Raw genomic sequence first — 114,931 nt, forward strand, 5'->3', positions numbered from 1 at the left:
GGTCAGGCCGAGAATCCCGCCGACCAGCCATTCGCGATGCGAGGGCATCCGCCCCCGCATGACAAGCCACACCGCGAGGAGAGCCACCAACGCCACCGCGAATCGGAGTCCAAGCACGACGACAACACTCGCCTGTTCGGTGAGCACTTTGGCGGCCAAGTAGCTTCCGCCCCACACCGCTGCGACCGCAATCAGAACCAGGTCGATGCGGCGAGTCGAGAGAAGGGAAATGACGTTCACGTGTTCCATCGTGGCAGCCAAGTTCGTGAAGAGAAACTACGCTTTGCTGAACTGAGGGTTTAGCATTTACTTATGGATCTGCATCAGCTGATGATTCTTCGCGAGCTGGGCGAACGCGGCAGTGTTGCCGCGGTCGCTCGTGCACTGTTCGTCACACCCAGCGCTGTCTCGCAGCATCTGAGCGCCTTACAGCGGGATGTCGCGGTGACATTGACCGAAAAGCGTGGTCGCACTCTCGCACTCACCCCGGCGGGCGTGGCCCTGGCCAGGGCGGCGGTGGGCGTGTCGGTCGCGATGGCCGAGGCCGAGAGGGCCGTTGACGAATTTCGCGCAGATTCCGTCACACCGGTCACCGTCTCCGCGTTTCACAGCGCCGGCTTCGCGTGGTTCGGCGCTCTGCTCACAGCTCTGGGCGCCGGCGACGGTCCCCCAGTGAGCGTCAGTGATGAAGACATCGCCCAGACCGAGTTTTCGGCTCTCGTTGCCGACTACGACCTCGTCGTCGCTCACCGCATCGACCATGAGCAACCTTGGCCAGAGCACCTCGCCGTGACGCCCCTCATCTACGAGAGGTTCGATGTCGCCATTCCCCGCGGACATCCGCTTGCCGCCCGTTGCTCCCTCACCGTCTCCGATGTTGCAGATGAGCGATGGATCAGCCCCCACAGCGGATTTCCGGTGGCTGGGGCGCTTAACGTCGTGGCGGTGGCGGCCGGTCGGCCCCTCAACATCAGCCATCGCATCAACGAGTTTTTTGTGGCCGGCCGCATCGTCGCAGCCGGAGGCGCACTCGCGCTGATGCCGCGCGACACGATGAAGCCGGGGCCCGATGCCGGCTACGTCCTTCGCCCATTCGAGTCGCTTCGAATCGGGCGACAAATCGATGTGCTCAGCCGGCCGGAAACCCTGCTGCGAGCGTCAGTGCGCACGGTCCTTGACACACTCATCGCGGTCGCTGTTCCAGTGGGATCTCCGGCCGGGTAGGCCAGCCGAATCTGCCGGGTCGCCCCCTCGGCCGTGCCTCAGAGCCGAGTCAGTCCATTGCTGAAGATGACGACGCCGATCACCAACATAATCACGATCGACACCGTGCGATTGTTTCGTTCCAGCCACCCTCTGACCTGGAGCAGGCGCGGTTCCATGCGCGTTGGCGACGCCAGGGTCATAATCACGGGTATCGAGACAGTCAGCGATGCGACAAGGGTGTACACGCCGATGACAATGGCAGCGGATGCGGCGCTCAAGTCGTCAGCGTTGAGCGATACTCCGATCGCTGCACTCAGCAGCAAAGCCTTCGGACGCAGATTCAGACCAACCGCCAACCCAAATGCGGAGAAGGGGCCGATAGAGCTCACCGCTCTCAGCCACCGAGGCAGCGATTCAGAGGTGGGTCGTCCTATTGCTTTCCGCCAGGCGACGATGGAGAACACGACGAGCGCGAGCCCCACGATCATCAACACAAGCGCGACGCCGAGATCCGGTCGCCTCGCCGAGCTTTCGGGAAGCAGATTGGCGAAGAGAGTAAACGCTGCGGCGACACCGGCGAGGCCGACGAGCCAGCCGAGCAAGAAAGGGATCGATGAACGATTGCGGGTTGGGGACAGCAGGATCAGGATGATCACGGTGATCGGCACCGAGCTGAGCGCCACAGCAACGGCAATCGGAAGCACGTGCCCCACAGCCTGCAGCATCGGCCGGCCTCTCGTTGTCTTCTGAATTGACGTCAGTGCGCTGAATCAATGCGCTGTTGCAACCCGAATGCTGTTGCAAGCCACTGACGCGATTCTGACAGATAGCCGCACGCAGGAATAGTCGCACAGAGTTCGACGCGGCGGCGTCATCGCTCCCGCCCGGCGTCGATCTCCAGCGCGACCGAGTGCGCCCGATCAAAGAATTTCCCACGGAATGTCGCGCGCCCGGCAATACTGGTGCTGCGACATTCGGAAAACCGTCTGTCGACCTTCGCGGGAGAGCGGCGTGGGCTATGAGACGTAAGAGAGTTTCCGACAGACCTGACGAGATTGTCAGCAGACCCGCCGAGCCTGAGTCTGTGGCCTCGCGGGGCTTTCCTCGTGGAACAATTCTGCTGATCGGCCTCGCGTCCGCGACGGTGACGGCAATCGGGATCAGCAGCATCAAAGGCATCCTTGCCCCGGTGCTGTTGACGCTCATCTTGAGCATTTGCGCTCACCCCGTGCGCACCGGGCTCGAAAAGCGCGGCGTTCCACATGGGCTGGCGACCGGTTCCGTCATTCTCGTCGTCTTCCTCCTACTCGCCGGGTTTGCATACACCCTCGTCATCGCGTTCGCCCAGTTCGTGAACATGCTCCCCCAGTATTCAGACCAGTTTGCCGAGATCGGCAAGAACATCGCCGCGTGGCTGCAAAGCATTGGGATCAGTCAGACCCAAGTGGCCTCGGTAGAGGCGGGCTTCGACCCCAGCACGATCATCAGCTTCTTCAGCGGCATTCTCGGCAGTGTTTTCAGCATCACCGGCGTGCTGGTCATCATCTTGACCATGCTCATTCTGATGAGCGCCGACGCGGTCTATGTGCCGACGATTCTGCGCCAGCTGCGCCCCCGCAAGCCCGACCTCGTCACGGCGCTCACCGGTTTCGCGTCAAACGTGCGCCGATACATGGTGGTCACCACCGTTCTCGGAGTCGCACAGGGCGCACTCAACGCCATTGCGCTGTGGATTATGGGCGTCCCAGCTGCGCTGCTCTGGGGGCTGCTTGCATTTCTCTGCAGCTTCATTCCGAACATCGGCTACTTCTTCGCGATCATCCCGCCGATCATCTTCGGGTTTCTCGTGGGCGGCTGGCCCACCGTCATCGCGGTGATCATTGTCTACGGGGTCATCAACGCGGTCATCCAGTCGATCATCCAGCCGCGTGTTGTCGGCAATGCCGTGGCACTGAGTCAGACCATCACATTCTTCTCTGTCTTGTTCTGGGCCGTCGTCATCGGCCCGATTGGCGCCATCCTGGCCATTCCTCTCACGCTGATGGGCCGCATGGTGCTCATCGATGCGAACCCGAGCGCCCAGTGGATCCGGCCAGCGATCGGCGACACCACCGAAACGCGTCAGATCATGAAGACCCAGGATGCCGCGAACAAGCAGGAGCGACAGTCAAAACGGGGCGCCCGCACAACGACGACCCCCGGCGATCCGGAGCCCGACGGCGAGTGAGCGGGGCGGCAGCCCTGCGTGATCGCCGATATCAGTAAATAATGAGTCACAGCCAGACGATCGGGGACAACATGCCAGAGCAAAGTCAGGACGAGATTCTGCGCCGCCTCACCGAACTCGAGGCCGAGAATCGCGAACTCAAGTTTCGTACCGCTGTACTTGACGCGTCTGAATCGACGGTCGCGCCCGCCACCCGCGCTCCCCAGAGACGCCCCTGGGGCTGGACGGTTCTGGCGACAGTGCTCATCGTGCTCGGTGCGATACTCGCCCCCGTCGCGATTGTCGCAACCTGGGCGCAGGTCACGCTGACCGACACCGACAGGTTCGTCGCCACGTATGCCCCCCTCGCCGACGACGCAGCGGTGCAGAAATATGTGACCGACGAGGTCGTCACAATCATCAACGATCAGGTGGACATTCCAGCCTTGACGTCAAATGTGATCGACGGAATCACCTCGCTCGGTACTCCGCCTGCTGCCACCAAAGCACTCGAGGCGTTGAAGGGCCCGGCCGCCGCAGGATTGCAGTCGCTGATTCAAAATCGGGTCGCACAGTTCGTCGGCTCTGAAACGTTTGCGACGGTGTGGGAGCAGGCGCTGCGCATTACCCACTCGCAGTTCGTCGCGACCATGCAAGGCAACCCGAAGTCGGCGATCGCCATCGGATCCGACGGGTCGATCGGCATCCAGCTCGGCCCCATCATCGAAGCGGTGAAGTCGGCACTCGTTGAGCAAGGCATCTCCATCGCCGAGCAAATTCCCACGATCAATCGCACCATCACTGTTGCTCAGTCCGATGCGATCCCGACCGTGCAGCTCGCCTACGGATTGGCCGTCGCCGCCGGCGCCTGGCTCTCCTGGGTCGCTCTCGGGCTGCTCGCCGCCGGAGTTCTCGTCGCGCGGCGCAAGAGCCGAGCGCTGATCTGGGCCGCCGTCGCTCTCGCCATCATGTCTGCGCTCACCGTCGCTGCGTTCGCCATCGGAAACGGGGTGTTCATCACCTCGGTCAGCCCGACGCTCTTGCCCAGTGATGTCGCGGGAGTTCTCTACGCCACGGTGATCGGCGCGATGCAACAGACCGCCGTCGCCGTTCTGACGCTGGCCCTTGTCGTCGCCATCGTCGGCTGGTTGGCCGGGCCATTTGACACCCCGCGAAAGCTACGCGGCTTCGTCTCCGCGGGTGCAGCATCGCTGCGCGCCGTGGCCGAACGACGCGGGCTGACGACCGGCCGGTTCGGTGAGGTGCTCTATGCACAGCGGGTGCTGATCCATGCCGCGATCGCGGTCATCGCTGCCGCCGTGATCGTGTTCGTTCGACCAATTTCAACATCGTTGATTTTCTGGACGCTCCTCATCTCGGTTATCGTTCTGGCGCTCATTGAGCTGCTCCAGCGGCCGCCCGCCGATGAGTCGGCGAGCCTGAGTCCGGCGACACCGGACTCAGTGACAGCTGATGCGTCGGCGACGTCAACGGATGCGTATGGTGCGTCAGGTGCGACAGAAGCCGACGCCACCCAGACCGAAGTCATCCTCCCCGAGAAATAGACGCCAGCCCAGGCACGAAAGGTCCACCATGAAACTCGGAGCGTTCTCCGTCAGTCTCACCGCATCCCGCTGACGAGTTCACCGATGTGCGCGAGTTGAGCGCTCAGCTCACCGCGAGCGGAATTACGACCGTCGCAGACACGACAGGAGATTCACCGAGCGGGCCGGCAAGTTTCACAATCTCAGACCCCGACGGCAACGTGATTCTCTTCGATCAGCACGTCTGAGCGTCGGTGCACCAGACAGACCAGCCCGTGACAGCATGACGCGGGGTCGACCGCGACGGTGCGATCAGACCAGGTCTAGGTCAGGGTCAACAACGATCTCGGCCGTCTCATCGATGGCGTGATTCTTGCGGCGGGTCAGACTCGCATGCCCGGCCCTCCCGAGTTCGAGAAGGATCGGAATCCCTGACAAGAGAACGATGCCGATAATGAAGTACTCGGCATACTCGGCGACGAAGTCGATCTGGCCCAGAAAGAATCCGACAAGGGTCAACCCAACGCCCCACAAGAAGGCACCGAGGAGATTGAACGTCACGAAGGTTCGGTAGCGCATCCTGCCCACACCGGCGGCCACGGGAACGAAGGCACGAAACACCGGGAGGAAGCGGGCCATGATGATCGCCTTCCCTCCGTGCTTCTCGAAGAAGGCGTTGGTTCGTTCGACGTTCTCTGGGTTGAAGAACCGGCTCTGCTCACGTTTGAACACTGCGGGCCCGGCCTTGCGTCCGATGTAATACGCAAGCTGGTCGCCGGCAAATGCCGCGACAAAAATCACGGATGCCGTGACCCAGATCGGGAAGTCAACGAATCCGGTCGCCGTGAGCAGCCCCACGGTGAAGAGCAGCGAGTCGCCGGGGAGGAACGACAGCACGATGAAGCCGGTTTCGACGAAGACGACGCTCGCGACGCCGAGAAGGAGAAACGGACCGAACCAGCGAATCAGCCAGTCGGCGTCGAGGAATTCAAGTCCCAGGATGCTCGTAAACATGAAGAAGACAATTCCCTTGCGATTGTTGGGCGGAGTGGTGAGCAGCGCCCGAATGAGGCAGCGGCCCGTGGAACAGCGGCGCCGAACCCTCAATCTGCCGCGTGATCTCGCGGAAGCTGGTGGATTCAGTTTACCCAACCGATGCTGAGTGATTCAGGCATGGCTCCTCCACCCGGGAGCATCCGGAAGACCTGCCAGAAATTCGTGACTGGGTCTGGACCCCGCGCAATGCCGAGCGGCCGGCGGAACCACCGAGCGTACAGCGTGCCCGTGATTCTGACGCCAGAACTCCCCTGATCGCAGACTGGGGATCGTGTTCTGCGGAGCGAAGTGGGACGATGAGACATGGACATCGACGATCAACTCCCGATCGAACACCTCGACGAAGACGCATGCTGGGAGCTCCTCCTCTCCTCCAGCCTGGGTCGCCTGGCGATGAGCGTGGGCGGCGAGCCCGACATCTATCCGGTGAACTTCGTCGCCGCCGACCGACGGCTCTTTTTCCGCACCGCAGAGGGTTCCAAATTGCTGGAACTCACGGTGAACAATCGGATTGCTTTCGAAACCGACGGGGTCGGTCGTGAGGAGGCCTGGAGCATTGTCGTGAAGGGAACCGCGCGAATTCTGGAGAAACGATCTGAGATCGATGCAGCGGAAGAACTTCCGCTGACTCCGCTCATCCCCACACTCAAGTACATCTACGTTGAGATCACTCCGATGCACGTCTCGGGTCGCCGTTTCACACTGGGTCCCGAACCAGAACGGTTCTGAGTAGAAGACGCAGCCTAGTCAGCTCGAAGCGAAGAACGGCGGGATGCGCGGCGGGCTGCACTTCCGGTTGCGAGCCAGACGAGGAAGAGCGGACCGAAGACCCCCTCGGTCATGCCGAAGATGAGGCCGTTAGCACCGCATATAGCGCGCTGAGGAGCAGGCACGAACAGTTGAACGAGTGAGCAATGACAGCACGCGTGGTCTCCCATTCCTCGGATGTTCACAGTGTGCGGCCAGATAACGTCAAAATCTAGGCACACAGTGCCCGAGGGTTTCGTGCCGCGCTTCCACCACCTAGTCTTGCGTCACATCTGACGAACGGAGAGCGTCATGCGAGCACTCGTTGTCTATGAAACGATCTGGGGAAACACCGAGCAGATAGCGCGCGCAATCGCCACAGGCCTGAGAGTAAGCATGACCGTAGAAATCGTGGACTCTGAGTCGGCACCGACAGTCGTGAACCATTACGACCTTGTGGTCGTCGGCGGGCCGACCCATGCCTTCTCCATGACGCGGTCCTCGACCAGAGAAGGAGCCGTCGCTCAGCGGGGCGCACCTCGGGCACCGGCAAAGGGCATCAGGGAGTGGCTCGTTGAGGTGACACCGCCGGGTCGGGCCGTTTCAGCGGCGACATTCGACACGCGAGTGAATGCGCCACGGCTGCCGGGGTCAGCAGCCAAGGCCGCCAAGCGGGAGCTCAAGGAGCTCGGCTTCAACATCGTGGCCAAGCAGAAGTCATTCCGCGTGCACGGTTACGAAGGCCCTCTCCTCGACGGAGAGCTCGAGCGTGCTGAGCAGTGGGGACGCGAACTCGCAACGGTAACCGCGCACTCTGGAACTGAGCATCCGTAGCCTGTCGCATCGCTGATAGCGGCACCCGTATTCCGCCGCGGTCATCGAGCGTGGCACTGCCGCATTTTCGATGGTTAGACGTCGGACTCTCGGAAGGCGCGTGGGGCGCCGTCGGCGACCATTCCTGCGGTGATCGGGGACGGCTTGAAACCCTTGACGACCAGGTAGACGCCGAGCGAGAACTCCCACAGCGCGATCGGGAGTGCCGCGAGCGCCGACAAAGCCGAGGTGCGGTCGTTGACGCCGAACATTGTGGCGATGAGGGAGGCAAGCAGAATAGGCGCTCCGATGAACCCGACTATGGGAAGAATCCGGGGCACCAAGCGTGATTTGTAGAGCAGGGAGCCGAGCAACAGTGCGTTCACGACGGGCATGAGGCCTTGTCCGAGGAAGAATGCGTCGTATTGGGCGAGCAGCGCCTGGCCGGTCACCACCGCACTTTCGCCGGCCCCGACCCGTCGCAAGGTCACGACCGACAGCAGGCTGACGACGCCGGCGAAAATGGTGCTGGCTTCAAGAATTCGTGCGCCGACGAAGCCGAGAGCAACCGCTTCATTTTGCCGTTTGACCACTGGGAACAGCACCACGGCTGTGCCGATGCCGGCGAGGGCGACGATGATCTCCAGGAGTCCACCGATGACAACGGGAGTGTCGGGGCCGGAACCGACGATGTAGTTCGGGTCGTGCACCGGAATGTAGAGGGCGAGAGAAGGGATCGAGACAAAAGTGATCAGGTAGAGCACCCCCGCGACGAGTGCGGTCTTTCTCAGCGCGGTCATCGGAGCTCGTTGTTCGGTTGTGGTTCGGGCGGCGGTCATGGTGACTGTCTCCTTCGTGGGCTCGTGGAATCCATCTCTCTCGGATCCTTGACCCGCGACTCCGGTCCCGCAAGTGGAGCCATTTCGGCCGCGACCATCACCCGAGCACGAAGTTGCGTCCGACAACCTGGAACGAGTTCCACTCAGCGACACTCATATCGCATACACTAATGTCTGATTTAGCTAATCGAAGTGGAGTCTCCAGTGACGATGGTGAGGCGTGAACGCGCGGTGCGATCAGATGCGATCCGCAATAGAGACGCGATTATTGATGCCGCGGCTCGGTGTCTCGCCTCGAACCCGTCTGCCACTCTCGCGGAGATTGCGGCCGCGGCAGGCATTGGGCGCGTCACCCTCTACGGGCACTTCTCCTCTCGGCAGGAGTTGACCACGGCCGTTCTCGAACGCCAGATGCACCTCATCGAAACCGAGATGGGGACCGTCGATCTGAGCGGTGACGTGTGGGTGGCGCTGGACGCGCTCGTGAGGTCCTCCTGGCGACTGCTCAGCGACAACAACATCCTGCTCGGTGTCGTTGAACATGCCGTGTCGGCAGAAGATATCCGCGACTCGCACGATCGCCCCATGGAGAGGGTGAACGCGCTGCTCCTGCGGGGTCGCGAGGCCGGCACCTTCAGACGCGACCAGAGTGTTGAGTGGCAAGTGGCAAGCTTCTACGCCATCCTTCATGCCGCCGCCGCCGAGGTCAGGGCCGGTCGGCTGACCGAGGCTGAGGCTGCGATGGTCGTTCCGCAGACCGTGCGGGCGGTCCTGGTCCCCGCCGGAGTAGAGGGCTAATACTGCACGGATGCTCACGACGGCCATCTCTGTCACCTCGTGGGTTGGGTAGCGCCGGCGCGAGGAAACAAACGGCCTGAGCGTCGTGTGATCGTCGCCGGCCAGCGCAGAGGGCGCGGCCTCGCTGACCACTGACCGCTAACCACTGACCGCTGACCGCTGACCGCTGACCGCTGACCGCTGACGAGCATCCGCTCGTGACGCACTCGCGCGTCCAGTAACCCTGCGACCCCTTGACTAACTCAAACATACGTGTTTGTCTTAGTGCAAGCAAGTTGAACATGCCTGTATGAGTAAGGTTCGAAATCGTTCTCTCCGATGTCACCAAGCTGCAAGCTAAGGAAACCCCAATGTCCCACAACGCTGAAACCCCGGTGTCCGCGATCGTTTCCCTGCTGCCAAAACGTCGACTGCCGTGGTGGCGACGTGCGCTTCGCGCCACGGGAATAGTGGCCGGTGTTGTCGTGGGGCTGCTTGCCGTCTCCGCGGTGGCGAACGCCGTGATCACGACTGCTGAAAAGGCCAGCATCACCCCCTACGGCCAGAAAGTCAGTATCCCCGCCGGTGACGTAAACGTGTATCGCAACGGCGGAACCGGGCCGACCATGGTGATGCTGAGCGGCTACGGCACCGCCGCACCGGCCATCGACTTCGCACCACTCATCCGCGAGTTGCCGAACTTCAACGTGATCGTCATCGAAGGATTCGGATACGGCTACAGCGATCAGGATGTCCGCAACCGAACGGTCGAGAACATCACGGCGGAAATCCATGAGGTGCTCGCCCGCCTCGGTGTTCACTCCCCGATCATCCTCGTCGGGCACTCCATCGGCGGCATCTACACCCACTACTACGCCAACGCTTACCCAGGCGAGGTGTCGGCACTGATCGGGATTGACCCCACGCCAGCGATGACATCGTCAACGAAGGCAGGCGAACCATCCGCTGTGGCCGGATCGTTGACCCAGCTGGGACTCACCCGCGTCGCGAACGCGGTCGCTCCGGTGCTCGTGCAGCCCGACGGAACTGCCTTCACGAAAGACGACCGCGCTCGCCTCGTTGCAATGGCTGACTGGAACTTTGGCAACGCCTCAGTCTCCGATGAGTGGGCACAACTCGCCGCCAACTCCACCAAGACCGCTGCAACTCCCCTGCCCGCATCCGTGCCGGTACTCGACTTTCTCGCCACCGAATCCCTGGCCGGAATCCCGGGATGGATGCACAACCACGAGAACGAGCTCGCCGGCGTAACGACCCATCAGATCCAGGTCGTCAGGGGCGCGCATTACCTCCACTGGACCCAGGCGCCCCTGATGGCACGCGCGATCTCCTCCTTCATCGGCGAGCATGCCTCTCAGTAGTTCTCGATAGTGTCGAAGCGCACGAGTGACGTGGACGCAGTGAAGGAAGGTCGGGGATGGATCATTTCGAGACGATTGTGATCGGCGCGGGGGTGGCCGGCCTGACCGCCGCCCGACTGCTGGCGAAGGCCGGTCGTCGCGTCGTCGTGCTCGAGGCTCGTGACCGCGTCGGCGGCCGGGTGTGGACGGATCGCGATGACGGACTCGTCACCGACCTCGGCGCATCCTGGATCCACGGGGTCACCGACGACCCTGTCGGCGCGGCGGCGGAGGCATTCGGGATGCGGACCGTGGAATTCTCTGTCGGCGGATACCAGCCGGACAGTCGCCCGATCGCCTACTACGGTCCTGACGGGCAACGACTGCCCGATGCTGCAGCCCGATGCTTCGCCGACGACATCCGCTCGCTCGACGTCGCGCTCAAGGAGGCAATCGCGGCATCGGATGCGGATGCGTCATATCGCGACGTGACCGAGACGGCACTCGCCGGCCAGAGCTGGGACGATGATCGCACAGAGCGCGTCCGCGAATTCCTGGCGCACCGTACGGAGGAGCAGTACGGGGCGTGGATTGAGGATCTCGCCGCGCACGGCCTCGATGACGACGTCGTTGACGGCGATGAAGTGGTGTTCCCCGACGGCTACGACCGCCTGCCCACACGCCTCGCAGCCGGGCTCGACGTGCGCCTCGAGCACATCGTCTCCCACGTGCGATGGTCAGCGGAGCGTGTCACCGTCACGACGGGACAGGGCACTCTGACGGCCGATAACGTCGTGGTGACGGTGCCGATTGGCGTGCTTCACTCGGATGACTTCGTCATCGAACCGTCGCTCCCCGAACCTCTTGCGGGAGCCTTGAGCCGGCTCGAAATGAACGCATTCGAGAAGGTCTTTCTGCGGTTCCCGACGAAGTTCTGGGACGACGGGGTCTATGCGATCCGGCAGCAGGGACCCGAAAGCCGCTGGTGGCACTCCTGGTACGACCTCACGTCACTGCACGGAACACCCACATTGCTGACCTTTGCCGCTGGCCCGGCGGCACGAGACACACGGCACTGGGATGACGAGCAGGTCGTCGAGTCGATCCTCGCGCAGTTGCGGCGCCTCTATGGCAGTCGCGTCGAGCGCCCGACCCACGTGCATAAAACTGCCTGGCAGGACGATCCGTTCGCTCGCGGTTCGTATGCATTCATGACGGTCGGGTCGACGACCGCGGACCACGACGACCTCGCAACCCCGGTCGGCGGAGTCCTCCACATCGCCGGTGAGGCGACCTGGACCGACGACCCGGCGACGGTCCCTGCGGCTATGCATTCCGGCCACCGCGCGGCATCGAACATCCTGCAACGGGACATCCCGATGGATGACGTATGGGCGGAGGGCTGACGAGGCGCACACATGCCCCCACCGAAGGAGGCAATCCGCTGGCTCTGCGGCCGTGATCAGCGCTCTCCTGTCCCCCGGATTCTTGCCTAGTAACGGTAGAAGGCATCTTGAATATGACCGCGCTGTAGGCCACGCGCCAGACAGAGCTGGAGGAGCACTCGACTCTTCTGTGGATTGAGCTGGTCCGACGCCACTAACCCCAACCCGTCATCGTCCAGCTCGATGTTGCGACCGACATCGCCGCTGCTGACGCGCGAGCTTCGCACGACGATCACGCCGCTGCTGGCGACGTCCGCCAGGGCCTGCGCCACTTCCGTGGGGACGTTTCCGTTTCCCACCCCCGCGATCACGATTCCCTGGGCACCGAGAGAAGCGCTTGCACGCACCAGATCCGCCGGCATGTTCGCGTGAGCGTACAGAATATCCACGCGAGGCAGGGCGACTTCGCTTTCAACGGAGAACTCAGAGTCACCGGTATGTGGATGCGTGGGGTGACGGAAATAGCGAATGCGACCATAGCTTGCAGTCCCCAGCAATCCCGCGCCCGGAGAAACGAACGTCTGCACATCGGTGGTGCTGGACTTCGTGACGTCCCGCGCGCTATGGAGATCGTCATTGATGGCGACGATAGCGCCGCGGCCCCGAGCTTGTGGATCCGCCGCCACGCTCACCGCGTTGAACAAGTTAAGTGGACCATCCGGGCTCAACGACGTGGCAGGACGCATCGACCCTGTGAGCACAACCGGGCGCTGAGACTTCACGACCAGATGGAGAAAGAATCCCGTCTCCTCGGCGGTATCTGTGCCATGGGTGATGACGATACCGTCGGCCTCATTCGCGGTGAACAGCGCGTTAACTCTTGCGGCGAGCGTGAGCCACAGGCTGTCATTCATGTCCTGACTGCCCACTTGGGAAAACTGTTCGCCCGTCAGCGTGGCCACACTCCGAAGGCCGTGCACACCATCAATCAACGCGCTGACTCCCAGTCCGCCCGAGCGGTATCCCGGATCGACAGGGGACGGAGCCGTGCCCGCTATCGTTCCGCCCGTCGCAAGAATGTGCACTCTGGACATCGAAACTCCTGTCAACCCGTGGGCTGCGTTGGGGCCGCCGTGCAGAGGGTGTCGCTCGTGTGCGGGTCACGGATTGATTGCTGATCGGATCTGGCACCACACGGTAGGCCGCGTTGCATCGAAGGGCAACGGCAGGAGGCTGGAGTGGTCATCGGCGATCGACGTAGATGACTTCGATTGCGTTGTTTCCGTAGCCCAGCCGGTTCCACGCCGGAACGTCGGGTTGTACGTTTCCGGCGGCGTCGGTCGCCCTCGCCCTCAGAGTGTGCCTCCCGACGTTGTTGGTGTGCCAGGTAAAGGTCCAGTCCTGCCAGTGGTAATCACTTCGGGCCGGTTCCAGTTGTGCCGGCTGCCAGTCACCTTCTCCGGTGAGGCTGACGTCAACGCGGGTGATCGGGCCGGTGCCTGACCATGCCTTACCGCGGACAGTGTAGGACCCGAGGCCGATGGTGGAGCCGGGAGCTGGGTCGGTGATCCGGGCGCGTGCCCGCATCAGGGTCACCGCTTCGTGGGGTCGGTCTGGCCACTGGTACATATAGTGGCCGGTCTGGAATTCGCCGGCGTAGGGCTCGGAGAGCACCTCGATACGCTTCAGCCATTTCACCGACGCCACGGCATACCAGTGGGGCACGATCAGCCGGAACGGTGCGCCATGGTCGCGCTCAAGAGGTTTGCCGTTCATCTCGTAGGCGATGAGGATCCCCGCCGCGGGATCGACGGCGTGTTTCAGTGGCAAAGACCGGATGAAGGTGAGGTCGTTTTGATCCGTCTCGGGAAGGATCGCCTGAAGGTGGTAGGGCCCGTGGTCGGCCCCTTGGGCGAGGACTTCGACGCCTTGCGCCGAGGGGCCGACCTTTGCCAGGACCTCATGCAGGAGCACGCCCGTCCATCGGGCCGTGGAAACGGCGAAGTCACCCCAGGGTTCCCCTGTCGGCAGTGGCCTCATGCCGAGGCGCCCGTTGCCGGCGCATTCGAGAGTGACCGTGTATTCGTGTGCCGGCATCGCGCGCAGGTCGTCGAGGGTCAGGACGGTCGGATGCGCGACCGCCCCACCGACCTCCACGGTGCCGTCGTGTGTGGGCACCGCGAAGTTGCTCCGCACATAGTGGAGCTCGGTGGGAGTGATGTCGTCGATGAGCGCGGCCGGCGGGGCCTCGGCGTTGTAGGGCGCGGGGTTGATCATCACCAGCGCGGCGCGTGCCGCGTCGAGATCGTGGGGGACGGTCATGGCTCAGCCTCCTTGGGGCGGGTCAAAACGGCGGGTCAAAACACAGAGTGGGTTCTCAGAAGTCGGAGTCGCTGAAGGCGGGTTCGCGGCCGTCATTGAAGGCACCGATGCCTTCGACGCGGTCGGGATGAATAGCCGAGCGCCAGTGTGCGTCCATCATGATTGCGATCGCCTGCTCAATCGGCTGGCCCTCGCCCAGGTGAACCGCTCGTTTCACGGCCTGGACGGCGGTCGGGGAATTGCTGGCAATCTTGTCGGCGATCTGTTGGGCTGCGGACATCAGCTGAGTGGGATCGTGGAGCTCGTTGACCATGCCGAGTCGGTATGCCTCCTGTGCCGAGACGGGGTCTCCGGTCATCAGCATCTGCAGGGCCTTGCCGCGTGGCAGCAGACGGGGCAGCAAGGCCGGGGATCCGCCGCCGGCTGCGAGGCCGAGCATGGCTTCGGGTTGGCCAAAGGTCGCGTTGGTCGAGGCAATGATGAAGTCCGTGCTCTGGGCGAGCTCGCATCCTCCGCCGTACGCGATTCCGTTGACGGCGGCGAAGATCGGCTTGCGGAGCTGGCGAACCGTGTAGAGGGTGCGGTCGAAAGCTTGGCGTTGACGCAGCCAGTCCTCCTTGGTCATGGCTTTGCGTTGCCGCAAGTCACTGCCCACCGAGAAGGCGCGATCCCCGGCTCCGGTCAGGATAACGACGCGTACCGCGGTGCGAACGGCGATCTCTTCGACGACGTCGGTGAGCAAGGCGCCCATCTCGGTGGTGATCGCGTTGTCGGCATGGGGTCGGTTGAGGGTGATCAGGGCAACTCGACCGTTAGAGAGGTATTCCAGCAGCACGGGCGCCTCGGTCTCCTGGACGTCGGGCGCCGGTGGGCCGAAGTCGAGCGCTGCCCAACGGTCTGTGCTTGATGAGCTCATCATGCTCCTCTCGGGTGTGAACTCGTCAGGTGTCGAGTTCGGCGAGCCAGCGCAGCGCCCGCAAGCTGGGGGCGAAGCAGTACTCACCTCCGCGGGTGACCACGAAGGGTGGGAGGTTCTGCAGCCTGCGCCGGATCGGTCGTTGGGGGATGGTGAAACCGCTCGACTCGTCGTGAGGTCCGACCAGGGGGTCGGACTCGAGCGGAGCACCGATGAAGATGCCGTCGTTGAGCCACTGGGTCTTGACGAACTCGAACTGACGTTTGATGTGGGCGCCGGCGAAGACGAAGACGATCCCGCGGTCGATCCCGTCGTCCTCCAGCACGCCGTCGGGGAGCATCGGTCCGTAGCTCGTGCCGCGTCGGATCATCCGGTGGAGCCGGACATCCACACTGCCGTCCTGGTCGAATGCGTCGCGTGGGTTGGCTCTGCGTGCGTGGGCTCCCACCGGGCACTTGAAGCCGCGCGGGTCATCGGCGAAGAGGAAGTCGTTGTTGCGCAGTGGGTCGCTCCCGAGCTCGGGGTCGTCTTGGTCGGGAGAGAGCGCGAGCGGGGCACCGCTCTGCCAGCGCCCGACCATCTTTGCGCCGAGGAGGTTCTCCTCCTCGCGGCTCGCCGCCCTGGTACGAAGATAAGCCCGGTAGGCCGCCACCTTCGTGTGCAGCTTTCGGAACACGACATAGGTGCCGTTGCGGCCCAACACCTCCGGAGTGGGCATCGGCGGCAACTCCCCCGTCTCATCGGGATAGCCCAAAACAATCTCGCCGGCTTTGAGCGGTCGCTCATGGGGGTTGGTGGGGCGTCGGCCGCTCCCCTCGACGGCGGGTTGACTGATCCCGTCCTTGAAGCCAAAGGAGGTGCGGCCTGTGGCGAGCTGGTAGCAGTCCTGATGCCAGATCAGCTCGACCCCCGGAAGCTCGGTCAAGGCGCGGTGTGCCTTCTCGATGGCTGCCTGCAGCTGTTCCTCGTCGGAGGAGAGGACAGCGATCGCGACATGCACTTCGTCGGTGCCGAGAGGTTTCTCCCAGTGGTCGGGAGCGCTCTCACCGACATCCCCCAGAACATCTGCGCGGGCTGCCATGCCCTGTCGGAACTCCGGTGCGAAGCTATCCAGTGATGCTTGCGGCACCCCGAGGGCCTTCAACCCGTGGTAGGTAAAGGCGACAGTGAGCGAGGTGTTGTCCGGGGTGTCGGCGGCTCCGGCGGGGTTGACGATCCGGTGCAGCCTCCGCACGAGCTCACGGCCGTCAGCACGGTCCGCGATGCGAAGCATGAGATAGGTTCCGACGTATGGGGAGGGGCGTTCGTACAACGCGCCGGCCTGGATATCGTCGAGCTCCAGGGTTACGCCTGTCGTGGCCGCCATTGATCATGCGCCTTTCGTTCTCAGTGGTGCTCAGGGGGTACGGGCGGGTTCGGGTTCGGCGTCGCCAGGTACGGGAAGTTGCCAGTGGCTTGCTGGGTGGCGGAGTCGACGCCATCGCGGATGGTCGGGCCCCGACCAGCGTTGACGAGCTGGGTAAAGATCGTGTCCATCACGTCGTCGTTCAACGTGCGGCCCCCGCACGTCTGGTGAACTTCGCCGCGCCGTGCAGCGAGCTCGATCTCGAGGAACGAGCCATGCTCGAGATAGGGCTTCGTGACGTCGACGATCAGATAGTCAGCGAGCATCAGGTCCGTGAGCGGGTGACGGCCGTTCGTGTCAATGGGCCAGTCCATCTTTCCGTCCAGGGAATCCCAAAAAGCGAGGTTGGCGTCCAGTCGCGCTCGGTAGGCGCCCAGGTAGGAGTCTCCGAGGTGGAATGCGTCATCCATGTTGTACAGGTCGCGGATCTCGAGATCCCGGTTCACGGGATCGAACTCTTTCGGCGCGAGCATCATGTTCTTGACCTCGGGGCGCCCCACTCGCTCGATCCTGACGTTGAACGTTCCCCGGGTGAGGGTTTCGGCAACGACGCCCACGAGATCTCCGCCCGCCACGAAGCTGGCGTCGATCTCTACGACGATGCTGAGCACGTTCTTGCCGTCCAGGAAGATCGAGCCGGGATCGGTGAAAGCGAGCTTCCGGGTCGCGATCGTCGCCAAGGCGGCGCGGGCATCCATGATGAACGGGTCCCAGCGCGTGCCAGCGAAGACCCGCATCCCAGGCCCAGAGCCCCCGTGCGGATCGTTGACGCGGAAGGAGATTGATTGTCCTGACGGACCACGGCAGGTGCCCTGCTGCTGACGGCTCGGCTGCTCGTCGGCGTTGCCCGGAGCGACGTCAGGGGCGTCGAAGACGCACTCCACGACAATCTCCTCCTCCCGGGGAACGAACCCCCACCCGGCATCGTTCGGGCTCGGCCGGTGGAGAGGTCGTAGCCGGAAGCGGTAGAGCAAACCCTCGGAGAACAAATCGGACGGCTTGGCCATCGGCAACGTGTTCAGAACCAGCACAAGCGAGCCCGGCCGCTCGGGGCTCGGGAATGCGTACACGTCCGTGATGTCCGCGATCGGGTTGGCGAGGGCACGTGGCCCGGAGATATGGTCCGACATGACAGTGCTCGTCTCTGTTGCGTTTAGTCGCCGGCCTCGTCCAACAGAGGCTTCAGCGCTGGATGCTGGAGGATCTCTGCGGCCTGAGGGTGGTCGAGCACCTGTTGGAAGGCGTTGTTCACACGCTGAGCCTTTCGGATCTCCTTGACCGTGCCGCCGTAATTCCGAGCGTATGCGGCTGCCGATTGCTCGGCGTCGAGGATGAAGGCTCGCAGGGCGGCCAGGTCCGGCAGCCCGCCGTAACCTTCTACGTGGCGGAAGATGACGTCGAACAGCGCCAGAGTCGGACCAGAGGTGAAGAAGTCCTCCATATAGGCGTCCCACGGGCCATCGAAGCTGGTCACGAATGCGAGCCGCGTGTCGTCGTCGAACATGACGAACCGCGCCTCGTGAATTGTCTGGACCGCCATCCCGTAGTCACCGGGTCGGTACCCCGGCGTGTCCTGCAGATCGACGAGCGCGGCTCGCAACGGCGGCCCCTCGCCCGGCTTGACGCGAAAGAACAAACTGAACTCGCTTGTCGGCCCGACACTGAGTCCCGGCTGCGTTATTCCACCATCTGATGTGGCCATGCGAGGGACTATAGCAGGCCTCATCCGGAACTGTTGAAGAATGCTCGAGGGCGTTGCAGCGTCTGCGGAGGACCGAAATCATGCCAGAAGACCTGCGATGGGTCGACCGGAGCCCGTCCTCTTCGTGGCGTCTTCGGCTGCGCTTCTCCGACCACCCTGTCGCGAAGAACCGGACCCCTTGTTGTGGTCCGAGTACCTTCTTAGACTCGGGACACGACCGCACGGCCGATTCCGACGACGATGAGGAGACTGCGATGGCACTCAAATTTGGGCTACTGGCACTGGTAGAAGCCCAGCCCGGAAAGGAACAGGAGGTGTGGGAGTTCCTCAACGGTGGCCGAGATATCGTGGTCAACGAGCCGGACACCAAGACGTGGTACGCCTTCCGTGTCGATGAAAAAACCTTCGGCATCTTTGACACGTTCGAGACGGAGGAGGGCCGGCAGGCTCACCTGAATGGCGCGATTCCCGCCGCCCTGGGCGAGCAAGGGCCGAATCTCCTCGCGAAAGATCCGGACATCCGGATGATCGAGCTCATTGCCGTGAAATAGGCGCCGTGACGGAGGCCCACTTACTGCCCTGCGCTGTACGGCTCGTGCTGCTCGTCGTGATGAATTCGGGCGGCCAGCGATCCGAGCGGTTCCCGACTGCCACCCCACTGCAGCGCCAGGATCTCCGCCGCGATCGAAACCGCCGTCTCTTCTGGGGTTCTCGAGCCGAGATCCAGTCCGATCGGGCTGTGTAGCTGTGCGAGTTCAGCGTCACTGATCCCGACCTCGCGTAGTCGCCTCAACCGGTCGTCGTGCGTGCGCCGGGAGCCCATCGCGCCGATGTAGGCGATCTGCGGCCCACGCAGTGCCACCTCGAGCAGCGGTACGTCGAATTTCGGGTCGTGGGTGAGCACGCAGATCACCGTGCGGGCATCCAGCAATCCGGCGGCGAACTGGTCGGTGAGATAGTGGTGCGGCCACGAGACGATCACCTCGTCGGCGTCTGGAAACCGCGCCCTCGTCGCAAACACCTCCCGAGCGTCACAGACGGTGACGCGGTATCCGAGGAAGCTCGCCAGTCTGGTCAGCGCGGCGGCGAAATCGATGGCTCCGAAGACGAGCATTCGCGGCCGGGGCGCGAAGCTGGAGAAGAAGACCCGCATTCCTTCACCCTGGCGCTCACCGTCGGGCCCGTAGGTCAGGGTCGTGTTGCGGCCGACCGCGAGCAGCCCCTGAGCGTCATCGCCGATGGCGCGATTAGCCTGCTCTGATCCCAGATTGCCTTCGAATCCGTGCGGCCTCACCACGAGGTGGCGGCCGAGCCAGTCGGCATCCGGATGCTCGATCACCGTCGCAACCGCCACGGGGCGGGAGTCTTCGATGTCCTGCCGCACCGCGTCAAGCTCTCCGAAGGTGCGCCGGGAGACCGGTTCGACGAAGACGTCCAGGATGCCGCCGCAGGTCAGCCCCACTGAAAATGCGTCGTCGTCGCTGATGCCGTAGCGCACGAGCACCGGTGAACCGGAGGCAATCACCTCTGTGGCGAGGTCGTAAACCGCCCCCTCGACACAACCGCCGGACACCGAGCCGACGACGCTCCCATCATCGGTCACCAGCATCGACGCACCAGCGGACCGCGGCGCCGATTCAAAGGTGCGCACGACCGTGGCCAGCCCTGCAATGTTGCCCTCCTGCCAGCTTCGCGTCAGCACTTCCAGCACATCACGCATCTCGATCGGGCCTCCAGTTCCTCATCTCGAGACAGTACGGCTCGACGGCGTGCGGCTCTCTGCACGCCGGCCGAGACGATAAGCGACGTACGCCACCGCGGCGACGAGACCCAGCAGTTTGGCGGGGGTGAGCCGGTCCATGATCATCCCCTTGACCAGCGCGACCGCGTTCAGACTCGTGGCAGTGTTCGGCGACCCGGTGCTCGGCGAGGCTGGCGGTGACGGCCGCACCGACGATGGCCGCACCGTGGGTGATATCTCGGGCCCGGTGTGCGGTTTCTCCGGCTCCACGGGCTGCTCCCCAGGTGTGTCCGCGGGCGACACCCCGGCCGTATCTTCCCGCGCCTCCCCCACCATTTTCTGCAGGTTCTCGGCGAAGAGGGCCATCATCTGGTCGGTGACACCGCCGATGATGCTCTTTCCCATGGCCGCGACCTTGCCGGAGAGGTCAACATCAGCGCTGACGGTGCCGGTCGTCGTGCCGGCCGACTCGACCAGCACCAGGGTCGCCGTTCCTTGCGCCGTTCCCTGCCCGCGGGCTTCCTGCGCCTTCCCCTCGAACGCCGCCCGGTGGGCCGTGGCGTCGCGTTCAACTACGGTCAGTTGCCCCCTATATTGCATGCTCACCGGTCCCAGCTTCACTTTCAAACTGACCTGGTAGGCGTCTTCAGACAGCTTGTTCAGCACCTGCGCCCCCGGAACGCAGCCTGCGACCCGCTCGAAGTCCATCAGGGTTTCCCATACCTCGTCGATCGGAGCGACGACGGAAAACGTGCTTTCGAGTTGCATTATGTTGTCCTCTTCTTGAGCATCATCATGTCCTGTAATTGAGAAGCCTCTGGTTGAACTGTGTGCTCGTGTGGTCGGCGTGAATCGCCGCAGCTACTTCGGCCAGGGCCGCGTAACTGTGACCGCTGACGAAGGCGTCGCAGTAGGGCAGTGCCGCAGCCATCCCACCCACGAGCGGCTGATAGCCCGGGGCCACTTTGCGCGGATTGACCCAGATGATTCGGTAGGCCAACCGCCTCAGGCGTGCCATCTGAGTGGCCACGAGCACCGGATCGTCTTGTGCCCAGCCGTCGGAGAACACCACAACAACGGCGCCCCTGGCAAGGCCACGGCGCCCGAAGTCGTCCACGAAACGACGGATGCTCTCGGCGAGCCGGGTTCCGCCCGCCCAGTCGGAGGTGCTTGCTGCTGCTCGTGCGAGCGCCTGGTCCGGGTCGCGGATCGCCAACTGGCGGGTGAGCCTGGTGAGTCGGGTGGAAAACACGAACGCCTCCGCCTCGGCCCCATTCACCGCCCCTTGCAGGAGCGAAAGGAACACGCGGGTAAACGGCTCCATCGACCCGGACACATCACACAGCAAAACCAGCCGTCGCGGGCGCGGACTTCGACGCGCATGGACCAGTCGCGTGGCGTCGCCTCCGGTGCGCTGCGCCGCTCGAACAGTGCGCCGGATGTCCAACTGGTCGCGGTTGTTTGTCGACTGACGAGTACGACGGCTGCGACGTTCCGGTGTCGACAACGCGATCTGCCGCACGAGGGAGCGCATCTGGGCGATCTCTTCGGGTGCGAGTTCAGCGAACGACACGTCGTGCAGCTGCTCGTCGGTCGAGGCCATCATCAGGATCGCGTCCCGCTCGGGTGCTGGACGATCGTCGGAGCCGTCCCTGGCAGGTAACGGGGCGGGAGGCCACGATTTCCGAGTATCCTCCGCCTCGCCGAACGGGCGCGTATCTGGCGCCGCTGGGCGGGTCCGCAGCTCCGGGTTGATCGGTGCGGAGTGGGGGTCCGATCCGACCGCGGGTGCATTGCGGTCCCCTCGATACTCCGCTGGGTCGAGCAGTCCGTCGAAGACGGCGGAGAAGACCGCGTCGAAAAGCGGCAATTGCTCCTTGCGGGACACAAACACCACCCGGCACGCCCAGTACAGCGGCTCACGAGAGTCGGGCGGAACGAGTCGGAGCGCCTCGGCCAGCCGCGCCGCCCGATCAGGGGAGGAGGACAGACCCGCCCGGCGTAGCGCCGTGGCGAACCCAGCGGCGAGCGCGGCCACCTCCACGCCCGGCCGAATATCGAAGCGCGTCTCGGCTGTCTCCTCCCCAGCTGTCTCTACCATCTGTGGACTCACCTCTGTCCTGCTCCCACCAGCCAGTCGGCCCCGTGTGCCACAGCCAGGTCGAGGTCATCGCGGTTCTTTACAATGGACCCCCAGGTCTGCTCGACGGTGTGCGCGTCGAGGCGGTCGACGCCCAGTACCGTGAGTGCCGACACCCAGTCGATGGCTTCGGCGATCCCCGGGGGTTTGACCAGGTCAAGTGAGCGCAGCTTCGTGATGGCCGACGCGGCCTCGAGCGCGATCGGTTCGGCGCTGCTCGGAACCCTTCGCCGCACGATCTCGGCGATCCGTGCGGGCCCGGGGTAGTCGATCCAGTGGTACAGGCAACGACGGGTCAGCGCGTCGTGCAGGTCCCGTGTGCGATTGCTGGTGAGGATTACGATCGGCGGGTGCGCAGCTCGAATGGTCCCCAGTTCGGGAATCGTCACGGCCGCCTCGGCCAACAGCTCGAATGTGAACGCCTCGAATTCGGCGTCGGCCCGATCAATCTCGTCCAGCAGCAACACGGCCGGGCGCGGGCCTTGATGCTCGATTGCCTGAAGCAGCGGCCGTCGTAGCAGATACTCCGGCCCGAACAGTTCGGTCTCCTCCAGATGGATATCCCGCACCTCAGCCAGCCGGATGCCCAGCATCTGGCGGGGATAGTTCCATTCGTAGAGAGCCTCGCCCGCATCGATTCCCTCGTAGCACTGCAGCCGGTACAGCGGCGTGTCCAGTGCCAGGGCCAGCGCCTTCGCCGCCTCGGTCTTGCCGACCCCGGGTTCGCCCTCGAGCAGGATCGGCTGGGGCAGGTGCACGGCCAGGAACAACGCCGTTGCCAGCCCGATGTCGGCCAGATAGTCGCCGGCAGCCAGGCTCTCCTGGAGGGAGCCGACGTCGGGTATGAGCCGGCGCACGTCGCCCTCCGCGCCCACGCGCGCCGGGCCGCTCATCGGGGGTTCCGCTGCGGTCCGGCCCGCAGCACTGTTTCGCCCCGCAGTGCGAGAACGTGCTCATAGTCCGCCGCGGTGTTGACGTCCAGCGGGATCACTCCGTCGATGGGCACCTCGGTGACCTCCGCTGCTCGCTGCTCGAGGAGTTTCCACACCGCCTTGTCCCCGTGCAGCGCGGCCAGCGTGGGGAGCAGAGAGCGGGCGAACGCGAACGGATGCCCGACACCGTTCTCGTAGTGGCACACTGCGATGCTCGACTCCCCTCGCCCATCAAGCAGCCGGCGCACGCTCTCCGGGCGCACCCCGGGCTGGTCGCCGAGCAGGAGCACGACCACATCGGTCTGCGGATGCAGGGCCGGGATGGCCGTGGCGATTGATGACGAGCATCCGGTGTCGTAGTCGAGATTCTCGACCACATCGACGTCGTGGGTGTCGACCGTCTGCCGCACCTCGTCGGCGGCCCCGCCGAGCGCGAGGACGATCTGGTCGAAACCGCTGTTCCTGGCGGTTTCCAGCGCGGCGTCGAGGAGGACCCCTCCTCCATAGGGAAGAAGTTGCTTCGGGCTGCCGAATCGGCGCGACGCCCCGGCGGCCAGGACGAGTCCGGCGACTCTCAGTTCAGGACGCGACGGCATACTGCTCCGGATGGGCGAGGAAGCTTGTGCGGCATCCGTCTGAACAGAAATACGTCGTGACGCCGTCCCGTTCGACGTGGATGCTCGACTCCACGGCCGCGACAGCCATCCCACAGACCGGGTCGATCGCGGTGCGAACTGTTGGTGCGGTCTTCGCCGGTCTGCTCTTGACCCGTTCGGAGACCAGCTGGGCCAAGATCGACAGTGCGATCTCGCCCGGGGTGCGGGCGCCGAGTTCCAATCCGGCCGGGCTGAACACGCGCGCGCGCTGCTCCTCGTCGACGTCGAGGGAGGCCAGCACGGCGGCACCTCTGACCTCGCTCGCCACGAGCGCGACGTAGGCAACCCCCGCGGCGAGCGCCGCCATCAATGCCGGCTCCTCGTCTTTGCCGTGTGAGGCGACGATGACGGCGGCGTCGTCCGCCCGAGGGTGCGCTGAAGTGCCCGTGGTGAGTTCCACGTCCAATCCCAGGCCAGCCCCCAATGTCGCCAGCGCCTGCGCGATGGGGGTCTCCCCCACGACGAGCACCCGGGGCGCCGGTATGCGGGGTTCCAGGAAGATCTCGATCGCGCCACCGCTGAGGCAGGGGTTCGAGACCTCCACGGCACCCTCCTCCTCAACGTGGGACGGTTCGCCCGGCACGACGCGAAGCAGCAGCGGCTCTTCGGTGGAGAGTGCCTGCAGTGCGTACACCCGCACCGAGGCTTCGACGCAATTGCCGCCGACAAACCCGTCGATCTCCCCTGTCGCATCCACCAGGGCAGTATCGCCGGCCTGCGCGCTCGTCGGATGCTGCGCCCGAACCACGGTGGCTCGCACGAAGGGCTCGCGACGTGCGACGAATTCCTCTGCTCTCTCGGTGAGCGTTTCTCTCGTTGCCTCTACTCCCATCAGTGTTCCTCTCACAGCAATGTCAGACGAGCCAGGTCAGAACGGCCATGTCAGACCGGCGGCCGTGCTCGGCCCTGCATGGCCTCCCAGACTCTGGCCGGTGTGCAGGGCATGTCGATGTGGGTGACGCCGAGGGGCGACAGCGCATCGACGATCGCGTTGACGATGGCAGGCGGTGAGCCGACCGTTGCCGACTCCCCGATGCCCTTGGCCCCGATCGGGTGGTGCGGTGAGGGGGTGACGGTGAAACCGGTCTCCCAGTTCGGCACCTCCATGGCTGTGGGGATGAGGTAGTCCATGAATGAGCCGCCGAGGTTGTTGCCCGCCTCGTCGAACTCGATGATCTGCATCAACGCCATGCCAACGCCGTCGGTCAGGCCGCCGTGCACCTGACCTTCGATGATCATCGGGTTGATCCGGGTTCCGCAGTCGTCGACCGCGATGAACCGCCGCACTTTCACGTGGCCGGTGCCCGGGTCGACATCGACCACGCAAATGTAGGCACCGAAGGGGAAGGTCAGGTTCGGCGGGTCGTAGGTCACCTCGGCGTCTAGATTGCCGTCGATGCCCTCGGGCAGCGTCACCGTTCCGTGTGCTCCCATCGCGATCTCGGCGATGGTCTTTCCGACACTCGGGTCACCCTTGACGAACCAGCGTCCCTTCTCCCATTCCAGGTCTTCCGGGCGTGTCTCAAGCATGGCCGCGGCGATGAACTTCGCCTTCTCCCGCACCTTGCGGGCGACGAGGGCGACGGCGCCGCCGCTGACCGGGGTCGACCGACTCCCGTACGTGCCCAACCCGAATGGCGTCTGGTCGGTGTCGCCGTGAACGACTTCGATGTCCTCTGGGGGGATGCCGATCTCCTCGGCGACGATCTGGGCGAATGTCGTCTCATGCCCCTGCCCCTGGCTCTGCACGGAGATGCGCACCACGGCCTTGCCCGTGGGGTGGATGCGGAGTTCGGCGCCGTCCGCCATGCCGAGGCCGACGATATCCATGTGTTTGCGCGGGCCGGCTCCGACGGTTTCGGTGAAGAACGAGATGCCGATGCCCATCAGTTCACCGCGCTCGCGCTTCTCCTTCTGCTCCCGCCGCAGCTCGTCGTATCCTGCGATCTCCATCGACAGACGCATCGCCCGCTCATAGTTGCCGGAGTCGTACTCCCACCCGGTCTTGTTCAGGTACGGAAACTGTTCCGGCTTGATGAAGTTTTTCAATCGCAACTCTGCGGGGTCCATCTCGAGCTTGTGGGCGAGTATGTCGACCAGCCGTTCGACGAGGTAGACAGCTTCAGTGACGCGAAAAGAGCAGGCGTAGGCGACGCCGCCCGGCGCCTTGTTGGTGTACACGCCCGTCACCGTGCAGTGAGCCGCTTGCAGGTCGTAGCTGCCGGTGAAGATGTGAAAGAAGCCGGCCGGATACTTCGTCGGCTGGGCGGTGGCGTTGAAAGCCCCATGGTCTGCGAGCACGTTCGTTCTCACAGCGAGGATCTTTCCCTCTTTCGTGGCCGCGATCTCGCCCTGCATGATGTAGTCGCGGGCAAACGACGTGGACATCAGGTTCTCTGACCGGTCCTCGACCCACTTCACCGGCTTGCCGGTGACGATCGAACCGACGACGGCGAGAATGTACCCCGGATAGATGCCGACCTTATTGCCGAAGCCGCCCCCGATATCTGGTGAAACGATGCGAATCTTGTGCTCGGGGATGCCGGCGACGATCGCGAACAGGGTGCGGTGCGCGTGCGGTGCCTGGCTCGTCTCGTAGAGGGTCAACGTGCCGTCGATCGGTTCGAAGTCTGCCACGGCGCCGCAGGTCTCCATCGGAGCCGGGTGCGAACGCGGGTAGACGATCTCCTGGGACACGATGACATCTGCCGAGGCGAAGACCGCGTCGGTCTCGGCCGCGTCTCCGGCCTCCCAATCGAAGATGTGGTTGTCGGTGCGACCCTCGATCTCATCGCGGACGACGGGAGCATCCGGAGCCAGGGCCTGCCTCGCGTCGATAACAGCGGGCAACACGTCGTACTCCACCTCGATGAGTTCCAGCGCGTCGCGAGCGGCGTAGCGGTCCTCTGCCACTACGAATGCCACCTCCTGGCCCTGGAACCGTACCTTGTCCGTGACGAGCACAGCCTGCACATCGGCGGAGAGCGTCGGTGCCCAGGCGAGATTGAGCCCGAGGAGGTCTTTCCCGGTGATCACGGCGACTACCCCGGGGTGGGCAAGGGCGGCGGCGGTGTCGATGGAGACGAGTCGGGCATGGGCCACCGGAGATCGAAGAATGGCGCCATGCAACATTCCCGGCAGCACGATGTCATCGACGTAGTGGCCTTTGCCCCTGACGAACCGCGGATCCTCTTTGCGCTGGAGGCGACCGTATCCGATCGGGCGGTCTTCGTCACCGGCGGCCGGGTTGGCTGGATGGTCCACTGCGACAGTCATGCGCCTACTTCTTCTCCGGTAGCGTCGGCGATACGTTCGTGTATCTCGACCATTTCGTCTGTCACAGCCATCTCGACGGTCTCGGCCGTCGCATCCGCTTCGGGAATTCTCTGCGGATGTTCGGCCGCCCACTGCACGGAGCGGACGATGGTGGCATAACCGGTGCACCGACACATCTGGCCGGAGATGGCCTCACGGATCTCGGTGTCGGTCGGATGCGGGTTGGCATCGAGCAGGGCCCGGGAGGTGAGCATCATGCCCGGCGTGCAGAACCCACATTGCAGGCCGTGTTCCTCCATAAACCCCTGCTGGACAGGATCGAGCGTGCCGCCGACGGCCAGTCCCTCCACCGTGGTGATGGAATGACCGTCGGCCATGGCCGCGAGCACGGTACACGACTTCACGGGTTGACCGTCCATCAGCACAACGCAGGTTCCGCAGTTGGAGGTGTCACATCCCCAATGTGTGCCGGTCATTCCAAGTACGTCGCGAATGTAGTGAACGAGCAAGACGCGCGGCTCGATCTCGCTCGTGACGTCAGAGCCGTTCACGGTCATGCTGATCTGCATCGGCTTAGCCTTCCTGGGGTGTCGGCGACAGGGATGTCGGGGATACGGATGTCGGGGATGCGGCCGCTCGCGCACACGCACTGCGGAGCACCCGGCGGGTCAGCTCGTCAGACAGGTGACGCTTGTACTCGATCGGCCCCCGCTGGTCGGCGACCGGATTGCTGGCGAGGGCGGCGAGGCGGCCGGCCTCAACGAACAGTTCTTCGCGGGGCTTTTCGCCTCGCATCACTGCTTCGGCCGGGGAAATGGTTCCCTCGACTCCGACCGCGGTGAGGCCGATGGCAACGTCGTCGATGGTGCCGTCCTCCGCGAGTGAGACTGCCGCCCCGGCCGCCACAATCGCCCAGTCGCCGACTCGACGGTCGACCTTCTCATAGGCGCTTCCGGAGCGCGGACGGATCGGGAAGCGGATCTCACACAGCAGTTCGTTCTGCCCGACCGCAGTTTCATAGGGCCCCTTGTGGAACTCGTTCATCGCGAGGATCCGTTCGCCGCCGGGCCCACGGATAACCGCCTCCCCGCGCAGCACGTCACAGACGGTCGAGAGGTCCTCGGCCGGGTCTCCCTGGCAGAGCGACCCTCCGATGGTTCCGCGGTTGCGCACCACGGGATCCGCGATCACGCGCTCGGCATCGGTGAAGATCGGAAAGAGCCCGGCAATCTCCGCGGACTCCAGGAGCGTCGTGTGGCGGGTCATCGCGCCCACGCGCAACTGATTGCCGTCGCGCAGGATGAAATCGAGTTCGAACAGGTCGTTGATGTCGATCAGCCACTCTGGTCTAGCCAGTCTGAGCTTCATCATCGGCAGCAGGCTGTGCCCACCGGCAACGACCCGCGACTCTGGGCCGTGACGTTCGAGGAGGGCGAGAGCATCAGCGACGGTGGTCGCTCTGGCGTAGTCGAATGGAGCCGGAATTTGCACGGTGACCTCCTCGGTTGCTCCTTGAGGTCGAGGAGCAACGCCGGTAACTGAGGGACCCTCAATTATCGCACATCTTGCCGCGCGGCATCCGGGATGTCAACATCACCGTGAGCGAAGGATTACGTGCATGACAGCGGCCAGCACACTCACGACGATTGCTGCGGTGACGCTCGTCATCGCGGGTATGACTGCGGCCGTCGGGCGCCACGGGGGTTCCCCACTGCGCAATTCCGGGAGGCTGGGCCCGATCGGGACGCTCGGCACGGTCGGCATGCTCGGCACGGGTGCGATCATGCTCGGCGCGCTGGTCTTACCCGACTTCTCCCACTTCGTTGCAGCGTCGCTGACGATTGCCGTTCTGCTTCTGGTGCTGGCCGGCGTTGTCGCGGTGCGGATCAAAACCCAACGGCCGCTGGGATACGCGCAGAGAACGGCCGTGGCCGTGACCGTCGTCGACATCGCGTTCATGTCAGCGGCGGTAGTGCTGATGCCGGTGCACTTTGCGGCTGCGCAGCTCACCACGGCCCAGCTCACCACGGCGCACCTCACCACAGCAGCGCAGCTCGGAGGGACTCACTCTGGCGGATCCCCCCTGACCCTGTCCGGAGGCATGATGATCTGGCTGGTCCTGGTGGCGTGGGCGTTCTGTGCTGCCGTGCTGAGTGTGCCGGCGATACAGCGGCACTCGCCAGATGGAGCGTTCCAGCTTGCCTGCTCCGGTTGCATGATCACAGCCATGGCCGCGATGGCGCTCTGATTGGTTGACGCAGCGTTGGTCTACTCTGACAGCATGATCCGCATACGCAGACCGGGCAGGTCACAATGACCACTGTCGACGAGCATGCCCGCACGATCGAACGGATGCTGGCCGGCCCACTTGGTCTCGCTGGCACCGCCACCGGAACCGGCACCGAGACTGTGCCGCTCACTGACGCGCTCGGCCGGATCACGGCGATCGACGTGTCGGCGGCTGTTGACCTGCCCCTGTTCCGAAACTCGCAGATGGACGGTTTCGCCGCCCGGGCGGCCGATCTGGTCGGCGCGCCGGTGAGCCTGCCGGTCGTCGGAGATGTTCCGGCCGGACATGCGCAGCCTCCGGCGCTGGCGCGCGGCACCGTGACCCGGATCATGACCGGCGCGATCGTGCCAGACGGCGCCGATTGCGTGGTTCCCGTCGAGGACACCCGGCTCAGTGCTGATCCGGGCTTCGCCGGCTTGGGCTCCCCTGACTCGAGCTCCTCAGACCCGGACTCCACCACAACGCACGCCGGCGCATCCGTCACCATCACGATTCCTCGAGTCGCCGGAGACTTCGTGCGGGAACGCGGCAGCGACCTGCGGCGCGGGGAGTTGCTGCTGCCGGCCGGGCAGCGGCTGGCACCCCGGCATCTGGCCGCGCTCGCCGCTGGCGGCCACAACTCGGTCCTCGTGCGCCGCCGGGTGCGGGTCGCCGTCATCACGACGGGAGCCGAACTCGCGCCGGCCGGTGCGGCCCTGGAGTCTGGCCAGATTTTCGACGCCAACCTGGTCGCGCTGTCCGCCGCCGTCACGGAGGCCGGAGCCGAGCTGGTGCTCGCGGAATCGAGCAGTGACGACACCGGCGCGTTCCTCAGTATCCTCAAGCGTGCTACCCGGACGGCGAACCTCATTGTGACATCTGGCGGAGTCTCCCAAGGCGCATACGAGGTGGTGCGCGAGGCGCTCGAACCGCTCGGCGCGGTCGTCGGCCACGTTGACATGCAGCCGGGCGGACCCCAGGCCACCGCGGTCGTTGACGGCGTGCCGATCGTCTGCTTCCCGGGGAACCCGGTGAGCACTCAGGTCTCCTTCGTCGTGTTTCTCCGGCCGATCCTCCGCCGGGCGGCCGGACTGACCGGCCTGCCGCCGACGGCGAGGCGGCTCGCCGGACCGGTGGAATCCGTGGCCGGAAAGCGCCAATTTCTGCGCGGGCGAATTCGCGACGACGGCACGGTCGAGACTGTGGCAGGGGCAGGCTCGCACCTGGTGGCCGGGATGGCCCGCGCCGATGTACTCCTGGACATCCCCCGGGAGATCACCGACCTTGCCGCGGGGCAGGATGTAGGAGCGTGGGTACTATGACCGAATTGACGCATCTGGACGGTGACGGGCGGGCGCGCATGATCGATGTCGGCCAGAAAGCCGAGACAACACGGGTGGCGGTGGCCAGGGGCCAGTTCGTGACGACAGCAGAGGTTATTGCGCTGATACGCGCCGAGGGGCTGCCCAAGGCCGATGTGCTCGCAACGGCACGCATCGCCGGCATTTCGGGTGCCAAGAAGACCTCAGAGCTGATCCCGTTGTGCCACCAGGTGGCGCTGTCCTCCGTGACGGTCGATTTCGAGCTTGGCGAGGACTCGATCGAGATCGAGGCGGTAGCACACGCGCGCGGTCAGACCGGTGTCGAGATGGAGGCGCTAACCGCAGTGACGCTCGCCGGGCTCACCCTGCACGATATGGTCAAGGCGGTCGACCCGGCGGCGATGCTCACCGAGGTGCGCCTGGAGCAGAAGAGTGGCGGCAAGCGCGGCAACTGGCAGCGCAGTATCTGGCAGCGCAGCACCGGGCATGCTGACGCCGCGGGGGCCGCGGTCTCGACACACACCCGTGCCCTCGCCGGGCGCACCGCGCGCGTCATCGTCGCTTCGACCCGCGGCGCGGCCGGCGAGCGCGAAGACACGGCCGGCCCGGTCATCGCCGGCTGGCTGCGCCAGCATAGATACGACACCGCGGCTGTTTCGGTGGTGGCGGATGCCGACATCGCCGGTGCCCTCACCGAAGCAGTAGACGCTCAGCCGTCAGTGATCATCACGACAGGGGGCACGGGCGTCTCCCCCACGGATGCGACGCCGGAGGCGACCGCAGACCTGCTCGACCGCGAGCTGCCGGGCCTCGCTGAGGCACTGCGGCGTCGGGGAGCCGATTCCACGCCAATGGCGGCGCTCAGTCGCGGGCTGGCCGGCACAGCCGGACGCACTGTCGTGATCAATCTGCCCGGTTCACCCGGCGGGGTACGCGACGGACTTGACGTACTCAACGAGGTGCTCGACCATCTGGTCGACCAGGTATCCGGATCGGCGCGGCACGAGGAGCCAGCGCACAATGATTCGGCTGATGATGACCCCGCATACGAGGAGCCGGCGCGTGATTGAGGTCTTCGCCGCGATCTCGGCCACGCCCATTGATCCGGCCGTGGTGGACGACTTCGTGCTCTCACCAGAAAACGGTGCTGTGGTTTCGTTCCAGGGAATTGTGCGAAACCACGACCAGGAGCGCGAGGTCACCGCGCTCGACTACCAGTCGCACCCAGAAGCCGAACGCGTGCTCCGCGAATGCTGCGAGCGCATTGCCGGCGAGACCGGTCTGCGAGTTGCCGCCATCCACCGCACGGGAGCCCTCATGATCGGCGACATCGCGCTTGTCGCCGCGGTCGCGGCACCACACCGGGCCGAGGCCTTTGCCGCCTGCGCCGATCTCGTCGAACTGATCAAGCAGTCCGTTCCGATTTGGAAACGTCAGCACTTCCCGTCTGGCGCTCCGGAGTGGGTCGGGCTCGACGGGCCTGCCTGACACAGGCGATGCGCCTAGGATGGCGACAGTGGTGACTCTCTGGAGGACTCTGTGGATTCAATAACCTCTCGTTCACGGGAAGGCAGCAGAGCGGTAGCGGCGGCACCAGCGATGCGACCGCCCGCCGTCGTCGAACCCGGCCCACCGTTAGCCCCTGACCGTCTCGCGCGGTTCAGCCGCCAGCTGCTGCTGCCCGGATTCGGAGAGATCGCACAACGTCGGCTTGCACACGCTCGGGTACTCGTCGTCGGCGCCGGCGGTCTCGGAAGTGCGAGCATCCCGTACCTCGCCTCCGCCGGCGTCGGCACGATCGGTGTCATCGACACGGATGTCGTCGAGCTCTCGAATTTGCACCGCCAGGTCGTGCACGGGGTCACGGACATCGGCCGCAGCAAAATCGACTCGATCGCCGACGCCATTTCCGCGATCGACCCGACCGTCACGGTGAACCGGCATCGGATGCGCCTGGATGCCGGCAACGCGCTGGAGCTCGCCGCCGGCTATGACCTGATCATGGACGGCAGCGACAATTTCGCCACACGCTATCTCACCAATGACACCGCGGCGATCGCCCGGAAACCATTGGTCTGGGGCGCGATATTGCGGTACAGCGGCCAGGCCGGGGTTGCGTTCGCCGGTTTCGGGCCGAGCTATCGCGACTTGTTTCCCACACCGCCCGATGCCGGCGACGTTCTGTCCTGCTCAGAAGGCGGTGTTTTGCCCAGCGTCTGCGCCGCGATCGGCTCGATCATGGCGACCGAGACGATCAAGCTCCTCACCGGGCTCGGAGAACCGTTGCTCGGCAGAATCACCACCTACGACGCGCTCACCGGTCGCTTCCGGGAGCTGAGCTACAGCTCGGCCCCAGACGCCGAACCGATCAACGAGTTGACCGACTACGAATTATTCTGCCGCACCACGCGGGCGAGTGACGTGCTTCCAGCCGAGGTGCGGGAGAGCGCTCAGACGATCACCCCGATCGAGCTGTCACGACGACTGGCCGGTCATGAGCCCCTGCAACTTATCGACGTTCGTGAACCTTTCGAGTCCGAGATCGTGAGCATCGCCGGTTCAGACCTCATTTCCCTGGCCATGATCGAGGAGTCACTCGCACGTATTCGCCTGGATGTCCCGGTCATCGTGTACTGCCATCACGGCAGCAGGGCCACGCGCGCTTCCTCACTCTTGCGCGCCCACGGAATACAGAACGTGCAGGAACTGGAAGGCGGCATCGACGCATTCGCGGCGACGGTGGACCCCTCGATGACGCGGTACTGAGCGAACACGACTGAGCTCGTTACCCTCCGGCGAATGGCGGCAGCACGTCGATCCGCTCTGAGAGCGGAAAGTGAGGGTCCCGGCGAACCACCTGGTCGATCAGGAATGATCCGGACGTCACGACTTTCCGCATCTCGGAGCCGTAACGCTCACCGAGAAGCGTCATCAGTGTGCCCAGCGTAGCCTCGTCCGCCACGACGAGCCCCTCCTCCTCACACCCTGCAGCATCGGCAGCCGCCGCGAAATATCTGATCTGCACAATCACGCTTCTTCACCCGCCGATGTAGGACATCTCAATTTTCTTCCGCCCTTTCGCCTCACCGTAGCGCGTGGACGCGCTCCGCAATTCTGAGTAGCGATCTGACCGGTCCCGCCAGATCTGTGCCAGCACGACCGACAGCTGTTCATCAGTGCAGCCACCGCGCATCAAGGCCCGCAGATCATGGCCATCCGTCGCGAACAGGCAGGTGAACAGCTTTCCCTCAGCCGAGACGCGCGCCCGCGTGCAGGACCCGCAGAACGACGCGGTGACACTCGAAATCACGCCGATCTCACCGGACCCGTCTCGATAGCGCCATCTCACAGAGGTCTCCCCGCCATAGTTCGGGGCGACCTCTTCCAGCGGAAACTCGGCGTCGATGCGGCTGATCACTTCGCTCGAGGGAACCACCTCAGCCATCTTCCAGCCGTTGCTGTTGCCCACATCCATGAATTCGATGAAACGCAGAATGTACGGTGAGCCTTTGAAATGGCGTGCCATTTCCACCACATCCTGATCGTTCAAACCACGCTTCACCACCATGTTGATCTTGATCGGACCGAGGCCGACCTCGTGTGCGGCCTCGATGCCGCGTAGAACCCGTGCTACGGGAAAATTCACATCGTTCATCGTTCGAAAGGTCGCGTCGTCGAGTGAGTCCAGCGAAACGGTGATCCGAGTCAGGCCCGCATCTTTCAACGCCTGTGCCTTGACCGCGAGCGCCGATCCGTTGGTCGTCAATGCGATGTCGAGCGCACCGCCATCCGGCGTCTTCACCGCGGCGAGCATGCCGATCAGCTCCTCGATTCCCTTGCGCAAGAGGGGTTCGCCGCCCGTGAGACGGATCTTCTGAACCCCATGCGCGACGGCGATGCGGGTGAGTCGGGTGATCTCATCGAACGAGAGGAGTTCATCCCGTTCCAGAAAAGCGAAATCCCGGCCGAAGATCTCCTTCGGCATGCAATAGACGCAACGAAAGTTGCAGCGATCGGTAACCGAGATGCGCAGGTCCCGCAAGGGGCGGCTGCGGGAATCACTGACCGTCCCGGTCGGCTGGTCCATCTCAACCGGGATATCCGACACGTCGCGGAAGAAGAACGGTGTCGATGCACGCGCTCGGGTGTCCGTCATGGCCTCACCCTAACCCCGCTGCCCGAAAATACGAGGCCTTCAGTTCGTCCCACGAGCTCAGCGTGGGAGAAGCACGACGTCGGCGGCGGCGACGGACAGCCAGACGTGCACACCCGCGCGCAGACCGAGTTCGACGACCTTGGCTGGTGCCAACTCCACGACGAGGTGCGGGTCTTCAGCCACGCGGATGCGGACTCCCCCGATGCCGGACTCCAGCGAGACGATGGTCGCCTCCCAATAATTGGTGTGCTGACCGTCTGACTCGAACGGATGCGGCTCGGTGCGGTAGACGCTAACCGCTGCCGGGCGGAACACCAGCGCAACCTCCGCACCGGCGGCAGGAAACACGCGTGCGTCAGCAGATCCGACGAAGTAGCGGCCGTCCGGCAGCCGGACGCCGGGAGGCTCTGCGACGCCGTTCAGCAAATTGATTCCGGCCAACGCCGCGGTGAACTGGTTGCGCGGCTCGGCGAGCACTCGGGCCGTCGGCCCGGCGTCGACGATCTTTCCGTCGTGGAGGATGGCAATGCGGTCGGCGAGCACGATGGCGTCGAGCACATCGTGGGTGACCAGCAGAGTCGCGATCGTGCGTTCGGCCAGCCGCTCACGCAACAGCTGACGCATCCGGGCGGCCGTCTGCACGTCGAGGGCGGCCATCGGTTCGTCCAGCAGCAGCAGGTCGGGACGCGCAGCCAGAGCGCGTGCGAGCGCGACGCGTTGCTGTTGCCCGCCGGAGAGTTCGGCCGGTTTCCTCTCCTCGAGCCCTTCCAGGCCCACCGCAGCCAGCCACTCGACCGCCTCCAGTCGAGCTGCACTCCGGGTTTGGCCCTGCGCCCGCTGCCCGAATGCGACGTTGTCTCGCGCATCCAAATGTGGGAACAAGAGCGCCTCCTGGCCGAGCAGGCCGACTGCGCGGCGTTCAGGGACGACCGCCACTCGCCGGGCACCCTCGCTGACCCGGGTCAGGAGACGCCCCGCCACGCTCACGCTGCCGGCGTCGGGAAGGATCAGCCCGGCGACCGCGGCGAGCAATGTCGACTTTCCTGCCCCGTTCGGCCCGAGGAGCGCAAGCACTTCCCCTGATTCGATGCGGATTGCCGCGTCGAGGATGAATTCACCGCGCCGCACGACCAGCTGCGCGTCCAGCACCGTGCTCACCGCGGCGCATCCGCTCGCCAGCTGCGCATGAAAAGCAGGATGACGATGGCCACGACCACGAGGAGAACCGACAGGGCGATGGCCGACTCCTGTGTGACCCCTGCGCCGTTGAATGCGGTGTAGATCGCCAGCGGCATGGTGCGCGTGACCCCGGCCGCGTTGCCCGCGAACAGTGCCGTCGCGCCGAACTCCCCCAACGCTCTGGCGAAGCAGAGCACGGTTCCGGCAACGAGCCCTGGCATCGCCAGCGGAAGGGTGATCCGCCAAAACACCGTCCAGCGGGAGGCGCCAAGCGTCGCAGCCACGGTTTCAAACCGGGCTCCGGTCGCCCGCAGCGTCGCTTCCAGGGTGATCACGAGAAAGGGCAGCGCGACGAAGGACTGTGCGATCACGACGGCACTGGTGGTAAAGGGTATGCGGATGCCCAGGCCGACAGCCAAGGAGCCTCCGATCAGGCCGTTGCGCCCCAGCAGGTAGAGCAGGGCGATGCCGCCGACCAGCGGCGGCAAGACGAGCGGCAGGGTCGTCAGGGCCCGGAGCACCCCGGCGAGCCGGGGCCCGCTGCGCGCAATCAGCAACGCAAGCGGAACCCCCAGAACCAGACAGACCACAGTCGCGGCGGTCGCCGTGCGCAGCGACAGCCAGAGGGCTTCGAGGGCATCAGGCGACGTGATGGCGGCCGGGAACTCTGCCCAGTCGACTCGGCTGAACAATCCAGCGATCGGGAGGATAAGCAGAAGCAGGCCGAATATCGCGAGTACGCTCAACGATCGCGGGATTCTCCCACTCGGGGCACGCGCCTGCTGCGTGCGGGATCTCTGCGTTCGGGGCCTCGGCGCGGGGGGCACAGCGTCGGTCGCTGTGCGGGTCACGGTGCGAGTCACGGATGCCCGAAACCGAAGCGCGCCAGGATCGCTTGTGCCGGCGCGGATAACACCCAGCTCACGAAGGTCTCCGCCACGGCCGGATTCTGTGCGCTCGACGGCACCCCGATTGCATAGCGATTGATCGCGCGGTCGGCTCCGTCGATAGCGACACCGTCGACTGAACCGGCCGCAGCCTTGACATCGGTGGTGTAGACGAGCCCCGCATCGGCTTCTCCCGTGCTGACCTTGGTCAGCACGGCCTTCACATTCTGCTCTTCGCTCACCGCCGTCACGGCGACGCCCTGCAGACCCAGAAGCTTCTGCGAGGCCGCACCACAGGGAACCTCCGGAGCACAGAGCACGACAAGGAGATCTGTACGTGCCAGATCGGCGAGGCTGGTGATACCCCGTGGGTTGCCCGGTTGCACCGCAATGTGCAGGGTGTTCGTGGCGAAGATCGATGACGTACCCGTGATCAAGCCGGCCGCGGCGACATCCGCCATCGTCTGCTCGTCGGCGGAAGCGAAGACGTCGGCGCTCGCGCCCTCTTTCAGCTGGGTCGCCAGGGTAGACGAACCGTCATAGACGATCGGGGTGATGGTCACGGCCGGGTTCTCGGCGGTGAATTCGGCAGCAAGCTCGTTGAAGGCGGCAGTCAGGGAGGCGGCGGCGAAGATCGTCAGATTCCCGCTGAGCGCATCGGTGGTTGGCGTCGGCGCAGCAGCCCCCGACCCTGCCGCGGTCGTGCTGCAGCCGCTGACCAGAAGGAGTGCAGAGAGTGCGATGAGTCCGGCGAGGCTTCGATGTTTCAGGCTTCGATGTTTCAGGCTGTGCTGGATCACTGCTGCTCCCGAGGCACCTCGACGATGACCATCGTGGCCTTCACGACGGCGACGGCCAGCGAACCGACCTCCAATCCGAGGTCCCGCACCGCTTCGCTGGACATCAAGGAGACGATCCGGTGGGGACCGCATTGAAGTTCGACCTGCGCCATGACGGTGTCGAGAAGAATCTCAGTCACCAGCCCGACGAAACGATTGCGAGCGCTGCTCTCTGTGCTTCCCGGATCATGGGGCAGCACGGCAATGGATCGCGCGCGAGCCGCGAGGTCTGCACCGGCGATGACCTGGCGGCCGGCCTCGTCTCTGACGGACTCGAGCGTGCCAGCGGTCACCCAGCGACGAACGGTGTCATCGCTGACTCCGAGCAACCGAGCGGCTTCACTGACCCTGAACTGCGCCATGGAACGCACGGTAGCACCGCATTCGCGGTTGCAATAGCGGCGAGGAGACCGTATCTGCCGAACGCGAACGCTCCCCTGCCGCCGGGGGCGAACAGGTGAGCAATGCGGCGGGCAGAAATTCAAATCCCCGCCCGGAACCCTCGTTCGGCATGCAGTGGACGCACCGAGAATCGCACCAGAACCATCCCGGCGTCAGATCGACTGTCGATAGCCGAAGAACTCATGGTCATTGTTATAGCCGCCCAGGCCGCCGCCTACCTCCGAGAAGTGCTCGACGAATTCAATTCCCTTGATCCATTTCACCATTTTGAACCCGAGTTGCACTTCGTTGCGCAGCCGGAGTGGGGCACCGTGGCCGAAGGAAAGCGTGTCGTCATTCATGTCGTAGGCGAGCATTGTCAGCTCGTAACCCATCTGCTCGATCGGCTGCGCGTCATAGTAGATACCACCATCCGGTCCGACCGCGAACGAATAGAAGATCACCCATTTTGCTTCAGGCTTGGGTTTGACGACATCGAGGATGGCCTGCATCGAGACGCCGCCCCACTTTGCAACCCCTGACCAGCCTTGGATGCAGAAATGCTGCGTGATCTGCTCGTGGTGAGGAAGTGCGCGTAGTTGCTCGAGGCTCAGTTCGACCGGGTTCTCGACCAAGCCGTTGACCCGCAGCGTGTAGTTCGCGAAGGCGCCGGCCTCAAGTTGTTTGTACTCAGGAGTTTCGGGGTATTTGCCGTTATGCCAGAAGTACGGAGAGATGTCCTTCTCGGCGTACCGGCCCGGTTTGGAGTCGATGTGCTCAAAGAGCCGTTGGGCCGGTCCGATCAGAGCAAATCCGACATTCTGCACCACGCGGGGGTGCCGATAGGTGAACGGTGTCGCGGCCACCCAGCTGACGATGACAACCACCATCGACGCCGCGAAGATCCAGAACCCGACCCAGGACTCGTCGTTCCGCGACGCGTACATGTGGTTCAAGTTGCGCAGGGCACCAGTGGTCAACACCAGGGTGACGTGCACGACGATGAACATGACGAACCAGCACAGCACGAGGAAGTGCAGCGACCGGGCCAACTGGATGCTGAACACTGAGCTGATGCCGCGGAACCGAGTGGACAGGGCCGGCGACATTCCGAGCCCGGTGATCAGCGCCGCCGGAGCGGCGATGAAGACCGTCACGAAGTAGGCGATCAGTTGCAGGCTGTTGTAGTTGACCCAGCCCGATTCGACCGGCCAGTCCAGCGACAGGTACTGGATGGCGACCGAGATCGAATTCGGGATGACGTCCCAGCTGAGCGGAACCAACCGCATCCATTGCCCTGTCGTGAAAATGAGGATGTAGAACACGAGACCGTTGAGCAGCCAGAGGGTGTCCACCCCGAGGTGCCACCAGCGGGCCAGGCCGATGGAGTGCCGACGGCCAGGGAGTCCGACGCCGTCGGGGAGGGTGATCGAGTCTTGCTTCGCTGTGTACAGCGGGTCGGCTGGCACCGGCTTTTGGATGCGGAACCAATCTTTGCCGGGCGTGGAGTGCCTGGTCCAGTAGAACCGGGGATGGTCGGCGATGATCGTAACCCCCGAACGAATGATGAAGATCATCAGGAACAGGTTGAGGAAGTGCTGCCAGCCGAGCCAAGTCGGGAAGCCAGCCGGCGCGTTGTCGGGAAGTTCGGACGCGCCGGGATACTGCCGAATGAAGTGCTGCACGGCCGGGACATCACGGGTTCCCTTGGCCACCGCGATGCCGATGATCAGGAGGAGCAAGCCGATAGGGATCAGCCAGAGCAGGTTGAACCATTTGCCCTGGCCGATTCTCACCCGGGGAGCGACCCCGTATTGTGCGGGGAGATGTCCGGCCCAGTCCTCATCCACGGAGGTGTAGTGCGTGCTGTCCAATTCGCTTCGGAAGCTCGCGCTCGCCCCTGGCCCGATGTCGGCTGCGGGAACATGTTGATCACTTGGGTCATCCATCGGAGTCTCCATGATGCGGAGCCTAGCAACGGGTCTGCGCGGGGACCAGAGTCGGTGCTCCGCGTGCATCTACGAGCTCTCCGCTTGGCCCGAACGCGGCTGGAGTCGTCGCTGCTCGATGGCGGCCTGACCCGTAGAAGAAACACGAGGCTCATCGTCCCCGTGCTGGTTGCAGAAAGTCGACTCGCGAGCGAAGCTGCGCCGCGAGAATAGGTGGGTGAGTACCCTTCAACTCGACACCGACAGCTGGATGCGCTGGGCTGAGCCTGCTGCCCTGGTCGGTGGTGAGACGCGAGCGATCAGGCTTCTCTCGGCCGACGAGCGGTCGCGATATGCAACCACGCTTTCGGCATCGGCCAGGGAGCGCTTTCTCTGGGGCCGTCTACTCCTGCGCGAACTGGTCGCCGAGCAGATCGGGTCGCGTCCCGCCGAGGTCACGATCGATGCGCGCTGCACCGACTGCGGCGGCCCTCACGGCCGACCCGTCGCGACCGGGCCGAGCGACGATGCTCGCGCGCTGTGGCTCAGCGTCTCCGCGTGTGCCGGAATGGTGCTCGTGGCGACGAGCCGGGGCAGACCGATTGGCATCGACGTCGAGCCCTGCGCCGTCAGCACCGGTCAACTCCAGGCGATCCGTCAGGTTGCCGGTGACACCGAGCATCCGCTTCGCCACTGGACCCGCATCGAGGCGGTGCTGAAAGCGGATGGCCGCGGCTTGCGGGTCGACCCCCGGCAGGTACGGGTGCACACACATGGAGCTGAGCTGGAGGGCACGCTGTATCGTTTCGCCGAACCAGACTTCGATCCACGATTCGTTCTCAGCTCGGCCTTCGGCCCGGCATCCGGTCCGGCAGCGGGGGCAGGGCCTGGCTAAACAGCCAGGCGTCGAACAGTCCGTCGAGCGGTCGATCGCTGTACCGGCCCGCATGCGCACGGAAGTCATCCGAATTGACCGAGGCTGCAGAGCCGTTCGTCGTGGCCCAGTCTCGCAGCATCGTGAAGAACGGTTGCTCGCCGAGCACGGTCCGCAGAGCATGGAGGGTGAGCGCGCCTCGTTTGTAGACGCGGTCGTCGAACATGTCGACCGGTCCGGGATCACCGAGCAGGATGTCCTGCGGCATGGTCAGGAGTTGTGCGTGGAATCCCCAGGCAAGCACCTCAGCAGTTTCTTTGCCGGCGTGCTCAGACCAGAGCCACTCGGCGTAGCACGCGAATCCCTCATTGAGCCAGATGTGCTGCCAGCCAGCGAGGCCCACGCTGTTGCCGAACCATTGGTGGGCGAGCTCGTGCGCGATGAGCCGCTCCTCGCCACCGAAACCGTCGACGTGGTTGGCGCCGAAGATCGCCATCGACTGGGCTTCGAGCGGGATTTCGAGATCGTCGGAGGTGACGACGGCGGTGTAGGTGCCAAAGGGATACGCCCCGAAGACGCTTTCGAAATAACCCATCATCGCGGGCAGAAGGGCGAAGTCGGTGCGCACACGGGCCTGCAGTTGTTTCGGGTAGGCGAGCCGACCCGGCACGGCGCCGAGTTGCACCTCTTCGACCGTGTAGCGGCCGATCTGCACGGTCGCCAGGTACGTCGACGTCGGTTCGATCTGTTCGTACCGCCAGGTGCCCCGACCCGACGCCACGGTGTGGGCGGTGAGCACACCGTTGCAGATCACGGTGTATGCCTGCTCGGTGGTCACCCGGATGCTGTATCGCGCCCTGTCGGCCGGGTGATCGTTGCAGGGGAACCAGCTCGGCGACCCGGTGGGTTGGGAGGCCACGATCACACCGTCGGTGAGTTCCTCCCAGCCGACGAGCCCCCATTTGCTTCGCCGCGGCGCCGGTGAGCCGGAGTACTCGACGACAACCGTGAAAGCCGCACCGGCGGGGATGGGCAGCAGCGGCACGACGGTCAGTTTGCCATTGGACTGAGCCCGAACCGCCCGTTGGCCGTCGACCGACACCCGGGATACTTGCAGCCGGCTCAGGTCCAGGGTGAACCGCCTCAGCTCCTGATCGCTGACGGCACTGATCGTCGCCACGGCCTCAAGCCGGTTCGTCGCCGTTTTGTACTGCAGATCGAGCCCATAGTGTTCTACCTGGTAGCCGCGGTTGCCGCTGGCCGGAACATAGGGGTCCCGCGCCGTGCGCGCACCGATGCCGACCACCGTCATCGGATGGCCGCGGCGTGGTAGTCGCGCGTGGTCACATGCCGCCACGGGCCGATCGGATTGCCGCTCCAGCGGCTCCCGTGCGGAACGACTTCTCCGCGCATGACAAGGGATGCCGGGCCGATCGTGGCATGCGCCCCGATGCGCGCGGCGGGAAGGATGACGCTGTGTGGGCCGAGAGTGGCGCCCTCATCGAGGGTGACGGTGTCCATGCTCATGATTCGATCATGAAAAAGGTGAGTCTGCACAACACAGCCCCGATTCACCGTGGCGCCGTCGTGCAATGTCGCCAGATCTGGTTCGGGCAACCAGTAGGTTTCGCACCAGACGCCACGCCCGATCGTCGTTCCCATGCTCCTCAGCCACCAGATCAGGGCGGGCGTGCCCACGGTCGCGTTCGCAAACCATGGCGCGGCGACCATTTCGACGAACACGTCGGAGACTTCAGTGCGCCACACGAATGAAGACCAGAGCGGATGCTCCACGGCTTTCACACGACCCACCAGTGCCCACTTCGCGATCGTGGTGATTGCCGCGGCGGCGGCGCCCGCCGCGAGCATGACGAAACCGCCCAGCAACACGGTCGGCCAGATGCCGGCCAGGTCGATCAGCGCCGCGATGCCGACGAGCACGCCCAGGCCGATCCCCGCCGTGACGAGCACCGGGATGATCCGGGTGAGCTCCCAGAGGCTGCGCGCGACACGCAGGCGGGCAGGCGGGTGGAACGTGAGACTGCCATCTGCTGCCGCCACCGTTCGACGCAGTCGCACCGCCGGCGATCCCAGCCACGACGAACCGGGCTTGGATTTCGGCGGCGCCGACGAGAGCACCGCGATGAGGCCGTCCTTCGGCACTTTGTGGCCGGCAGGCACGATGCCGGAGTTTCCGATGAACGCGCGTTCGCCGATGTCGATCGCGGCGATCCGCAACCATCCGCCGCCCAGCTCGTACGGCGCGATCATCGTGTCGTCGGCGAGGAAAGTGCCGTCGCGCACCGTCGTCATCGACGGGACAAGGAGCACCGTGGATGCCTCGACATCGCGGCCGACTTTCGCTCCGAGCATCCGCAACCAGACCGGAGTGAAGAGGCTGGAGTAGATCGGGAACAGCAGCGTCCGGCTCAGATCAAGCAGACGTTCGATCGCCCAGACCTGCCATCCCGTGCGGCTGCGCACCGGATAGGTGCCCTCGCGCACGGCGAGTCCGAGGAGCCGCACGAAAATGACGACGAGCCCGGCCATGACGACGCCGGACAGCAGCGTGGCCGGCACGAGCATCCCGAAGCCGCGGACGGCAGCCTCGGCCAGCGACGCCGAATCGCGGATCGCTACAGCGATGAGCACGAACCCCGCCAGAAATGACAGCACGGGAATTGCTGCGATGGCGATCGCTGAGAGGCCGAAGGCCGCGACCCATCGGGTCTTGCGAGGGGGGCGCTCCCCCGGCCACCATGCCCGGGCTTTGCCGATGCGTTGCGCCGGCGATCCCGCCCACAATTGTGCGGATGGCACGCGGCCGAAGACGGCGGAGCCGGGCGCGATCTCCGCACCGCGACCGATCTTGGTGCCGGGAAGCAGGGTGCTGCGTGCTCCGACTGTGCTGTTCGCTCCGATCCGGATCTCGCCGATCCGCACGGCGTCGCCGTCGATCCAGTATCCGGCGAGATCCACTTCCGGTTCGATCGCCGCCCCCGCTCCGATCCGGAGCATGCCTGTGACCGGCGGGAGGGTGTGAAGGTCGACGTCCGGTCCGATCGTGGCGCCGAGCGCCTTGGCGTAGTAGCTGATCCACGGCGCACCGGACAGATTCACCGCCCCGATCTGTTCGGCGACCTGTTCCGCCAGCCACAGGCGAAGGTGCACCCCGCCCCCGCGTGGATAGTCGCCGGGGCGCAGCCCTGCCAGCAGCATCCGTGCAGCCACGACGGAGATCGCCATGCGTCCGAACGGCGTGGCACAGACGATGAGCGCGGGAATCAGTGCCCACAGCGGCGCCGTCGGCAGCACCTCGAATCCGCCAGCCTCGTGCAAGACGGTTCCCACGACCAAGACGTAGAGCAGCCAGCGCACCCCGGCGAGCATCTGAAGTGGGATCGACAGAACCGTCTGCAGAACCTGCATGCGCCGCGGCGTCGGCGTCACCCGGTGGTACTCCCGAGGCGCGACCGGAATCTCAGGGAGACGCGCGTCGAGTTCATCGGCCATAGCTCCGAGCCGCGGGTGAGAGTAGATGTCGGCGACGGTGAATCCGGGATCGTGCTGTCGGATGCTGCTCACCAGCTGGGCCGCGGCGAGGGAACCGCCGCCGAGGTCGAAGAAATTCGCGTCGACGTCGGTCACCGGGACGCCGAGGACGGTCTCCCACTGCGCAGAAAGCCGTGCCTGCATCAGGGTGAGTTCCGACTTCTCGCCGTCAGTGTCCACACCGGGCAGCGGCCAGGGTAGCGCGCTCTTGTCGACCTTGCCCGACGTGCGGGTCGGCAATCTGTCGACCTCGGCCAGCAAGGGAACGAGGGCAGCGGGAAGCTCCTCGCGGAGTCGGGCCAAAGCGAGTCCACGGTTCAGAACGGCACCGTCTGCCATCGCGAGGTAGCCGACAAGAACCTGGTTCCCGGCCTGCGTGTCGCGCACCGCGACAGCCGCAGCTGCCACGCCGTCGAGCAGCTGCAGGGCCGACTCAATCTCACCGAGTTCGATCCGCCGTCCGCCGACTTTCACCTGGTCGTCGACGCGTCCCTGAAAGACGAGGCCCTCGGATTCGTTGCGCACGAGGTCGCCGCTGCGGTAGGCCCTGGGCCAGCCCAATTCCGGGTGCGGGGCGTACTTCTCTGCATCCTTCACCGGGTCGAGGTATCGCCCCAACCCGACCCCGCCGATGATGAGCTCCCCCACCATGCCTTCCGCCACCGGCTCGCCGTCGGGGCCGACGACGGCGAGGTCCCAGCCGTCGAGAGGTAGTCCGATTCGAATCGGCGCGCTTCCATCGAGCCGAGCAGCGCAGGCAACGACCGTTGCCTCGGTCGGACCGTAGGTGTTCCACACCTCGCGTCCGTCCACGGCGAGCCGCTCGGCGAGTTCGGGCGGGCAGGCTTCCCCGCCGAAGATCAACAGGCGCACGTTCTCGAGGGACTCCTGCGGCCACAGCGCCGCCAGCGTCGGCACCGTCGAGACAACGGTGATGCCTCGGCCCGTGAGCCAAGGCCCGAGGTCCATTCCCGTGCGCACCAAGGCCCGCGGCGCGGGCACGAGACAGGCGCCGCTCCCCCATGCCAGCCACATCTCTTCACACGAGGCATCGAATGCAACCGACAGACCGGCCATCACTCGGTCGCCCGGACCGAGCAGTTCGTCGCGGAGGAACAGCCGGCTTTCAGCATCGACGAACGCCGCCGCGGATCGGTGGCTGACGGCGACGCCCTTGGGGCGCCCCGTTGACCCGGACGTGAAGATGATCCAGGCGTCGTCCTCCGGCCGGGGCGGGGCGACAATTGGATGACTGTGGGTGCTCGCATGCGGCGGCTGCGAGTCGAAGAGTGGGTCGTTCGCGCCTCGTTCCTCGCCACTTCTCACCGAAACGAAGGTGCCGCCCGTGGTGATCACACCGCTGACGCCTGCGTCTGTGAAGACCAGGTCGGCCCGTTCCTGAGGGTCGTCTGCGTCGACGGGCACGTAGGCTGCCCCGGCAACGAGAACCGCAAGGATGGCGATGTACAGCTCGGACGAGCCCGACGGCATTCGAATACCCACCCGGTCACCGCGGCACACGCCTTCGGCGAGGAGACGAGCAGCGACCTGCACGACCCGCGCCATGAGTTCGCGGTAGCTGAGAGAGCCGTTCGCGTCCTCGATGGCAGAGGCTTCCGGATGTCGCGCGGTCGTGTCACGCAGGATGTCGAGCAAGGTACGCGGCGGCGCAGCCTGATCGCCGCGCAGCAGCACGAGTTGCCGCGTATCCACATGCGTCACATTGCTCCTGTCTCTGGGCGCTTTCTGTCTCTGGGCCCGCTTCCGGGCGACAGCTCGCCGGACGCATCCGCCACGGTAGCCCGACCGGGTAACGGGCGGGTGAACAGAAGGAGTGAGGCCTAGTGCTTGGCGAGGAAAGCGCTCAGGTCTGCCTTGTTCAGCCTCGAGAAGCCAGACAGGCCGGACGCCTTGGCCTGGTCGCGCAACTGCGCCAATGTCGGTTCGGGTGCAACCGGCGTGGAGGGCGCGCTCACGGGCGACGGGGAGTTGGCCGCTGCGGGTTTCGCGACTGTGGGCGATGCAGCGGAGCTGACCGTGTCACCGGCAGTCTCGGACCGTGTGGTTTTGTTCGCGGCGCTGTCATTCTTCGCCGGCTTCGTGGCCTTGTCTTTCTTCGACGGCTTCGTGGCCGTGCCTTTCTTCGACGGCGTGGTGGCCTTGTCTTTCTTCGACGGCTTGGTCACCTTCGACGGCTTGGTCACCTTAGACGGCTTGGTCACCCTCGCCGGCTTGCTTTCCTTGACGGTTTTCGCGCTCTCTCCCGGCTTCTGCACAGTACGGGATTTCTCCAGGCCCTTCTGCAACGTACGCTCGAGAGCCGCAGCTTCCTTGCGGGTGAATTTGTCCGCCTTCTTCGCCGCCTTGACGGCTGCGTCGATTGCCGTGCGGGCCTGGGCAATTGCAGCCTGTGCGTGCTTCTCGTGCTTCGTCAGGTTTGCCATGTCGTCTCTCCTCTTCGTCGCAATGACGGGTCTGTAACCCGATCATGGCATCCGCGTGGTGACAAAGTGCGACTTCACCGGCATTTTTCGCCACAAGATCAACGCGGCGATGTGAAGATGATCGTGCGAGACGACCGCGACGCCGATGTCGAGGCCGCCGAGTTCATTGTGGGCGACCCGCACCGTGTTCAATATCCGCGAGTGTGCGTGGAAACAGGAGAGCCCCTGCCCTTCAAACTCCGGAAACACACCATTCCTGCCCATCGAGGCTCCCCTGGCCTGCGGTGGTTGCGGAATATTCAGTCACCCTCAGGGTGCGCGCTGCTTGACGGTGGGTTCAGCTTCTCAAGGTGGGCTTGGACGGCTGTCGCGACGTTGCCGTGGATGTTGCCCGCTCCTATGCGCTGGAGGACGCCATCTCGTTCGAGCGTGGCGCTGATGTCGGGTTTCAGACGGGCGAGGCGGAGGGTGAGGCCAGAGTCCTCGGCGAGCCTGACGACGTCGCTCAGCTTGGCGGAGCCTTGCGAGTCGATGAAGTTGATGCCCGCACAGTCGAGCACGATTCCGGTCAGGCCTGGGCTCGAATGGATGATCTCGCGGAGGCGGTCTTCCAGCGCGTCGGAGGTGGCGAAGAAGAGGCCGCCGTCCATGCGAATCACGACGACGCCGGGAATCACTTCGTCGTCAGGATGCTCGCTCAGGTCACGGAACACCTCGGTCTTGGCCTTGCGCGCGAGGATCGGCATGTGGGGGTGGGTGGCGACGGCGATGAGCCAGAGGAGCGACAGGCCGATGCCGATCATCACACCGGCCAGCACACCGAACGCCAGGGTACCGACGATCGCGGCAATCGCGACCCAGAAGTCGAACGGCTGAACGCGAGCGAGACGCCGCATCTCGGGGATGTTGATCATGCCCATCACCACGGCTTCGATGATCAGGGCCGCCAGAACGGGCTTGGGCAGTGAGGAAAACAGGGGGGCCAGAACAAGGAGTGTGAGAATAACCATGAGGCCTGAGGTGAGCGAGGCCAGTCCGGTGCGGGCGCCGGAGTGGTCGTTCAGCGAACTCGCGGAGAGGCTGGTCGAGACCGGCATTCCCTGAAACAGCCCGGCGCCGGTGTTCGCCAACCCTTGGGCGACCGACTCCTGGTCGATGTCGACCTGGTAGCTGTGCTTGGCCGCGAATGACCGGGCGTCGCCGGCGGTCTGTGAGAACCCGATCAGCACGAGCGCGATTGCCGCGATTGCCACGGTTCCCGCGTGATCCCACATCAGGCCGACATTCGGAAGTTTCAGTGACGGCAAGCCGCGCGGCACGTCTCCGACGAGGGCAACGCCACGGTCGCCAAGCTGAAAGAGCCAGGAGGCGAGCAGCCCACCGACGACCAGCACCAACGCTCCGGGCACCCGAGGTGCGATTCGCCTGAGGCCGAAGACGACGACCAATGAAATGGCGCCTACGATCACAGTCGTCTGGTTCCATTCGCCCACGGTTCCCAGCCACGACCACAATTCCTGAAACGAGTTGGTGCCGTCGGCCGTACTGCCGGTGAGCTTGGGTAGCTCACCAATGACGACATCGATAGCCGCTCCGAACAGGAACCCTGTGACCACGGCACGGGAGAGAAACTGAGCGATCCAACCCATTTTGAGCACGGCAAGGACCAGGAACAGGACCCCAGAGGCAAGGGTGATACCTGCAACAAATGAAGCGGTGTCCTGCGGATCGGTGAGGCCAGCAGCTATCACAGCGCTGGCGGCCACTGCGGCTAACCCTGAGCTCGGGCCCATCGAGATCTGACGGCTGGTGCCGAAGATCCCGTACAGGATTGCTCCGGCGGCGGCGGCGTACAGACCGTTCTGAAGAGGGATACCGGCGATGCCGGCATAGCCCAGGTTTTTTGGAACAATCAACGCCGCGACGGTCACTCCGGCGATCAGGTCGCCGCGCAGCCAACGCCGGTCATAAGAACGTATCCAGCCCAGGATCGGGACCAAGCGAGCGGCTCGCAACCGAGTCATGATTCGCAACGGATCTTTGACATGTGATCCAGCCCCTCTGATGAAATCCCTCTCCCAGCGACTCCCCCATGCTGGGCGGCGTACAGGCTCGCGCGGATGACGCGGTGGCATCATCGTGACATCAAAGCCCTTCTCCTGCTACGCCTTCCCCTCCGTAGTGAAGACGCAGCCGAGGACAAGGAACACGCTCGTTATGCCGAGGACCCACGATCGGAGGCAGATGGTCCGGGCCGGTTGCGCCCGCCGTGTTGACCGGGCGGTGACCCAGGGCAACACGGCCCGCCGTGTTGACCGGGCGGTGACCCAGGGCAACACGGCCCGCCGTGTTGACCGGGCGGTGACCCAGGGCAACACGGCCCGCCGTGTTGACCGGGCGGTGACCCCGGGCAACACTGGGCAGCACACGCCCCAACGGGGCGCTCGACCAGGAGGTTTCCGTGGGCGACAAGAAGAAGGACCCAGACCGGAAAGCCGATCAGCAGGGCGGCGGCAAGCTGCGCCGCAAGGAGTACGAGGCCGAGCTGGCCGCGCTGCAGGGTGAGCTGGTCTCCCTGCAGGAGTGGGTGAAACGCACCGGGGCCAAGATCTGCATAGTGTTTGAGGGCCGCGATACCGCGGGCAAGGGCGGCACGATCAAGCGCATCGTCGAGCGGGTCAGCCCGCGGGTGTTCCGGGTGGTCGCGTTACCTTCTCCCACCGAGCGCGAAAAAACCCAGATGTACATCCAACGTTACCTGGCGCATTTTCCCGCAGCTGGCGAGGTGGTGATCTTCGACCGCAGCTGGTACAACCGGGCCGGAGTCGAACGGGTGATGGGCTTCTGCACACCCCAACAGACCGACGATTTCCTGCGGATGGCGCCGCTGGTGGAACGGGCCATGGTCGACTCCGGCATCATCCTGCTCAAGTACTGGCTCGAGGTGAGCGAAGACGAACAGACCCGGCGGTTGGAGAGCCGCATCAACGATCCCCGCAAAACCTGGAAGCTCTCTCCGATGGACGTGGAGTCCTACGGTCGCTGGTATGACTATTCCCGGGCCCGGGACGTCATGTTCCAGGCCACGGATATCGGCGGGGCACCCTGGTACATCGCCAACACCGACGATAAGAAGCGCGGCCGGCTCAACATCATCAGCCACCTGCTCGGCCAGGTGCCCTACGAACCACAGCCCACCCCAGACGTGAAGCTGCCCAAACGCCAAGAGCCCGGCGACTACCAGGAGCCGACGCTGACGCTGCGGCACATCCCCACCCCGTTCGACGCCAACCCGCACAAAGCCGCCCCGTCGAAAAAGAGGACGTCATGACCGACAGCTCCCCCACATCCGCCGTCACCGCCGACGCCTGGTACGCGCTGCCCGTCGCGGAGGTGGCGACCCGGCTGGGCGTGCGCCCGGCCGACGGCCTCAGCGACACCGAGGCCCGGCAACGACTGCAGCAGCACGGTCCGAACGCCCTGGCCGAACCCGAGGCCGAGCCCACCTGGCGACGGTTTCTCAAGCACTACCGGGACTACATGCAGATCGTGCTCCTGGTCGCCGCCGCGGTGAGCCTGCTCATCGGCGAATACAGCACCGCCATCGTGCTCTTCCTGCTCACCCTATTCAACGCCTGGCTGGGCTATCACCAGGAAAGCAAGGCCGAGGAGGCCGCTGCTTCACTGGGCAGCATGATGCGCTCGGTGGCCAAGGTGCGCCGCGGCGGCGACATCGCCGAGATCTCCGCCGATGAAATCGTGCCGGGCGACATTGTGGTGGTGGATGCCGGCGACCGGGTACCCGCTGACGGCCGGGTGATCTTGGCCGCGACGCTGCAGATCGAAGAGGGCGCGCTCACCGGCGAGAGTGTGGCGGTTGAGAAAGACACCGCGACCATCGACCGGCCCGACGTTGCCCTGGGCGACCGGGCGAACATGGTGTTCATGAACACCAACGTCACCAGGGGCCACGGCGAGATCCTGGTGACCACCACCGGCATGGGCTCAGAGGTGGGCCACATCGCGAACCTGTTGTCGGAGCAGACAGTGCAGAAGACTCCGCTCACAAAGCAGGTCGACCGGCTCACCCTCTTCATCATCTTCGCCGCCCTGTTCGCATTTCTCGTGATCGTGGTCCTGGGCCTCATCCAGGGCGAATCGTTCACGGTGCTGTTCGGCATCGGCGTGGCGCTCGCCGTGGGCTCGATCCCCGACGCCCTGCCCGCCGTGGTCACCACGATCCTGTCGGTGGGGTCGGTGAACATGGCCAAGAAGAACGCGATCATGAAGGTGCTCCCCGCCGTGGAGACGCTGGGCTCCACTTCCGCGATCAACTCCGACAAGACCGGCACCCTCACCCTCAACCAGATGACGGTGCGGGAGATCACCACGGTGGCGCACCACTACACCGTCACCGGCGAGGGTTACAGCTTCGACGGCCAGGTGCACCTCACCACCGGCGACGCCGAACGCGACCTGGACTACGTCATGTTTTCCTGCGCCCTGTGCAACGACTCCGATATCCAGAACGGCAAGGTGATCGGCGACCCCACCGAGGCGGCGCTGTATGTGCTCGCGCAGAAGGGCGGCGTTGACGTGCGGGAGTTCCGCCAGAACAACCCGAGGGTGGCGTCGGTGCCGTTCGACTCCGATTACAAGTTCATGGCCACCTTTCACCGGATGCCCGGCGCAGATGGCGCCCCCGTCATCCGGGCCTACGTGAAGGGGGCGCCCGACGTGCTCCTGGGCCGCTCGGCCACCGCCCGGATGCCCGGCGGCCGCGCCGAACCGCTCACCGACGAGGACCGCGCCAGGGTTCTCACCGAGAACGACCGCATCGCCGGGCAGGGCCGGCGGGTGCTAGCCCTGGCGCAGCGGGAGTTCGATCCGGCCACGTTCGACCCCACGGGCGATGTGATGGCCCTCATACAGAACCTGGAACTGTGCGCGCTGATCGGAGAGGTCGACCCGCCCCGTGCGGAGGCCGTCGCCGCGATCGCGACGGCGCAGCGTGCGGGCATCCGGGTGCGGATGATCACCGGTGACCACGCCGTCACCGCCGCGGCGATCGCCGACGAGCTGGGCATCCCGGGCCGGGCGGTGACAGGGGCCGAGTTCTCGGCGATGAGCGACGCGGAGGCCGACAGCCAGGTGGACGGGATCGGCGTGATCGCCCGGGTGGCGCCGGAGCACAAGGTGCGGCTGGTGCAGGTGCTCAAACGCACCGGCAACATCGTGGCGATGACCGGCGACGGCGTCAATGACGCGCCCGCCATCGCGGCGGCGGATATTGGCATCGCCATGGGCATCACCGGCACCGACGTGGCCAAGGGCGCGGCCAAGATGATCCTCGCCGACGATAACTTCGCCACCATTATCGCGGCGGTGGAGCAGGGCCGGCTGGTCTACGACAATCTGCAAAAGTTCATCCGTATCCAGGTCGCCAACCTCTACATGTTCATCCTCGCGTTCATCGGCTCGTCGGTGTTCGCCATCGCCGGCACAGCGCTGCTGAGCCCGGCCCAAGTGCTCTGGATCCACATGGCGATCGTCGCGCCGATCGGCGCGGTGATGGGCCTGGACCTCTCCACGCCCGGGATCATGGACCAGAAGCCCCGCCCGTTCAACCAGCCGATCATCGTGAGGTCGATGATGGTGCGGCTGCTCATCACCGGTCTCTACATGGCCGCCGCCACGTTGTTGCTGGTGCAGATCGGCAAGACGAGCTATGACTCACTCGTGCTCGGACAGAGCATGGCCGTGGTGGGCCTGGGCCTGATGAACATCAGCGTGGCCCTCAACCTGCGCTACCCCACCGAGAGCGCCTTCGGACCGTCCACGTTCTCCAACCCCAAGCTGCTCTGGGCCTTTGCCTGGGCCGTGGTGGGTTCGATGCTGGTCACCCAGCTGGGCGTGCTGCAGGATCTGTTCGCTACCGTCCCGCTCACCGGCCTCCAGTGGGCGATCTGCCTGGTGCCGGCCGTGCTGTTGCTGATCCTTGGTGAGCTGGGCAAGCTCGTGCTACGGGCCAGGCGGCCGAAGCCGGCGCACAGGCTCCCCGCCTAGATGATTAATTCCTCATGGTCGTAGGCGATCAAGGAGCGTTTCCGAGGCGCACCAATGAGCCAGTTGTGCCAGATTGCGGCTGACATCGCGAGGAGTTTCGCGCCGACTCGGGCGCAAACGCTGGCGAGGGCTACGCCACCGAGCCAGAAGTGCGATCTCGACCATGAACTGGTGAGCGAAGCGAGGTCCCCAAATTCTGTTTGGCTACGTGGCGGCGCGCAAGGGGCGGCACCTTTTCACATCCTGACGTCACCTGAATCGAACGATGCCGCAGAGATCAGGGCAGTTCTACGCTTCGCCTGAACAGCGATTCAGAACGGCAACTCGACAGTAATGCCGTTCCCGACGAGAAGGAGCTAATCATGGCCGACGAGACCTATGTCGCGGTCGCGGCACAGTACGCAAGCGAGGGCGGTGCCGTGGCCGACTTCGATGAAATACACGCACACTACAAGGAAGACGCCAGGCACGAACACGGGCCGCTTGATGCCGCGGTGATCACTCGCGGCCTCGACGGGAAACTCTCCATCGTGAAGCGCGATGACGGCGGGAAGAGCCACGGAGCGAGGAAAGGGCTGTCCATCGGACTTGCGAGCGGACTCGCCGTTGCCCTGTTCCCGGCGGTCGCCCTCGGCGGCGCGCTCCTGGTGGCCGGTGGATCAGGCGCCGGAATCGGCGCCATCGCCGGGCACATCGGTCGGAAGACACCCTCAAAGGACCTCGAAGCGATCAGTGAGACCCTGGACGCCGGAAGTGCAGGAATCGTCTTCGTCGTCGATCCCGCCGACGCCGCCGAGGTGGAGAAGCTGTTGGCGAATGCCACAAAGGTAACCAAGCGAGATCTCGCCGTAGACAGCAAGGAATTGGACGACGAAGTGGATGGCGCGTACGAGTAGTCCCGCGACGTCCAAGCCCAGCCAACAAGGTTGTGTCTTGGTCGCCATCAGCGTCTGGATGCGAACGTCAGCTCTCCCCAAAAAGGCGTTAAGAGACACCCCCTAGGCCGAAGGATCGAACCCCTCGAACCAGGCGCAGCCGATGTGCGGCCACGGCGGCCCTTTGCGCGTCCGCCGCCATCCTTCGAGGGTGCGAGGCGAGACCTCCTCAGAGACTTCCTCCTCAGAGGTTGATCATGTGCCCCGTAAGTCCATGGAAGCCTTCCTGAAGGGCTTCGCCGAGGGTGGGATGCGTGTGGACGTTGCGGGCGAGTTCGGCGGCGGTGAGGTCCCACTTCTGCGCGAGCGTGAGTTCGGGAAGAAGCTCGGCGACGTCGGCGCCGATCAGGTGCGCTCCAAGCAGCTCTCCGTGCTTACTGTCGGCGATGAGTTTGATGAAGCCTCCCGGCTCTCCGAGGCCCTGCGCTTTCCCGTTGGCGGTGAACGGGAACTTCGCGACCTTCAGATCGTGTCCTTCGTCGCGGGCTTGTTGCTCGGTGAGGCCGAAGGAAGCGACCTGGGGTTGACTGAAGGTGGCGCGGGGCATCATCCGGTAGTCGCCCAGCGTCATGGTCTCGGCTCCCGCGATGGTCTCGGCAGCAACGACCCCCTGGGCTTCGGCGACGTGCGCAAGTTGGAGCTTCGCAGTGACGTCGCCGATGGCGTAGAGGTGCGGCACGTTTGTGCGCATGTATTCGTCGATGCCGATCGCGCCACGTTCGGTGAGGGCAACGCCAGTGATTTCGAGCCCGAAGCCGGTGGTGCGGGGTGCGAATCCGACTGACATGAGGACCTTGTCGGTTCGGATGCTCGAGCGCACGCCAGCCGCGTCAGCGTACGCGACGGTGACGGATGTGCCGTCGTCCTCGATGGATTCGACCGTGGTGGAGGTGAGAATGTCGATGCCGAGCTTCTTGTACTGGCGCGCAATCTCTTTCGACACCTCGATGTCTTCATTCGGCAGCGCCCGGTCGAGGTATTCGATGATGGTGACCTTGACGCCGTAGTTCACGAGGACGTATGCGAACTCCATGCCGATCGCCCCGGCCCCCACGATCATGATCGATTCCGGTAGTTCCTTGGAGAGGATCTGTTCCTCATAGGTGACGATGTTCTCGCCGAGTTCGACGCCGGGCAGGAGCCGGACGGTGGATCCGGTGGCGATGATGGCGTCGTCGAAGGTGACTGCCTGCGTGCCGCCATTGGTGAGGGTCACCTCGATGGTGTGAGGATCGGTGAAAGTGCCGTGGCCGTCAATCTCGGTGATGGCGTTCTTCTTCATCAGGTAGTGCACGCCTTTGACTCGTCCGTCGGCGACAGTGCGGCTGCGTTCGAAGGCGGCTCCATAGTCGAAAGTGACGTCGCCGCGGATGCCGAACAGGTCGGCCTGATGCTGGAAGATGTGGGCGAGTTCTGCGTTGCGCAGCAGTGCCTTGGAGGGGATGCAGCCGACGTTCAGGCACACTCCGCCCCAGTACTGCTTTTCGATCACGGCGACGGTCTTGCCGAGTTGAGCTGCGCGGATAGCGGCAACGTAGCCGCCGGGGCCGGCACCGAGGACGACGATGTCAAAGTGGGTGGTGCTCATGTGGTGCTCCTTTTCTGAGTGTTCGCTCCTCTGCGGGGCGGATGGTTCAGGCGACGGGGGAATGGGTCGTCAGGATGGCGCGGATTTGCGTGCGGATGTCTTCGAGCACGGCCTCGTTGGTGTACTGCAGGAAGATGCTGGCCGTGACGCTGATGTGCATGATCGCGGTGACCACTCGCGCCAGCGTGATCGCATCGGCGTCCTCGCGAGTGCCCTTGCTGTCCGTGCGAGTGAGCAGGCTGGCGATGCCGTCTTCGAGGCGCGCGGCGAGTGCGAGGCCTTCTCGCCGGTTCGGTTCGGCGGGGTCGCCGAAGACAAGTTCATGGAGGTAGGTGCGGCCGTTCTCGATCTGCTCGCGCACACACACCACGACCGGCCGAATGAGCGCAATGATTTCCTCGAGAACGCCTTGTGAACAGGATTCGGCAGCGGAAAGGCCGTCGTCGATGGCGGCAGCGAATTTTTCGTTCTGCACCATGATCAACAACTCTGCCTTTGTCGACGCGTACAGGTATAGCGTGCCGATGGCCACGTCAGCAAGGTCGGCAATCTGCTGGGTGGTCACTCCCCCGACACCTCGAACCGGGAACAGCTCACGAGCGGCCATCATGATGCGGTCCCGTTTGTCTTTCTTGGCGCGCTCGCGCCGTCCAGATGAGATTCGAACGTCATCCATAGTTACCTCCCTTGACAAACATTATGAGTAGGCTCAGAATTGAGCATACTCGGATTGGCCGAGAAGAGCCAGATTTAGGGAGAAGAGCATGGCCGAGCAGCCGGCGCAGAGGTATCAGGAAGCACCGACGCGCACGATCGCCGCAGCCGACGCCGTATTCGCTTATCGCAGGTACGGCCAGAACACAGGCATTCCCTTGGTCGTGCTGACGCACTTGGGTGCGAATCTCGACAGCTGGGACCCTCTCGTTGTAAACCCTTTGGCTGAGGACCGGGAGGCAATCGCCGTGAACTATCGCGGGGTTGGTGGTTCCTTTGGCCAGATCCGCGCCTCGATCGAGGAGATGGCCGGGGACATGATCGCCGTCATCCGAGCCCTCGGCTTCGACCGAGTGCACGTGTTCGGCCTCTCGATGGGAGGCATGGTCGGGCAAGCGCTGGCAGCACGCGACTACCTCGCCAGGCTGCGGGAACGCACCAGCGCACGTGACAAGCACGTGACTTCGGCCGTTTACCGCGCACAGTTGGCCCCAATACTTTTGCCACAACAGCTAGATAAGGAAAACAACACCATGCGAGCATTCGTTTTCGACAAGTACACCGGTCCGCTCCACGAAGCACACATTCCTGAACCGACCGTCGGAGACCGGGACGTCCTTGTGCGGGTGGTCGCTGCGGGTCTGAATCAGTTGGATGAGAAGCTGCGTGCCGGCGAATTCAAACAAATCCTCCCGTACAAGCTCCCGCTCACTCTCGGCCACGACCTCGCTGGTACGGTCGTCCAGGTTGGTGCACACGTGCGCGATTTCAAGCCCGGCGACGAGGTCTATGGCCGGGTCCGCGACGGCCGCATCGGCACCTTCGCTGAACGCATCGCCGTCGACGAGTCAGATCTTGCACCGCAGCCCAAAACCACCAGCACCGCAGAAGCAGCGTCGCTCCCGCTGGTCGCCTTGACGGCGTGGCAGGCGCTCGTCGAACGCGGCAACGTGCAGTCCGGACAGAAACTTCTCATCCACGCGGGTGCCGGCGGACTCGGCTCGATCGCCATCCAGCTCGCCAAGCATCTCGGCGCACACGTCGCGACCACCGCCAGCGGTTCCAACGCGGACTTCGTGCGCGAGCTCGGTGCCGACATTGTGATCGACTACCGCACCCAGGACTTCGAACAGGAGCTCTCCGGCTACGATCTCGTGCTCGACAGCCTCGGCGGGGAGAACCTTGAGAGATCCCTCCGCATTCTGAAGCCCGGCGGGAAAGCCATCGGAGTTTCCGGCCCACCAGACCCCGCATTCGCCCGCAACGCCGGCTTGAACCCGATCGTGCGCGTGGCCGTCACGGCTCTGAGCAGCAAAATCCGCAAGCAGGCGAAGAAACTGGGCGTCAGCTACGAGTTCCTTCTCATGCGCGCCAGCGGCGAGGAGTTGCGGGAGATTACCGCGCTCGTCGACGCCGGAATCATCCGCCCCATCGTCGGAAAGACTTTTCCCTTCGACCAGACTCCACTAGCGCTCACCGCCCTGGCTCGGGGTGGGTTCCACGGCAAAGTCGTCGTCACCAACCCCTGAGCAACACCCGCCGCATCACGAACGTCTTCAACAACACCCACAAAGGACAACCATAATGAGCACCACCGATAGCGAACCCGTCATCACGTCCTACGCACAAGCACCCACCACAACCGTCACCGCCGGCGGCGTCACCTACGCCTACCGCGAGCTGGGACCCAAGGGCGGCATCCCCGTCGTGTTCTTCGTGCACCTCGCCGCCACCCTGGACAACTGGGACCCTCGCGTCATCGACCCCATCGCGGCGAACCGGCACGTGATCGCCTTCGACCAACCTGGCGTCGGCGCATCCACCGGCACCTTCCCCGGCGAGCTCGACCAAGCCGCCGACCACGCCTACACATTCATCAGAGCCCTCGGCTACACCCTGATCGACATCTTCTCCTTCTCGATGGGCGGCATGATCGCGCAGGACCTCGTCGTGAAGCACCCCGACCTGGTCCGCAAGCTCGTCCTGACAGGCACCGGCCCGCGCGGCGGGAAGGATATGGACAAAGTCGTCGGCGTGACCTATTGGGACATCCTCCGTGCGACTCTGACGCGGTCGGACCCGAAGGAGTTCCTGTTCTTCAACCGTGATACCGCGGGCAAGAAGGCCGGGAAGGCGTTCGTGGAGCGCCTCAAGGAGCGCACGATCGACCGGGACGAGCCGATCAAGAACAAGGCATTCAGCACGCAACTGAAGGCCATCCAGCGCTTCGGACGCTCCACACCGTCGGACCTGTCGATCATCACCCAGCCGACCCTGATCGCCAACGGCGACCACGACCGCATGGTCCCATCCGTGCTGTCCGAGGACCTGCACAAGCGAATCAAGGACTCCGAGCTGATCATCTACCCGAACTCCGGCCACGGCGGCATCTTCCAGTTCCACGAGAAGTTCGCCCCCATCGCCGTGAAGTTCCTCGCGCCGTAACTCGCCACGCGGTCAGGCACGCCAACCGCTCGGCCGCAGTCCCAAGCGCGCTTCGCCTGCCCCGCCTCCGCTTCGGCCCCCGCTCGCGGCGGTCGTGCTGCCGACCGTCACCGCGGTCGGCAGCACGCGAGTAGGGCGCCTCATTGACAACCGTGCCCCTCGTCCCGCTGCTTAAACGTGGACCTGCAGCTGCGGGTACATTCCGGCGAGAGGCCCGCTAAGTGCACCTCTGACGGTGCGTGCGGTGTCATCCACGAGAACCTCGTACTCACCGTCCGCCAGTGCGTCGAAGGTTGAGGTGGCGACAGACTCCGCGCTGATTTTGGCGACGTCGAGGTTCGCTGTCATCGGCGTATCGACGTAGCCCATGTGCACGGCGACAACCTGAATGTTCTGCGGCGCCAGCTCAACACGGAAGGCGTTTGTTGCCTGCCAGAGCGCAGCTTTCGCTGCGCTGTAGCCCGGGGCGACAGCAACCCAACACAGGACCGAGAGGATGTTCACCACCGCACCACCGCCGTTGCCGGCGATGACAGGCGCAAACTGCTGTGTGATGTTGAGGGGTCCGAAGAAGTTGATTTCGAATGCCCTGCGCAGCGTGCCCTCATCGAGCGTCGCGATCGGTTCTCTCAGTGGGATGCCGGCGTTATTGATCACAATCGTCGTGTCAGGCGCTTGAGCGACAGCTCGGGCGACCGACTCGGGATTGGTGACGTCGACGATCAGAGGCACGACAAGGTCGGACTCCCACTCAGCGACGCACATGCCGGGATGTGGCACTGGCACTGTGGCGGTACAGGTGCCGCCACAGTGCCAGTGAGATGGGAATTACTCCCTTGCCGCCAGCTGCGGGTAGACCGCCTCCAACGGTGCGCTGAGGCCGGCCTTCAGCTGCACAGACGCGTCGTCGGCGAGAACCTCGTACTCCCCCGCCTCTGTCGCATCGAACACCTGGCCGACGAGCACTGCCGGGTCAATCTTCGGGCCGGAGGCGTGCGCGGCCATCGCCGTGTCGACATAGCCGACGTGAACACCCACCACATGCACACCCGCGGGGGCCAGCTCCAGGCGCAAGGAATTCGTCGCGGACCAGAGCGCGGCCTTGGTGGCGCTGTAGATGCCGGCCACGGCATACCAGCTCAGAGCCGAGTGGATATCGATGATCGCCGTGTTCCCACCCTTCGAAGAGAGAATGGGTGCGAACGCGCGGGCAAGAAAGAGCGGACCGAGAAGGTTGGTCTCCACATTCGCACGGATCTCCTCATCACTGTGGCTGAGGATGCCGGGGGTGGAGGTCGAGGTGCCGGCATTGTTGATCAGCACGGTCACGTCCTGTGCAGCGTCAGCCGCGGCCTGGATGGAGGCGGGATCAGTGACGTCGAGGGCGAGCGGGACGATGCGATCATCATCCCAACTACGGGGGTTGCGGGCGGTGGCGTAGACCTTGGCCGCGCCGCGGGCGAGAGCCTGCTGTACGAACTGGGTGCCGATTCCGCCGTTGGCTCCGGTGACGAGAACGACGGCTCCATTGAGTGAGGGCATGAGCTACTTCTTTCTTTTAAGTGGAGGGGCAAGAAAACTTCAGTGAGATGTGAGCCGCCCGCCGGGCGGGGGCAGAACCCGGCGGGCGGCTCATGGGCGGGCGCTAGACGAGTGTCAGGACCGGGTAATCGGTGAATCCGGCCGCGCCTCCGCCATACAGGGTGGTCGGATCCATCTCATTCAACGGGGCATCCGTGCGCAACCGCTCGACGATGTCGGGGTTGGCCAGCGCGAACCGGCCCAGCGGCACGATGTCCGCCAGCCCTGCGTCAATGTCGCTTACGATCTGATCACGCCCGCGCCCGTACCGGACCACGAGAACCGCGCTCGGCCATACCGCGCGGAAGGAACCCAGCAGCTCGTCGTCGCCGAGGTGGTGCACGTGCAGGTAGGCCAGGTTCAGCTTCGCGAGTTCACCGACCAGGTAGCGGTACTGGGCGCGCACCGATTCGGTGTCGCCCTCGTCGAGGCCGCCGAGAGGGAAGGCCGGGGAAATGCGGATGCCGGTGCGGTCAGCGCCGATCTCCTCGGCAATGGCCTGCGCGACCTCGATGACGAATCGGGCCCGGTTCTCCACCGAACCGCCGTAGACGTCGGTGCGGTGGTTGGCGTTCGGGGAGAGGAACTGGTGGAGCAGGTACCCATTCGCAGCGTGGATCTCCACCCCGTCTGCCCCGGCCGCGATCGCCGAGGCTGCGGCGTGGCGGAACTCACCGATCACATCCTGGATCTCCGCTGCACTCAGCTCGCGCGGTACCGGAATCTGCTGAGGGCCGGTGGGCGTGTGCATGTCCTGCCCGGGAGCGATTGCTGATGGTGCGACCGGCTGCCGGTGGTGCGGGGTGTTGTCCGGATGCGAGGTGCGGCCCACGTGCATCAACTGCACGAACAGGTGTCCGCCGCCCTCGTGCACCGCGTCGGCGACCTTTCGCCATCCTTCGATGTGCTCTGGCGTGTAGATTCCCGGGGTGTTGACGTACCCCTGCCCGTCTGCAGACGGCTGGGTTCCCTCGGTGATCAGCAGACCGAGAGCGGCGCGCTGCCCGTAATACTCCGCCACCAGCTCCCCCGGAGTGCCGTCGGCGTTCGCACGGTTGCGCGTCATCGGCGCCAGGGCCAGACGGTGCGCGAGCTCAAGGCGCCCGAGCGCGAACGGCTGCCACAGTGAAGATGAATTCATCAGAATAGTTCCTTTACATTGAACGGTCAGAAGCGGCAACTGCGGCGACCCGGCTAGTGGGCTATCTCGCGTCGCCGTGAGAGAATGAGTCCAGGCACATCCGAGCCCACACGACAGTGACTTAACTCATAACTGAGTACGGTCAGACTTTATTCCAGGAAGATCACCCTATGCCACTCGCAGCCCAGTCACTCGGTCGACGCGAGCGGAACAAGCAGGCCAAGCTCGAGCGCATCATCGCGGCCGCCAGCGAACTGTTCGCCGAACAGGGCGTCGACGAGGTGACTACCCAGCAGATCGCCGACAAGGCCGACATCGGCGCCGGCACTCTGTTCCTCTATGCCAAGACCAAGGGCGAGCTATTGCTTCTCGTGCAGAACGCCCACTACGCCACGGCGCTTGCCAACGGCCAGGCCGCTGCAGAGAAGACGCCCGGCGTTCTGGGCGCCACACTTGCAATCATCAGGCCGGTCGTGAACTGCAACCGCGTGCATGTCGACAACGGGCGCACCTACCTGCGCGAGATGGTCTTCGGAGATCCCCGCGAGCCGCATCACGCCGAAGCCCTGAAAATTGTCGCTCAGACAGAACAAGCCGTCGCCGGCATTCTCAGCCGCGACGAGGCCATCACTGATGCCGATGCCGCCACCCTCGCCCGCGTTGTCTCGTCGATCATGTTTCTGACCATGGCCAGCGCCGTCAACCCGCACACCGGAACCGAAGAAATTATCGAGAACATCCGCGGCCAGATCGGTGCGATTTTGCCCCGCTGATCTCAGCGGTGTGTGTGCGGAAACAAAAGAACCCCCGGCTTCCGAAGAAACTCAGGGGTTATTGCTGGGGTACCTGGACTCGAACCAAGAACAACTGATGCGAGCCGAGCGGCCAGATCAGGCGGCTCCCCTCCCCCAAATTCCGCGTAATATCGGGGAAGTTGGGTCCACCACCTTCATCTCGGACTGCTACTCCAGCTACACCGAGCCGAGAAGGCACTTTCCGTCCCGCCCGTTCCCTCAGGCCTGGGCGCACCTGACGGCCCCCGCGCAACCAGGTCGGCTATTCGCCGAGCTGGACCCACGCGAGCCCCGGCTCGCTCCGGAGTCCTACGAGACCTGCCCCGACGCCTCAATCGCGTCAGCTCGCCAACATTGCTGCGGCAGCTCAGTCTGTGCTGTTGGCGATCGTGCGAACAAGTGAGGCGAGAGTCGTCAGGTCGTCTGCGGAGAGCGCAGCGAACGCGGACCGCTCGGCGACTTGCGTCGCCTCCCGCGCCTGCTCGTAGAGCGCGCGGCCAGCCTCGGTCACGACGACAACGTTCACCCGGCGGTCACTCGGGTTCGGTTCACGACGCACCAACTCGCGAGTCTCCAATTGGTCAATGAGCGAGACAATCTGACTGGGGTCAAGTTTGAGGAACTCGGACAGTTCCTTCTGCGTGGGGCGCGTACCGGCCGCGGCAAGTGCGAGCACAGAGTACGAGCGAACCTTCAGGCCGTGAGTAGCAAGCGCCGCATTGGCGCTGCCGACCGAGATGGCGTTCGCCCGAGCCATCACGAATGCGAGATCGCCGCCGACGACCGTATCCCAGAGTCGGGCGAGATCGGTCGAGGCGTGTGCGGCCATCATCGAGTCAGTGGCTTCCGGCATGACAGCATGGTATCTCTTTCTTGAGAACTTTCGATAGTTGACATATTCAACGATATAAGATTTCATGTGAATGACTTCACAATAAGGAGAAACTATGAGCCTCGAAGGCAAAGTCGCCATCGTCACCGGATCGGGCCGCGGCCTCGGTCTCGCCTACGCGCAGGAACTCGCCCGTCAGGGCGCATCCGTTGTCGTGAACGACGTGGATGCGGCGATCGCAGCGGATGCCGTCGCCTCGATCGAGGCAGCAGGCGGCACGGCCGTTGCGGTGGTCGCCCCGGTCGGGTCGACCGCGACTGCGAAGCAGCTTGTCGCCGCCGCGGTGGAGAGCTTCGGCCGCCTCGACATCCTGGTCACCAACGCCGGTGTGCTGCGCGACACGGTGCTCTGGAAGATGAGCGATGAGGACTTCGACCTCGTGATCAACGTGCATTTGCGCGGCACCTTCACCTGTGTGCGTGAGGCGGCAATCTACATGCGCGAGAACAGCATCGCCGGACGCATCATCTGCATCGGCTCCCCCACCGGCCAGCGCGGCAACTTCGGCCAGACTAACTATGCGGCGGCCAAGGCCGGCATCGTCGGTATGGTGCGCACCTGGGCGCTCGAGCTGAAGAAGGCCGGCATCACCGCCAACACGGTCATCCCCGTCGCCGCGACCGCGATGACCGCGACCGTGCCCTACTTTGCCGCCGCCGTTGAGGCGGACGCGAAGGGCGAGGCCATGCCCCCGTTCTTCCGCCACGACCTCGGCTTCGGCACCGCTGCCGACGTCGCCGGCGTCATCGCTTATCTCGCCTCGGACGAGGCCGCGAACATCACCGGCCAGGCTATCGGCGTGGGCGGCGACCGCCTGCAGGTGTGGGCGCACCCGGAGCCCGTCGTCACCGAGTACCAGGACGGCGGCTGGAGCTACGAGACGCTCACCGATCTGGGCCAGGGCATCATCGGCGGCAACCTGCAGAGCGTTGGCGAAAAGTTCCCGGCATTGCCCGACGAACTCCAGCCTGCGGCCCCGGCCGCCTAAGCCCAGCTCGACATCCACTCACACCCGGAGCCTGACATGACACGGTACGAAGCCGCGATCGACCTCGACACGATCACCGCGATCGATATGCACGTGCACATCGAGATCGACGCACACGGGCACTCCTCCCTGCCCGACGACCTCTCGGAGGCGGCGTCGAAGTATTTCGCCACCGATGGCCCGCGGCCCGACCTCGACTCGGTCGCGAACTACTACCGTGAACGGCGGATGGCCGCGGTCGTCTTCACCATCGACGCGACGACCTCCTTGGGCCAGGAGCCCATTCCCAGTGAGGATATCGCCGAGGGGGCGGCGCGCAACAACGACGTGCTCATCCCGTTCGGCTCCGTCGACCCGTTGCGTGGGGCCGACGCGGTGACCCACGCACGCCGACTCATCGAGGATCACGGCGTGCGTGGGTTCAAGTTCCACCCGACGGTGCAGAATTTCGACCCGAGCGACGCGGTGCACTTCCCGCTCTACGAGGTGCTGCAGCAGGCCGGCGTCGTCGCGCTGTTCCATACCGGGCAGACCGGTATCGGCGCGGGCATGCCGGGTGGGCGGGGTCTGCGCCTCGGCCTGTCAAACCCGATGCTGTTGGATGTCGTGGCCGCCGAGCATCCCGAGCTGCAGATCATCATGGCTCACCCGTCGGTGCCGTGGCAGGACGAGGCGATCTCGGTCGCGACGCATAAGCACAACACGTGGATCGATCTCTCGGGCTGGAGTCCGAAGTACTTTCCGGCCGAGCTGGTGCGCGCCGCGAACTCGATGCTCAAGCGCCGTGTGTTGTTCGGCTCAGACTTTCCGATGATCACCCCCGACCGCTGGCTGCGCGACGTGGAACAGGTCGCGTTCAAGCCCGAGGTGCTCCCTGGAATCATGAAGGACAACGCGGTGCGCCTGCTCGGGCTGGGGGCGGCGGCGTGACGATCCGGGCATCCGCGATCGGCATCGACCCCTATGGCTTCGCCGAGACACACCTGAGCGCACCCGCGCGTGCCGCCCTCGCCGAGCTCGTCGGAGTGCTCGACCGCGACATCCGCCCGCTGATGGCTGACGCATGGGAAACCGCAACGATGCCCGACGGGGTGCTGGGCGCGCTCGTGCCGCTTGATCTGATGCAGCCGAAGGGTGTCTCCGAGCAGGAGGCGCGCTCGTCGATGTTCTCCGGCTTTCGCAACTACGTGCTCGCCCGCGCCGACGTCTCGGTCGCGACCGTCTACAACGCGCAGTCCGGGCTGTTCCGGGCGACCTGCGCGCTCGGCGGCTCGCCAGAGCAAGCCGCGCGCCTCGATCCGCTCGTGCGATACTTCGCCCTCACGGGCGTTTTCGCCCTCACCGAACCCGAGCACGGTTCGGACATCGCGGGCGGCATGGCCACGACGGCGCGCCGCGACGGCGACGACTGGATCATCGACGGCGCAAAGCGCTGGATCGGCGGAGCCGTCTCCGCCGACGTGCTCGCGGTCTTCGCACGAGACACCACCGATCGGCAGGTCAAAGTCTTCCTCGTTCCCCGCGAGGCCGACGGTGTCACGCTCGCCCCCATCGAAGGAAAGATCGCGCTGCGCCCCATGCAGAACGCGGTCATCACCCTGGTCGGCGTGCGCGTGCCCGAATCTGCGCGGCTACACGGCGTCAACTCGTGGCGCGACGTCTCCCGCATCCTCCGCACCATGCGCTCGGATGTCGCGTGGATCGCCACCGGGCTGCAGGCCGGAGCTCTGGAGGCCACGCTCGACTATGTGCGAAAGCGCGAGCAGTTCGGCAAACCGATCGGCGGCTTCCAGCTCATCCAGGAAAAACTCGCCCGGATGCTCGGCAACACCGTCGCCTCATTATCGATGGTCGTGCAGCTCTCCGTTCGCCAGGATGCCGGCGACTTCAGCGATGAGAACTCGGCACTGGCCAAGATGTTCACCTCGCTGCACGCCCGCGAGACCGTCGCCCTGGCGCGCGAGATCCTCGGCGGCAACGGCATCCTCCTCGAACACAACGTCGCCCGGTTCTTCGCCGATGCCGAAGCCGTCTACTCCTACGAGGGAACGCACGAGATCAACTCCCTCATCGTTGGACGCGCCCTCACCGGGCAGTCCGCCTTCGTCTGACACCCACTTCTGACACCCCTATTAAAGAGGAGCATCACCATGACCACGAACGTCGCTTACACCGATCTGCCCAGCCTCGTCGGCTCGAACCTCGGCTTCACCGACTGGCGTGAGATCACGCAGGAACAGGTCAACACCTTCGCCGACGCCGCCGATGACCACCAGTGGATCCACACCGACCCGGAACGCGCCAAGGACGGTCCATTCGGCGCGCCGATCGCGCATGGTTTCCTCACCCTCGCCCTGCTGATCCCGCTCTGGGAATCACTGCTTGACGTCGACGGCGTCACCACGAAGGTCAACTACGGCCTCGACAAGGTGCGCTTCGTCTCCCCCGTGAAGGTGGGCGCACGCATCCGGATGACGGCGACGATCGCCGAGGTGACCGAGGTCGCCGGCGGCTACCAGCTCACCGTCGATGTCACGATTGAGGTCGAGGGCGGCGCCAAGCCCGCCGTCGTCGCGCGCAGCCTGCAGCGCTTCTACGCCTAAGCAACGCACGGATGTGAGGCCGGTTGCCGCCCCTCGGCGGCACCCGGCCGCCCGCTTCACCAGCACCATCTCGCACCAGCTCCAGCTCCAGCTCCAGCACCAGCACCAGCACCAGCACCAGCTCAACCAGCACACAGAACTACTTCAAGGAAGAGGCAGTCAGCCGTGAACAACCAAGGAATCGGAACCTGGATCTCACGGCGCCGTCGGCGCTCAGCGGATGCCATCGCCCTCACCTCCAGCGGATCGAGCCTGAGCTACGCCGACCTGGCCAGCCGCATCGCGCGCCTCGCCAACGCCCTTGCCGCCCGCGGCGTCGAATCCGGTGACCGCGTCGCATTCCTCGGCAACAACCATCCCGCGTTCCTCGAGACGCTGTTCGCAACCACGACGCTCGGCGCGATCTTCGTGCCACTGAACACCCGCCTCGCGGCTCCCGAGATCGAGTTCGCACTCGAGGACTCGGGTGCGACGACGCTCATCTTCCACGCCGAGCTGCAGCCGCTCGCCCGGGCCGGCGCGTGGACATCCGCGGTCACCCGCCGCATCATCATCGAGGGCGAGGCCTCTACGGCGGTTGAGGCGTACGAAGACGTTCTGGCCTCAGGCGCCGACGTCGACCACCGTGCCACGGTGACACTGGAAGACCCCGCCATCATCTTGTACACCTCCGGCACCACCGGTCATCCCAAGGGCGCCGTGCTCAGCCACGGCAACCTCACCTGGAACTGTTTCAACGCGATCGTCGACTACGGCGTCACTGCCGACGACCGGGTGCTGCTCATCTCTCCTCTGTTCCACGTCGCAGCGCTCTCGATGGGCGCCCTGCCGATGCTGTTGCAGGGCGGACGGGTCGTGTTGCATGAGCGGTTCGAGCCGAGCGAGGTGTTGCGCGCCGTCGAGGCCGAACGCATCACGATGCTCTCTGGCGTGCCGACGACGTTTCAGATGCTGCAGGAACACCCCAATTGGGAAAGCACCGACATCAGCAGTCTGCGCACCCTGACCTGCGGCGGGTCGAGCATGCCAGAACGGATGATCGAGGCCTACGAGAAACGTGGCCTCGCGTTCTCCTGCGGTTACGGCATGACCGAGACTGCTCCGGGCGCCACCGCCATGCCGCCGCAGATGAGCACACACAAGATCGGCTCGTCGGGTATGAAGCACTTTTTCACCGACGTCAAGATCGTCGATGAGCAAGGCGCAGAACTCCCACCGGGCGAAATCGGCGAGATCTGCGTGAGTGGGCCGAACGTCATCCGTTCGTATTGGCGTCGTCCCGATGCCACGGCCAACGCGTTCATGGACGGCTGGTTCCGCTCCGGCGACCTCGGCTATTTCGACGACGACGGATACATCTACATCTCTGACCGACTGAAAGACATGATCATCTCGGGTGGCGAGAATATCTACTCCGCCGAGGTAGAGGGCGTCATCATGGAGATCCCCGAGGTCTCCGGTGTCGCCCTCATCGGCGTGCCCGACGAGAAGTGGGGCGAGCTGCCACTCGCCGTCGTCAATCTTGCCCCAGGCACACGCCTCACCACACAGGACATCATCGACCATCTCACCGGGCGCCTGGCGAAATACAAGATCCCCAAGCGGGTCGAGTTCATCGACGAGCTACCCCGCACGGCCAGCGGCAAGGTGCGCAAGGCCGAACTGCGCGCTGAGTACGTGTAGCCGACTGCGCGGCGCGTGTTTGCGATCGTTGTCGACATCTGCCGCGACGAGCCTCGGGTTACTCGTAGTCGTAGAATCCCTTCCCCGTCGCACGTCCCAGGTGTCCCTTATCGATGAAATCGCGCTTGAGGATGTCCGCGAATTCCCGCAGTTCCTGGTCCCCACTTTGACTGTTGAGGTTGTAAGGGGTTTCCATGCCGATAATGTCGTGGATTTCGAACGGGCCGAATGGTGCTCCCGTGGCCCTTCTCCAGGTCTCGTCGATGACAGCCACGTCGGCGACGCCCCGAACATAGAGCTTTGCGGCCGAGGTCAGGAATGGAGCCAGCAGCGAGTTCAGGATGTAACCGGGCTGTTCCTGGAGTCCGTGAGAGCGTGTTCGCGCAGCCGGACTGGGCGCGGGTGCATACCGAGCTGGCCCGGGTGGGGGTGACGTTGAAGCTGCTGCACCAGGAATATGTCGATACGTCGGGCCGGGCTGGACAGGCAACGATGAGTTATGACCGGTTCTGTCGGCTCTATGGCGAGCACGCGGCGGTCTCGGGGGCGACGTCCCGGGTCGGCCATAAAGCCGGCCGCAGTATCGAGGTCGACTGGTCCGGGCCCACAATGAAACTGCTGGATCCGACAACGGGCGAGATGTCGACGGTGTATTAGTTTGGCGTCATGCATTTTGGTCAGGCGGATCGATCCATCAATTTCAACTCGTCATAAATCTTGCTGCTTAGTGAGCTGACCCAATCATTCGCACTTCGCTCATCTGCAACTTCCAGCTGATGGCCGTTTGCCTTCATAATGAGCAGGTCATTGAGGCTACCCATGCCGCCGAATTCACTCTTGACTCCCGCGTAAGCATTCAGCCGAAAAGCGTTAACGCGGTCGCTCTGATAGGTGAGCCGCTTGGACCAGTGACTTTCTCCGTACATCGCTAGCAGGACGCCTAGCTCATTCAACAACTCGATGAGCCTGTCCGGGTCGGGCCTAGCAGCCGATTCATCCACATGCACGAATCTAGACCAGTAGGGCAAATGTGCCCTCGATCAGGCGCACTGGCATGCCCGTCCTCATCGTGGAGCACGCCTCCGTCATCGTGTCCTCGGCTTCCCAATGTTCTTGCTCGCTCCGCGCAGGCGCAAGCAATGTAGGGCCTTTCTAGACGACCCGAGAGCCCGACGGAGCAAACGGGCGAGGCTGGCTCGAGGTGACAAGCACGATGATTGCGTCGAGTGATCGCAAGCCAAACCGTTTGCTCTCCTGGTCGCCCAGCAGGCTAGAGCAGAACCGTTGCATTCACCTCGACCACGAACGTGAAAGCTGCACGAACGCCCACCCACGGTCATGTCCCGTGGAGTGGTGTAAATCTCGGCAGGCCCGCGTTGCTTCGATAAACTGAAATGGCACTTTTGGTCGAAACCAGTGTGCGCGAAAACAAAAGAACCCCCGGCTTCCGTAGAAGCTCAGGGGTTATTGCTGGGGTACCTGGACTCGAACCAAGAACAACTGAACCAGAATCAGCCGTGTTGCCAATTACACCATACCCCAATGGCCTTTTCGCAAGGAGCGGGCCGGAAGTAACTCTATCCCAGGGGGTGGGGACTCGACAAACCGAGAACACTCGGGCGTGTCTTGGCGCGCTCCTTCGGGACCCGCACGGCGAGTTTGGCGTGCGAAATGCGCCCGGCGAGATCCGACTCGAGGCCGCGGTTGCGGTTGCGGTTGCGGTTGCGGTTGCGGGTGCGGATGCGGATGCGGATCGGCCAGCGGGGTCTCAAGCTGCGGAGCCGCTGCGCGGCATTGTGGTGGACGAATTTGACCATCTCGTTGGTCGAGGAGGGGCCCGCGGCCGTCTCGAGACCCCGTGAGCCAACGTTTGAACGCAACCCGAATTCAAGGATTGGCTCGCGAGATCTCGAGACGCGTGCTCGCAAGCTCGCGCGCTCCTCGATCAACGAAATGGCCCGTCTGCCTCATAGACGCGTCCAACGAAGTGGGCGATCCGCAGTGGACGCGATGGAACGACGAAGCGTTGCTAGATCGGCCCGAGCAAGTCCCGGTTGAGCATCGCCGCCGCGTGCGCCCCGCTTCCGGCCGCGACCATCAGCTGCTCGGGGCCAGGCGGGGTCGAGTCCCCCGCCGCATAGAGCCCCGGAATCGACGTGCGTCCATGCTCGTCGACCTGAATGAGACCTTCGGCATCTGCCTGCAACTCGGCAACAAGAGGTGCGAGGTACTCGATCGCCGGCGTCCACTGCGGGCGCACAAAGCCGCCCTCACGCGGCACGATCTCGCCATCCTCGAGCTCGATGCCTGTCATGGCCCCGCGCTCCCCCACGATGTCGACTATGCGGCGACGATCGACACGGATGCCCCGCAGCAGCAGGCGCGCCTCCTCGGCATCGCTCACCGTGCCGATGCCGTTCGTGAAGACAATCAGATTCGTGGTCCACTGCGAGATCAGCACGGCCCGCTCCGCGAGGTCGTTCGATTCGCCGACCAGCGCGAGGGCGGCATCCGCCTTCTCGTATCCGTCGCAGTCGATGCAGCTGTGCAGATTTGTGCCGTACCAGGCGCGAATGCTCGGCAGCGCCGGAAGTGTCTCAATCAGCCCGGTCGCGATCACCACGGTGCGTGCGGTCACGTCGAGGTTGGGTGCGCCGCGCAGTCCGCGCGTCGTCACCCGAAACCGCGGTGAGCCGTCGGACAAATCGACGGACGTCCACCCGCCAGTCGCACCCTCGTGCGACGGCAGCTCCCCCGGTGACACCTCAATCGGCGTCACCGACCGCACCAGCCCCGAATGAAACTCGGCAGCGGGGTAGCTCTCGAACTCCTCCCGGCCGATCCGGCGCAGTTCCAGCGGCGACACCCCGTCACGGGTGATGAACCCGTGTGAGTGCAGCGTCGCAGCGTTACGCGGCCGGTTGCTGTCGATCAGCAGTGTGCGTCGACGTGCCCGAACCAAGCTCAACCCGGCGGCGAGCCCCGCAGGGCCCGCGCCGACAATGATGACGTCGTACTGGGCGGTCATGCCTACAGCGTGGCCGACAGACGCGCCAGGCGAGCGAGTGACTCAGACTTGCCGAGGATCTCCATCGATTCGAACAGAGGCGGCGACACACGACGCCCCGAGATTGCGACACGCAGTGGTCCGAACGCGACACGCGGCTTCAAGGCCAGCGTCTCGATCAGCGTCTCGGTCAGCACGGTGTGCACGCGCTCGGTGGTCCATTCCGCTTCGGGAATATCTCCGAGCGCGGCGACCGACGCGGCGAGAATCTCGCCGGCGTTCTGCGGAAGTGAAGCGAGCGCATCCGTCTCGTGCACGAGCGCGTCAGAGGTGGTGAAGAGGAAGCCGAGCATGGCCGGAGCCTCGCCGAGCAGCGCGATGCGCTCCTGCACGAGCGGGGCGGCGGCAGTCAGGATGGCCTGCTGCGCGTCGGTGAGCGGCTCGCTGAGCACGCCGGCCGCCACGAGGTAGGGTACGGTGCGCGCGGCGAAGTCGGAGACCTCGAGCAGACGGATGTGGTCGCCGTTGATCGACTCGGCCTTCTTCACATCGAAGCGGGCAGGGTTCGGGTTGACGTCTTCGACGTCGAACGCGGCGATCATCTCCTCGATCGAGAACACATCACGGTCGTGAGTGAGCGACCAGCCGAGCAGCGCCAGGTAGTTGACGAGGCCCTCGGGAATGAAACCGCGGTCACGGTGGTGGAACAGGTTCGACGCGGGGTCGCGCTTCGAGAGCTTCTTGTTTCCGTCGCCCATCACGTAGGGCAGGTGACCGAAACGCGGCACGAACGTGGTGAGCCCGATGTCGATCAGCGCGTGGTACAGCGCGATCTGACGCGGGGTCGACGAGAGCAGGTCCTCGCCGCGCAGCACGTGCGTGACGCCCATCAGTGCGTCGTCGACCGGGTTCACGAACGGGTAGAGCGGATGTCCGTTCGGACGCACGACGACGAAGTCGCTGAACGAGCCGGCCGGGAACGTGATCTCGCCGCGCACCAGGTCGTCGAAGGAGAGGTCTTCGTCTGGCACGCGCAGGCGAAGCGCCGGCGACCGTCCCGCGGCACGGAAGGCGGCCTTCTGCTCATTGCTCAGGTCACGCTCGAAGTTGTCGTAGCCCATCTTCGGGTCGCGGCCGAGCGAGACGTTGCGCGCCTCGATCTCCTCGCCGGTAGCAAAGCTCTCGTAGATGTGGCCCGACTCGACCAGCTGCGCGATGACATCACGGTAGATGTCGTAGCGCTCCGACTGGCGGTAGGGGCCGTGCGGGCCGCCGGCGTCGACGCCTTCGTCCCAGTCGAGCTTGAGCCAGCGCAGCCCGTCGATGATCTGGCCGAAGCTTTCCTCGCTGTCGCGCGCGGCATCCGTGTCTTCGATGCGGAAGATGAGCTTGCCGCCCGTGTGCCGGGCGTAGGCCCAGTTGAACAGGGCCGTGCGGATCAGGCCGACGTGCGGCGTGCCGGTGGGCGACGGGCAGAAGCGAACGCGCACATCGGCGCCGGTCGCAGCAGAAAATGGGTGCGCAATTGTCTCAGACATCACTCTCGATTCTAGACGAGTGGGCACGACGCGCATGCTGCGTCGCCTACCGACGCTGGGAGTCACTCCCCGTGCCCGATATGCCACCCTGGTGCGACAGAAACTAATCCCGTCTACGAGTAGGTCGGGGCCATCTCGATCACGAAGATCATGGCGTCAACCATCTTCACGATCACGAACACGATCTCCACAACGAAGACAGCGATCATCACCCAGATCGGCGCGAATCCACGGCCCGCCTGCTTGTTGACGACTACCGAACGGCCGATGATGTAGACCGCACTGGAGAGAAACGACCACGCCCAGTGAAACGGACGTGCGTAGCCGAGAACGCCCAGCCGCCGGTAGTCGAAGAAGGCACAGACGACGGTCCCGGCATACAACAGCCAGCCGAGGAGCTGAAGGGCGATGTAGCCGCCGTCGAACACCAGCGTTCCCGACATCGAGGCAAGCATGTAGGCCTTGACGTCCCACGCCAGAAGTGCGGGAAGTGTGATGAGCGGCAGCAGAGTGATCAGCCAGATCAATGGCCCATAGACGGGAGTCGTGGCGTCGACGGCCGGGCGGACCACAGCCCCGTAGGCGTTCGGTGCCGAATCCTGCACATGATCAGTCCACCGGGTGCCGTCCCACCAACGCTGGCGAGTCGATCCCTCTGGTTCGGCGTACCAACCCGGTGCTGCAGTCATTGTTCCCCCTGTGAGTGACGTTCGGCGTCGCGCACGTCACGATCACACTATCGGTCTCAACAGAACACATCGGTGCAGCACACGTGCGCAGCACACCGGCGCAGCACACCGGCGCAGCACATTCAGCCGGCCGAACCGCCTCCGGTCAGCGCCGCGAGCTGAGCGAGGGCGGCCGCGAGGGCCGGCATCCGCTCACCGCCGACCGCCGTCACCGCATGCACCGTGCGGTGCTCGCGGGCGACCGTCGGCCGAATTTCGACTCCGGGATAGGCGGATGCGGACGCCAGCGCCGACCCGAGCGCCATCTGCGGCAACATCGCGACCCCGATGCCGGCCGAAACCAGCCCGAGCACCGCAGCTACGTTGTCGGTTTCGTAGGAGATGCGGGGCACGAAGCCGCTCTGATCGCACAGTTGCAGCAGGTGGCCGCGACAGCGCGGACATCCGCCGATCCAGTTCTCGTGCGCGAGGCCGGCCAGCTCAACCTGTTTTGTCGCAGCCGCAGGATGCCCGTTCGGCAGCACGAGAAGCATTTCGTCGGTGCAGAGCGCGATGTGACGGAGGCCCTGTGCGCTGCCGGGATGCGGGTCGTCGCGATCCCCCGGATAACTGAAGGTGATCGCCAGGTCGACCCGGTTCTCGCGTACTGCGGCAACAGCCTCCGGCGGCTCGGCCTCGAGGTAGGTGATTCCGATCTCCGGATTGCTGACCGCCATCCGGGCCAGCAGCTGCGGCACGAGGGTCGCCGAGGCCGAGGGAAAGGCGGCGACCCGCACGCGGCCGGCCCTGAGGCCCTGCAACTCTGCGAGCTCCCCCGCAGCCGCGTCGAGCGCCGTCGTCACCGTCACCGCGTGGCGCGCCAGCACCCGGCCCGCCTCGGTCAACCGCACGCCGCGGCCCACACGCTCAACGACCGGCATGCCGAGCCGCTGTTCGAGGCGCTTGAGCAGCTGGCTGATCGCCGGCTGGCTGTACCCCATCGCCGTCGCAGCAGCGGTGATCGAGCCGAGCTCCGACACCGCTCGCATCGCGCGCAGCGAGTGAGCGTCAAGGTCGAGTCCGGTCATCGGGAGCACGGCAGGAAGCACGGCAGGAAGCACAGTGGGAATCACAGTGGGAATCACGGTCATGTCCACAGAATAACCGCTCCTTATGCTTTTCATCGCAATGCTGCGGTTGTCGAATGAATGATGCGAGAACATGCTGGAGACATGACCCCCCGCACCACCGCCAGCACCGCCGGCACCACCCTGACTCGCCCAGCTCTCAGCCTGGCCGAGGCACAATCGCGCTACAGCGGCGGGCGCGGCTACCTCGCCGCCTGCACTCTCGGGCTCCCGAGTCGGGACACCGTCGACGCAATTGCCGCCGACACCGCAGCCTGGGCCGGCGCCCGCGCGAGCGCCGCGGGCTACGGCGACGTCGTCGAAGACGTGCGGAGCAGTTTCGCAGAGTTGGTCGGCGTCGACTGCTCCCGCGTCGCAATCGGATCCCAGGTCTCAGTCATGGCCGGGATGCTCGCGGCCTCAGTTCCCGACGGCGCCGAGGTTCTCTGCGTCGACGGCGACTTCACCTCAATGGTCTTTCCGTTTCTCGGCCAGGCGCACCGTGGTGTCACGGTGCGGCACGCCCCTCTCGCCAATCTCGCCGAGCACATCAGCTCGGCCACTTGGCTCGTCGCGTTCTCCCTCGTGCAGTCGGCCACCGGCGCCATCGCCGATGCCGACGCCATCGTCACCGCCGCCCGCGCACACGGAGCGCGCACCTTCTGCGACACCACTCAGGCGACAGGGTGGCTGCCGGTGGATGCCGCCCAGTTCGACGCGACGACCTGTCACGCCTACAAGTGGTTGTGCTCACCGCGCGGCGTCGCGTTTCTCACCGTCTCGCCCGAGTTTCAGACCAAGCTGCGCCCCAGTCAGGCCGGCTGGTATGCCGGACGCGACCCGTGGGCATCCTGTTACGGACCGGAGATGAGCCTGGCCGACAACGCCCGCCAGTTCGACGTCTCCCCCGCCTGGCAGGCGTGGGTCGGCGCACGCCCGGCCATCGACATGTTTCGTCGCCTCGACATCGCGAGCGTGCGCGACTTCACGGTTGCGCTCGGTGACGCCCTCTGCGACGGCCTTGGGATCGCTCGGCAGGGTCAGGCCATCGTCACCTGGCCGGATGCCGATGGTGCCGACGTCGCGCGGCTCGCGGCGGCGCGAATCACCGCGTCGGCGCGTGCCGGTCGAGCTCGGGTCGCATTCCACCTGTGGAACAGCGCCGACGATGTCGCGGATGTATTGACGGCGCTCGGGCGCTGACCCACCTCACCAACTGCACGCGACTGAGCGAGCCCTCAACCCAAGGTTCGCCCATTTTTGCTAGTTATTCCGCCTCAGCACTAGCAAGAATGGGCGAACCCTCCGGGACACGCCGGTTCTCCCGGCGCCGAGCCCCACAGAGACCTTCACCCCCGAGAGTTGCCCATTTTTGCTAGTTATTCCGCCTCAGCACTAGCAAGAATGGGCGAACCCTCCGGGACACGCCTCCCGGCGCCGAGCCCCACAGAGACCTTCACCCCCGAGAGTTGCCCACTTTTGCTAGTTATTCCGCCTCAGCACTAGCAAGAATGGGCGAACCCTCCGGGACACTTCGAATCACGGCTCGGCGCCTCGGTAGGCGGGGACGGCAGTCCGAGCTACGGACGCACGACCGGGTTGCTCAGAATGCCGATACCACTGATCTCGACCTCGACGATGTCGCTCGCGACGATCGGGCCGACGCCAGCCGGGGTGCCGGTCAGAATGATGTCGCCGGGCAGCAGCGTCCAGACGCTCGACGCGTACTCGACGATCGCCGCGACATCGTGAACCATGTCGGTCAGCTCGCCCGACTGACGGATGCTGCCGTTCACACGCGTCTCGATCGTCGCGCTCTCGAGGTCGAACTCGGTCTCGATCACCGGACCGATCGGGCAGAACGTGTCAAAGCCCTTGGCCCTGGCCCACTGACCGTCGGCATGCTGCAGGTCGCGCGCCGTCACGTCGTTGGCGACGGTGTACCCGAAGATGTAGGCATCCGCGTCGGCGGCAGCGACGTTCTTGGCGATCTTGCCGATCACGATGGCGAGCTCGCCCTCGTGCTCGACCTGGCTCGACTGCGGCGGCAAGACGATCGCGTCGCCGGGACCCACCACCGAGGTGTTCGGCTTGAGAAACAGCAGCGGATCGGTCGGCGCCACCCCGCCCATCTCTGCCGCGTGATCGTGATAGTTCTTGCCGACCGCAACGACCTTCGACCGCGGAATCACCGGCGCCAGCAGCTTCGCGCCCGACAGCGCGACGCGCTCCCCCGTCGGCTCGAAGCCGCCGAACATCGGATCGCCCTTCAGCACAACCAGGGCGTCGTCGTCGATGATTCCGAAGGCGATGCCGCCCTGGTGTGAGAAGCGTGCGATCTTCATGCGAATCCAGTCAGTGAGGGTGGAGCGAACTGCGGGGTTATGCGGAGGTGCGAGCGGCGGGTGAGCCGTCGCTCGCAGTGCGCCCTACGCGTCGAGGCGGGTGAGCCAGCCGTGGCGGTCGGGGCGGCGGCCGTGCTGGATGTCGGTGAGCTCTTCGCGGAGCGCCATGGTGATCTCGCCGGCGGGCGCATCGGCGTCGCCGATCGTGAACTCCGCGGCCTTGAGCTGCGAGATCGGGGTGACGACTGCCGCAGTACCGCAGGCGAACACTTCGGTGATCGCACCGGATGCGACTCCGTCACGCCACTCGTCGATCGACACGTCGCGCTCGTCGACGGTCATGCCGCGGTCCTGGGCGAGCTGGATGATGCTGGCGCGCGTCACGCCCTCGAGGATCGTTCCGGTGAGGCGCGGGGTGACCAGGCGGTCGGTGCCGTGCACGAAGAAGATGTTCATGCCGCCGAGCTCGTCGATGTGCGTTCCGGTCTCGCCGTCGAGGAAGAGCACCTGGGCGCATCCGTTCTCGGCTGCTTCCATCTGGGGCAGCAGCGACGCGGCGTAGTTGCCGCCGCACTTGGCTGCACCGGTGCCGCCGCGGCCGGCCCGCGAGTACTCGGTCGACAGCCAGATCTTCACCGGGGAGACGCCGTTGGCGAAGTAGGCTCCGGCCGGGCTCGCGATGACGTAGTAGGCAACGGTTTGAGCGGCACGCACGCCAAGGAAGTTCTCGTTGGCGATCATGAACGGACGCAGGTACAGGCTGGACTCGGATCCCGAGGGAACCCAGTTGCCGTCGACGGCGACAAGCTGCTTCACCGATTCGATGAAGTCGGCAACCGACAGCTCCGGCAGCGCGAGCCGGCGGGCGGAGCGCTGCAGACGTTCGGCATTTTTCTCGGGGCGGAACGTCCAGATCGAGCCGTCGGCGTGGCGGTAGGCCTTCAGCCCTTCGAAGATCTCCTGGGCGTAGTGCAGAACCGCAGAGGCCGGGTCGAGCTGCAGCGGACCGTACGGCGTGACGCGCGCGTCGTGCCAGCCCTCGCCGAGGCTCCAATCGATGGTGACCATGTGGTCGGTGAAATGCTTGCCGAACCCGGGGTCGGCCAGCACCGCTTCACGTTCCGCGTCAGCGCGAGCCGTCGTCGACGGTGTCAGCGCGAAGCTGAGAGGAAACGTGGTGGTGGATGCCGTTGCGGAGTCTGTCTGGCTCATGGGAGTCCTTGTCTATCAGTCGTCTCTGTCGTCTGTCTGTCGGGCGGTGCTGGTCAGCTGCGTGCTTGTCAGCTGCGTGCCCGTCAGTTGCGTTCCTGTCAGCTACCCAGCCGGGCGACGATGGCGTCGCCGATGTTGGCTGTGGTGCGAGATGCCCCCGCTGCTGTGCTCTCGGAGCGGGCTGCGATGTCGGCGGTGACGGCGTCTCTCACGCGTGCTGCTGCATCCGTCAGACCGAGGTGATCGAGAAGCAGTGACACCGAGAGGATGGCCGCCGTCGGGTCGGCCAGCTGCATGCCCGCAATGTCGGGAGCCGAACCGTGTACCGGTTCGAACATGCTGGGGAAGCGACCGTCCGGGTTGATATTCCCGGAGGCCGCAAGTCCGATGCCTCCGCTGATCGCGGCAGCCAGGTCGGTCAGGATGTCGCCAAAGAGGTTGTCGGTGACGATGACATCAAATCTACCCGGGTTTGTGACGAGAAAAATCGTCGCCGCGTCGACGTGCAGGTAATCGACAGCGATTTCGGGATATTCAGCGGCCACCGCCGTGACCGTGCGCTGCCAGAGGCTGCCCGAGAAGACCAGAACGTTGGTCTTGTGCACGAGCGTGAGCTTCTTGCGCGAACGAGCGCGAGCCGCCTCAAAGGCGTAGCGAACGACACGCTCGACGCCGAAAGCCGTGTTCACCGAGACTTCGTTGGCCACCTCATGCGGGGTTCCCTGACGGATGGCGCCGCCGTTTCCGACATACGGGCCCTCAGTTCCCTCACGCACGACGACGAAATCGACGTCGCCGGGTGCGGCAAGCGGGCTGGGCACGCCGGGAAACAGCACGCTCGGGCGCAGGTTCACGTAGTGGTCGAGCGAGAACCGCAGCTTGAGCAGCAGTCCGCGTTCGATGTTGGCGTTGGCGAGGCGCGGGTCGCCGGGCACGCCGCCGACGGCGCCCAGCAGGATCACGTCGTGAGAGGAGATCGCCGCCAAGTCGTCGTCGGTGAGCACATCGCCCGTCTCCAGAAACCGTGCGGCGCCGAGCGAGAAGTGAGTCTTCTCAATAACCACGTCTTCTCCGCGAACGACAGCGTCGAGCACTTTGACGGCTTCGGAGACGACCTCCGGGCCGATCCCGTCACCGGGAATGAGAGCGAGTTTGATTCGGCGAGACATAGAGCTCCGTGGGTTTGTGATGATTTCGGTAGCTAAACCCTACTGCGACCCAGCCCCCGACCGCGCGCTACCTGGCCTTGCGCAGGGTTGTCACCGCCACGACAGCCGCCGCGAGCACGAGTGCTGCACCGATCCACGCCGTCGGGCCAATTCCGCTCGCAAAGGCGTGCTGAGCCGATTCGAGCAGCGCAGCTCCCGGTACGGGCGGCAGCTGCTCGGCCACCGCCACAGCGCCACCCAGTGTCTCGTGGGCCGCGTGCTGCTGTTCGGTGCTCAGCCCCTCGGGAATCGCGACAGTGTTGCGGTATGAAGCGGTCATGATCGTGCCCAGAATCGCGGTTCCGAGCACGGCGCCCAGTTCGTAGGCGGTCTCACTCACCGCGGATGCCGCGCCCATTTTCTCGGCGGGCGCGTTGGCGATCACGAGTTCATTCGACACGGTCTCTGCAGCGCCGATTCCGATGCCGAATGCCACGAACACCACGCCGATTCCCAGTGCACTGATCCCATCGCCCATCAGCGCCACCGAGACATAGCCGGAGGCGGTGATCAGCAAGCCGATTGGAATCAGCGTGGATGGACGCACCCGGCGCGCGATCGGAACGACCACAAGCCCCGAGATGATCATCACGAGCAGTCCAGGCACGAGTACGAGGCCGGCGACGAGGGGCGACAGACCCAACACGAGTTGCAGGTACTGCGAGATGAAGAAGAGTCCACCGACGAGCGCAACGACACTCAGCAGGTTGACGCCGATGGCGCCGCTGAATGCACCTTTGTGAAAGAGTCGCAGATCGAGCATCGGGTGGCTGAGCCGCGCCTGGCGACGCACGAACAGGTAGCCGGCGACGAGTCCGATCAGCACTGACACGAGGGGAACGACGTCGAAGCCACGCTCGGCGAACGTCTTGATGCCGAAGACGATGGGAGCCATCGCCGCCAGCGACAGCAGAATGCTCAGGATGTCGATGCGCCCGGGGTCAGGATCGCGCGATTCCGGCACCAAGATCGGCACAAAGATGAACAGCGGCACCAGGAACGGCACGGCCAGCAGAAACACCGATCCCCAGGAGTAGTGCTCGAGCAGAAACCCGCCGATGACGGGCCCGAACGCGCTACCGGCCGCGAAACCGCTCGCCCAGACGGCGATGGCCAGACGTCGTTGGTCGCGGTTGGTGAAGACCGAGCGCAGCAGCGACATCGTCGACGGCATCAGCATGGCGCCGAAAAAACCGAGAGCGGCACGCGCGATGATCAGCATTTCGATGCTTGTTGCAAACGACGCGAGCACCGAGACGACACCGAACCCGGCCGAACCGATCAGCAATAGCTTGCGGCGCCCGACGCGGTCGCCGAGGCTTCCCATCGACACCAGCAGGGCCGCCAGCACGAGGGGGTAGATGTCGATCATCCAGAGCAACTCGGTGCCACTCGGCTTGAGGTCTTCTGAGATCGAGGGCAGTGCGAGGTTCAACACCGTGTTGTCGATCGAGATCAACAGCACCGGAAGCATCAAGACGGCCAGCGCCCACCACCCGCGCCGACCGGCGCGAGGGCCGTCAGTTCCGACTGAAGATGTCGTGATGGTGGGGTGTGAGCCGGTGTGGGAGGACACGGAAAGCAACTTTCTGGTTCGAATGAATTCCTCCACTATACCGTCCAGCCGGTACAGTAGTAAATATGCCTCGACAGACTGCTCGCTACGATGGCCAGATGGCCAGCTCCTCCCCCACGCGCGATCGACTCCTTGACTCCTTCGAGGAGCTTCTGATCGAGCACGGAGAGCGGGCGGCGACCCTCGACGGGGTTGCCGCGGCGGCTGGGGTCTCCAAGGGAGGCCTGCTCTACCACTTCGGGTCGAAGGCGGCGCTGATCGATGGCCTGCTCGCTCGACTCAGTGAGCTTGTGGCCATCGATATCGCAGACATCCGCTCGGCCCCCGCCGGTCCTGTCGACTTTCTGATTCGCACCTCGGCCAGCACCGGTACCCCGCTTGACCGTACCTTTGTCGCCGTCACCCGGCTCGCCCAGGGTTCGCATCAGGAGGCCAACGAGATGCTGGCCGGCATTCGTCGCCAGTGGGTCACGGTCATCGAAGATGCCGTCGGCGACCGCGACGTCGCCCAGATGATCGCGCTGATCAGCGACGGTCTCTACTACGAGTCAACGGTGTCCGAGGCGGGTGAGAGCACCGTCTATGACGTCACGCCGGCCGGGCTCGATCGATTGCTCAGCGTCATCGCAAGGGTCACTCCCCCACGCGGCTGACCTCGCGCGGCTGGCGCGGTCCGAGAGACTCCGCACGACGCGTGCCGCGCACACGCAGAAGGGAGGGCGAGCCAATCGGCTCGCCCTCCCATTTCAGCTGCGTTGACTTACTCGGTGAGGTCGATCTCCACCATCAGGTCGGCGGCGATCGCATCGCGCACGGATGCGAGCAGGCCGGCGGGCACCGGCGAGTCGACGGTCAGCACGCTGAGCGCCTTTCCGCCTGCCACGTGACGCGCGATCTGCATGCCGGCAATGTTGATCTCTGCCTCGCCGAAGACGCTGCCGTACACGGCGACGATGCCAGGGCGGTCGGTGTAGAGCATCACGATGAGGTTCTTCGCGAAGGGAACCTCCACCTCATAGCCGTTGATCTCGACGATCTTCTCGACCTGCTTGCTGCCGGTCAACGTGCCGGAGACCGACACCTGCGAGCCGTCGGCGAGAGCGCCGCGCAGGGTGATCACGTTGCGGTATTCCGGGGAATCCGCATCGGTGATCTGCCGCACCGCGATACCGCGCTGTTCTGCCAAGAGCGGCGCATTCACATACGAGACGGTTTCGCTGACCACGTTGGTGAAGATGCCCTTGAGCGCGGCAAGCCGGTACACGCTCACGTCGTAGGCGGCCAGTTCACCGTGAACCTCGACATCAACGCTGGTGAGCGGGCTGTGCGAGGCGAGACCCGAGAACACCTGGCCGAGCTTTTCGACCAAGGGGATGCCGGGGCGCACGTACGGGTCGATCACGCCACCGGCCACGTTGACGGCGTCGGGCACGAGCTCGCCGGAGAGCGCGAGACGCACCGACTTCGCGACCGAGACGCCGGCCTTTTCCTGAGCCTCATCGGTGGAGGCGCCGAGGTGCGGGGTGACGATGATGTTGTCGAGGCCGAGCAGCGGCGAGCCGGTGGGCGGTTCGCTGACGAAGACGTCGAGGCCGGCGCCGCCGATGGTGCGGGCGACGAGCGCGTCGTGCAGCGCATCCTCGTCGATCAGTCCACCGCGGGCGACGTTGACGACGAACGCTGTCGGCTTCATCTTCGCAAGCTGCTCGGCACCGATCATTCCGGTGGTTTCCGGGGTCTTCGGCATGTGGATGGTGATGAAGTCTGACTGCTCGAGAAGTTCGTCGAGGCTCACCGGCGTCACGCCCAGCTGCTGCGCACGGGCGGAGGTGATGTAGGGGTCGTAGGCGATCACGTTCACGCCGAACGCCTGCAGGCGTGCCGTGATGAGTGCGCCGATACGGCCGAGGCCGATGATGCCGACGGTCTTTTCGTACAGCTCGATGCCGGTGTACTTGGAGCGCTTCCACTGGCCCTCGGCCAGGGCGCCGTGTGCGGCGGGGATGTGGCGGGCCAGGCTCAGAATGTGGCCGACGGTCAGTTCGGCGGCGGAGATGATGTTGGAGGTCGGGGCGTTGACGACCATGACGCCGGCCGTGGTGGCGGCCTTGATGTCGACGTTGTCGAGGCCGACGCCGGCACGAGCGATGACCTTGAGCAGAGGGGCGGCGGCGATCGCCTCGGCATCCATCTTGGTAGCCGAGCGCACCAACACAGCGGATGCGGTGGGCAGCGCGGCGAGGAGTGCAGCGCGGTCGGCGCCGTCGACGTTGCGCACGTCGAAGTCGGGGCCAAGTGCATCGACGGTGGCGGGCGAAAGTTCTTCAGCGATCAGTACTACTGGTTTCGACACGGCTTCATTTGACACGACAATAGATCCTTCGATTGCGTACAACAGGGAGCTTGCGCCGCGACCATGGGGCGCCAGATAGAAGAGATTCTATCGGCTGCTGAATGGTTGAATGAGCAGCATGACTCCCCTCGACCTGCAATACGCCCTGCGCGTGCTTCTCGCAGCGCTGTTCGTATTCATGGGAGTTGCCCATTTTCGACCGGGTCCGATGCGCACCATGGCGGCGATGATTCCGCCGAGTCTGCGTTTTCAGGGTGCAGCCAACCCTCACAACCTCGTCGTGCTCACCGGGGTGTGTGAAATTGCCGGCGGACTCGGGCTCGTCTTTCCGCCCACGTCAGTGGCCGCTGGAGTCTGCCTGATTATTTTTCTGATCGCGGTGTTTCCGGCAAACGCCTATGCGGCACGCCATCGCGAGCGATTCGGTCGCGCGGCGATTCCGCTCGTGCCGCGTCTCATCGGGCAGCTCGTGCTGATTGCGCTGATCGTGCTCGCCATCATGTAGTGGACGCACTCGACCATGTGACTACGTGGCTGGGGCCGCGGACAGGTACGCCTGCAGCTCGGCAACGATCTGGGTGCAGTGCGAGGTCAGTTCCTGAAGTTCGTCCCCATCCAAGAATTCGCTGATTTCGAAACGGCCTGGCTCGGCGAGGAATGATCCCAGCGCAGACTGAAGCAGAACGAGCTCTGGAGCGGAAGCGGCCAGATCGATGTCGATCACTCCGTCGCTCTCTCCGGCTGGGCCGAACGCTGCGACCGGCACCACCCCCGAGTGAATACATTCAACGACGACCGCCGAGAGGTCGATCACCACCTCCACCGCGAGACCGAAATGCGCCTCAGGCATCCCCGGAAGTGCGAACCAGGCGTCAGCACGAGCCCAGGAGCCGTGCTGCAGCGGTGTCAAGAGATGAAGCTCGACCAGCACCTCGGCGAGGCTGACGGCCCCGGGTGTGCGCTTCTCGAAATAGTCGAGCAGCAACAGCGAGTCATCTGTTCCACCGAGCCACGACTCCCACCACGGCGCAAGAGTCACGCGCGCTAGACGATCAGTCGGCCGAGGCCGAACATCACCAGGATGTCGATGGACAGCACCGCCACCAGGCAGAGACCGACGAAGAAGATCACGGCCTGGGCTCCCGCGCTGCGCCGGCGGCCGACCACGAAGGCGATCGTGAACACGAGGAGCGGCATCAGCACCGCGAAAATCAGCACGGTCCAGCCGAACCCGCTGAGCTGCGTATCGAGGCTCTGGGCGGTCAGGTTGAGTCCGACGAGGTTGCCGATGGCCTCCCACATGTCGTAGACGTAGAAGAGTCCGAAGAGCACGGCGAGGGCAATGGTGATCCAGCGCGGAGTGCGCGAACGGGTTGCGGCGCCCTCGGCGACGTCGCTGCCGCTGGATGCTGAAGTGGTCTCGCTCATCAGATGGTCCCCACGCCGAAGATGAACGGAAGCGGCGCGAGCAGCACGACCCCGATGAGCAGCCAGAGCACCCGCAGACGGGGGCGGTCGGTGGTGAGCCAGTACACGGCGCCGAACCAGACGAGGGGGGCGATCACGGCCAGCCAGGCCCCGAGAGAGAACATGAACTGACCGACCGGGTCGGCGATCGGGTTTCCGACGCGTGAGGTGCCGATGAACCAGCCGACGGTGTAGAGCAGGTAGATGCCTGCGAGTACCCCCATGCCGACAAGCGCGACCGAGCTGGGCGGTGCCATGAGCTCCGTTGAGTCGGCCTCGTGCGGCGTCGACACCCGGGTTGCCGCGGCATCAGAGATCGTCGTAGGAGCAGTCTCTGCCCCGGTTCCGCTCCCGGTTCCGGTTCCGGCGACAGTCCACCCTTCTGGCAACTCGGGAGTGGCTGCCGCCACCGAGGTGGCCGGCCCGTTCGCTGCGTGGTCGACGTCACCGGCAACGAGTGTGGGGTCGTCGTCGCCGGCCCAGCTCAGTGCGTCGTTGTCTTGCTTCGCGCTCATTTCTACAGAGTACTGCGCACTGCCAAAACAGCGGCACGGGCAAGTTCTTCATCGGTCACGTCGAAATCTGAGGCCCCCCCACCGGGGCCACTCGGCGCGAGTGACAGCGCAGCTCTCTTGGCCGAAAGGTGAACCGCGTCGATCCCGGTCGCCAGCAACGTCGGGATGCTGTCGAGTGTGACGCCGCCGCCGGCCATGATCTGGAGACGACCGGCGGCATGGGCCGCCATGCGCCGCAGCACCTCGGCACCGTCGAGGCTGCGTGCGGCTCCCCCGGAGGTCAACACACGCGCGACGCCGAGCTCGATCAGCTGGTCCAGAACGTGAAGCTGCTCAGTGCCGATGTCGATGGCGCGGTGAAAGGTGACGGTCAGACCCTCGGCGGCCGCCATGAATTCGCGAGTCGCCGCGGTGTCAACGGTGCCGTCCGCGTTCAACGCACCGACCACGACGCCGCCGACCCCGGCCGCCGCCGCCGCGCGGATGTCGCGCACGGTCGTCGCAATCTCGTTCGCCGAGTAGACGAAGCCTCCCGGACGCGGGCGCACCAACACGTTCACGTAGTCGGGACGCCCGGCAACGGATGCTGCTTCGACAGCCATCTCGATCGTGCCGATCGACGGGGTCAGACCGCCGACGCCCAGGGCGCTGCACAGTTCGACCCGGTCGGCGCCGACCCGCAGGGCGATGCCGACGCCGTCGACATCCTGAACTGCGATTTCGATGGCTGGTGCAGATGACTGCATGGTTCTCCTCAAGTCGGTATTCGGGGCAGACCCCGTGTGATTACGCTATCTCGGTTGCGAGCCGGTCAGTCCCCGCGGCGCACGACGATGGCGTGTAGCGCGGGCGTGCCGGTTGTGTCAAACGGAAAGACTCCGGGCGCGAGGTTGTGGTGGCCGAGCCGGAGCAGGTCCTGGTCGACGCCTCCGGGAGTGAGCGCGAGCTTCCAGCCGACGGCGAGATCGTAGAGCTCGGGTTCGAGGTAGCCGATCTTCACGACGACGATGTCGGTGTGCTGCGGGTCGAGACCCAGCATCGTGAAGTCGGAGATGTGGTGGAACGGCTTGCGCCTCGAGGTGATGATGGCGTGAACGCCGCCGGCCTTGATGACCACCTGGGTTCCCGCATCCGCGTCGCCCTCTGTGATCGAGAAGACGGTTCCGGAGAGCGCGACGGGGCCGGACGGACCTGGATCGACTCGCCCGCCGACCAGCAGGTCGACGTGGGCGCCGAGCCCGGCCGCGACAGCCTGTTCAACAGCCGCGTGGTCGAAGATCGAGGCGTGGATGACGCTGATACTGCCGTCACGGAATTCGGGGCGTGCAAGCAGTTGTCCGAGCGTCCACGACACATCGCCGGCTCCCCCGGCGGTCGGGTTGTCACCCGAATCGGAGATCACGAACGGGCGGGCCTCCGGTGCGGCCAGGGCCGCTTCGATCGATTCGTCGAGCGACAGGGCGTCGGCGACGAACTCAAAGTCGTCTCGGGCGTCCCAGTAAAGACGGCCCAGCCGGGAGGCTTCGGACTGAATCAGTGCGCGGTCATAGCCCGTGACGACGACAGCCGCTTGGCAGCGTGCTTCGTCGGCCCAGGCATAGCCGACCCACAGGGCGGCGTCGATGATGCCGTCGAGTGCCTCGATCTTCGAGACTTCGGCGTAGAGGCTCGCGGCAGGCTCGATGCGCGTGCTGGTCTTCTCACCGGGAAGCAGCACGGGAACCTGCAGCCAGGCCAGGAACGGGCGACGAGCCTGCGGATCGTCGCCGACCGAGGAGCGGAGCTGGCTGAGCAGGTGGAAGACCGCGCGTTCCTTGGTGTTCCACTCGTCTTCGTGTGGGGCCATGCGGTACGCGGTGATCAGGTCGACTTCGTCGAGAAGCTCGCGCGACACGTTACCGTGCAGGTCCATCGCAGCCGAGACGAGCACATCCGGGCCGAGGGCGTCGCGCACGGCGTGGGCGAGATCGGCTTCGGCGTCGGTCAGACCAACGACACTCATGGCGCCGTGGATGTCGAGAAAAAATCCGTCGAAAGGGCCGTTGTCGCGGATGCCGTCGAGGATTTCCTGCTTCATCCACGCGTAGGTCTCAGCGGCGACAGCGCCGCCCGGAATCGAGCGGGCCTGCATCAGCGGCACCCAGTCGGCGGCTTCGCGCAGCTCACTCCCCTCGGTCAAGAACGGGTAGTAGTTCGTCAGCACGTCGCCCCGGCGCACCGTGAACGCCTCATCGCCACTGACGTGCGGCGAGAATGTGCTCGACTCGATCGCGATTCCGGCGATGCCGATGCGCGGGCGCACCAGGCCACCCTCATCGACAGGAAGAAGTGGGCCAGACCACACTTCTGACGGATCGACTGTCATGACCTGGTTCTCCCCTGGCTGTTCGTTCTGATTCATCTCGGTACTCATTACCTCTATTCTTTCGCGCCGATCCGAACGTCGACGACCATCGGCGTTGTGGGATGCGAGATTGCCATTTCCGTTGATCGAGGAGCAGCCAACGAAGGAGCGCGCGTCTATAGGTATATGGCCTTTTCGTTGATCGAGGAGCGCGCGAGCTTGCGAGCACGCGTCTCGAGATCTCGCGAGCCAATCCTTGAACTCGGGTTGCGTTCAAGCATTGGCTCACGAGGTCTCGACCCGAACGCGGGCGGCCTCCTCGACCAACGAAATGGTCACATTCGTCCACCACAATGCCGCGCAGCGGCCCGGAAGCTCGAGACCAGGCGAGCCGATCTCCGGACGCAACTCGAGTTCACGGATTGCCCCTGGGCTCGACGGGCTCGACCAACGAGATGAGTGACCAACACCTGTCGATAAAGTTCAGCTGTGGCGGCCCGTAGCCTCCCCCGAGCAATGAAGACCCGCAGGGCTGAACCTCAGCGACACCAGGGTCTCGAGCGTGGCGCACGCGGTCTCGACAGGCTTGACCAACGAAACGGCCGGGCCTCGAGAACAGCGCACGAGAAAGCCCGCCCCGACAGTGTCGGGACGGGCTTCGTCAATACAACTGAGAGTTAGCGAGCAGCTTCGCCGTCGACGTAGTCGTCGTCGTTCGAGGCGTTCCAGGCGAACAGCTTGCGCAGCTCGCGGCCGGTGGCCTCGATCGGGTGCTCTTCGCCCTTTTTGCGCAGAGCCAGGAACTCGGGAGCTCCTGCATCCTGGTCCTTGATGAAGCGGTCAGCGAATGCACCATTCTGGATGTCGGCGAGAACGGCCTTCATGTTCTCCTTGACGCTCGGGTCGATGACGCGCGGGCCGGAAACGTAGTCGCCGTACTCAGCGGTGTCTGAAACGCTCCAACGCTGCTTGGCGATGCCACCCTCCCACATCAGGTCAACGATGAGCTTGAGCTCGTGCAGCACCTCGAAGTAGGCAACCTGCGGCTGGTAGCCGGCCTCGGTCAGAACCTCGAAGCCGTACTGGATGAGCTGCGAAGCGCCACCACAGAGCACAGCCTGCTCACCGAACAGGTCGGTCTCGGTCTCTTCGGTGAACGTGGTCTTGATGCCACCGGCACGCAGACCACCGATCGCCTTGGCGTAGCTGAGGGTCAGCGGCCAAGCTTGGCCGGTCGCATCCTTCTCAACGGCGACGATGACGGGAACGCCACGGCCGGCTTCGTACTCGCGACGCACGGTGTGACCCGGGCCCTTCGGAGCAACCATGACCACGTCGACGCCCTCAGGAGCTTCGATGTAGCCGAAACGGATGTTGAAGCCGTGTCCGAAGACGAGAGCCTTGCCGTCGGCCAGGTTCGGCTTGACGTCGTCGGCGTAGAGGTGACGCTGCACCTGGTCGGGCGCGAGGATGACGATGACGTCAGCCCAAGCGGATGCCTCGGCAGCGGAAAGCACGGTGAAGCCGGCTTCCTCAGCCTTGGCGATCGACTTCGAGCCGGCCTTCAGGCCGACGACGACCTCGACACCCGAGTCGCGCAGGTTCTGCGCGTGGGCGTGGCCCTGCGAGCCGTAACCGATGACGGCGACCTTCTTGCCCTGGATGATCGACAGGTCAGCGTCTTTGTCGTAGTAAATCTCAGACACGGGTAGTTCTCCTTGTTTATCGTTGGTCGAGCTTGTCGAGACCCGGGGGTCCCTGGAATGTTTGCTAGTTCTTGAAAACGCGTTCGGTGATCGACTTGGAGCCGCGACCGATGGCGAGCAGGCCCGACTGCGCCAGCTCCTTGATGCCGTAAGGCTCCAGCACCCGAATCAGCGCCTGGACCTTGCCGGAATCGCCCGTGACCTCGATGACAACCGCATCGGTTGCCACGTCGACGACCCGTGCACGAAACAGGGTGACGGCTTCGAGCACCTGGGAGCGTGTTGAGTTGTCAACGCGCACTTTGATCAGGAGGTGCTCGCGCTGCACCGACTGCGTCGGGTCGAGCTCGACGATCTTGATCACGTTGATCAGCTTGTTCAGCTGCTTGGTGACCTGCTCGAGCGGCTGGTCTTCGACGTCAACCACGATCGTGATGCGGGACAGGCCCTCGATCTCACTGTGGCCGACGGCGAGGCTTTCAATGTTGAACCCGCGACGGGCGAACAGGCCGGCGACGCGAGTCAGCAGGCCGGGTTTGTCCTCAACGAGGAGGCTCAGAACGTGGGTGCTCATGGTTACTCCTCTTCCCAGGTGGGTGCATGGTCTTTGGCGTACTGGACTTGGCTGTTGCTGACGCCCTGCGGCACCATCGGCCAGACCATCGCATCGCGGCTGACAACGAAGTCGATGACGACCGGGCGGTCGTTCGTCGCCAGCGCCAGCTTGATCGCGTCGTCGACCTGGTCGGCACGGGTGACGCGGATGCCCAGGGCACCGTACGCGTCGGCCATCTTCACAAAGTCGGGAATCATCGCCGTGTCGTGACCGGTGTTCAGGTCGGTGAACGAGTGGCGTCCGTCGTAGAACAGGGTCTGCCACTGGCGCACCATGCCGAGTGACGAGTTGTTGATGATCGCCACCTTGATCGGGATGTTGTTGATCGTGCACGTGGCGAGTTCCTGGTTCGTCATCTGGAAGCATCCGTCACCGTCGATCGACCAGACCACACGGTCGGGCTCGGCAACCTTCGCGCCCATGGCGGCAGGAACCGAGTAACCCATGGTTCCGGCCCCACCGGAGTTCAGCCAGGCGTTCGGGCGCTCGTACTTGATGAACTGCGCTGCCCACATCTGGTGCTGACCGACGCCGGCGGCATAGATGCCCTCCGGCCCGGTCAGCTCGCCGATGCGCTTGATCACGTATTGCGGCGCGAGCAGGCCGTCGGCCGGCTCCGAGTAGCCGAGCGGAAACTTCTCCCTGAGGTTGTTCAGGTAGGTCCACCAGTCGGCGTAGTCGGGAGTTGCCTCCGCCTTCGCCTGCGCGAACGCAACGGTGAGGTCAGCGATGACGTCCTTGGCATCGCCAACGATGGGCACGTCAGCCATGCGGATCTTCGAGATCTCCGCAGGGTCGACATCGACGTGAACGATTGTCGCGTTGGGGGCGAACTCTGACGCCTTGCCGGTGACTCGGTCGTCGAACCGGGCGCCCAGCGAGATGATCAGGTCGCTCTCCTGCAGCGCGAGCACCGCCGGAACAGTGCCGTGCATTCCCGGCATGCCGAGGTGCTGAGTGTGCGAGTCGGGGAACGCGCCCCGCGCCATCAGCGTGGTGACAACGGGAACACCCGTCGCCTCGGCCAGTTCGAGCAGCTCGGCCGATGCGCGGGCACGGATGACGCCGCCACCGACATAGAGCACGGGCTTCTTGGCGTCGACGAGCAGCTGGGCCGCGGCCTGCACCTGCTTGCCGTGTGCCTTGGTGATCGGACGGTAGCCGGGCAGGTCGAGCTTCGGCGGCCAGATGAACGGCGCCATGTTCTGCTGCGCGTCCTTGGTGATGTCGACGAGCACGGGGCCAGGTCGACCCGTCGAGGCGATGTGGTACGCCGACGCGACCGCCGCCGGGATGTCCTCTGCCCGACGAACCAAGAAGGAGTGCTTCGTGATCGGCATCGTGATGCCGACGATGTCTGCTTCCTGGAAGGCGTCGGTACCCATCAGGGTCGAGAACACCTGGCCGGTGATCGCGAGCAGCGGAACCGAGTCCATGTAGGCATCCGCGATTGCGGTGACCAGGTTGGTGGCACCGGGGCCCGACGTGGCGATGGCCACGCCGACACGATTGCTGGCCGAGGCATAGCCTTCTGCAGCGTGACCGGCGCCCTGCTCGTGGCGAACCAGAATGTGACGGATCGCATCCTGAGCCATGAGTGCGTCGTAGAACGGGATGACGGCGCCGCCGGGAATGCCGAAGACGTCGGTGACGCCGAGCTTCGACAGGCTGCGCAGGATCGCGTCGGAACCTGAGATGATCTCTGGCTCCGACGCGCCGGCGGCCGACGGATTGGGGGTGGATGGGGATGGCACGGGCGAAGATTCCGTGGTCATGAGGGGTGATGTCCCAACTTCGGTGACGGATGGTGGGTGCGAAACTACCCGGTGATTGCGCCTTCGGCAGCTGAGTGAACAAGCTTTGCGTACTTGGCGAGAACACCGCGGGTGTAACGCGGGGGAAGTGGAGCCCAGCCTTCTCGGCGGGTGGCCAGCTCGGAAGGATCGACAAGTAGGTCGAGCGTGCGAGCTGCGATATCGACCCGTATGAGATCACCATCGCGCACGAATGCGATTGGACCTGCGTCCACCGCTTCGGGTGCTATGTGGCCGATGCACAGTCCGGTTGTGCCGCCTGAGAATCGACCGTCAGTCAATAGTAGTACATCGCTGCCGAGGCCTGCGCCCTTGATGGCCGCAGTGATGGCGAGCATCTCCCGCATGCCGGGGCCGCCCTTGGGGCCCTCGTAGCGGATGACGACCACGTCGCCCTTGTTGATGAGTCCAGCGGTCAGGGCATCCATGGCACCGCGTTCGCGCTCGAACACGCGGGCGGGGCCCTCGAAGATCGAGGCGTCGAAGCCGGCGGTCTTCACGACGGCGCCCTCGGGAGCGAAGGTGCCCTTGAGCACCGTGAGACCACCGGTGGCGTGGATCGGGTTGTCGAGGGTGCGGATGACTTCACCGTCGAGAGCCGGCGGGTTGATCTCCGCGAGGTTCTCTGCCACGGTCTTGCCGGTGACGGTCAGGGCGTCACCGTGGATCAGGCCGGCCTCGAGCAGCGCCTGCATGACGGCCGGAACTCCACCGTGACGGTCGACGTCGTTCATCACGTACTTGCCGAACGGCTTGAGGTCGCCGATATGCGGCACCTTGTCGCCGATGCGGTTGAAGTCGTCGAGGGTCAGCTCGACCTCGGCCTCGTTAGCGATCGCGAGCAGGTGCAGCACGACGTTGGTCGAACCGCCGAAGGCCATGGCCACGGCGATGGCGTTCTCGAACGCCTTCTTGGTCAGGATGTCGCGGGTGGTGATGCCGAGGCGCAGCATGTTGACCACGGCTTCGCCTGAGCGGTGCGCGTAGTAGTCACGGCGGCGGTCGGCGGAGGCCGGCGAGGCCGAGCCGGGCATGCTCATGCCGAGGGCCTCTGCGACGCTGGCCATGGTGTTTGCGGTGTACATGCCACCACAGGCACCTTCGCCCGGGGCAAACGCACACTCGATGCGCTTGGCATCTTCGGCGCTCATGCGGCCGGCCTTGACCGCGCCGACGGCTTCGAAAGAGTCGATGATGGTGATGTCTTTTTCGGTGCCGTCAGACAGCTTCACCCAGCCGGGTGCGATTGATCCGGCGTAGAGGAACACGCTGGCCAGGTCGAGGCGAGCGGCAGCCATCAGCATGCCGGGCAGCGACTTGTCACAGCCGGCGAGCAGCACAGAGCCGTCGAGGCGCTCTGCCATCATCACGGTCTCAACGGAGTCGGCGATGACCTCCCGGGAGACGAGCGAGAAGTGCATGCCTTCGTGGCCCATGGAGATGCCGTCTGAAACGGAAATCGTGCCGAACTGCAGCGGGTATCCGCCGCCGGAGTGCACGCCTTCCTTCGACGCCTGAGCGAGGCGGTCGAGCGACAGGTTGCAGGGAGTGATCTCGTTCCACGAGCTCGCAATACCGATCTGAGGCTTGTCCCAGTCGGCGTCTCCCATGCCCACGGCGCGGAGCATTCCGCGTGAGGTCATGGCTTCGATTCCGTCGGTGACTACACGGCTTCGTGGTTTCATATCGTTCTCAGGCATGCAAAGAGTCTAGAACCTCGGGGGCGGCACGCTGTCGCACCTGAATCGCACCGCCCGACACGCTTAGAGCGTGCGCGCAGCCACCGCGGCCGCCCGAAAATCGGCCAGCAGCGCGAGAACCTGGGCCACTTCATCCGGCCCTTGCACTCGATAGCCCGCCAGAGAGGCCCCCGGCCCGATCTTCAGCCCCAGGTCGTCGCTGCGCAGCACCGCGAACGCGTCCTCATCGGTGACATCGTCGCCGGCATACATCACCCGGTCGGCACCGGTGTGAGCCCGCAGCTGTTCGAGCGCGTCGCCCTTCGTGCGCGAGCGAACCGAGAACTCGAGCACGTTCTTGCCCTCGCGCACGGTCAGGGTCGGCAGGATCTCGCTGAGCTGGGAGCGCGCCTCGCGCTGAGCAGCATCTCCCTCACCGAGAGCGGTGAGTCGAGTGTGCAGAACCATGCCAGCCGGCTTGCGCTCCACCCAGGCACCGGCGACGGATCCGGCGATGCGTTCGAGCACGCGTGCCAGCGTCTCGAGCTGTTCGAGCTCGGCGGCCACCAGGCTGAGTTCGATGGTCGGGGTGTCGAGTTTCACCTCGATGCCGTGTGAACCGGTCAGTAGCACCTCGTCCGGCGGATCCGCCACGTGCTGCAGGCTGACCAGGGCACGCCCCGACACAAAGGCCACCCGCACGCCGTCAAGGTGCAGCAGCCGTTGCACCGCCTCGGCGACCCCTTCGGTGGCCCGAGCGTTCTCCGGCTCGTCGACCAGGGGCGCCAGGGTGCCGTCGAAGTCGAGCGCGACGAGCAGGGTCGGTGCGCTGGCGAGGTCCCGCAATCCAGCAACGAGATTCTCGGGAACACCGGCGGCCACCTTGGCGCCGCCGGTCAGGGTTTCCAGAAATGACGCGGACCAGGCCGCGACATCGTTGTCGAAGACCTTGCGTCGCAGTGCACGCATCCGTCGCGAGCGTTCACGCTTGGGCATGTTCACGGCCTGCAGAATTGCCGACTTCACGTCTTCGATGTCATGAGGGTTGATCAGAACTGCCTGTTTCAACTCATCGGATGCCCCGGCGAACTCGCTGAGCACCAGCACGCCGTCGTTGTCGAACCGCACGGCCACATACTCTTTGGCCACAAGGTTCATGCCGTCGCGGAGCGCGGTCACGAGCATGACGTCGGCCGATAGGTAGAGGGCGACCATCTCCTCGCGGGGATAACCGTGGTGGTGATAGCTGATCGCGGGGTGACCGATGGTGGAGTGGTCGCCGTTCAGGCGTCCGACGGCCAGCTCGATCTCGTCGCGCAGATCCATGTAAGCGGCAACCCGCTCGCGGGAGGGACTCGCCACCTGCACCAGCGTCACGTCCTCGGCCGAGAGGCTTCCCTCGGCCAGAAGCTCGCCGTAGGCCTTGATTCGGTGGCCGATGCCCTTGGTGTAGTCAAGCCGGTCGACGCCGAGCATGATCGTCTTCGGGTTGCCGAGTTCTTCACGGATCTGACGGGACCGCTCCTGGATGTCCGGCCGCTTGGCCAGTTCCTCGAAGCTGGCGGAGTCGATGGAGATCGGAAAGTGGCGGGCGATGACCCGGCGGGAGTGCTGGGCGGTGTCGGGAACGTCGATGGCGGTGCCACGGGTGGGGTATCCGAACAGGCGACGCACGGCTCGGGAGAAGTTACCGGCATCCGCCACCCGCTGAAAGCCGATCAGGTCGGCGCCGAGCAGGCCGTCGAGAATCTGTTTGCGCCAGGGCAGCTGGGAGTAGATGCCGTAGGGCGGGAACGGAATGTGGTTGAAGAACCCGATCACGAGGTCGGGACGTGCGTCGCGCAGCATCCGCGGCACGAGCTGCAGTTGATAGTCCTGAACCCACACGGTTGCGCCGGGAGCGGCCACCGCTGCGGCGGCCGCGGCGAAACGCTTGTTCACCGTGACATAGGAGTCCCACCATTCGCGGTGAAAACTCGGCGGGGAGATGACGTCATGGTAGAGCGGCCAGAGGGTGTCGTTAGAGAAACCCTCGTAGTAGAACTCCACATCCTGCGTGCTGAGCCGCACAGGAACAATCGAGATTCCGTCGTTGGAGAACGGTTCGAAATCACGGTCCGCCACCCCGGGCCAGCCCACCCAGGCGCCTTCGGATTCGCGCATCAACGGCTCGAGCGCCGTGACCAGCCCGCCGGGCGAGGTGCGCCAAGACTCGGTTCCGTCCGGTGCGACCTCATGGTCGACCGGGAGGCGGTTCGACACGACGACGAGGGAGTAGGTGTCAGCTCGGCCGCGGGAAACCGGGGTATTGGCAGAATGTGAGATAACGCATCCGTTCCGGTGCATACACATACAGGGAACACACCATTGATTGATTCGAGGTTACCAGCCAGTCCTCGGCGCAATCCTTAAATGTGCGCAAAAGTCGGCGACCACGACGTCGGCCACGACGGGTAGCCTGTCTCTCGGAGGCCACAATGAGACGATTTCTTTTCAGCGGAGCCATGATCGGCGTGCTCAGCAGCGGCTGGAGCGCGGTGCAGGCCACGCGACACGGGCCGCGCGATTGGCGTTTGATCCTCATTTGGATCAGCTGGGGGCTCGGCGCTGCCATCGCCATCGGAACGGTCATCAAAGACGCCGATGAGCGCCAGATCGAGCGCTAAGTCATCACTCCTCGGCGTGTCAAGCCCCAGTTTGGCCCTCGACCGGCGAAACTGAGTGTGCCTGGTTCTTGGGAAGGGGCTTATCATGTTCGGTCGTCGACGTCGCGTCGCACCCGTGATTCACACACCCGTCATCCAGACGCCGCTCCCCGAGTTGAGCGATGAACGCGTCTACGAACTGCTGCACGGGCGGATCGCCCAGATTCTCGGCGCCGACGGCGAATGGACCCTGGTTCCGCGGTCGTCGGCCGACACCGATGCCATCTTCCACGGCCTCAAGGCCGAAGAGATCGCGGCGACACTTGCCACAATCCTGCGCGTGAACACGGCCGAACTGCGGGGCGAAGTCGCAGCGCAACCGACCTCGCTGCCCTGGTCACCTGCACCGATCACCGTGTGGGCGGATGCGCCGAGTACGCCCGTCGACGTCGCATCCATGGATGCAGCATCCGTGTCTGAAGCATCCGCGGCACTCGTCTCGGTCGCACGCACATCCGTCGCAGCCTGACCGTCGCAGCCTGACCGCTGCCGCCTGACCGCTGCTCAGCAATCGCTGCCTCCCCGATGGCCGAATTGCCGCCGCGCGGGTCCAGCGCCGACGCGCGGGCCGGCCCCAACGCGCGCAGCGGCACCCGACCCGCGCGACGACGTTTCGCTCGGCGCCACGTCAGCCGAGCGGCGCCCACTCCGCCGGGCCGGCCGTTCCAGCCGGATACTCCTCCAGGGGCACGCTGTTCTCGCGCCAGGCCGTCACGACCGGGGCCACGATGCGCCAGCATTCCTCCGCGGTGTCGCCGCGCACCGACAACGCCGGGTCACCGTCGAGAATTCCCTCGAGCACCTCGCCGTATGCGAGAAGCTCTCCCGGCCCGAACGTCACATCGAGGCGAGCCCTCTCGAGCACATGCGGGTCGCTCGAGCCATTGACATTGATCTCCAGCGACATCTCGTCTGGCGCCAGAAAAATGCGCAGCACTGTCGGGTCGTCCCTCCCCCGCAGGCCGACCGGAAGGTGCGACGCCGGCTTGAAGGTGACCACAATCTCGCGGCGGTGCTCGCCGAGTGCTTTGCCCGAGCGCAGGGTAAACGGAACTCCCGCCCAGCGCCAGGTGTTGATCTCGACCGTCATCTCGGCCAGCGTCTCCGTCGCACGAGAGGCGACGACGCCCTTCTCGTCGGCGTACGCCGGGAGCGGATGCCCATCGACGACTCCCGCCGCATACCTGGCTCGTCGGCTCGCCCGTTTGGGGCTGCCCCCGCGAATCCGGGTCGCGCGCAGCACGATTCCCTTGGCATCACGCAGGTCGGCGGCGCCGAGCGTTGACGGCGGCTCCATGGCCACCACGGCCATCACCTGCAGGAGATGGCTCTGGATCATGTCGACGAGCGCACCGGCTTTGTCGTAGTAGCCGGCCCGGCCCTCGAGGCCCAGCTGCTCGTCATAGACGATGTCGACTCTGGCGATGTGCTCGTTGTTCCAGAGCGGTTCGAAGATGCGGTTGGCGAACCGCAGGCCGAGCAGATTGAACACCGTCGACCGGCCGAGAAAGTGGTCGACCCGATAGATCTGGGCTTCGGGAACGAGGGCGGCCAACTGCGCGTTGAGGGCCACCGCGGCTGCCTCGTCGACGCCGAACGGCTTCTCGAGAGCCAGCTCGATTCCGGGCGGTAACTTGACCTCGGCGAGCGCCGCACACACCCGGGTGGTGACGGCGGGCGGCAGGGCAAAGTAGATCGCCGGGGTTCCCTCGCACTCCGCGAGCAACGCGACGAGTGACGCCGGGTCAGTCACGTCGGCCTGGTGATAGCTCGTTGTGGCGATCAGGTGGTCGACCGCGACCCCGGATGCCTCGGCCTCGGCGAAAGACGTGCGCACGACGTTTCGCCACTCGTCCGCCGAGAGCGCATCACTCGCCGCGCCGATGAGCCGCAACGGCCGCTCAGGATGCCTGGTCAGAAGCTGACCGAGGGCAGGAAGGAGGAGTCGAGCGGACAAATCCCCGCTCGCACCCAGAATCAGTAGCGTCGAAATTGACTGCACCATTGACCCACCGTAGCTGTCAGGATGGCTTTATGGCACTCAACATTGAGGATTATGCCCTGGTGAGCGATTGCCGTTCCGCGGCGTTGGTCGGTCGCACGGGCAGCATCGACTGGCTCTGCCTGCCGCGGTTCGACTCCGCCTCGTTGTTCGGGGCACTTCTCGGCAATGAGGAGCATGGCCGTTGGCTGTTGACCCCCACTGATGTCGATGCCACCTGCACCCGTTCCTACATCAGTGACTCGTTCATGCTCAAGACGGTGTGGACAACGGCGACCGGGCAGGTCGAGGTCATCGACTTCATGCCGTACGGGGATCGTCGCGCCGATCTCGTTCGCCTGGTGCGCGGGCTCCGCGGCACCGTCGAGATGCACCAAGATCTGCGCATCCGTTTCGGCTATGCCTCAACGGTGCCGTGGGTGCGCCAACTGCGCGGTGAGACGGCGCACGGCCTGATTGCCATCGCCGGGCCCGATGCAATCGTGGTGCGCGGTCCGCTGCTCCATGCTTCTGATCATCGGCACGTGTCTGAGTTCAGCGTCGACGAAGGCGAGTCGGTCGACCTGCAGATGACCTGGTATCCCTCTCATCGGGACACCCCCGGCCCGATCGATATCGAGGGCGCATTCGCGCGCACCGCAGACTGGTGGGAAGGCTGGGCACTCTCGTGCCGGCACGAGGGGCCCTATCACGCCGAGGTCGTGCGGTCGATGCTCGTGCTGCGCGCCCTCACGCACGAGAAGACCGGGGGCATCGTCGCTGCCGCAACGACGTCGTTGCCCGAGAGTTTCGGCGGTACCCGCAATTGGGACTACCGCTATGTCTGGCTGAGGGATGCGTCGCTGACCCTGGAGGTGCTGCTCTCGCATGGCTATGACTCCGAGGCGTCAGGCTGGCGCGGCTGGTTGTTGCGCGCCGTGGCCGGCGACCCGAATGATGTGCAGATCATGTACGGCTTGGCCGGCGAGCGCTATCTGCCGGAACACGAGCTGTCGAGCCTGCCCGGCTATCGTGATTCGGCCCCGGTGCGGGTGGGCAATGCCGCAGTCAATCAATTTCAATTGGATGTGATCGGCGAGGTGATGGTGGCCCTTCACGCCGCCCGCACAGCCGGGGTCACGGAGTCCGCCTTCTCGTGGCCGCTGCAGCGTGCCTTGATGACGTTCCTCGAGCTGAACTGGCATCGGGCAGACCAGGGCATCTGGGAGATGCGGGGGCCGGCTCGCGAGTTCACCCACTCGCGGGTGATGGTGTGGGCGGCCTTCGATCGCGCGGTGCGGGCAATCACCGAACACGGAATGGAAGGCCCATTGGTGCGATGGACTGCACTGCGGGATCAACTCAAACGTGACATCGAAGAACGCGGCTTCAGCCGGGCCCGCAACAGCTATACGCAGTTCTTCGGCAGTGAGCAGGTCGACGCGTCGTTGCTGGTTCTCCCTCAGGTCGGTTTCTGCGCTGCCGACGATCCGCGCATGCTCGGCACTGTCGCTGCGATCGAGTCCGACCTGCTCCGCGACGGGCTGGTGTTGCGCTACCGCGACCAGTCAACGGTGGATGGGCTCACCCCCGGCGAGAATCCGTTTCTGGCGTGCTCATTCTGGCTGGTCGAGCAGTATGCCGCTTCAGGTCGCCAGACGGATGCGACGGAGCTGATGGATCGGCTTGTCGGCTTCGTCAATGACGTCGGCCTGTTGTCCGAGCAGTACGACGTGACGAACGGGCATCAGGCCGGCAATACCCCGCAGGCGTTGTCGCACCTGGCGCTGGTGCGGGCCGCCGATGCGATCGTGGGCGGTACAGAGTCGCCGTGTCGCTGAGGCAGCAGCCGCTGCATCCGCGACTGCCGCAGCCACCGCATCCGCCGCGCCCGTTCTAGAGATTCGCAGGATTCTTTGTAGGTCTTCGTCGCCACCGCGCGAGCGGCGAATTCTAGATTGATGACCATGCCTTCATCGCCTGAATCGTTTGCTCCCGCCCGCCGCCGGAGCACGCTGACCGCCCGGGATCTCGCTCAGATCGCGATCTTCGCCGCCCTCATCGCCGCGCTGGGCCTGCCGGGATCGCTCAGCCTCGGCTCCGTTGCGGTTCCGCTCACCTTCCAGACCCTCGGGGTCATGCTGGCCGGCGCGCTACTCGGCGCACGCAAGGGCGTTCTGGCGGTGCTGCTGCTGCTCGTGCTGACAGCGGCCGGGCTCCCCCTGCTCTCGGGCGGCCGTGGCGGCTTGGTCTGGTTCACCACCTCTCCGTCCGCCGGCTACCCCTACGGCTGGCTCCTCGGTGCCGCCGTGATCGGCTACCTCACCTCGCTCCTGCTGCCGAGATACCGGTTCTGGCCCGCCATCGGCGCCACCGTGCTCGGCGGAATTGTCGCCGTCTACCTGATCGGTGTTCCCGTGACGGCACTCAACACCGGCGCACCCCTCTGGGTGGCACTGGTCGACAGCACCAAGTTTCTTCCTGGCGACCTGATCAAGGTCGTTGTGACGGTGCTCGTTGCCAGCCAGGTGCACAAGGCCTATCCAGGACTCATCCCGGTGCGTGGTCGCCGAGCTTCCGTGCAAGCGAATGACGAAACGGATGCCGGAACGGATGCCGGATCGGGTGCCCGGGCGCACGCACACACTGACGCCGACGCACCGTCCGCACCGTCCGCGCCGTCCGCGCCGTCCGCCGGCTAGCCGATGGCCACCATCGCCTTTGACTCGATCTCCCACGCGTTCGGAGAACGCCGTGTGCTGCAGGACGTCAGCCTCACCCTGACCGAACACCGGATCGGCATCGTCGGAGCCAACGGTTCGGGCAAGTCGACCCTGGTGCGCCTGATCAACGGTTTGATCACGCCGCAACGGGGGCGAGTGAGCGTCGACGGCGTCGACGTGTCCCGGCACGCCCGCGAGGTGCGTCGACGCGTCGGGTTCGTCTTCACGAATCCCGACAATCAGATTGTGATGCCGACCGTTGAAGAGGACGTGGCGTTCACGCTCCGCCGGCGCGGCCTCAGCAAGGATCAGATTGCCGAACGAACGGCGCTCACCCTCGAGCGGTTCGGCCTCGCCGCACACGCCGCACACCCGGCACATCGTTTGTCTGGCGGGCAGAAACAGCTTCTGGCCTTGGCCGCCGTGCTCGTCGCAGAACCCGATGTGGTGATAGCCGACGAACCGACCACACTGCTCGATGCCCGCAATGCCCGTCAGATCGGCGAACTGTTGCAGTCACTCCCGCAGCAGCTCATCGTCGTCACTCATCAGCTCGACCTGCTCGCCGACTTCGACAGGGTCATTGTGATCGAAGAGGGTCGGGTTGCCGTCGACGGCGCTCCCGCCGTCGCACTCGACGCCTACCGAGCGTTGCTCGCATGATCGGTCTCTACTCCCCCGGCACCTCGCTGATCCACCGGGCGCCGACCGGGTTGAAGCTGCTGCTGCTCTCGGTGGGTGCGATCGTCGTGAGCACGATTCAGGATCCAGTCGTGCTCGGCGGAGCCGCGCTCGTGGTCGCCGCGCTCTTCGTCATCGCCCGGGTGCCGGCCGCAGCGGCGGCACGCCAGATCACTCCCATCCTCTGGATGCTCGTGATCGTCGTTCCCATCCAGGGTCTGCTCGCCGGCTGGCTGATCGCCGGCCTGATGGCGGTGCGTCTGATCGTCGCCGTCGCGCTGGCCGCGCTCTTCACCCTCACTACGCCCGTGTCTTCAGTGCTTGAGACATTTCAACGGATGCTCCGCCCGTTCCGCCGCTGGATCGACGGCGACCGGATCGGACTGCTCGTCGCGCTGACGATCCGCTGCATCCCGCTCCTCGCCGACATCGTCGCCGAAGTGCTCGAAGCCAGGAAGGCCAGGGGAACCCGTGGCTCGCTGCTCGCCCTCGCGGTGCCCGTCGTGGTGCGTTCGCTCTACGCCGCCGATGCGCTCGGTGAGGCGCTGATCGCGCGCGGCTTCGACGACTGACCCGGCCGCCGGCATCCGTGTCACTGAGCGCCTCGCGGTGACCACGTAGGGTGTCCACTCAGGCTGCATTCAGCTTCTGCATAGAACCACACGGCATCCTTGAGCAATACGTCTGCATCCGTCACGTTCTAAAGAGAGATTTTCTGTGCGCAAACTTCCTGTCCTCCTCGTCATTGCCGGCGCCGCTCTGGCGCTGACCGGCTGCGGCAGCAGCGTGTCGAACCCGTCTGCTGACTCAACTTCGACTTCCGCCGCTGCAGCATGCACCCCGGCGGGCAAGATTTCGGACTCCGTCGATGTCAGTGGCGACTTCGGCACCGCCCCGAAGGTCACCTTCACGTCTCCGCTCGCCACCCCGGATACGACAGAGCGTTCCGTCGTCATTAAGGGCTCCGGCAAGGAGAAGGCGAAGACCAACTCGGTGCTCGACGTCTCATACACGGCGTACAACGGCACGACCGGCAAGACCATCGACACCACCGACTACGGTACGGATGCGAAGAGCACCACGCTCAGCGTCGACACGACGAAGTACATCCCCGGTCTGGTCAAGGCCGTGAACTGCGCCGTCAGCGGCGACCGCGTCGTCGCCGTGATGCCGCCGGCCGACGCGTTCGGCGACACAGGCTCCACTGACTCCGGCGTCGGGGCGAAAGACTCGCTGATCTTCGTGATCGACGTCAACAAGGTCACTGCTGCCCCGGTTGTGCTTGACAAGGCGAACGGTGCAGAGCAGAAGCCCGAAGCCGGCCTGCCGACGGTCAAGCTCGCCAAGGACGGCGCACCCACGATCACCATCCCGAAGACCGATCCCCCCACCGAGCTGAAGATCGCTGACCTCAAGAAGGGCGACGGAGCCGTCGTGGCAGAAGGCGACACCGTCAATGTGCACTACACCGGCGTGATCTGGGCGACCGGCAAGACCTTCGACTCGTCGTGGAAGAGCGGCACCCCCGCCTCGTTCGCGACCACCGACGTCATTGCCGGCTTCGGCAAGGCACTCGTCGGTCAGGCCGTCGGTTCCCAGGTCATCGCGGTCATCCCACCGGCAGAGGGCTACGGCGCAGGCGGCGCGTCCGGCGCCGGAATCAGCGGAACCGACACGCTCGTTTTCGTCGTCGACATTCTGGGAACGACTCCCGCCGCGAAGTAGTCGACCGGCACCGAGCCAGGGGCGTCCCGACGCTCGAACGAATCATCGTTCGAAGCATCGGGTCGCCCCTTTTGCGCGCCTCCCCGTTGCGCGAGGTCGAGAGAGCTCTCCCCTTCTGGCCGCTCATGAGTCTGAGTAGCATGCAGGCGGATACGGCACCAGCCGTCTCCGTCGCTGCTGTGGTCGGAGAAGAAATCATGGATTGGAAAATCGAACTCGTCGCCGTTCCCGTCACGGATGTCGATCGGGCCAAGGCGTTCTATGTCGACCAGGTCGGCTTTCACGACGACTACGACGTGCAGGTAGACGAGAACCTGCGGTTCGTGCAGCTGACCCCGCCCGGTTCGGCCTGCTCAATCGTGCTGGGCACTGGTATCACCGAGATGAAGCCCGGCAGTCAGCTCGGGATTCAGATCGTTGTGCCGAACGCGGAAGAAGCGCGTGCGCACCTGGTTGACAACGGTGTCGACGCCAGCGAGGTCGAAGTGAAGGATTGGGGAAGCTTCGTGCGGTTCGCCGACCCCGACGGCAACACCTGGGCATTGCAAGAGATACCGGTGCGCACCTAACCGAAACGCGGAAGCAGACGATAGTCCTCGTAAAGGCCCTACCGGAGGACGAAACACGCATCATGACACCACCGCGCTCGATCGCCGCATCGCTCACTGGGCCGCACATCACGAGCTTTGCGCCTCGGATAGAAATCACGCCAGACCGCCACGGAGACCTGCCGGCGTTGCTCGTCGACCCGATCGACAATCGTGGACGCCGGATCGAAGGCCTCTGGATGCTCGACGGCGCCGGCAACCCGACGTCGAGCGCCGTGTACCGCTGGGTCGAGACGCGCCATCGCTAAGACAGAAGCATCCCTGCCACACCGGGAAGCACTGCTCGCTGATTCATCGACTGCTCGCTGATTCATCGACATGGCACGCAAAAACGGCGTCCGGGATACGAATCCCGAACGCCGTTCTTTCGTCCTGTCGCTGACAGGACCTGACGAGCCTTAGTCCGTCAGTTCTGCGACGTAGTCCTTGTTCTCGACCATCCACTTCTTCACGATGGGATCGTAGTCGCCCGCTCCTGCTGCGTCGCCGTTGAACATGACGTTCTCCAGGCCGTACAGCTTGTCGGAATCAAGCGTGAAGTCCTTGATCCAGCTGGAGAGAACCGGGAAGTCCTTCTCGAATGACAGGCTTCCGATCGAGTGAATCGATTCGGTCGTGCCCAGCGCACCCTTCGGATCTGCGAGGTTCTTCAGGTCGAACTCGTCGTAGGCCCAGTGCGGCGCCCACAGCGTGACGGCGATGTTCTCGCCGGAATCCATGGCGGCCTTCAGCTCAGACAGCATGGCCGGTGTCGACGACGTGACGAAGTCCATTCCGCCCAGTCCGTACTGCGGAATCGCGTTCTGCTCTGTGGCGTCGGTGAGACCGGCCCCCGGCTCGATGCCCACAATGCGGTTATCGAACAGGTCGGCATTGGCCGCGAGCTCCTCGAGCGAATCGATCGGGGCATCCGCGTTCACCGCGATGAAGTTGGCGGCATCGTCGTTCCACGAACCCAGATCAACAAGTTTGTCGCCGTATTTCTCCATGTACGCCTTGTGCGTGGTCGGCAGCCAGGAGTCGAGCACGAGGTCGTAGTCTCCGGCGCTGAGCCCGATGTACGCCGTGCCGGCATCCGCATATTCGAGGTCGACGTTGTAGCCCTCGTCTTCCAGGATGTTCTTCCAGAGATAGGAGGCAGCCTCGCCCTCCGGCCAGCCGTTGAAGACGGCGATCGTGAGGTCTTTCTTGTCACCGTTCTCTGGGCCGGCTGAGCTGGAACTCGAGTTCGCAGCGGTCACTCCGGTGACGGCCAGTGCGGCAATGACCACTGCAGCGCCGGTCGCGATGAGTCCCTTGCGCAGCGGACTGGCGGGCACGCCGGATTTTGCCTTCGCCTTCGCCGCGGACCGAGCGAAGAGGCGCTTCGGGCTGGGAGCTCCCAGCGACGCGGTGAGGCGGTCAAGCAGAATGGCGAGGATCACGACAGAGAGACCGGCTTCGAAGCCGAGGCCCACGTCGATGCGGCTGAGGGCCTGCACGATCTGGCCACCCAAACCACCGGCGCCGACCATGCCTGCAATGACAACCATCGAAAGCGACAGCATGATCACCTGGTTGACGCCGGCCATGATGGTCGGAGCCGCAAGGGGAAGCTGAATCTGGCGCAGGATGCGACGGGGCGAGGCGCCGAAGGCGTGACCGGCCTCGACAACTTCCTTGTCAACGCCGCGGATGCCGAGTTCGGTCATTCGAACGCCGGGAGCCAGCGAGAAGATGATCGTCGCGACGATGCCGGGAACGACACCGACGCGGAACAAGATCAGCGCAGGAATCAGGTACACGAACGCCGGCATGGTCTGCATGAAGTCCAGCACGGGCTTCAGAATTTTCGACGCCGTGTTCGATCGTGCAGCCAAGATGCCCAGCGGCACGCTGATGATGATCGCGATGATCGCGGCGACGAGCACCAGAGCCAGCGTGTCCATGGCGTTAGCCCACTGGTTGACACCGGCGATCAGGAGAAGTCCAACGGCGGTGCCGACTCCGAAGATCCAGCCTCTCGCCCAGACTCCCAGTGCGGCGATCAACACGACGAGCACCCAGAACGGCGGGGTCTGCAGGAGCAAGTCGACGCCCTCGTAGAAACCGCCGAAGATGGCGCTGATCACGTTGAACACCGGCTGGAAGACGTCGGTGATGAATTGCACAAAGGCCTCAGCCCAGGTGCCGATGGGAAGACGGATGTCGGTCATCGCGAACCTCCTTCAGTTGCGGCCAACACCGGGGTGGATGCGGCTTCCTCCGCGGCAGCAGCGGCAGGCGCCGTCTCGCGTAGCGTTTCGGTGATCACGTCGATCGAATAGGTGGCGGGCGGCTCGACGATCTCGAGCTCACTCGTATTCGCCGGCACGTTTCCCAGCGCGGCAAGCAGCGTGACGCGGGGAATGACACCGAGCAAGCGCTGCTTGTCGTCGACAACGGCAACCGGGAGCGGGCTCTCAACGGAGAGTTCGAACAGGTCGCTGAGGTGGGCGTCGGGTTCGATGGTCGCCACGTCGTTGCGCACGATGCGGCCCAGGTCGGTCTCGCCGGCCTTGACCTGGCGCATGACGTCCTTATCGTGGACGACGCCGATGAGCTTGCGGCCGGTGCTGAGCACGAACGCGGCAGAGGTCTGCAGGTCGCGCATGGTGCGCAGCGCGGCACGCGGGCCGGCGGACGCCGAGACGACGGACTTCGCCGGCTCCATCACACCGGATGCGGTGAGAACGCGAGCCCGGTCGACATCCTGCACGAACTGGGCGACATAGTCATTCGCCGGGTCGGTGAGAATCTCGTCTGGAGTACCGATCTGCACGATGCGACCGTCGCGCATCACGGCAATGCGGTCACCGAGGAACATGGCCTCATTGAGGTCGTGGGTGATGAAGATGATCGTCTTGCCCAGTTCAGCCTGCAGCTCACGGAGCTGCTCCTGCATTTCGCGGCGGATGAGTGGGTCAAGCGCTGAGAACGCCTCGTCCATCAACAACACGTCAGTGTCGGCAGCCAAGGCCCGTCCGAGACCCACGCGCTGCTGCATCCCGCCCGAGAGCTCCGACGGCAGGCTGTCTGCCCAGCCGTCGAGGCCGACGAGACGGATGATGATGCGGGCGCGCTCCAACCGTTCGGCACGCGGCACACCCTGCACTTCAAGCCCGTACGCCACGTTGTCGATCACCGTGCGGTGCGGCAGCAGGGCGAAGTGCTGAAAGACCATCGAGATCTTGGTGCGGCGCACGTCGCGCAGCTGGGTGGCGGGAACCCCTGTGATCGGCACGCCACCGACGGTGACGGTGCCGCTGGTCGCCTCGTGGAGGCCATTCAGCATTCGGATGAGCGTTGATTTGCCCGAACCCGACAGTCCCATCACGACGAAGATTTCGCCGGTTTTCACTTCGAACGAAGCGTCAATGACAGCGGCGGTGCCGAGTGCTGTCAGGTCGGCGCGAGATGCGCCTGCTTCAAGTTTCTTCACGATCTCGTTCGGCCGACGGCCAAACGCTTTGTACAAATGCTCTGCCTTAACGGCAATGGTTTCAGTCACGGATTCTCCGGCGCACGCGCGCACAATTCTGCTAAGAACCGAGGCGGCATGCGCTCGTAACTTGCAGACGGGTAGGCCGTGACTGCAGCGCCTGAATCGGCGCCGTCTGGAGCGATCATGGGATCGCTTCCGTCAGGGCCTCACCTTACGTACACGCCCGAAACTTCATTGATTCAGCGTGGTCGCGTCCTGGGTGAGGGTCAGTAGACCGAGATTCAGCCTAGCAGACGCCCTTTTGCGGCAGCTGTGCGTGGGGGTGCCGCTACAGGCTGTGCGCGAAAAGTGTCGCCTCAACTGCGAGATCGAACGCGCAGCTTTCCCCGAAGAAAAGGCAGCCAGGGTGCCGAATAGACGAGCACACTCGGCGGCTCAGCACCGATCGTGAAGTCGGCCGCGCCGTACTTCCACAGCCGGTTGAAGAGAAACACCTGGATCGTCGCCGATCCGCCTGAGGCGATCTGCCAGGTTCCGCTCCCCCACTGCGCGGGCTGACCGCGCCCGTTGAGCACGACGGTGGGTTTCGGGAACCAGCCGATGGCAGGCTTGACGAGCACGAGCTCTAGCCGGTTGTGCGGCAACGGTGCAGAGGGAATCACCTGCTCAGCCTAGGGCGGTCTGGTTCAGGCACCGGCCAGTGATCGATCGACAGCGTCCGCGTGCACGTGCACGTGCACGCACGGTCGCGCCGCGTCGTCAGTCGAAGACGCGTCGCAGGTACGCGTTGTCGAACACTCCGCCTGGATCAAGGGTCGATCGCAGCCGAGCGAAGCCGTCGACGTGCGAATAGCGCTGCCGCAGCGTCTCGCCGCTGACCACGAACTGCTTGCCCCAATGCGGCCGGGGTGCAAACGGTTCGAGCGCGGCCTCGATCCAGGGAAGCAGGCGATTCACCGCCTCGACGTTGTTCTTCCAGGTGAAGTGGATGGCCACCGATGCACGCTCAGACGCCATGCTCAGCCAGAGCGAGTCTGCCGCAACGGTGCGGATCTCGGAGACGATCAGTTGTGCGGCGATCACATCGGCCAACTCCCGGATGGCGGCGATCGCGGCGGGGGCATCCGCTCGATGCACGAGGTACTCGCTTTGAATTTCGTCGCCGTTCGACGGCGTGGAGTCCAGGCGAAAATGCGGAAGCCTGTCCAGCCACCCACCGGGCGTGCCGCCCTGTGCCGTCGTATTCTCGGTCGAGCCGCCGACCGGTGAGTGCGGGGTGGACGTGCTGGGGGCGCCGAAGAAAATGCTCGGTATCTCTGAGCCTCCGGCGGCATCGAGTCGGGACTTCAGCCAGACCTGCTCGATCGCATCGCCGCGATAGCTCGTGAAGAGACTAACGCTGTACGCGGCAGAGGTGACCTCATCGAATCGGGTGAGCGCGGTCTCCCACGGGAGCCCCAGAAACACGTCCTGCCGCATCTGATACGAGGGTTCAACGTCGAGAGTCAGACTCGAGACCACTCCCATAGCGCCGAGCGAGGGAACCAGTCCCCCGAAATCAGCGGAGCTGCGGTCGAACTCCATGAGCTCACCGCTGCCGGTGATCAGCTCGATGCCAGACACCGCCGTCGATAGGGCGCCGTTTCGGTCGCCCGACCCGTGCGTGCCCGTTGCCGTCGCTCCGCCGATCGAGATGTGCGGAAGCGATCCCATGTTGTGCAACGCGAAACCCCGCGCATCGAGGTGCCTCGCGAGGGTGCCGTAGCTGACGCCAGCCGACACGCGCACCTGCCGGCGGGGGGTGTCCAGCTCGATTTCAGGGGTGATCCCTTCCATCGTCAACAGCTCGTCGCTGTCGGCGATGTCGTTGAACGAGTGCCGAGTGCCGAGCGCCCGAATTCGGCGGGCGCCGGCAACAATCCGTTGCGCTTCGACCACCGATGTCGGCCGATGGAGCGCGGTCGCTTGATAGGAATAGCTCCCCGACCAGGTCGAGCCGACGCCGGCGTCTGGGATCGTTCTCATCGCTCGTTCACGCCCACGAGAATACCCGTTGAGACAGTCACCGAAGTGACGAACATGAGCAGGCTCAGTCGGCGAGGATCAGGTAGAGGGCGCGCCGGGCCTCGTCGAGTTTTTCGATCGCGGCCGTGCGCTGGGCGTCGGTGGCATCGAATCGGAATTGCCGAACGACGCCGAACAGCTTTTCGACGCTCCCGTGGAAGGCCGCATCCGCGTCAGATTGACCGGGGGTTGCCTCCCATGCCTTTTTCAAGTCGTCGGCGTGCTCGGCCAAGTATGCCGTGCCGGCCTCCGTCAATTCGTACTCGGTGCGACGACCGTCGCCCGTGGGAGAAATGAGCTCCTCGTCGACGAGCTGTTGGAGCGTCGGGTACACCGAGCCAGGGCTTGGCCGCCAGGCTCCACCGGTCTTCTCCTCGATCGCCTTGATGAGTCCATAGCCGTTCGATGGCCCTTCGGCCAGCAACGACAGGATCACCGATCGGACGTCACCCTTGCCTGCCCGCCTGGAGCCTCGAGGGCCAGGACCAAAGCCGCGGCCGGCGCCGGCGAAACCCGGTCCGCCCGGGCCGAATCCTGCTCCCCTGCCGAACCCGCGACCGTGGCCTTGCTGGCCACGCTCGAACGATTCGTGGTTCGAGCGGTGAAACTCCGGGCCGAACTCCGTGCCATGTGTGTGATAAATGCGCTTCATAATCGCATCCACCTTTCGTGTCTATTGATGAACTGAGATATCCGCAGAACTTCTGCGATACCTCAAAGATATATCGTTAAGTTTCGATCTGTCAAGGATTCATAACCGATGCGGAGAACGCTCCGTGAAGTGCTGACCCACTGCACACGTCCAGCGCCGCCGCAGCCTCACCGGCCTTCAGGTAGCGGGTGGTTCTGGCACGTCAACACGCATCAACCAACGCGACAGGAGCCGTCCTCTCGACGCCTCGTCGTGGTTCACACTCCCCGCGAATTGGGGGTCACCGAGCTTGCACTGAGTCCAAGAAAGTTTCGTAGAGATGGCGATCATCGAGACGTATTCGTGGCTGCAAAGTCTGTATTTCGGCCTCGGCTCGCTGGAGCTGATCCTCGTGCTGGCGCTACTGGGCATCGCGCCGGCGCTCGTCTCCCCCGCGCCCCACGTGCAACCCACCCCCGTGAAGCACGCTCATGATTGCCTGTGACGGTCGCAGTCGCATCCAAGCCGAATAGGCTGTTGCCAGAACTGAACCGTGCAACGAGAGGGGAAGTCCTTGGCATCGCTCAACCACTTGGATCGGTATCGGCAGGTCGCTCAAATCCTGGCAAAACATGGGCTGGGTTACCTCATCGGCGAGCTGGGGCTCGAGAGGTGGAGAGCTGCTGTGGATGCTGCTCCCGGCGACGCCGGGACCCACCTGACCAATCCCGCGCACTTGCGAGCCGCACTCGAGGAACTCGGACCGACGTTCATCAAGCTGGGACAGCTCTTGTCGACCCGGTCCGACCTTCTCCCGCCCGAATATGTCGCCGAGCTATCCAAATTGCAGTCTGGTGCCCCACCGGTGCCCAGCAAGATCGTGCTTCAGGTGATCAGAACGGAACTCGGCGCCGCGGTCGGAGACCTCTTCGCTGAATTTGATGAGAAGCCATTAGCCAGCGCATCGATCGGCCAGGCGCATGCTGCGGTCTTGAAAGACGGAACCAGGGTTGTGGTAAAAGTTCGTCGTCCCGGGGCAGTAGCGCAGATTCACGAGGACTTGGAAATACTGCAGAACCTCGCCTCCCAGGCAACGGACCGATGGGAGATCGCCGCTGAGTACGACCTCGTCGGTCTCGTGGACCAGTTTGCCACCACCATCCGTGCCGAGCTCGATTACCTGAGAGAAGCGAGAAACGCCGAGCGTTTCGCTGAAAACTTCCGCGGCAGCGAGATTCATATCCCCCAGATCTTCTGGAAGACCACCACATCGAGAGTGCTCACGCTGGAGCGCATCACTGGCGTCAAGGTCGACGACCTACCGGGAATCGACCGAGCCGAGATCGACCGATCGCAGGTCGTCACGCGGGCGGTGGATGCCATCGCCCAGATGGTCTTCGTCGACGGGTTTTTCCACGCAGACCCCCACCCGGGGAATCTGTTCATCGAGGCGGATGGGCGGATCGGCCTGATCGATTTCGGCATGGTTGGCGCGATCGGAGATGAACTACGTGAACATCTTGTTGCCCTCTTAGCAGCTCTGTCGCAGGACGATTCGGAACGGATCACTTCTGCCCTCATCCCGCTCACATCGACGGGCGCACGAATCGATCGCCCTCGACTGCGGAGAGACGTTGCCCATTTCATGACCCTGTACCAAGGAAAACAACTGGGCGATCTGGAGATCGGTCCTCTGATCATTGAGCTGCTGGCGGTCCTGCGGCGTCACAGACTCCAGCTCGACCCGCAGCTTGTCATGCTCGTGCGGATGCTGTCCATGGTCGAAGGCATTGGGGTGCGGCTGGACCCAACGTTCAATCTCGGCGTAGCGATCCGACCGTATGCAACACGATTTGCTGCCGAGCAACTATCACCACGGGCAATTGCGGCCAGAGCTGTCCAGGTCAGCCGTCAGCTCGCCGCACTTGGACTCGAATTACCCGTGAAACTTCGAACCTTGGCCGATTCGATCGGCCCGAACGGCATTGAGATCCATATCGATGCGGCGGAGCTTGAACCTCTGGTGGGGCGGACCGAGAGAATTGGAAACAGGTTGGTCGCCGCGATCATTGCATCCGCGCTCATCGGAGGCATCGGGCAGCTCACCACCAAATCCGATTCACGATGGCGCGCCTGGGGTGGACCGCTGATGAGTGCGGGAGTCGGAGCGATCAGCACGCTCGGCGCGTACCTCGCTCTCACTGCGCGCCGCCACCGACGCAAGCCGTAGCGACTCATGTCCCGCACAAGGCCTTGCACGGCGGTATTGGCTCGTCACGCTCACGATTGCTGTGGGCGTCACCGGGATACTTCTGGCGCTGGGTGGAGCAGGCTGGCTCGTGCAATGGCTGTTCAGTGGATACTCACTCGCGGTCGCCGCGTGGCAGCCCGTCGGGATGGTGAGGGCATAGCTGCGTCGACAATTCGGGCTCGACATCCTCGCCGTGCCAGCCCAGGGCCGCGAGGTTCCCGCGAGTGCCGGCGCACTCATCCAGGAACTTGTCGATCTAGCGACGATCCTCGGGGCCCTCCGGGCGGTAGGCGGTCGGCTCGATCAGCCCAGAGCGGCTGCGAACGCAACCGGGCTGCTGAGTCCGGTGAGCGGAACGCGACAGCCTGCGCGATCAAGAGCTGCGAGAAATCACAACCTTGAGTGCCTTGGTCTCGGCAGCTCGGCCGAACGTGTCGTAGGCGTCCAGCATCTGGTCGAAGGTGAAGTGATGGGTGGCCAGCTTGTCGGCCGGAATTTTCTTCTGCGCCACCAGTTTCAGCAGCATCGCGGTGGTGTTGGCATTGACCAGCCCCATACTGATGTTGATGTTCTGTATCCAGAGCTTCTCGAGGTGCAGCTCCACCGGCTTGCCGTGCACACCGACGTTCGCGACATGCCCGCCCGGCCGAACGATCTCGGTGGCCATAGTGAACGTCTGAGGGATCCCGACCGCCTCGATCGCCACATCCACTCCCGCACCATCGGTGAGGGCCAGCACCTGCTCCTTCCAGTCGGCGGCTCCGGAGAGCACCGTCTCGGTGGCTCCGAATTCCCGGGACTGCTCGAGTCGGTTCTGGTCGAGGTCGATCGCGATGACGGTTGCCGCACCGTAGAGTCCAGCGGTCGCCATCGCGGCCAGGCCAACGGGCCCCGCGCCAATGACTGCGACAACGTCGCCGGGCTTGACCCGACCGTACTGCACGCCGATCTCGAAACCTGTCGGAAGGATGTCGGAGAGCATGACGGCTTCTGCGTCGGGCACACCGTCTGGGAGCTTGTGCAGACTGTTGTCCGCGTAGGGCACCCGCACGTACTCGGCCTGGGTTCCATCGATGAGATGTCCGAAGATCCAGCCGATGCCGGACTGTCCTTCCTCCCCCAGGCAGTGCGAATAGAGTCCGACCGCGCAGTTGGTGCAGTGCCCGCAGGACTTGATACAGGAGATGATCACCCGGTCCCCGACGGCGAGGCTCGTCACCGACGCACCCACCTCGGTCACGGTTCCGACGCCTTCGTGTCCCAGGATGCGGCCGAGCTGCACAGCGGGGACATCCCCCTTGAGAATATGGAGATCGGTGCCGCAGATCGTGGTCGTATCGACCTGCACGATTGCATCCGTTGGATTGACGATCACGGGATCGGGGACATCCGTCCAGGACTTCACGCCGGGTCCGCCGTAGACGAGTGCTTTCATTGTGCGCCCATTTCTTGGTGCTGCCTTGGCCGTCGCGAGCTCGTCGCGCTGTCACCGGCCACCCTATGTCAGGCTCACCGGCCATTGATAGGGCCTTGAGTCCGACACTTCCGGTCGTGTGCGTACTGTTTCGGCTTTCCGTGCCCCTGTCATCTTCGGCCAGGTAGAAAATTGTGGCTCTGTCGCGCGCAATCCTCATAGAGGAAACTAGAGAGCAAAACCTGGTTCGAGTTGGGAGCGCAAATGATCCTCGTCGGGATAGATGGTTCGATGCCCAGTCGGGCGGCCACGAGGTGGAGCGTCCAACGCGCCGCCGCCACAGGCGAGGACGTCATGCTGGCCCATGTCGTCGACGACGAATGGGGCGTCGTGAGCTACCGGCTACTCGACGAGGTGCGTATCGAAGCTGACGCGCTTGTGGCTGCCGAGGCTGCGTTTGCCCGGTCCATCGACCCGCGCGTGACCGTGACCACGACGCTTCGGGAAGGCAACCCGATGTGGGAGCTGATCGCCCTCGCTGAAAACGCGGACCTCGTCGTTGTCGGCACTCACAAGACCGGTTTCGTGCGCGGACGGGTGTTCGGCTCGCGCAGCCTGCAGCTGGCTGGCGGGTCCCCCGCACCGGTCGCAATCATCCCCGAATCTCCCGTGCGGACGCGTCAGGGCGTCATCGTCGGCGTGAACGAGTCGGCGGCATCACTGGCGGCGGTCGCATTCGCAGCCGACGAAGCCCATCATCTTGGCGAGGAGCTGATCATTGTCGGCGCTTGGGCCGCCCAAGACCCGGCCGAAATCGAGACCAGCGAGGTTCGCCGGCGGCAAGCCACCCTCGTCAAATCCCGCATCGAGAGCGTGCTTCTCGACGCGCGGAGTCAGGCCCAGACAGCCCATGGCGATCTCACCATCCAGGCCAGGCAAGTCAACCGGTCTGCGGCAGAGACACTGGTCGACGCCGCAGCGTCGGCGACGCTGCTGGTGATTGGCAGCTCCCGCCGTGAGGCGGCGCCGACCATCCTGGGGCCGGTGGCCCATGACGTCTTAATCAATCTCGCCGCCCCCACCGTCGTCGTGCACGCGGCGGCTGCGCCTCGCGACACCGCTCCTGAGCGCAGTACTGAGAGGACAGCATTGTGAAAGCCGTCATAGTCTACGAGCACGTCCGGGCTCAGACGTGGGGGCAACGGATTGCTGCGTCTCTGGCGTC

107 protein-coding genes, 1 tRNA gene and 2 pseudogenes (1 of these 110 cut by a window edge) are annotated in these 114,931 nt (G+C 64.7%); 43 read left to right on the forward strand and 67 right to left on the reverse strand.

Features of this window, described 5'->3' with window-relative positions:
• On the reverse strand, positions 1–249 hold the beginning of the coding sequence (locus ABD791_RS05820; protein ID WP_345063315.1) for a DMT family transporter. It extends 705 nt beyond the left edge of the window; only the first 249 of its 954 coding nucleotides appear in the window; its start codon is at positions 247–249; its stop codon lies beyond the left edge, outside the window.
• A 63-nt stretch (positions 250–312) separates the two neighbouring features.
• On the opposite strand from ABD791_RS05820, the gene ABD791_RS05825 reads away from it, so the two are divergent.
• Positions 313–1,224: a LysR family transcriptional regulator gene (locus tag ABD791_RS05825; RefSeq protein WP_345063318.1), complete on the forward strand. Its 912-nt coding sequence runs from the start codon at positions 313–315 to the stop codon at positions 1,222–1,224.
• A gap of 38 nt (positions 1,225–1,262) precedes the next feature.
• Here the strand turns inward: ABD791_RS05825 and ABD791_RS05830 are convergent, their stop codons facing one another.
• The gene (locus ABD791_RS05830; RefSeq protein ID WP_345063319.1) at positions 1,263–1,931 is read right to left on the reverse strand and encodes a GAP family protein; all 669 of its coding nucleotides are present in this window, start codon (positions 1,929–1,931) and stop codon (positions 1,263–1,265) included.
• A 359-nt stretch (positions 1,932–2,290) separates the two neighbouring features.
• Between ABD791_RS05830 and ABD791_RS05835 the strand changes: the two genes are divergently transcribed.
• Complete coding sequence (locus tag ABD791_RS05835) at positions 2,291–3,433, forward strand: AI-2E family transporter (RefSeq protein WP_345063321.1); 1,143 nt, start codon at positions 2,291–2,293, stop codon at positions 3,431–3,433.
• 41 nt (positions 3,434–3,474) lie between these two features.
• A complete protein-coding gene (locus ABD791_RS05840) occupies positions 3,475–4,977 on the forward strand; it encodes a hypothetical protein (protein ID WP_345063324.1) in 1,503 nt (500 codons plus the stop codon).
• A gap of 291 nt (positions 4,978–5,268) precedes the next feature.
• On the opposite strand, the gene ABD791_RS05845 is transcribed toward ABD791_RS05840, so the two are convergent.
• Positions 5,269–5,970, reverse strand: a complete 702-nt coding sequence (locus ABD791_RS05845; RefSeq protein WP_345063327.1) for a DedA family protein — start codon at positions 5,968–5,970, stop codon at positions 5,269–5,271.
• 345 nt (positions 5,971–6,315) lie between these two features.
• Here ABD791_RS05845 and ABD791_RS05850 point away from each other — a divergent pair, with 345 nt between their 5' ends.
• Both ABD791_RS05850 and ABD791_RS05855 read left to right on the forward strand, forming a co-directional pair.
• Complete coding sequence (locus ABD791_RS05850) at positions 6,316–6,741, forward strand: pyridoxamine 5'-phosphate oxidase family protein (RefSeq protein WP_345063330.1); 426 nt, start codon at positions 6,316–6,318, stop codon at positions 6,739–6,741.
• Positions 6,742–7,071: 330 nt separating this feature from the next.
• Positions 7,072–7,593 (forward strand): flavodoxin family protein, encoded by a 522-nt coding sequence (locus ABD791_RS05855; protein WP_345063331.1) that lies wholly within the window; start codon positions 7,072–7,074, stop codon positions 7,591–7,593.
• 74 nt (positions 7,594–7,667) lie between these two features.
• On the opposite strand, the gene ABD791_RS05860 is transcribed toward ABD791_RS05855, so the two are convergent.
• Positions 7,668–8,372 carry a DUF4386 domain-containing protein gene (locus ABD791_RS05860; RefSeq protein WP_345063333.1) on the reverse strand — a complete coding sequence of 235 codons (705 nt, stop codon included), beginning with the start codon at positions 8,370–8,372 and terminating at the stop codon, positions 7,668–7,670.
• Between the two features lie 249 nt (positions 8,373–8,621).
• Here ABD791_RS05860 and ABD791_RS05865 point away from each other — a divergent pair, with 249 nt between their 5' ends.
• The 3 genes from ABD791_RS05865 to ABD791_RS05875 all read left to right on the forward strand — a co-directional run bounded on the left by ABD791_RS05865 (position 8,622) and on the right by ABD791_RS05875 (position 11,955).
• Positions 8,622–9,209, forward strand: a complete 588-nt coding sequence (locus ABD791_RS05865) for a TetR/AcrR family transcriptional regulator (RefSeq protein WP_345064526.1) — start codon at positions 8,622–8,624, stop codon at positions 9,207–9,209.
• Positions 9,210–9,559: 350 nt separating this feature from the next.
• Positions 9,560–10,570, forward strand: coding sequence for an alpha/beta fold hydrolase (locus ABD791_RS05870; RefSeq protein WP_345063335.1), 1,011 nt, complete (start codon positions 9,560–9,562; stop codon positions 10,568–10,570).
• Between the two features lie 56 nt (positions 10,571–10,626).
• Entirely contained in the window at positions 10,627–11,955 is a 1,329-nt protein-coding gene (locus ABD791_RS05875; RefSeq protein ID WP_345063337.1) for a flavin monoamine oxidase family protein, read from the forward strand.
• An 86-nt stretch (positions 11,956–12,041) separates the two neighbouring features.
• Here ABD791_RS05875 and ABD791_RS05880 read toward each other — a convergent pair whose 3' ends face one another.
• The 6 genes from ABD791_RS05880 to ABD791_RS05905 all read right to left on the reverse strand — a co-directional run bounded on the left by ABD791_RS05880 (position 12,042) and on the right by ABD791_RS05905 (position 18,279).
• A complete protein-coding gene (locus ABD791_RS05880) occupies positions 12,042–13,028 on the reverse strand; it encodes a type II asparaginase (RefSeq protein WP_345063339.1) in 987 nt (328 codons plus the stop codon).
• A gap of 148 nt (positions 13,029–13,176) precedes the next feature.
• Positions 13,177–14,256 (reverse strand): sulfite oxidase, encoded by a 1,080-nt coding sequence (locus ABD791_RS05885; protein WP_345063342.1) that lies wholly within the window; start codon positions 14,254–14,256, stop codon positions 13,177–13,179.
• 55 nt (positions 14,257–14,311) lie between these two features.
• Positions 14,312–15,172 carry an enoyl-CoA hydratase/isomerase family protein gene (locus ABD791_RS05890; RefSeq protein WP_345063345.1) on the reverse strand — a complete coding sequence of 287 codons (861 nt, stop codon included), beginning with the start codon at positions 15,170–15,172 and terminating at the stop codon, positions 14,312–14,314.
• Positions 15,173–15,197: 25 nt separating this feature from the next.
• On the reverse strand, positions 15,198–16,538 hold the full coding sequence (locus ABD791_RS05895) for a Dyp-type peroxidase (RefSeq protein ID WP_345063347.1): 1,341 nt from the start codon (positions 16,536–16,538) through the stop codon (positions 15,198–15,200).
• Positions 16,539–16,558: 20 nt separating this feature from the next.
• Positions 16,559–17,707 carry a DUF4331 family protein gene (locus tag ABD791_RS05900; RefSeq protein WP_345063350.1) on the reverse strand — a complete coding sequence of 383 codons (1,149 nt, stop codon included), beginning with the start codon at positions 17,705–17,707 and terminating at the stop codon, positions 16,559–16,561.
• A gap of 23 nt (positions 17,708–17,730) precedes the next feature.
• Complete coding sequence (locus tag ABD791_RS05905) at positions 17,731–18,279, reverse strand: hypothetical protein (RefSeq protein WP_345063352.1); 549 nt, start codon at positions 18,277–18,279, stop codon at positions 17,731–17,733.
• Positions 18,280–18,533: 254 nt separating this feature from the next.
• Here ABD791_RS05905 and ABD791_RS05910 point away from each other — a divergent pair, with 254 nt between their 5' ends.
• Entirely contained in the window at positions 18,534–18,830 is a 297-nt protein-coding gene (locus ABD791_RS05910; RefSeq protein WP_345063355.1) for a putative quinol monooxygenase, read from the forward strand.
• Between the two features lie 20 nt (positions 18,831–18,850).
• On the opposite strand, the gene ABD791_RS05915 is transcribed toward ABD791_RS05910, so the two are convergent.
• From ABD791_RS05915 to ABD791_RS05955, 9 genes are all read right to left on the reverse strand, one after another.
• Positions 18,851–19,999: an XdhC family protein gene (locus ABD791_RS05915; protein ID WP_345063358.1), complete on the reverse strand. Its 1,149-nt coding sequence runs from the start codon at positions 19,997–19,999 to the stop codon at positions 18,851–18,853.
• Positions 20,000–20,020: 21 nt separating this feature from the next.
• Positions 20,021–20,788: an SRPBCC family protein gene (locus ABD791_RS05920; RefSeq protein WP_345063361.1), complete on the reverse strand. Its 768-nt coding sequence runs from the start codon at positions 20,786–20,788 to the stop codon at positions 20,021–20,023.
• Positions 20,789–20,813: 25 nt separating this feature from the next.
• A complete protein-coding gene (locus tag ABD791_RS05925; protein ID WP_345063363.1) occupies positions 20,814–22,058 on the reverse strand; it encodes a vWA domain-containing protein in 1,245 nt (414 codons plus the stop codon).
• Between the two features lie 71 nt (positions 22,059–22,129).
• Entirely contained in the window at positions 22,130–23,053 is a 924-nt protein-coding gene (locus tag ABD791_RS05930; RefSeq protein ID WP_345063366.1) for an AAA family ATPase, read from the reverse strand.
• Complete coding sequence (locus tag ABD791_RS05935) at positions 23,050–23,688, reverse strand: nucleotidyltransferase family protein (protein WP_345063369.1); 639 nt, start codon at positions 23,686–23,688, stop codon at positions 23,050–23,052. The genes ABD791_RS05930 and ABD791_RS05935 overlap by 4 nt, the downstream gene beginning before the upstream one ends.
• Positions 23,672–24,580: an XdhC family protein gene (locus ABD791_RS05940; RefSeq protein WP_345063371.1), complete on the reverse strand. Its 909-nt coding sequence runs from the start codon at positions 24,578–24,580 to the stop codon at positions 23,672–23,674. Before ABD791_RS05940 ends, ABD791_RS05935 begins: the two co-directional genes overlap by 17 nt.
• Positions 24,581–24,630: 50 nt before the next feature.
• Entirely contained in the window at positions 24,631–27,024 is a 2,394-nt protein-coding gene (locus ABD791_RS05945) for an aerobic carbon-monoxide dehydrogenase large subunit (protein WP_345063373.1), read from the reverse strand.
• Positions 27,021–27,593 carry a (2Fe-2S)-binding protein gene (locus ABD791_RS05950; protein ID WP_345063375.1) on the reverse strand — a complete coding sequence of 191 codons (573 nt, stop codon included), beginning with the start codon at positions 27,591–27,593 and terminating at the stop codon, positions 27,021–27,023. Before ABD791_RS05950 ends, ABD791_RS05945 begins: the two co-directional genes overlap by 4 nt.
• Before the next feature lie 4 nt (positions 27,594–27,597).
• A complete protein-coding gene (locus ABD791_RS05955; RefSeq protein WP_345063377.1) occupies positions 27,598–28,515 on the reverse strand; it encodes an FAD binding domain-containing protein in 918 nt (305 codons plus the stop codon).
• 127 nt (positions 28,516–28,642) lie between these two features.
• Between ABD791_RS05955 and ABD791_RS05960 the strand changes: the two genes are divergently transcribed.
• From ABD791_RS05960 to ABD791_RS05980, 5 genes are all read left to right on the forward strand, one after another.
• Complete coding sequence (locus tag ABD791_RS05960; RefSeq protein ID WP_345063380.1) at positions 28,643–29,272, forward strand: hypothetical protein; 630 nt, start codon at positions 28,643–28,645, stop codon at positions 29,270–29,272.
• A gap of 65 nt (positions 29,273–29,337) precedes the next feature.
• The gene (locus ABD791_RS05965; RefSeq protein WP_345063383.1) at positions 29,338–30,615 is read left to right on the forward strand and encodes a molybdopterin molybdotransferase MoeA; all 1,278 of its coding nucleotides are present in this window, start codon (positions 29,338–29,340) and stop codon (positions 30,613–30,615) included.
• A complete protein-coding gene (moaCB, locus tag ABD791_RS05970; RefSeq protein ID WP_345063386.1) occupies positions 30,612–31,685 on the forward strand; it encodes a bifunctional molybdenum cofactor biosynthesis protein MoaC/MoaB in 1,074 nt (357 codons plus the stop codon). The genes ABD791_RS05965 and moaCB overlap by 4 nt, the downstream gene beginning before the upstream one ends.
• On the forward strand, positions 31,678–32,103 hold the full coding sequence (locus tag ABD791_RS05975) for a molybdenum cofactor biosynthesis protein MoaE (protein ID WP_345063388.1): 426 nt from the start codon (positions 31,678–31,680) through the stop codon (positions 32,101–32,103). The genes moaCB and ABD791_RS05975 overlap by 8 nt, the downstream gene beginning before the upstream one ends.
• Positions 32,104–32,214: 111 nt before the next feature.
• Positions 32,215–33,381 (forward strand): ThiF family adenylyltransferase, encoded by a 1,167-nt coding sequence (locus ABD791_RS05980; RefSeq protein ID WP_345063391.1) that lies wholly within the window; start codon positions 32,215–32,217, stop codon positions 33,379–33,381.
• Positions 33,382–33,400: 19 nt separating this feature from the next.
• Here ABD791_RS05980 and ABD791_RS05985 read toward each other — a convergent pair whose 3' ends face one another.
• The 7 genes from ABD791_RS05985 to ABD791_RS06015 all read right to left on the reverse strand — a co-directional run bounded on the left by ABD791_RS05985 (position 33,401) and on the right by ABD791_RS06015 (position 40,006).
• Positions 33,401–33,640, reverse strand: coding sequence for a MoaD/ThiS family protein (locus tag ABD791_RS05985; RefSeq protein WP_345063393.1), 240 nt, complete (start codon positions 33,638–33,640; stop codon positions 33,401–33,403).
• A gap of 12 nt (positions 33,641–33,652) precedes the next feature.
• Positions 33,653–34,771: a GTP 3',8-cyclase MoaA gene (moaA, locus tag ABD791_RS05990; protein ID WP_345063395.1), complete on the reverse strand. Its 1,119-nt coding sequence runs from the start codon at positions 34,769–34,771 to the stop codon at positions 33,653–33,655.
• 57 nt (positions 34,772–34,828) lie between these two features.
• A complete protein-coding gene (locus tag ABD791_RS05995) occupies positions 34,829–35,929 on the reverse strand; it encodes an ABC transporter ATP-binding protein (protein WP_345063397.1) in 1,101 nt (366 codons plus the stop codon).
• On the reverse strand, positions 35,926–36,696 hold the full coding sequence (locus ABD791_RS06000; protein WP_345063400.1) for an ABC transporter permease: 771 nt from the start codon (positions 36,694–36,696) through the stop codon (positions 35,926–35,928). The genes ABD791_RS05995 and ABD791_RS06000 overlap by 4 nt, the downstream gene beginning before the upstream one ends.
• Before the next feature lie 113 nt (positions 36,697–36,809).
• A complete protein-coding gene (gene modA / locus ABD791_RS06005) occupies positions 36,810–37,637 on the reverse strand; it encodes a molybdate ABC transporter substrate-binding protein (protein WP_345063402.1) in 828 nt (275 codons plus the stop codon).
• Positions 37,634–38,038, reverse strand: coding sequence for a TOBE domain-containing protein (locus ABD791_RS06010; protein WP_345063405.1), 405 nt, complete (start codon positions 38,036–38,038; stop codon positions 37,634–37,636). The genes modA and ABD791_RS06010 overlap by 4 nt, the downstream gene beginning before the upstream one ends.
• A gap of 192 nt (positions 38,039–38,230) precedes the next feature.
• Positions 38,231–40,006: a molybdopterin-dependent oxidoreductase gene (locus tag ABD791_RS06015; protein WP_345063407.1), complete on the reverse strand. Its 1,776-nt coding sequence runs from the start codon at positions 40,004–40,006 to the stop codon at positions 38,231–38,233.
• Positions 40,007–40,223: 217 nt separating this feature from the next.
• Between ABD791_RS06015 and ABD791_RS06020 the strand changes: the two genes are divergently transcribed.
• Complete coding sequence (locus ABD791_RS06020; RefSeq protein ID WP_345063409.1) at positions 40,224–40,880, forward strand: 4'-phosphopantetheinyl transferase family protein; 657 nt, start codon at positions 40,224–40,226, stop codon at positions 40,878–40,880.
• Here ABD791_RS06020 and ABD791_RS06025 read toward each other — a convergent pair.
• The 5 genes from ABD791_RS06025 to ABD791_RS06045 all read right to left on the reverse strand — a co-directional run bounded on the left by ABD791_RS06025 (position 40,825) and on the right by ABD791_RS06045 (position 48,879).
• A complete protein-coding gene (locus tag ABD791_RS06025; protein ID WP_345063412.1) occupies positions 40,825–42,171 on the reverse strand; it encodes a M1 family metallopeptidase in 1,347 nt (448 codons plus the stop codon). The two genes, ABD791_RS06020 and ABD791_RS06025, sit on opposite strands and share 56 nt — an antisense overlap.
• The gene (locus ABD791_RS06030; RefSeq protein ID WP_345063414.1) at positions 42,168–46,133 is read right to left on the reverse strand and encodes a Pls/PosA family non-ribosomal peptide synthetase; all 3,966 of its coding nucleotides are present in this window, start codon (positions 46,131–46,133) and stop codon (positions 42,168–42,170) included. The genes ABD791_RS06025 and ABD791_RS06030 overlap by 4 nt, the downstream gene beginning before the upstream one ends.
• A 119-nt stretch (positions 46,134–46,252) precedes the next feature.
• Complete coding sequence (locus ABD791_RS06035) at positions 46,253–46,855, reverse strand: hypothetical protein (protein ID WP_345063417.1); 603 nt, start codon at positions 46,853–46,855, stop codon at positions 46,253–46,255.
• A gap of 42 nt (positions 46,856–46,897) precedes the next feature.
• A complete protein-coding gene (locus tag ABD791_RS06040) occupies positions 46,898–47,047 on the reverse strand; it encodes a hypothetical protein (protein ID WP_345063419.1) in 150 nt (49 codons plus the stop codon).
• Between the two features lie 107 nt (positions 47,048–47,154).
• Positions 47,155–48,879, reverse strand: coding sequence for a SulP family inorganic anion transporter (locus ABD791_RS06045; protein ID WP_345063420.1), 1,725 nt, complete (start codon positions 48,877–48,879; stop codon positions 47,155–47,157).
• A gap of 437 nt (positions 48,880–49,316) precedes the next feature.
• Between ABD791_RS06045 and ppk2 the strand changes: the two genes are divergently transcribed.
• The 3 genes from ppk2 to ABD791_RS06060 all read left to right on the forward strand — a co-directional run bounded on the left by ppk2 (position 49,317) and on the right by ABD791_RS06060 (position 53,817).
• On the forward strand, positions 49,317–50,186 hold the full coding sequence (gene ppk2, locus ABD791_RS06050) for a polyphosphate kinase 2 (protein ID WP_345063422.1): 870 nt from the start codon (positions 49,317–49,319) through the stop codon (positions 50,184–50,186).
• A complete protein-coding gene (locus tag ABD791_RS06055) occupies positions 50,183–52,921 on the forward strand; it encodes a cation-translocating P-type ATPase (protein WP_345063425.1) in 2,739 nt (912 codons plus the stop codon). The genes ppk2 and ABD791_RS06055 overlap by 4 nt, the downstream gene beginning before the upstream one ends.
• A gap of 362 nt (positions 52,922–53,283) precedes the next feature.
• Entirely contained in the window at positions 53,284–53,817 is a 534-nt protein-coding gene (locus ABD791_RS06060; protein WP_345063428.1) for a hypothetical protein, read from the forward strand.
• Between the two features lie 223 nt (positions 53,818–54,040).
• On the opposite strand, the gene lpdA is transcribed toward ABD791_RS06060, so the two are convergent.
• Positions 54,041–55,444: a dihydrolipoyl dehydrogenase gene (lpdA, locus tag ABD791_RS06065; RefSeq protein WP_345063431.1), complete on the reverse strand. Its 1,404-nt coding sequence runs from the start codon at positions 55,442–55,444 to the stop codon at positions 54,041–54,043.
• 46 nt (positions 55,445–55,490) lie between these two features.
• Entirely contained in the window at positions 55,491–56,120 is a 630-nt protein-coding gene (locus tag ABD791_RS06070) for a TetR/AcrR family transcriptional regulator (RefSeq protein WP_345063433.1), read from the reverse strand.
• Between the two features lie 88 nt (positions 56,121–56,208).
• On the opposite strand from ABD791_RS06070, the pseudogene ABD791_RS06075 reads away from it, so the two are divergent.
• From ABD791_RS06075 to ABD791_RS06085, 3 genes and pseudogenes are all read left to right on the forward strand, one after another.
• A pseudogene (locus ABD791_RS06075) lies at positions 56,209–56,598 on the forward strand (alpha/beta fold hydrolase); the annotation flags it as partial.
• A 93-nt stretch (positions 56,599–56,691) separates the two neighbouring features.
• On the forward strand, positions 56,692–57,687 hold the full coding sequence (locus ABD791_RS06080; protein WP_345064529.1) for an NADP-dependent oxidoreductase: 996 nt from the start codon (positions 56,692–56,694) through the stop codon (positions 57,685–57,687).
• Positions 57,688–57,742: 55 nt separating this feature from the next.
• Positions 57,743–58,603 carry an alpha/beta fold hydrolase gene (locus tag ABD791_RS06085; RefSeq protein WP_345063435.1) on the forward strand — a complete coding sequence of 287 codons (861 nt, stop codon included), beginning with the start codon at positions 57,743–57,745 and terminating at the stop codon, positions 58,601–58,603.
• A gap of 171 nt (positions 58,604–58,774) precedes the next feature.
• Here ABD791_RS06085 and ABD791_RS06090 read toward each other — a convergent pair whose 3' ends face one another.
• The 3 genes from ABD791_RS06090 to ABD791_RS06100 form a co-directional block, all read right to left on the reverse strand.
• Positions 58,775–59,368, reverse strand: a complete 594-nt coding sequence (locus ABD791_RS06090; protein WP_345063438.1) for an SDR family NAD(P)-dependent oxidoreductase — start codon at positions 59,366–59,368, stop codon at positions 58,775–58,777.
• Between the two features lie 63 nt (positions 59,369–59,431).
• Positions 59,432–60,145, reverse strand: coding sequence for an SDR family oxidoreductase (locus tag ABD791_RS06095; RefSeq protein WP_345063440.1), 714 nt, complete (start codon positions 60,143–60,145; stop codon positions 59,432–59,434).
• Positions 60,146–60,248: 103 nt separating this feature from the next.
• Positions 60,249–61,325, reverse strand: a complete 1,077-nt coding sequence (locus tag ABD791_RS06100; protein ID WP_345063443.1) for an alkene reductase — start codon at positions 61,323–61,325, stop codon at positions 60,249–60,251.
• Between the two features lie 170 nt (positions 61,326–61,495).
• Here ABD791_RS06100 and ABD791_RS06105 point away from each other — a divergent pair, with 170 nt between their 5' ends.
• Positions 61,496–62,098: a TetR/AcrR family transcriptional regulator gene (locus ABD791_RS06105; protein ID WP_345063445.1), complete on the forward strand. Its 603-nt coding sequence runs from the start codon at positions 61,496–61,498 to the stop codon at positions 62,096–62,098.
• A gap of 388 nt (positions 62,099–62,486) precedes the next feature.
• Here the strand turns inward: ABD791_RS06105 and ABD791_RS06110 are convergent, their stop codons facing one another.
• On the reverse strand, positions 62,487–62,972 hold the full coding sequence (locus ABD791_RS06110; protein ID WP_345063447.1) for a MarR family winged helix-turn-helix transcriptional regulator: 486 nt from the start codon (positions 62,970–62,972) through the stop codon (positions 62,487–62,489).
• A 94-nt stretch (positions 62,973–63,066) separates the two neighbouring features.
• On the opposite strand from ABD791_RS06110, the gene ABD791_RS06115 reads away from it, so the two are divergent.
• The 5 genes from ABD791_RS06115 to menE all read left to right on the forward strand — a co-directional run bounded on the left by ABD791_RS06115 (position 63,067) and on the right by menE (position 68,285).
• Entirely contained in the window at positions 63,067–63,999 is a 933-nt protein-coding gene (locus ABD791_RS06115) for an SDR family oxidoreductase (protein ID WP_345063449.1), read from the forward strand.
• A 36-nt stretch (positions 64,000–64,035) separates the two neighbouring features.
• Positions 64,036–64,929: an amidohydrolase family protein gene (locus tag ABD791_RS06120; protein ID WP_345063452.1), complete on the forward strand. Its 894-nt coding sequence runs from the start codon at positions 64,036–64,038 to the stop codon at positions 64,927–64,929.
• The gene (locus tag ABD791_RS06125; protein WP_425562223.1) at positions 64,926–66,110 is read left to right on the forward strand and encodes an acyl-CoA dehydrogenase family protein; all 1,185 of its coding nucleotides are present in this window, start codon (positions 64,926–64,928) and stop codon (positions 66,108–66,110) included. Before ABD791_RS06120 ends, ABD791_RS06125 begins: the two co-directional genes overlap by 4 nt.
• Positions 66,111–66,149: 39 nt before the next feature.
• Complete coding sequence (locus tag ABD791_RS06130; RefSeq protein ID WP_345063455.1) at positions 66,150–66,602, forward strand: MaoC family dehydratase; 453 nt, start codon at positions 66,150–66,152, stop codon at positions 66,600–66,602.
• Positions 66,603–66,767: 165 nt separating this feature from the next.
• On the forward strand, positions 66,768–68,285 hold the full coding sequence (gene menE, locus ABD791_RS06135; protein WP_345063457.1) for an o-succinylbenzoate--CoA ligase: 1,518 nt from the start codon (positions 66,768–66,770) through the stop codon (positions 68,283–68,285).
• Between the two features lie 58 nt (positions 68,286–68,343).
• Here the strand turns inward: menE and ABD791_RS06140 are convergent, their stop codons facing one another.
• Positions 68,344–68,742, reverse strand: a complete 399-nt coding sequence (locus ABD791_RS06140; RefSeq protein ID WP_425562236.1) for a 3-hydroxyacyl-CoA dehydrogenase family protein — start codon at positions 68,740–68,742, stop codon at positions 68,344–68,346.
• Here ABD791_RS06140 and ABD791_RS06145 point away from each other — a divergent pair.
• A pseudogene (locus ABD791_RS06145) lies at positions 68,646–68,939 on the forward strand (IS21 family transposase); the annotation flags it as partial. The gene ABD791_RS06140 and the pseudogene ABD791_RS06145 sit on opposite strands and share 97 nt — an antisense overlap.
• Positions 68,940–68,962: 23 nt before the next feature.
• Here ABD791_RS06145 and ABD791_RS06150 read toward each other — a convergent pair.
• The 7 genes from ABD791_RS06150 to ABD791_RS06180 all read right to left on the reverse strand — a co-directional run bounded on the left by ABD791_RS06150 (position 68,963) and on the right by ABD791_RS06180 (position 74,649).
• Complete coding sequence (locus ABD791_RS06150) at positions 68,963–69,286, reverse strand: DUF6966 domain-containing protein (RefSeq protein ID WP_345063460.1); 324 nt, start codon at positions 69,284–69,286, stop codon at positions 68,963–68,965.
• Positions 69,287–69,755: 469 nt separating this feature from the next.
• Positions 69,756–69,827: transfer RNA gene (locus tag ABD791_RS06155), tRNA-Gln, on the reverse strand.
• A gap of 35 nt (positions 69,828–69,862) precedes the next feature.
• Positions 69,863–70,102, reverse strand: coding sequence for a hypothetical protein (locus ABD791_RS06160; protein ID WP_345063463.1), 240 nt, complete (start codon positions 70,100–70,102; stop codon positions 69,863–69,865).
• Positions 70,103–70,314: 212 nt separating this feature from the next.
• Positions 70,315–71,313, reverse strand: coding sequence for an NAD(P)/FAD-dependent oxidoreductase (locus tag ABD791_RS06165; RefSeq protein WP_345063466.1), 999 nt, complete (start codon positions 71,311–71,313; stop codon positions 70,315–70,317).
• Between the two features lie 2 nt (positions 71,314–71,315).
• Positions 71,316–72,830: a glutamate--tRNA ligase gene (gltX, locus tag ABD791_RS06170; protein WP_345063467.1), complete on the reverse strand. Its 1,515-nt coding sequence runs from the start codon at positions 72,828–72,830 to the stop codon at positions 71,316–71,318.
• A gap of 113 nt (positions 72,831–72,943) precedes the next feature.
• Positions 72,944–73,519, reverse strand: coding sequence for a DUF2510 domain-containing protein (locus tag ABD791_RS06175; protein WP_345063470.1), 576 nt, complete (start codon positions 73,517–73,519; stop codon positions 72,944–72,946).
• A gap of 122 nt (positions 73,520–73,641) precedes the next feature.
• Positions 73,642–74,649 carry a LysR family transcriptional regulator gene (locus ABD791_RS06180; protein ID WP_345063471.1) on the reverse strand — a complete coding sequence of 336 codons (1,008 nt, stop codon included), beginning with the start codon at positions 74,647–74,649 and terminating at the stop codon, positions 73,642–73,644.
• An 81-nt stretch (positions 74,650–74,730) separates the two neighbouring features.
• Here ABD791_RS06180 and ABD791_RS06185 point away from each other — a divergent pair, with 81 nt between their 5' ends.
• Entirely contained in the window at positions 74,731–75,828 is a 1,098-nt protein-coding gene (locus ABD791_RS06185) for an aminotransferase class V-fold PLP-dependent enzyme (RefSeq protein WP_345063473.1), read from the forward strand.
• Positions 75,829–76,205: 377 nt separating this feature from the next.
• Here the strand turns inward: ABD791_RS06185 and ABD791_RS06190 are convergent, their stop codons facing one another.
• The 4 genes from ABD791_RS06190 to ABD791_RS06205 all read right to left on the reverse strand — a co-directional run bounded on the left by ABD791_RS06190 (position 76,206) and on the right by ABD791_RS06205 (position 80,966).
• Complete coding sequence (locus tag ABD791_RS06190) at positions 76,206–76,970, reverse strand: fumarylacetoacetate hydrolase family protein (RefSeq protein ID WP_345063476.1); 765 nt, start codon at positions 76,968–76,970, stop codon at positions 76,206–76,208.
• 84 nt (positions 76,971–77,054) lie between these two features.
• Positions 77,055–78,182 carry a branched-chain amino acid aminotransferase gene (locus ABD791_RS06195; protein WP_345063478.1) on the reverse strand — a complete coding sequence of 376 codons (1,128 nt, stop codon included), beginning with the start codon at positions 78,180–78,182 and terminating at the stop codon, positions 77,055–77,057.
• Positions 78,183–78,280: 98 nt separating this feature from the next.
• Entirely contained in the window at positions 78,281–79,351 is a 1,071-nt protein-coding gene (locus ABD791_RS06200) for a 3-isopropylmalate dehydrogenase (protein WP_345063481.1), read from the reverse strand.
• Between the two features lie 67 nt (positions 79,352–79,418).
• Positions 79,419–80,966 carry an MFS transporter gene (locus tag ABD791_RS06205; RefSeq protein ID WP_425562224.1) on the reverse strand — a complete coding sequence of 516 codons (1,548 nt, stop codon included), beginning with the start codon at positions 80,964–80,966 and terminating at the stop codon, positions 79,419–79,421.
• Between the two features lie 65 nt (positions 80,967–81,031).
• Here ABD791_RS06205 and ABD791_RS06210 point away from each other — a divergent pair, with 65 nt between their 5' ends.
• Positions 81,032–81,619, forward strand: coding sequence for a TetR/AcrR family transcriptional regulator (locus ABD791_RS06210; RefSeq protein WP_345063484.1), 588 nt, complete (start codon positions 81,032–81,034; stop codon positions 81,617–81,619).
• A 107-nt stretch (positions 81,620–81,726) separates the two neighbouring features.
• Here ABD791_RS06210 and serA read toward each other — a convergent pair whose 3' ends face one another.
• Positions 81,727–83,319, reverse strand: coding sequence for a phosphoglycerate dehydrogenase (serA, locus tag ABD791_RS06215; protein WP_345064538.1), 1,593 nt, complete (start codon positions 83,317–83,319; stop codon positions 81,727–81,729).
• Positions 83,320–83,428: 109 nt separating this feature from the next.
• On the opposite strand from serA, the gene ABD791_RS06220 reads away from it, so the two are divergent.
• A complete protein-coding gene (locus ABD791_RS06220; protein ID WP_345063487.1) occupies positions 83,429–83,824 on the forward strand; it encodes a DoxX family protein in 396 nt (131 codons plus the stop codon).
• A 21-nt stretch (positions 83,825–83,845) separates the two neighbouring features.
• Here ABD791_RS06220 and ABD791_RS06225 read toward each other — a convergent pair whose 3' ends face one another.
• The 10 genes from ABD791_RS06225 to ABD791_RS06270 form a co-directional block, all read right to left on the reverse strand.
• The gene (locus tag ABD791_RS06225; RefSeq protein ID WP_345063490.1) at positions 83,846–84,358 is read right to left on the reverse strand and encodes an imm68 putative immunity domain-containing protein; all 513 of its coding nucleotides are present in this window, start codon (positions 84,356–84,358) and stop codon (positions 83,846–83,848) included.
• Positions 84,359–84,363: 5 nt separating this feature from the next.
• Entirely contained in the window at positions 84,364–84,747 is a 384-nt protein-coding gene (locus ABD791_RS06230; RefSeq protein ID WP_345063493.1) for a bacitracin resistance protein, read from the reverse strand.
• Positions 84,747–85,301 (reverse strand): DNA polymerase III subunit gamma/tau, encoded by a 555-nt coding sequence (locus ABD791_RS06235; protein ID WP_345063496.1) that lies wholly within the window; start codon positions 85,299–85,301, stop codon positions 84,747–84,749. The genes ABD791_RS06230 and ABD791_RS06235 overlap by 1 nt, the downstream gene beginning before the upstream one ends.
• A gap of 2 nt (positions 85,302–85,303) precedes the next feature.
• Positions 85,304–86,047 (reverse strand): copper homeostasis protein CutC, encoded by a 744-nt coding sequence (locus ABD791_RS06240; protein ID WP_345063499.1) that lies wholly within the window; start codon positions 86,045–86,047, stop codon positions 85,304–85,306.
• Between the two features lie 65 nt (positions 86,048–86,112).
• The gene (locus ABD791_RS06245; RefSeq protein ID WP_345064540.1) at positions 86,113–87,666 is read right to left on the reverse strand and encodes a M81 family metallopeptidase; all 1,554 of its coding nucleotides are present in this window, start codon (positions 87,664–87,666) and stop codon (positions 86,113–86,115) included.
• 656 nt (positions 87,667–88,322) lie between these two features.
• Complete coding sequence (gene ilvC, locus ABD791_RS06250; protein ID WP_345063502.1) at positions 88,323–89,351, reverse strand: ketol-acid reductoisomerase; 1,029 nt, start codon at positions 89,349–89,351, stop codon at positions 88,323–88,325.
• 64 nt (positions 89,352–89,415) lie between these two features.
• The gene (gene ilvN / locus ABD791_RS06255; protein WP_345063505.1) at positions 89,416–89,925 is read right to left on the reverse strand and encodes an acetolactate synthase small subunit; all 510 of its coding nucleotides are present in this window, start codon (positions 89,923–89,925) and stop codon (positions 89,416–89,418) included.
• A 2-nt stretch (positions 89,926–89,927) separates the two neighbouring features.
• The gene (locus tag ABD791_RS06260) at positions 89,928–91,742 is read right to left on the reverse strand and encodes an acetolactate synthase large subunit (RefSeq protein ID WP_345063507.1); all 1,815 of its coding nucleotides are present in this window, start codon (positions 91,740–91,742) and stop codon (positions 89,928–89,930) included.
• A 44-nt stretch (positions 91,743–91,786) separates the two neighbouring features.
• Positions 91,787–93,481, reverse strand: a complete 1,695-nt coding sequence (gene ilvD, locus ABD791_RS06265; RefSeq protein ID WP_345063508.1) for a dihydroxy-acid dehydratase — start codon at positions 93,479–93,481, stop codon at positions 91,787–91,789.
• Positions 93,482–93,544: 63 nt separating this feature from the next.
• Positions 93,545–95,806 carry a bifunctional alpha,alpha-trehalose-phosphate synthase (UDP-forming)/trehalose-phosphatase gene (locus tag ABD791_RS06270; protein WP_425562225.1) on the reverse strand — a complete coding sequence of 754 codons (2,262 nt, stop codon included), beginning with the start codon at positions 95,804–95,806 and terminating at the stop codon, positions 93,545–93,547.
• Positions 95,807–95,937: 131 nt separating this feature from the next.
• Here ABD791_RS06270 and ABD791_RS06275 point away from each other — a divergent pair, with 131 nt between their 5' ends.
• Complete coding sequence (locus tag ABD791_RS06275) at positions 95,938–96,126, forward strand: hypothetical protein (protein WP_345063512.1); 189 nt, start codon at positions 95,938–95,940, stop codon at positions 96,124–96,126.
• Between the two features lie 115 nt (positions 96,127–96,241).
• Complete coding sequence (locus ABD791_RS06280; protein WP_345063514.1) at positions 96,242–96,634, forward strand: hypothetical protein; 393 nt, start codon at positions 96,242–96,244, stop codon at positions 96,632–96,634.
• 159 nt (positions 96,635–96,793) lie between these two features.
• On the opposite strand, the gene ABD791_RS06285 is transcribed toward ABD791_RS06280, so the two are convergent.
• Positions 96,794–98,170, reverse strand: a complete 1,377-nt coding sequence (locus tag ABD791_RS06285; protein ID WP_345063516.1) for a glucose-6-phosphate dehydrogenase — start codon at positions 98,168–98,170, stop codon at positions 96,794–96,796.
• 29 nt (positions 98,171–98,199) lie between these two features.
• On the opposite strand from ABD791_RS06285, the gene ABD791_RS06290 reads away from it, so the two are divergent.
• The 7 genes from ABD791_RS06290 to ABD791_RS06320 all read left to right on the forward strand — a co-directional run bounded on the left by ABD791_RS06290 (position 98,200) and on the right by ABD791_RS06320 (position 104,131).
• Positions 98,200–99,987 (forward strand): glycoside hydrolase family 15 protein, encoded by a 1,788-nt coding sequence (locus ABD791_RS06290; protein WP_345063519.1) that lies wholly within the window; start codon positions 98,200–98,202, stop codon positions 99,985–99,987.
• Positions 99,988–100,113: 126 nt separating this feature from the next.
• Positions 100,114–100,848, forward strand: coding sequence for a biotin transporter BioY (locus ABD791_RS06295; RefSeq protein ID WP_345063521.1), 735 nt, complete (start codon positions 100,114–100,116; stop codon positions 100,846–100,848).
• Between the two features lie 3 nt (positions 100,849–100,851).
• Positions 100,852–101,532 carry an energy-coupling factor ABC transporter ATP-binding protein gene (locus ABD791_RS06300; protein WP_345063523.1) on the forward strand — a complete coding sequence of 227 codons (681 nt, stop codon included), beginning with the start codon at positions 100,852–100,854 and terminating at the stop codon, positions 101,530–101,532.
• Complete coding sequence (locus ABD791_RS06305; protein WP_345063525.1) at positions 101,529–102,122, forward strand: energy-coupling factor transporter transmembrane component T family protein; 594 nt, start codon at positions 101,529–101,531, stop codon at positions 102,120–102,122. Before ABD791_RS06300 ends, ABD791_RS06305 begins: the two co-directional genes overlap by 4 nt.
• A 145-nt stretch (positions 102,123–102,267) precedes the next feature.
• Entirely contained in the window at positions 102,268–103,275 is a 1,008-nt protein-coding gene (locus tag ABD791_RS06310) for an FKBP-type peptidyl-prolyl cis-trans isomerase (protein WP_345063528.1), read from the forward strand.
• A 197-nt stretch (positions 103,276–103,472) separates the two neighbouring features.
• Positions 103,473–103,844, forward strand: coding sequence for a glyoxalase superfamily protein (locus ABD791_RS06315; protein ID WP_345064542.1), 372 nt, complete (start codon positions 103,473–103,475; stop codon positions 103,842–103,844).
• A 62-nt stretch (positions 103,845–103,906) separates the two neighbouring features.
• On the forward strand, positions 103,907–104,131 hold the full coding sequence (locus ABD791_RS06320) for a hypothetical protein (RefSeq protein ID WP_345063530.1): 225 nt from the start codon (positions 103,907–103,909) through the stop codon (positions 104,129–104,131).
• A gap of 150 nt (positions 104,132–104,281) precedes the next feature.
• Here ABD791_RS06320 and ABD791_RS21240 read toward each other — a convergent pair whose 3' ends face one another.
• From ABD791_RS21240 to ABD791_RS06350, 5 genes are all read right to left on the reverse strand, one after another.
• A complete protein-coding gene (locus ABD791_RS21240; RefSeq protein WP_425562226.1) occupies positions 104,282–106,078 on the reverse strand; it encodes an ABC transporter permease/substrate binding protein in 1,797 nt (598 codons plus the stop codon).
• Positions 106,075–107,412 (reverse strand): quaternary amine ABC transporter ATP-binding protein, encoded by a 1,338-nt coding sequence (locus tag ABD791_RS06335; protein ID WP_345063533.1) that lies wholly within the window; start codon positions 107,410–107,412, stop codon positions 106,075–106,077. The genes ABD791_RS21240 and ABD791_RS06335 overlap by 4 nt, the downstream gene beginning before the upstream one ends.
• 290 nt (positions 107,413–107,702) lie before the next feature.
• On the reverse strand, positions 107,703–108,008 hold the full coding sequence (locus ABD791_RS06340) for a hypothetical protein (RefSeq protein WP_345063535.1): 306 nt from the start codon (positions 108,006–108,008) through the stop codon (positions 107,703–107,705).
• Between the two features lie 97 nt (positions 108,009–108,105).
• Positions 108,106–109,371 (reverse strand): D-arabinono-1,4-lactone oxidase, encoded by a 1,266-nt coding sequence (locus ABD791_RS06345; protein ID WP_345063539.1) that lies wholly within the window; start codon positions 109,369–109,371, stop codon positions 108,106–108,108.
• 64 nt (positions 109,372–109,435) lie between these two features.
• A complete protein-coding gene (locus tag ABD791_RS06350) occupies positions 109,436–110,062 on the reverse strand; it encodes a PadR family transcriptional regulator (protein WP_425562237.1) in 627 nt (208 codons plus the stop codon).
• Between the two features lie 319 nt (positions 110,063–110,381).
• Here ABD791_RS06350 and ABD791_RS06355 point away from each other — a divergent pair, with 319 nt between their 5' ends.
• Complete coding sequence (locus tag ABD791_RS06355) at positions 110,382–110,546, forward strand: hypothetical protein (protein WP_345063545.1); 165 nt, start codon at positions 110,382–110,384, stop codon at positions 110,544–110,546.
• A gap of 69 nt (positions 110,547–110,615) precedes the next feature.
• Positions 110,616–112,271 (forward strand): ABC1 kinase family protein, encoded by a 1,656-nt coding sequence (locus ABD791_RS06360; protein ID WP_345063548.1) that lies wholly within the window; start codon positions 110,616–110,618, stop codon positions 112,269–112,271.
• Between the two features lie 394 nt (positions 112,272–112,665).
• Here the strand turns inward: ABD791_RS06360 and ABD791_RS06365 are convergent, their stop codons facing one another.
• Entirely contained in the window at positions 112,666–113,727 is a 1,062-nt protein-coding gene (locus ABD791_RS06365; protein ID WP_345063551.1) for a zinc-dependent alcohol dehydrogenase family protein, read from the reverse strand.
• A gap of 243 nt (positions 113,728–113,970) precedes the next feature.
• Here ABD791_RS06365 and ABD791_RS06370 point away from each other — a divergent pair, with 243 nt between their 5' ends.
• Entirely contained in the window at positions 113,971–114,861 is an 891-nt protein-coding gene (locus ABD791_RS06370) for a universal stress protein (protein ID WP_345063554.1), read from the forward strand.
• Positions 114,862–114,931 lie beyond the last annotated feature (70 nt).

The sequence above is a fragment of the Glaciibacter kafniensis genome (genome assembly GCF_039538945.1).
GTDB lineage: Bacteria > Actinomycetota > Actinomycetes > Actinomycetales > Microbacteriaceae > Cryobacterium > Cryobacterium kafniensis.

Coding starts and splice junctions, on each gene's coding strand:
- ABD791_RS05825 (WP_345063318.1), top strand. CDS start 313: ATGGATCTGCATCAGCTGATGATTCTTCGCGAGCTGGGCGAACGCGGC.
- ABD791_RS05830 (WP_345063319.1), bottom strand. CDS start 1,931: ATGCTGCAGGCTGTGGGGCACGTGCTTCCGATTGCCGTTGCTGTGGCG.
- ABD791_RS05840 (WP_345063324.1), top strand. CDS start 3,475: ATGAGTCACAGCCAGACGATCGGGGACAACATGCCAGAGCAAAGTCAG.
- ABD791_RS05845 (WP_345063327.1), bottom strand. CDS start 5,970: ATGTTTACGAGCATCCTGGGACTTGAATTCCTCGACGCCGACTGGCTG.
- ABD791_RS05850 (WP_345063330.1), top strand. CDS start 6,316: ATGGACATCGACGATCAACTCCCGATCGAACACCTCGACGAAGACGCA.
- ABD791_RS05855 (WP_345063331.1), top strand. CDS start 7,072: ATGCGAGCACTCGTTGTCTATGAAACGATCTGGGGAAACACCGAGCAG.
- ABD791_RS05860 (WP_345063333.1), bottom strand. CDS start 8,372: ATGACCGCGCTGAGAAAGACCGCACTCGTCGCGGGGGTGCTCTACCTG.
- ABD791_RS05865 (WP_345064526.1), top strand. CDS start 8,622: ATGGTGAGGCGTGAACGCGCGGTGCGATCAGATGCGATCCGCAATAGA.
- ABD791_RS05870 (WP_345063335.1), top strand. CDS start 9,560: ATGTCCCACAACGCTGAAACCCCGGTGTCCGCGATCGTTTCCCTGCTG.
- ABD791_RS05875 (WP_345063337.1), top strand. CDS start 10,627: ATGGATCATTTCGAGACGATTGTGATCGGCGCGGGGGTGGCCGGCCTG.
- ABD791_RS05880 (WP_345063339.1), bottom strand. CDS start 13,028: ATGTCCAGAGTGCACATTCTTGCGACGGGCGGAACGATAGCGGGCACG.
- ABD791_RS05885 (WP_345063342.1), bottom strand. CDS start 14,256: ATGACCGTCCCCCACGATCTCGACGCGGCACGCGCCGCGCTGGTGATG.
- ABD791_RS05890 (WP_345063345.1), bottom strand. CDS start 15,172: ATGAGCTCATCAAGCACAGACCGTTGGGCAGCGCTCGACTTCGGCCCA.
- ABD791_RS05895 (WP_345063347.1), bottom strand. CDS start 16,538: ATGGCGGCCACGACAGGCGTAACCCTGGAGCTCGACGATATCCAGGCC.
- ABD791_RS05900 (WP_345063350.1), bottom strand. CDS start 17,707: ATGTCGGACCATATCTCCGGGCCACGTGCCCTCGCCAACCCGATCGCG.
- ABD791_RS05905 (WP_345063352.1), bottom strand. CDS start 18,279: ATGGCCACATCAGATGGTGGAATAACGCAGCCGGGACTCAGTGTCGGG.
- ABD791_RS05910 (WP_345063355.1), top strand. CDS start 18,534: ATGGCACTCAAATTTGGGCTACTGGCACTGGTAGAAGCCCAGCCCGGA.
- ABD791_RS05915 (WP_345063358.1), bottom strand. CDS start 19,999: ATGCGTGATGTGCTGGAAGTGCTGACGCGAAGCTGGCAGGAGGGCAAC.
- ABD791_RS05920 (WP_345063361.1), bottom strand. CDS start 20,788: ATGCAACTCGAAAGCACGTTTTCCGTCGTCGCTCCGATCGACGAGGTA.
- ABD791_RS05930 (WP_345063366.1), bottom strand. CDS start 23,053: ATGAGCGGCCCGGCGCGCGTGGGCGCGGAGGGCGACGTGCGCCGGCTC.
- ABD791_RS05935 (WP_345063369.1), bottom strand. CDS start 23,688: ATGCCGTCGCGTCCTGAACTGAGAGTCGCCGGACTCGTCCTGGCCGCC.
- ABD791_RS05940 (WP_345063371.1), bottom strand. CDS start 24,580: ATGGGAGTAGAGGCAACGAGAGAAACGCTCACCGAGAGAGCAGAGGAA.
- ABD791_RS05945 (WP_345063373.1), bottom strand. CDS start 27,024: ATGACTGTCGCAGTGGACCATCCAGCCAACCCGGCCGCCGGTGACGAA.
- ABD791_RS05950 (WP_345063375.1), bottom strand. CDS start 27,593: ATGCAGATCAGCATGACCGTGAACGGCTCTGACGTCACGAGCGAGATC.
- ABD791_RS05960 (WP_345063380.1), top strand. CDS start 28,643: ATGACAGCGGCCAGCACACTCACGACGATTGCTGCGGTGACGCTCGTC.
- ABD791_RS05965 (WP_345063383.1), top strand. CDS start 29,338: ATGACCACTGTCGACGAGCATGCCCGCACGATCGAACGGATGCTGGCC.
- moaCB (WP_345063386.1), top strand. CDS start 30,612: ATGACCGAATTGACGCATCTGGACGGTGACGGGCGGGCGCGCATGATC.
- ABD791_RS05980 (WP_345063391.1), top strand. CDS start 32,215: ATGCGACCGCCCGCCGTCGTCGAACCCGGCCCACCGTTAGCCCCTGAC.
- moaA (WP_345063395.1), bottom strand. CDS start 34,771: ATGACGGACACCCGAGCGCGTGCATCGACACCGTTCTTCTTCCGCGAC.
- ABD791_RS06010 (WP_345063405.1), bottom strand. CDS start 38,038: ATGGCGCAGTTCAGGGTCAGTGAAGCCGCTCGGTTGCTCGGAGTCAGC.
- ABD791_RS06015 (WP_345063407.1), bottom strand. CDS start 40,006: ATGGATGACCCAAGTGATCAACATGTTCCCGCAGCCGACATCGGGCCA.
- ABD791_RS06025 (WP_345063412.1), bottom strand. CDS start 42,171: ATGACGGTGGTCGGCATCGGTGCGCGCACGGCGCGGGACCCCTATGTT.
- ABD791_RS06035 (WP_345063417.1), bottom strand. CDS start 46,855: ATGGCAAACCTGACGAAGCACGAGAAGCACGCACAGGCTGCAATTGCC.
- ABD791_RS06045 (WP_345063420.1), bottom strand. CDS start 48,879: ATGACTCGGTTGCGAGCCGCTCGCTTGGTCCCGATCCTGGGCTGGATA.
- ABD791_RS06055 (WP_345063425.1), top strand. CDS start 50,183: ATGACCGACAGCTCCCCCACATCCGCCGTCACCGCCGACGCCTGGTAC.
- ABD791_RS06060 (WP_345063428.1), top strand. CDS start 53,284: ATGGCCGACGAGACCTATGTCGCGGTCGCGGCACAGTACGCAAGCGAG.
- lpdA (WP_345063431.1), bottom strand. CDS start 55,444: ATGAGCACCACCCACTTTGACATCGTCGTCCTCGGTGCCGGCCCCGGC.
- ABD791_RS06070 (WP_345063433.1), bottom strand. CDS start 56,120: ATGGATGACGTTCGAATCTCATCTGGACGGCGCGAGCGCGCCAAGAAA.
- ABD791_RS06080 (WP_345064529.1), top strand. CDS start 56,692: ATGCGAGCATTCGTTTTCGACAAGTACACCGGTCCGCTCCACGAAGCA.
- ABD791_RS06085 (WP_345063435.1), top strand. CDS start 57,743: ATGAGCACCACCGATAGCGAACCCGTCATCACGTCCTACGCACAAGCA.
- ABD791_RS06090 (WP_345063438.1), bottom strand. CDS start 59,368: ATGTGCGTCGCTGAGTGGGAGTCCGACCTTGTCGTGCCTCTGATCGTC.
- ABD791_RS06095 (WP_345063440.1), bottom strand. CDS start 60,145: ATGCCCTCACTCAATGGAGCCGTCGTTCTCGTCACCGGAGCCAACGGC.
- ABD791_RS06100 (WP_345063443.1), bottom strand. CDS start 61,325: ATGAATTCATCTTCACTGTGGCAGCCGTTCGCGCTCGGGCGCCTTGAG.
- ABD791_RS06105 (WP_345063445.1), top strand. CDS start 61,496: ATGCCACTCGCAGCCCAGTCACTCGGTCGACGCGAGCGGAACAAGCAG.
- ABD791_RS06110 (WP_345063447.1), bottom strand. CDS start 62,972: ATGCCGGAAGCCACTGACTCGATGATGGCCGCACACGCCTCGACCGAT.
- ABD791_RS06115 (WP_345063449.1), top strand. CDS start 63,067: ATGAGCCTCGAAGGCAAAGTCGCCATCGTCACCGGATCGGGCCGCGGC.
- ABD791_RS06120 (WP_345063452.1), top strand. CDS start 64,036: ATGACACGGTACGAAGCCGCGATCGACCTCGACACGATCACCGCGATC.
- ABD791_RS06130 (WP_345063455.1), top strand. CDS start 66,150: ATGACCACGAACGTCGCTTACACCGATCTGCCCAGCCTCGTCGGCTCG.
- ABD791_RS06160 (WP_345063463.1), bottom strand. CDS start 70,102: ATGGTCAAATTCGTCCACCACAATGCCGCGCAGCGGCTCCGCAGCTTG.
- ABD791_RS06165 (WP_345063466.1), bottom strand. CDS start 71,313: ATGACCGCCCAGTACGACGTCATCATTGTCGGCGCGGGCCCTGCGGGG.
- gltX (WP_345063467.1), bottom strand. CDS start 72,830: ATGTCTGAGACAATTGCGCACCCATTTTCTGCTGCGACCGGCGCCGAT.
- ABD791_RS06175 (WP_345063470.1), bottom strand. CDS start 73,519: ATGACTGCAGCACCGGGTTGGTACGCCGAACCAGAGGGATCGACTCGC.
- ABD791_RS06180 (WP_345063471.1), bottom strand. CDS start 74,649: ATGACCGTGATTCCCACTGTGATTCCCACTGTGCTTCCTGCCGTGCTT.
- ABD791_RS06185 (WP_345063473.1), top strand. CDS start 74,731: ATGACCCCCCGCACCACCGCCAGCACCGCCGGCACCACCCTGACTCGC.
- ABD791_RS06190 (WP_345063476.1), bottom strand. CDS start 76,970: ATGAAGATCGCACGCTTCTCACACCAGGGCGGCATCGCCTTCGGAATC.
- ABD791_RS06195 (WP_345063478.1), bottom strand. CDS start 78,182: ATGAGCCAGACAGACTCCGCAACGGCATCCACCACCACGTTTCCTCTC.
- ABD791_RS06200 (WP_345063481.1), bottom strand. CDS start 79,351: ATGTCTCGCCGAATCAAACTCGCTCTCATTCCCGGTGACGGGATCGGC.
- ABD791_RS06210 (WP_345063484.1), top strand. CDS start 81,032: ATGCCTCGACAGACTGCTCGCTACGATGGCCAGATGGCCAGCTCCTCC.
- ABD791_RS06220 (WP_345063487.1), top strand. CDS start 83,429: ATGAGCAGCATGACTCCCCTCGACCTGCAATACGCCCTGCGCGTGCTT.
- ABD791_RS06230 (WP_345063493.1), bottom strand. CDS start 84,747: ATGAGCGAGACCACTTCAGCATCCAGCGGCAGCGACGTCGCCGAGGGC.
- ABD791_RS06235 (WP_345063496.1), bottom strand. CDS start 85,301: ATGAGCGCGAAGCAAGACAACGACGCACTGAGCTGGGCCGGCGACGAC.
- ABD791_RS06240 (WP_345063499.1), bottom strand. CDS start 86,047: ATGCAGTCATCTGCACCAGCCATCGAAATCGCAGTTCAGGATGTCGAC.
- ABD791_RS06245 (WP_345064540.1), bottom strand. CDS start 87,666: ATGACAGTCGATCCGTCAGAAGTGTGGTCTGGCCCACTTCTTCCTGTC.
- ilvN (WP_345063505.1), bottom strand. CDS start 89,925: ATGAGCACCCACGTTCTGAGCCTCCTCGTTGAGGACAAACCCGGCCTG.
- ABD791_RS06260 (WP_345063507.1), bottom strand. CDS start 91,742: ATGACCACGGAATCTTCGCCCGTGCCATCCCCATCCACCCCCAATCCG.
- ilvD (WP_345063508.1), bottom strand. CDS start 93,481: ATGCCTGAGAACGATATGAAACCACGAAGCCGTGTAGTCACCGACGGA.
- ABD791_RS06270 (WP_425562225.1), bottom strand. CDS start 95,806: ATGCACCGGAACGGATGCGTTATCTCACATTCTGCCAATACCCCGGTT.
- ABD791_RS06275 (WP_345063512.1), top strand. CDS start 95,938: ATGAGACGATTTCTTTTCAGCGGAGCCATGATCGGCGTGCTCAGCAGC.
- ABD791_RS06285 (WP_345063516.1), bottom strand. CDS start 98,170: ATGGTGCAGTCAATTTCGACGCTACTGATTCTGGGTGCGAGCGGGGAT.
- ABD791_RS06290 (WP_345063519.1), top strand. CDS start 98,200: ATGGCACTCAACATTGAGGATTATGCCCTGGTGAGCGATTGCCGTTCC.
- ABD791_RS06295 (WP_345063521.1), top strand. CDS start 100,114: ATGCCTTCATCGCCTGAATCGTTTGCTCCCGCCCGCCGCCGGAGCACG.
- ABD791_RS06300 (WP_345063523.1), top strand. CDS start 100,852: ATGGCCACCATCGCCTTTGACTCGATCTCCCACGCGTTCGGAGAACGC.
- ABD791_RS06305 (WP_345063525.1), top strand. CDS start 101,529: ATGATCGGTCTCTACTCCCCCGGCACCTCGCTGATCCACCGGGCGCCG.
- ABD791_RS06315 (WP_345064542.1), top strand. CDS start 103,473: ATGGATTGGAAAATCGAACTCGTCGCCGTTCCCGTCACGGATGTCGAT.
- ABD791_RS06320 (WP_345063530.1), top strand. CDS start 103,907: ATGACACCACCGCGCTCGATCGCCGCATCGCTCACTGGGCCGCACATC.
- ABD791_RS21240 (WP_425562226.1), bottom strand. CDS start 106,078: ATGACCGACATCCGTCTTCCCATCGGCACCTGGGCTGAGGCCTTTGTG.
- ABD791_RS06345 (WP_345063539.1), bottom strand. CDS start 109,371: ATGAGAACGATCCCAGACGCCGGCGTCGGCTCGACCTGGTCGGGGAGC.
- ABD791_RS06350 (WP_425562237.1), bottom strand. CDS start 110,062: ATGAAGCGCATTTATCACACACATGGCACGGAGTTCGGCCCGGAGTTT.
- ABD791_RS06355 (WP_345063545.1), top strand. CDS start 110,382: ATGGCGATCATCGAGACGTATTCGTGGCTGCAAAGTCTGTATTTCGGC.
- ABD791_RS06365 (WP_345063551.1), bottom strand. CDS start 113,727: ATGAAAGCACTCGTCTACGGCGGACCCGGCGTGAAGTCCTGGACGGAT.
- ABD791_RS06370 (WP_345063554.1), top strand. CDS start 113,971: ATGATCCTCGTCGGGATAGATGGTTCGATGCCCAGTCGGGCGGCCACG.